94 protein-coding genes, 5 pseudogenes and 1 riboswitch (2 of these 100 only partly in view) are annotated in these 115,343 nt (G+C 71.5%); of the genes and pseudogenes, 68 read left to right on the top strand and 31 right to left on the bottom strand.

All coding sequences use genetic code 11. The features are described 5' to 3' along the window. A protein-coding gene (locus tag ASD33_RS21455) for an oxidoreductase (protein ID WP_107103769.1) crosses the window boundary here: on the top strand, positions 1-877 show its 3' portion. It extends 326 nt beyond the left edge of the window; the window shows 877 of its 1,203 coding nt (coding positions 327-1,203); its start codon lies off the left edge, out of view; the stop codon is at positions 875-877. A 105-nt stretch (positions 878-982) separates the two neighbouring features. Here the strand turns inward: ASD33_RS21455 and ASD33_RS21450 are convergent, their stop codons facing one another. Continuing rightward, positions 983-1,282, bottom strand: coding sequence for a YciI family protein (locus tag ASD33_RS21450; protein WP_056562683.1), 300 nt, complete (start codon positions 1,280-1,282; stop codon positions 983-985). A gap of 95 nt (positions 1,283-1,377) precedes the next feature. On the opposite strand from ASD33_RS21450, the gene ASD33_RS21445 reads away from it, so the two are divergent. The 3 genes from ASD33_RS21445 to ASD33_RS21440 all read left to right on the top strand — a co-directional run bounded on the left by ASD33_RS21445 (position 1,378) and on the right by ASD33_RS21440 (position 2,682). Continuing rightward, positions 1,378-2,073: an endonuclease V gene (locus ASD33_RS21445; RefSeq protein ID WP_056563191.1), complete on the top strand. Its 696-nt coding sequence runs from the start codon at positions 1,378-1,380 to the stop codon at positions 2,071-2,073. Positions 2,074-2,179: 106 nt separating this feature from the next. Beyond that, positions 2,180-2,314, top strand: a complete 135-nt coding sequence (locus ASD33_RS36825) for a hypothetical protein (protein ID WP_277922095.1) — start codon at positions 2,180-2,182, stop codon at positions 2,312-2,314. Continuing rightward, entirely contained in the window at positions 2,311-2,682 is a 372-nt protein-coding gene (locus ASD33_RS21440; RefSeq protein WP_056562681.1) for a VOC family protein, read from the top strand. The genes ASD33_RS36825 and ASD33_RS21440 overlap by 4 nt, the downstream gene beginning before the upstream one ends. A 95-nt stretch (positions 2,683-2,777) precedes the next feature. On the opposite strand, the gene ASD33_RS21435 is transcribed toward ASD33_RS21440, so the two are convergent. Next, positions 2,778-3,965: a saccharopine dehydrogenase NADP-binding domain-containing protein gene (locus ASD33_RS21435; protein WP_056563188.1), complete on the bottom strand. Its 1,188-nt coding sequence runs from the start codon at positions 3,963-3,965 to the stop codon at positions 2,778-2,780. A gap of 329 nt (positions 3,966-4,294) precedes the next feature. Between ASD33_RS21435 and ASD33_RS21430 the strand changes: the two genes are divergently transcribed. The 4 genes from ASD33_RS21430 to ASD33_RS21415 are packed head-to-tail and all read left to right on the top strand — an operon-like array spanning position 4,295 to position 10,119. After that, positions 4,295-5,497: a CaiB/BaiF CoA-transferase family protein gene (locus ASD33_RS21430; protein WP_056562678.1), complete on the top strand. Its 1,203-nt coding sequence runs from the start codon at positions 4,295-4,297 to the stop codon at positions 5,495-5,497. Then, the gene (locus ASD33_RS21425; RefSeq protein WP_056562675.1) at positions 5,494-6,636 is read left to right on the top strand and encodes an acyl-CoA dehydrogenase family protein; all 1,143 of its coding nucleotides are present in this window, start codon (positions 5,494-5,496) and stop codon (positions 6,634-6,636) included. Before ASD33_RS21430 ends, ASD33_RS21425 begins: the two co-directional genes overlap by 4 nt. Positions 6,637-6,691: 55 nt before the next feature. Continuing rightward, positions 6,692-7,906 carry an acetyl-CoA C-acetyltransferase gene (locus ASD33_RS21420; RefSeq protein WP_056562672.1) on the top strand — a complete coding sequence of 405 codons (1,215 nt, stop codon included), beginning with the start codon at positions 6,692-6,694 and terminating at the stop codon, positions 7,904-7,906. A 38-nt stretch (positions 7,907-7,944) separates the two neighbouring features. Further along, the gene (locus ASD33_RS21415) at positions 7,945-10,119 is read left to right on the top strand and encodes a 3-hydroxyacyl-CoA dehydrogenase NAD-binding domain-containing protein (protein ID WP_056562670.1); all 2,175 of its coding nucleotides are present in this window, start codon (positions 7,945-7,947) and stop codon (positions 10,117-10,119) included. Positions 10,120-10,150: 31 nt separating this feature from the next. Here the strand turns inward: ASD33_RS21415 and ASD33_RS21410 are convergent, their stop codons facing one another. Then, positions 10,151-10,888 carry a MerR family transcriptional regulator gene (locus tag ASD33_RS21410; protein ID WP_056562667.1) on the bottom strand — a complete coding sequence of 246 codons (738 nt, stop codon included), beginning with the start codon at positions 10,886-10,888 and terminating at the stop codon, positions 10,151-10,153. A 187-nt stretch (positions 10,889-11,075) separates the two neighbouring features. On the opposite strand from ASD33_RS21410, the pseudogene ASD33_RS36440 reads away from it, so the two are divergent. Together ASD33_RS36440 and ASD33_RS36435 are read left to right on the top strand one after the other, a co-directional pair. After that, positions 11,076-11,858 (top strand): annotated as a pseudogene (locus ASD33_RS36440) (Tat pathway signal sequence domain protein); the annotation flags it as partial. Between the two features lie 96 nt (positions 11,859-11,954). Then, the gene (locus ASD33_RS36435; protein ID WP_242427166.1) at positions 11,955-12,278 is read left to right on the top strand and encodes a discoidin domain-containing protein; all 324 of its coding nucleotides are present in this window, start codon (positions 11,955-11,957) and stop codon (positions 12,276-12,278) included. Positions 12,279-12,375: 97 nt separating this feature from the next. Here ASD33_RS36435 and ASD33_RS21400 read toward each other — a convergent pair whose 3' ends face one another. Beyond that, positions 12,376-13,215, bottom strand: a complete 840-nt coding sequence (locus ASD33_RS21400) for a class I SAM-dependent methyltransferase (RefSeq protein ID WP_056562664.1) — start codon at positions 13,213-13,215, stop codon at positions 12,376-12,378. A 162-nt stretch (positions 13,216-13,377) separates the two neighbouring features. Between ASD33_RS21400 and ASD33_RS21395 the strand changes: the two genes are divergently transcribed. After that, complete coding sequence (locus ASD33_RS21395; protein WP_242427149.1) at positions 13,378-13,956, top strand: macro domain-containing protein; 579 nt, start codon at positions 13,378-13,380, stop codon at positions 13,954-13,956. 116 nt (positions 13,957-14,072) lie between these two features. Further along, positions 14,073-14,597: a hypothetical protein gene (locus ASD33_RS21390; RefSeq protein WP_056562660.1), complete on the top strand. Its 525-nt coding sequence runs from the start codon at positions 14,073-14,075 to the stop codon at positions 14,595-14,597. Between the two features lie 34 nt (positions 14,598-14,631). Here the strand turns inward: ASD33_RS21390 and sph are convergent, their stop codons facing one another. Then, complete coding sequence (gene sph, locus ASD33_RS21385; protein ID WP_242427148.1) at positions 14,632-15,636, bottom strand: sphingomyelin phosphodiesterase; 1,005 nt, start codon at positions 15,634-15,636, stop codon at positions 14,632-14,634. Between the two features lie 158 nt (positions 15,637-15,794). Here sph and ASD33_RS21380 point away from each other — a divergent pair, with 158 nt between their 5' ends. Both ASD33_RS21380 and ASD33_RS21375 read left to right on the top strand, forming a co-directional pair. Continuing rightward, complete coding sequence (locus tag ASD33_RS21380) at positions 15,795-16,280, top strand: ATP synthase F0 subunit B (RefSeq protein WP_056562653.1); 486 nt, start codon at positions 15,795-15,797, stop codon at positions 16,278-16,280. A gap of 98 nt (positions 16,281-16,378) precedes the next feature. Further along, positions 16,379-17,272: an oxygenase MpaB family protein gene (locus ASD33_RS21375; RefSeq protein ID WP_056562650.1), complete on the top strand. Its 894-nt coding sequence runs from the start codon at positions 16,379-16,381 to the stop codon at positions 17,270-17,272. A 25-nt stretch (positions 17,273-17,297) separates the two neighbouring features. On the opposite strand, the gene ASD33_RS21370 is transcribed toward ASD33_RS21375, so the two are convergent. After that, on the bottom strand, positions 17,298-18,848 hold the full coding sequence (locus tag ASD33_RS21370; protein WP_056562647.1) for a M1 family metallopeptidase: 1,551 nt from the start codon (positions 18,846-18,848) through the stop codon (positions 17,298-17,300). A gap of 237 nt (positions 18,849-19,085) precedes the next feature. Between ASD33_RS21370 and ASD33_RS21365 the strand changes: the two genes are divergently transcribed. From ASD33_RS21365 to ASD33_RS21335, 7 genes are all read left to right on the top strand, one after another. Beyond that, entirely contained in the window at positions 19,086-21,080 is a 1,995-nt protein-coding gene (locus tag ASD33_RS21365) for a Xaa-Pro dipeptidyl-peptidase (protein ID WP_107103777.1), read from the top strand. Then, on the top strand, positions 21,077-22,384 hold the full coding sequence (locus tag ASD33_RS21360; protein ID WP_056562640.1) for a M14 family metallocarboxypeptidase: 1,308 nt from the start codon (positions 21,077-21,079) through the stop codon (positions 22,382-22,384). Before ASD33_RS21365 ends, ASD33_RS21360 begins: the two co-directional genes overlap by 4 nt. Positions 22,385-22,502: 118 nt before the next feature. Then, positions 22,503-22,805 carry a hypothetical protein gene (locus ASD33_RS21355; RefSeq protein ID WP_056562638.1) on the top strand — a complete coding sequence of 101 codons (303 nt, stop codon included), beginning with the start codon at positions 22,503-22,505 and terminating at the stop codon, positions 22,803-22,805. 265 nt (positions 22,806-23,070) lie between these two features. Continuing rightward, complete coding sequence (locus ASD33_RS21350) at positions 23,071-23,613, top strand: hypothetical protein (RefSeq protein WP_056562636.1); 543 nt, start codon at positions 23,071-23,073, stop codon at positions 23,611-23,613. Between the two features lie 93 nt (positions 23,614-23,706). After that, positions 23,707-25,344, top strand: coding sequence for an ABC-F family ATP-binding cassette domain-containing protein (locus ASD33_RS21345; protein WP_056562634.1), 1,638 nt, complete (start codon positions 23,707-23,709; stop codon positions 25,342-25,344). Positions 25,345-25,426: 82 nt separating this feature from the next. Further along, the gene (locus tag ASD33_RS21340; protein ID WP_347232296.1) at positions 25,427-26,131 is read left to right on the top strand and encodes a 2-phosphosulfolactate phosphatase; all 705 of its coding nucleotides are present in this window, start codon (positions 25,427-25,429) and stop codon (positions 26,129-26,131) included. Further along, positions 26,128-26,529, top strand: a complete 402-nt coding sequence (locus ASD33_RS21335) for a hypothetical protein (RefSeq protein WP_056562631.1) — start codon at positions 26,128-26,130, stop codon at positions 26,527-26,529. The genes ASD33_RS21340 and ASD33_RS21335 overlap by 4 nt, the downstream gene beginning before the upstream one ends. A gap of 100 nt (positions 26,530-26,629) precedes the next feature. Here the strand turns inward: ASD33_RS21335 and ASD33_RS21330 are convergent, their stop codons facing one another. Further along, a complete protein-coding gene (locus ASD33_RS21330) occupies positions 26,630-29,110 on the bottom strand; it encodes a Tex family protein (protein ID WP_056562628.1) in 2,481 nt (826 codons plus the stop codon). A gap of 121 nt (positions 29,111-29,231) precedes the next feature. Next, positions 29,232-30,098, bottom strand: a complete 867-nt coding sequence (locus ASD33_RS21325) for a hypothetical protein (protein ID WP_056562625.1) — start codon at positions 30,096-30,098, stop codon at positions 29,232-29,234. A 142-nt stretch (positions 30,099-30,240) separates the two neighbouring features. Here ASD33_RS21325 and ASD33_RS21320 point away from each other — a divergent pair, with 142 nt between their 5' ends. After that, positions 30,241-31,212, top strand: a complete 972-nt coding sequence (locus tag ASD33_RS21320) for a GlxA family transcriptional regulator (protein ID WP_056562621.1) — start codon at positions 30,241-30,243, stop codon at positions 31,210-31,212. A 66-nt stretch (positions 31,213-31,278) separates the two neighbouring features. Further along, on the top strand, positions 31,279-31,923 hold the full coding sequence (locus ASD33_RS21315; protein ID WP_056562618.1) for a DJ-1/PfpI family protein: 645 nt from the start codon (positions 31,279-31,281) through the stop codon (positions 31,921-31,923). Between the two features lie 3 nt (positions 31,924-31,926). Here the strand turns inward: ASD33_RS21315 and ASD33_RS21310 are convergent, their stop codons facing one another. Next, the gene (locus ASD33_RS21310) at positions 31,927-32,670 is read right to left on the bottom strand and encodes an enoyl-CoA hydratase/isomerase family protein (protein ID WP_056562615.1); all 744 of its coding nucleotides are present in this window, start codon (positions 32,668-32,670) and stop codon (positions 31,927-31,929) included. Between the two features lie 66 nt (positions 32,671-32,736). Here ASD33_RS21310 and ASD33_RS21305 point away from each other — a divergent pair, with 66 nt between their 5' ends. After that, positions 32,737-33,435: a DUF308 domain-containing protein gene (locus tag ASD33_RS21305; protein ID WP_056562613.1), complete on the top strand. Its 699-nt coding sequence runs from the start codon at positions 32,737-32,739 to the stop codon at positions 33,433-33,435. A gap of 130 nt (positions 33,436-33,565) precedes the next feature. After that, positions 33,566-34,087: an ATP-binding protein gene (locus tag ASD33_RS21300; protein ID WP_242427165.1), complete on the top strand. Its 522-nt coding sequence runs from the start codon at positions 33,566-33,568 to the stop codon at positions 34,085-34,087. On the opposite strand, the gene idi is transcribed toward ASD33_RS21300, so the two are convergent. The 3 genes from idi to ASD33_RS21285 form a co-directional block, all read right to left on the bottom strand. Then, positions 34,053-34,586: an isopentenyl-diphosphate Delta-isomerase gene (gene idi / locus ASD33_RS21295; protein WP_199863569.1), complete on the bottom strand. Its 534-nt coding sequence runs from the start codon at positions 34,584-34,586 to the stop codon at positions 34,053-34,055. The two genes, ASD33_RS21300 and idi, sit on opposite strands and share 35 nt — an antisense overlap. 239 nt (positions 34,587-34,825) lie before the next feature. Next, on the bottom strand, positions 34,826-36,073 hold the full coding sequence (locus ASD33_RS21290; RefSeq protein WP_056562606.1) for a bifunctional class I SAM-dependent methyltransferase/N-acetyltransferase: 1,248 nt from the start codon (positions 36,071-36,073) through the stop codon (positions 34,826-34,828). A gap of 198 nt (positions 36,074-36,271) precedes the next feature. Next, positions 36,272-37,213, bottom strand: a complete 942-nt coding sequence (locus ASD33_RS21285) for a cation diffusion facilitator family transporter (RefSeq protein WP_056562603.1) — start codon at positions 37,211-37,213, stop codon at positions 36,272-36,274. A 412-nt stretch (positions 37,214-37,625) separates the two neighbouring features. On the opposite strand from ASD33_RS21285, the gene ASD33_RS21280 reads away from it, so the two are divergent. The 18 genes from ASD33_RS21280 (at position 37,626) to ASD33_RS35845 (ending at position 56,328) form a co-directional block, all read left to right on the top strand. Beyond that, the gene (locus ASD33_RS21280) at positions 37,626-39,419 is read left to right on the top strand and encodes a DUF5941 domain-containing protein (RefSeq protein ID WP_056562600.1); all 1,794 of its coding nucleotides are present in this window, start codon (positions 37,626-37,628) and stop codon (positions 39,417-39,419) included. Continuing rightward, positions 39,416-40,153 (top strand): phosphocholine cytidylyltransferase family protein, encoded by a 738-nt coding sequence (locus ASD33_RS21275; protein ID WP_056562598.1) that lies wholly within the window; start codon positions 39,416-39,418, stop codon positions 40,151-40,153. Before ASD33_RS21280 ends, ASD33_RS21275 begins: the two co-directional genes overlap by 4 nt. Then, on the top strand, positions 40,141-41,202 hold the full coding sequence (locus ASD33_RS21270) for an iron-containing alcohol dehydrogenase family protein (RefSeq protein WP_056562594.1): 1,062 nt from the start codon (positions 40,141-40,143) through the stop codon (positions 41,200-41,202). The genes ASD33_RS21275 and ASD33_RS21270 overlap by 13 nt, the downstream gene beginning before the upstream one ends. After that, the gene (locus tag ASD33_RS21265; protein ID WP_079044912.1) at positions 41,180-41,959 is read left to right on the top strand and encodes a CDP-alcohol phosphatidyltransferase family protein; all 780 of its coding nucleotides are present in this window, start codon (positions 41,180-41,182) and stop codon (positions 41,957-41,959) included. The genes ASD33_RS21270 and ASD33_RS21265 overlap by 23 nt, the downstream gene beginning before the upstream one ends. Before the next feature lie 8 nt (positions 41,960-41,967). Further along, positions 41,968-42,852: a glycosyltransferase gene (locus ASD33_RS21260; protein WP_056562591.1), complete on the top strand. Its 885-nt coding sequence runs from the start codon at positions 41,968-41,970 to the stop codon at positions 42,850-42,852. A 49-nt stretch (positions 42,853-42,901) separates the two neighbouring features. After that, on the top strand, positions 42,902-43,831 hold the full coding sequence (locus tag ASD33_RS21255) for an ABC transporter permease (RefSeq protein WP_056562589.1): 930 nt from the start codon (positions 42,902-42,904) through the stop codon (positions 43,829-43,831). Continuing rightward, a complete protein-coding gene (locus ASD33_RS21250; protein ID WP_056562587.1) occupies positions 43,824-44,609 on the top strand; it encodes an ABC transporter ATP-binding protein in 786 nt (261 codons plus the stop codon). The genes ASD33_RS21255 and ASD33_RS21250 overlap by 8 nt, the downstream gene beginning before the upstream one ends. Positions 44,610-44,718: 109 nt before the next feature. Then, positions 44,719-45,363 (top strand): TetR/AcrR family transcriptional regulator, encoded by a 645-nt coding sequence (locus ASD33_RS21245; RefSeq protein ID WP_056562584.1) that lies wholly within the window; start codon positions 44,719-44,721, stop codon positions 45,361-45,363. 313 nt (positions 45,364-45,676) lie between these two features. After that, the gene (gene hpnC / locus ASD33_RS21240; RefSeq protein WP_056562581.1) at positions 45,677-46,588 is read left to right on the top strand and encodes a squalene synthase HpnC; all 912 of its coding nucleotides are present in this window, start codon (positions 45,677-45,679) and stop codon (positions 46,586-46,588) included. After that, positions 46,585-47,535: a presqualene diphosphate synthase HpnD gene (gene hpnD / locus ASD33_RS21235; RefSeq protein WP_056562578.1), complete on the top strand. Its 951-nt coding sequence runs from the start codon at positions 46,585-46,587 to the stop codon at positions 47,533-47,535. Before hpnC ends, hpnD begins: the two co-directional genes overlap by 4 nt. A 100-nt stretch (positions 47,536-47,635) precedes the next feature. Then, entirely contained in the window at positions 47,636-49,078 is a 1,443-nt protein-coding gene (gene hpnE / locus ASD33_RS21230) for a hydroxysqualene dehydroxylase HpnE (RefSeq protein ID WP_056562576.1), read from the top strand. After that, the gene (locus ASD33_RS21225) at positions 49,075-50,175 is read left to right on the top strand and encodes a polyprenyl synthetase family protein (RefSeq protein WP_079044911.1); all 1,101 of its coding nucleotides are present in this window, start codon (positions 49,075-49,077) and stop codon (positions 50,173-50,175) included. Before hpnE ends, ASD33_RS21225 begins: the two co-directional genes overlap by 4 nt. A 107-nt stretch (positions 50,176-50,282) precedes the next feature. Next, positions 50,283-52,277: a squalene--hopene cyclase gene (gene shc / locus ASD33_RS21220; RefSeq protein ID WP_056562570.1), complete on the top strand. Its 1,995-nt coding sequence runs from the start codon at positions 50,283-50,285 to the stop codon at positions 52,275-52,277. Then, positions 52,277-52,948 (top strand): 1-hydroxy-2-methyl-2-butenyl 4-diphosphate reductase, encoded by a 672-nt coding sequence (locus tag ASD33_RS21215; protein ID WP_056562566.1) that lies wholly within the window; start codon positions 52,277-52,279, stop codon positions 52,946-52,948. The genes shc and ASD33_RS21215 overlap by 1 nt, the downstream gene beginning before the upstream one ends. Positions 52,949-52,955: 7 nt before the next feature. After that, on the top strand, positions 52,956-53,978 hold the full coding sequence (gene hpnH, locus ASD33_RS21210) for an adenosyl-hopene transferase HpnH (protein ID WP_056562564.1): 1,023 nt from the start codon (positions 52,956-52,958) through the stop codon (positions 53,976-53,978). Positions 53,979-54,021: 43 nt separating this feature from the next. Further along, a complete protein-coding gene (locus tag ASD33_RS21205) occupies positions 54,022-55,407 on the top strand; it encodes an aspartate aminotransferase family protein (RefSeq protein ID WP_056562561.1) in 1,386 nt (461 codons plus the stop codon). A gap of 86 nt (positions 55,408-55,493) precedes the next feature. Continuing rightward, positions 55,494-56,123 (top strand): helix-turn-helix domain-containing protein, encoded by a 630-nt coding sequence (locus tag ASD33_RS21200; protein ID WP_056562558.1) that lies wholly within the window; start codon positions 55,494-55,496, stop codon positions 56,121-56,123. A gap of 49 nt (positions 56,124-56,172) precedes the next feature. Beyond that, positions 56,173-56,328, top strand: a complete 156-nt coding sequence (locus tag ASD33_RS35845; RefSeq protein ID WP_015037637.1) for a DUF6126 family protein — start codon at positions 56,173-56,175, stop codon at positions 56,326-56,328. A gap of 94 nt (positions 56,329-56,422) precedes the next feature. On the opposite strand, the gene ASD33_RS21195 is transcribed toward ASD33_RS35845, so the two are convergent. After that, positions 56,423-57,244, bottom strand: coding sequence for a tyrosine-protein phosphatase (locus ASD33_RS21195; RefSeq protein ID WP_056562554.1), 822 nt, complete (start codon positions 57,242-57,244; stop codon positions 56,423-56,425). Between the two features lie 373 nt (positions 57,245-57,617). Continuing rightward, positions 57,618-57,773, top strand: a riboswitch (cyclic di-AMP (ydaO/yuaA leader). Positions 57,774-57,777: 4 nt separating this feature from the next. On the opposite strand from ASD33_RS21195, the gene ASD33_RS21190 reads away from it, so the two are divergent. Together ASD33_RS21190 and ASD33_RS21185 are read left to right on the top strand one after the other, a co-directional pair. Further along, entirely contained in the window at positions 57,778-58,809 is a 1,032-nt protein-coding gene (locus ASD33_RS21190; RefSeq protein ID WP_056562551.1) for a M23 family metallopeptidase, read from the top strand. Between the two features lie 86 nt (positions 58,810-58,895). Next, entirely contained in the window at positions 58,896-59,690 is a 795-nt protein-coding gene (locus ASD33_RS21185) for an SGNH/GDSL hydrolase family protein (protein WP_056562548.1), read from the top strand. On the opposite strand, the gene ASD33_RS21180 is transcribed toward ASD33_RS21185, so the two are convergent. The 5 genes from ASD33_RS21180 to ASD33_RS21160 are packed head-to-tail and all read right to left on the bottom strand — an operon-like array spanning position 59,677 to position 64,934. After that, entirely contained in the window at positions 59,677-60,555 is an 879-nt protein-coding gene (locus ASD33_RS21180) for an STM4011 family radical SAM protein (protein ID WP_056563175.1), read from the bottom strand. The two genes, ASD33_RS21185 and ASD33_RS21180, sit on opposite strands and share 14 nt — an antisense overlap. Positions 60,556-60,605: 50 nt before the next feature. After that, the gene (locus tag ASD33_RS21175) at positions 60,606-61,949 is read right to left on the bottom strand and encodes an STM4012 family radical SAM protein (RefSeq protein ID WP_056562547.1); all 1,344 of its coding nucleotides are present in this window, start codon (positions 61,947-61,949) and stop codon (positions 60,606-60,608) included. Next, positions 61,946-62,767, bottom strand: coding sequence for an STM4013/SEN3800 family hydrolase (locus tag ASD33_RS21170; RefSeq protein ID WP_056563172.1), 822 nt, complete (start codon positions 62,765-62,767; stop codon positions 61,946-61,948). Before ASD33_RS21170 ends, ASD33_RS21175 begins: the two co-directional genes overlap by 4 nt. Before the next feature lie 11 nt (positions 62,768-62,778). Continuing rightward, on the bottom strand, positions 62,779-63,981 hold the full coding sequence (locus ASD33_RS21165; RefSeq protein ID WP_056562544.1) for an STM4014 family protein: 1,203 nt from the start codon (positions 63,979-63,981) through the stop codon (positions 62,779-62,781). After that, positions 63,978-64,934, bottom strand: coding sequence for an STM4015 family protein (locus tag ASD33_RS21160; RefSeq protein ID WP_056562541.1), 957 nt, complete (start codon positions 64,932-64,934; stop codon positions 63,978-63,980). Before ASD33_RS21160 ends, ASD33_RS21165 begins: the two co-directional genes overlap by 4 nt. Before the next feature lie 186 nt (positions 64,935-65,120). Here ASD33_RS21160 and ASD33_RS21155 point away from each other — a divergent pair, with 186 nt between their 5' ends. The 3 genes from ASD33_RS21155 to ASD33_RS21145 all read left to right on the top strand — a co-directional run bounded on the left by ASD33_RS21155 (position 65,121) and on the right by ASD33_RS21145 (position 67,437). After that, positions 65,121-65,447 carry a hypothetical protein gene (locus ASD33_RS21155; protein WP_056562538.1) on the top strand — a complete coding sequence of 109 codons (327 nt, stop codon included), beginning with the start codon at positions 65,121-65,123 and terminating at the stop codon, positions 65,445-65,447. Between the two features lie 49 nt (positions 65,448-65,496). Next, the gene (locus tag ASD33_RS21150) at positions 65,497-66,516 is read left to right on the top strand and encodes a DUF6745 domain-containing protein (RefSeq protein ID WP_056562535.1); all 1,020 of its coding nucleotides are present in this window, start codon (positions 65,497-65,499) and stop codon (positions 66,514-66,516) included. Between the two features lie 150 nt (positions 66,517-66,666). Beyond that, positions 66,667-67,437, top strand: a complete 771-nt coding sequence (locus ASD33_RS21145; protein ID WP_056562532.1) for an SIMPL domain-containing protein — start codon at positions 66,667-66,669, stop codon at positions 67,435-67,437. Between the two features lie 17 nt (positions 67,438-67,454). Here the strand turns inward: ASD33_RS21145 and ASD33_RS21140 are convergent, their stop codons facing one another. Next, complete coding sequence (locus ASD33_RS21140; protein WP_056562529.1) at positions 67,455-68,159, bottom strand: TetR/AcrR family transcriptional regulator; 705 nt, start codon at positions 68,157-68,159, stop codon at positions 67,455-67,457. A gap of 78 nt (positions 68,160-68,237) precedes the next feature. Beyond that, on the bottom strand, positions 68,238-69,416 hold the full coding sequence (locus ASD33_RS21135) for a Glu/Leu/Phe/Val dehydrogenase dimerization domain-containing protein (protein WP_056562526.1): 1,179 nt from the start codon (positions 69,414-69,416) through the stop codon (positions 68,238-68,240). A 178-nt stretch (positions 69,417-69,594) separates the two neighbouring features. On the opposite strand from ASD33_RS21135, the pseudogene ASD33_RS21130 reads away from it, so the two are divergent. The 3 genes and pseudogenes from ASD33_RS21130 to ASD33_RS36415 all read left to right on the top strand — a co-directional run. Next, positions 69,595-70,699: pseudogene (locus ASD33_RS21130) on the top strand (MBL fold metallo-hydrolase). A gap of 421 nt (positions 70,700-71,120) precedes the next feature. Further along, positions 71,121-71,417, top strand: a complete 297-nt coding sequence (locus tag ASD33_RS36950) for a hypothetical protein (RefSeq protein WP_347232295.1) — start codon at positions 71,121-71,123, stop codon at positions 71,415-71,417. Between the two features lie 250 nt (positions 71,418-71,667). Beyond that, positions 71,668-72,393 (top strand): annotated as a pseudogene (locus ASD33_RS36415) (replication initiator); the annotation flags it as partial. Positions 72,394-72,437: 44 nt separating this feature from the next. On the opposite strand, the pseudogene ASD33_RS34380 reads toward ASD33_RS36415, so the two are convergent. From ASD33_RS34380 to ASD33_RS21090, 7 genes and pseudogenes are all read right to left on the bottom strand, one after another. Next, positions 72,438-73,153: pseudogene (locus tag ASD33_RS34380) on the bottom strand (IS5 family transposase). 468 nt (positions 73,154-73,621) lie between these two features. Next, positions 73,622-74,448 (bottom strand): IS5 family transposase gene (locus ASD33_RS21110; RefSeq protein WP_242427163.1). Its coding sequence is split into 2 segments (ribosomal slippage): positions 73,622-73,689 and positions 73,689-74,448, totalling 828 coding nucleotides; the frame shifts between segments, so codons are not numbered across the junction. Positions 74,449-74,496: 48 nt separating this feature from the next. Continuing rightward, positions 74,497-75,246 carry a hypothetical protein gene (locus ASD33_RS35535; protein WP_157870064.1) on the bottom strand — a complete coding sequence of 250 codons (750 nt, stop codon included), beginning with the start codon at positions 75,244-75,246 and terminating at the stop codon, positions 74,497-74,499. 626 nt (positions 75,247-75,872) lie between these two features. Next, complete coding sequence (locus ASD33_RS21105; protein WP_056562523.1) at positions 75,873-76,148, bottom strand: hypothetical protein; 276 nt, start codon at positions 76,146-76,148, stop codon at positions 75,873-75,875. Next, positions 76,141-76,482 (bottom strand): hypothetical protein, encoded by a 342-nt coding sequence (locus ASD33_RS21100; RefSeq protein WP_056562520.1) that lies wholly within the window; start codon positions 76,480-76,482, stop codon positions 76,141-76,143. Before ASD33_RS21100 ends, ASD33_RS21105 begins: the two co-directional genes overlap by 8 nt. A gap of 156 nt (positions 76,483-76,638) precedes the next feature. Then, entirely contained in the window at positions 76,639-77,886 is a 1,248-nt protein-coding gene (locus ASD33_RS21095; protein WP_056563160.1) for a helix-turn-helix transcriptional regulator, read from the bottom strand. 587 nt (positions 77,887-78,473) lie between these two features. Continuing rightward, positions 78,474-79,340: a GntR family transcriptional regulator gene (locus ASD33_RS21090; RefSeq protein ID WP_079044938.1), complete on the bottom strand. Its 867-nt coding sequence runs from the start codon at positions 79,338-79,340 to the stop codon at positions 78,474-78,476. A gap of 166 nt (positions 79,341-79,506) precedes the next feature. Here ASD33_RS21090 and ASD33_RS21085 point away from each other — a divergent pair, with 166 nt between their 5' ends. The 7 genes from ASD33_RS21085 to ASD33_RS21055 all read left to right on the top strand — a co-directional run bounded on the left by ASD33_RS21085 (position 79,507) and on the right by ASD33_RS21055 (position 85,401). After that, entirely contained in the window at positions 79,507-79,860 is a 354-nt protein-coding gene (locus tag ASD33_RS21085; RefSeq protein ID WP_056562514.1) for a hypothetical protein, read from the top strand. Continuing rightward, positions 79,857-80,048: a hypothetical protein gene (locus ASD33_RS21080; protein WP_056562511.1), complete on the top strand. Its 192-nt coding sequence runs from the start codon at positions 79,857-79,859 to the stop codon at positions 80,046-80,048. Before ASD33_RS21085 ends, ASD33_RS21080 begins: the two co-directional genes overlap by 4 nt. A 1-nt stretch (position 80,049) precedes the next feature. Beyond that, positions 80,050-81,465, top strand: coding sequence for an FtsK/SpoIIIE domain-containing protein (locus tag ASD33_RS21075; protein ID WP_199863561.1), 1,416 nt, complete (start codon positions 80,050-80,052; stop codon positions 81,463-81,465). Between the two features lie 41 nt (positions 81,466-81,506). Beyond that, complete coding sequence (locus tag ASD33_RS21070) at positions 81,507-82,274, top strand: DUF2637 domain-containing protein (protein WP_056562508.1); 768 nt, start codon at positions 81,507-81,509, stop codon at positions 82,272-82,274. Between the two features lie 153 nt (positions 82,275-82,427). After that, positions 82,428-83,876 carry a replication initiator gene (locus ASD33_RS21065; protein WP_056562505.1) on the top strand — a complete coding sequence of 483 codons (1,449 nt, stop codon included), beginning with the start codon at positions 82,428-82,430 and terminating at the stop codon, positions 83,874-83,876. Beyond that, entirely contained in the window at positions 83,873-84,100 is a 228-nt protein-coding gene (locus ASD33_RS21060) for a helix-turn-helix domain-containing protein (RefSeq protein ID WP_199863560.1), read from the top strand. Before ASD33_RS21065 ends, ASD33_RS21060 begins: the two co-directional genes overlap by 4 nt. Next, entirely contained in the window at positions 84,100-85,401 is a 1,302-nt protein-coding gene (locus tag ASD33_RS21055) for a site-specific integrase (RefSeq protein WP_056562502.1), read from the top strand. Before ASD33_RS21060 ends, ASD33_RS21055 begins: the two co-directional genes overlap by 1 nt. Positions 85,402-85,537: 136 nt before the next feature. Here ASD33_RS21055 and ASD33_RS21050 read toward each other — a convergent pair whose 3' ends face one another. Both ASD33_RS21050 and ASD33_RS21045 read right to left on the bottom strand, forming a co-directional pair. Next, positions 85,538-86,125 carry a DUF6000 family protein gene (locus ASD33_RS21050; RefSeq protein WP_056562500.1) on the bottom strand — a complete coding sequence of 196 codons (588 nt, stop codon included), beginning with the start codon at positions 86,123-86,125 and terminating at the stop codon, positions 85,538-85,540. A 38-nt stretch (positions 86,126-86,163) separates the two neighbouring features. Then, positions 86,164-93,372, bottom strand: a complete 7,209-nt coding sequence (locus ASD33_RS21045) for a polymorphic toxin-type HINT domain-containing protein (RefSeq protein WP_242427162.1) — start codon at positions 93,370-93,372, stop codon at positions 86,164-86,166. A gap of 651 nt (positions 93,373-94,023) precedes the next feature. Between ASD33_RS21045 and ASD33_RS21040 the strand changes: the two genes are divergently transcribed. After that, positions 94,024-97,485 (top strand): DNRLRE domain-containing protein, encoded by a 3,462-nt coding sequence (locus ASD33_RS21040; RefSeq protein WP_056562494.1) that lies wholly within the window; start codon positions 94,024-94,026, stop codon positions 97,483-97,485. Between the two features lie 171 nt (positions 97,486-97,656). After that, positions 97,657-97,962: pseudogene (locus ASD33_RS21035) on the top strand (MBL fold metallo-hydrolase); the annotation flags it as partial. Positions 97,963-98,094: 132 nt separating this feature from the next. On the opposite strand, the gene ASD33_RS21030 reads toward ASD33_RS21035, so the two are convergent. Then, on the bottom strand, positions 98,095-99,366 hold the full coding sequence (locus ASD33_RS21030; RefSeq protein WP_056562488.1) for a phospholipase D-like domain-containing protein: 1,272 nt from the start codon (positions 99,364-99,366) through the stop codon (positions 98,095-98,097). Positions 99,367-99,677: 311 nt separating this feature from the next. Here ASD33_RS21030 and ASD33_RS21025 point away from each other — a divergent pair, with 311 nt between their 5' ends. Further along, entirely contained in the window at positions 99,678-106,160 is a 6,483-nt protein-coding gene (locus ASD33_RS21025; protein WP_157870063.1) for an RHS repeat-associated core domain-containing protein, read from the top strand. A 165-nt stretch (positions 106,161-106,325) separates the two neighbouring features. Here the strand turns inward: ASD33_RS21025 and ASD33_RS21020 are convergent, their stop codons facing one another. Next, a complete protein-coding gene (locus tag ASD33_RS21020; protein WP_056562483.1) occupies positions 106,326-107,303 on the bottom strand; it encodes a winged helix-turn-helix domain-containing protein in 978 nt (325 codons plus the stop codon). 90 nt (positions 107,304-107,393) lie between these two features. On the opposite strand from ASD33_RS21020, the gene ASD33_RS21015 reads away from it, so the two are divergent. The 7 genes from ASD33_RS21015 to ASD33_RS20980 form a co-directional block, all read left to right on the top strand. Then, entirely contained in the window at positions 107,394-108,707 is a 1,314-nt protein-coding gene (locus ASD33_RS21015; RefSeq protein ID WP_056562480.1) for an MFS transporter, read from the top strand. Positions 108,708-108,820: 113 nt separating this feature from the next. Beyond that, entirely contained in the window at positions 108,821-109,408 is a 588-nt protein-coding gene (locus ASD33_RS21010; protein WP_056562477.1) for a DinB family protein, read from the top strand. A 181-nt stretch (positions 109,409-109,589) separates the two neighbouring features. Beyond that, positions 109,590-111,482: a serine/threonine-protein kinase gene (locus ASD33_RS21005; RefSeq protein WP_056562473.1), complete on the top strand. Its 1,893-nt coding sequence runs from the start codon at positions 109,590-109,592 to the stop codon at positions 111,480-111,482. Between the two features lie 626 nt (positions 111,483-112,108). After that, positions 112,109-114,238, top strand: coding sequence for an ATP-binding protein (locus ASD33_RS20995; protein ID WP_056562467.1), 2,130 nt, complete (start codon positions 112,109-112,111; stop codon positions 114,236-114,238). Between the two features lie 6 nt (positions 114,239-114,244). Continuing rightward, complete coding sequence (locus ASD33_RS20990; protein ID WP_056562465.1) at positions 114,245-114,679, top strand: roadblock/LC7 domain-containing protein; 435 nt, start codon at positions 114,245-114,247, stop codon at positions 114,677-114,679. Between the two features lie 2 nt (positions 114,680-114,681). Then, complete coding sequence (locus ASD33_RS20985) at positions 114,682-115,053, top strand: DUF742 domain-containing protein (protein WP_056562461.1); 372 nt, start codon at positions 114,682-114,684, stop codon at positions 115,051-115,053. Continuing rightward, on the top strand, positions 115,031-115,343 hold the 5' portion of the coding sequence (locus ASD33_RS20980) for an ATP/GTP-binding protein (protein WP_056562458.1). The gene runs 311 nt beyond the window's last position; only the first 313 of its 624 coding nucleotides appear in the window; its start codon is at positions 115,031-115,033; its stop codon lies off the right edge, out of view. Before ASD33_RS20985 ends, ASD33_RS20980 begins: the two co-directional genes overlap by 23 nt.

Raw genomic sequence — 115,343 nt, 5'->3', positions numbered from 1 at the left:
CGGCGGCCGGAGCTGGCGAAACGTCTCACCGCCGGGTGCGGGCGAGCTGGAGTTCCGTGACGTGGAGGCCTTCGACGCCCGCCGGGCCGTCGTCCTCGCCATCGGCGAGGGCGAGGCCTCGCGCGTCCTGCGCACCGAGGACGGCGGCACGACCTGGACCGAGTCCTTCCGCAACACCGACCCGCGCGCCTTCTACGACTGCATGACCTTCTTCGACCCCCGCCACGGACTCGCGATGAGCGACCCCGTCGACGGGAAGTACCGCATCCTCTCCACCCGCGACGGAGGCCGCTCCTGGCAGGTGCTGCCGAGCGCCGGCATGCCGGACGCGCTCCCCGGCGAAGCGGGCTTCGCCGCGAGCGGCCAGTGCCTGGTCTCGGCCGGCCCCCGCGACGTCTGGCTCGCGACGGGCGGCGGGGCCACCGGGCGCGTCCTGCACTCCGCCGACCGGGGCATGACCTGGCGGGCCACCGCCACCACGATCCCGGCGGGCGACCCGGCCAGGGGCGTCTTCGGGCTCGCCTTCCGCGACCGCGCGCACGGCATCGCCGTCGGCGGCGACTACCGCAAGGACCAGCCGTCGCCGCAGGCCGCGGCGGTGACCGGGGACGGCGGCCGCGGCTGGCGCGCCTCGGTCACGCCCCCGCCCGCGTACCGCTCCGGCGTCGCCTGGCTCCCGCACAGCAGGGCGGCGGCGCTGGCCGTCGGCCCGACGGGTACGGACCTGACGACCGACGGCGGCCGCACCTGGCGCACCGTCGACACCGGCTCGTACGACACGGTGGACTGCACGCGCGACGGGGCGTGCTGGGCCTCCGGCGAACAGGGCCGCATCGCCCGGCTCGCGCCGAACCGACCGGGCGGGGCGCTCGGCTAGGACGGGACACGGAGGACGGGCGGGGGTACGGGGTACGGGCTCGGGCAACCGCCCAGCCCTCTCGCCCCTCGTCCCCCGCGCCCTCCCGTCCCCCTCGCCGCCCCGCTACGAAGGCAGCTGCTCCCGCATCGACGCCAGCGCGTCCGCCGTCTTCGTCGCGTAGAACTCCGTGATCCGGTACGCGCACACGCCCTCGACCGCGAACGGGTCGTCCGCCGCGATCTTCTCGATCTCCGCGCGGTCGACCCCGGCGGCCAGGATCACCCCGCCGTCGCGCGGGTTCTTCCGCCCGGACGCGAGGAACACGCCCGCAGTGTACTGCGCGTCGAGCCACTCGATGTGCGCGTCGAGCAGTGCGTCGACCCGCTCGATGGGCGCGGTGTAGGTCAATTCCAGTACGAACATGATCGCCAGGCTACCGGGCCCGACGCACGCGGAAGCGGGCCGTACCAGCCCTCGGACCTCCCCGGGATCGCCTCCCGCATAGGGTGGCCCGCACCATGACGATCATCGAGATTCCGGCGGGCTGGCCCGCAGACGAGACCTCCGCCCGAGTCGTCCAGCGGGAGCTGCGCGGGCGCCTCGTGCACGACGAGGAGGGTCCGGCGGTCGGCGAGGGCCACGTCACCGGTCTCGACGTGGCCTACGACGACGAGCGGGACCTCGTCGCGGCCGCGGCAGTCGTCCTCGACGCCCGGACCCTGGAGGTCGTCGAGGAGACCACGGCCGTCGGCCGGGTCTCCTTCCCGTACGTCCCCGGGCTGCTCGCCTTCCGGGAGATCCCGACCGTGCTCGCCGCGCTCGACCGGCTGGCCACCGACCCCGGCCTCCTCGTCTGCGACGGCTACGGCCTCGCCCACCCCCGCCGCTTCGGTCTCGCCAGCCACCTCGGGGTGCTCACCGGCCTGCCGTCCCTCGGCGTCGCGAAGAACCCGTTCACCTTCACCTACGAGCAACCGGGCTCGGACCGCGGCGACTTCTCCCCGCTCCTCGCCGACGGCGAGGAGGTCGGCAGGGCGCTGCGCACCCAGGCGGGGGTGAAGCCCGTGTACGTCTCCGTCGGCCACCGGATCTCCCTCGCCAACGCCTGCGCCCACACGCTCCGTCTCACCCCGCGCTACCGCATCCCGGAGACCACCCGCCACGCCGACTCGCTCTGCCGCCGGGCCCTGAAGGAGGCGCTCGGGGAGGTCTGAGCGCCGGCGCCGAGTGCCTGGTGGGACCACGTGCGAGGAACGCTTGGTACGACTGAGTACCTGTACGGATACCGGCTCGTGACCAGATCCCGGCAGAGTGGGGGCCATGACAACTTCCCTTCCCGCTCCGCCGCGTTCCGTCGGACGCGGCCTGAACCTGGTCCTCGCCGGTGCCGCCCTGGTCGCCGCGGCGTGGGTCTGTGCCATGGTGTACGTGCTCTTCGCCTGGGCCGTGACGTGATCGGGCGCCTCCGGTGCCTCGTGCTCGACTGCCCCGACGCCGAGGAACTCGCCTGGTTCTACGGGCAGTTGGTCGGCGGTCGGATCGACAGTCCCGATCCCCGGTGGGCCGTGGGCGAGGGTTCGGTCGTGCTGCGCGGCGAGGGCGGCCCGGTGCTCGCCTTCCAGAGCGTGGCCGACCACCGGCCGCCCGTCTGGGGTGCGCCCGAGCAGCAGTTCCTCCTCGACGTCCTGGTCGACGACCTGGCCGTCGCCCACGAGTCCGTGCTCGCGCTCGGGGCGATTCCGCTGGACGGCGGGGGCGGCGACCCGGCCCGACGCGTCTACGCCGACCCGGCGGGCCACCCCTTCCGCCTGGTACGCCTCTGACCAGCGCGGGCGTATGTCTCCGCCCGGTGCGGGCGTGAGCCTCTGAAGGGGGCGGGCGGGCCTACGCCTCCGCGTGCCCCGTCCGCCGCCCCGCGTCACCCCCGGTGTGCCACCCGGAAGCGGATGCCCGCCGCGCGGAGCCGTTCGATCAGCGCGTCGCCCATCGCGACCGCCGTGGTCACCTGGCCCGCAGTCTTCGGCAGGGGGTCGAAGGCCAGGCAGAGGGCCGACTCGGCGAGCATCTTCGCCGTCTCGTCGTAACCCGGGTCGCCGCCCGAGACCTCGGTGAAGACCCGGCGTCCGCCGCCCTCGCCGACGAACCGGACGGTGAACCAGCTGCGGGCGCGCCGCTCGGCGGACGGCCCCTGGCCCGCCTGGTAACGGTTCATCAGCCACTCGCGTACCGGCGGGAGTTGGGCGGCGAGGACGCCCGTGCCGATGGCCGCCGAGCCGCCGATGGCGACCGGGAGCGTCTTCACGGAGGCGTAGTGCCGGTAGCGGAAGTCCGGTCCGTACCGGTCGAGCGCCCTGGCCGAGCGGGCCACGACCTGCGGGTCGAGCGTCGGAAGCGGCAGCGCCCAGGTGCCGGTCTCCCGGCTGAAGCGCGGCCCGCCGATCGGCGCCCGGGCCCGGCGCCCGACCAACCGCGGTTCGTGCAGGTGCCGTTCGTGCGCGGCCCGCAGGATCTCCCGGCCCCGGCCGAACGCGGTGAGGGCGGAGGCGAAGGTACCGCCGGAGAAGGTGGCCCCGGCCCGGACGAAGCCGTCCACGCGCAGCGGTACGTCCTCCGGGAGCTGCCGCACGGTGAAGTAGACGCCCAGGTCGTGCGGGACGGAGTCGAAGCCGCAGGCGTGCACGATGCGGGCGCCGGTCTCCCGGGCGCGGGCGTCGTGCCGTACGTAGGTCAGGTCGACGAACTCGGCCTCGCCGGTGAGGTCCACACAGTCCGTGCCGGCCTCCGCGCAGGCGGCGACGAGCCCGTCGCCGTACCAGACGTACGGTCCGACGGTGGTCGCCACCACCCGGGTGGACTCGGCGAGTTCGCGCAGCGAGTCCGGGTCGGCGGAGTCCGCGACGAGCAGCGGCAGCTCCGCGAGGTGCGGCCGGCCCTCGGCGAGCCGGTCCCGCAGGGCCTCCAGCTTGCCGGCGCTGCGCCCGGCCAGCGCCCAGCGGCAGTCCGCCGGGGCGTGGTCGGCCAGGTACTCGGCGGTGAGTTCGCCCACGAATCCGGTCGCCCCGAAGAGGACCACGTCGTACGGCCGTGCTCCGGTGTCGCGTCCCACGTCCACGCCCGCCCCTGTGTCCATCCAGCCCCTCGTCTCGGCCGTGCCGCGCCGCCCGGCGCGATGCTCGTCGGCGGAGGATAGCGGACCCCTGCTGTCTCCCCACCCGGGCCCCTGCCGCCTCCCCACCCGGGCCCCTGCCGCCTCCCGGCCCGGACCCCCGCCGTCTCTCCGCCCGGACCCCTGCCGCCGTCCCGCACCGGCCCCGCCCGCACCCCTGCCGCCCGCAATTTCCAAGCGCTTGCTCGGCCGGGGGGCTTGTGCCGAGTGGAACACGTTCCTAGCATCTCCGGTGTTACATCATTGGTGTCACACACGATGGGGGCTCGATGAGGACGACGCACACCGCCGGGAACGGCCCGCTGTCCGGGGTGCGGGTGGTCGAACTCGCGGGCATCGGCCCCGGCCCCTTCGCCGCGATGCTCCTCGCCGACCTCGGCGCCGACGTCGTCCGCGTCGACCGCCCCGGCGGCGCCGGCCTCGGCATCGACCCGGCCCGCGACCTCACCAACCGCAACAAGCGCTCCGTCGTCGTCGACCTCAAGGCGGAGAGCGGCGCGGCCACCGTCCTCGACCTGGTCGAACGCGCCGACGTCCTCATCGAGGGCTACCGGCCGGGCGTCGCCGAACGCCTCGGCGTCGGCCCCGACGCCTGCCTCGCCCGGAACCCACGCCTTGTCTACGGCCGGATGACCGGCTGGGGCCAGGACGGGCCGCTCGCCCCGACCGCCGGGCACGACATCGGCTACATCGCGATCACCGGCGCCCTCGGCATGGTCGGCCCCGACCCCGACGGCCCGCCCGTCATCCCCGCCAACCTCGTCGGCGACTACGCGGGCGGCTCGCTCTACCTCGTCATCGGGGTCCTCGCCGCCCTCCAGCACGCCCGCGCGCACGGCGAGGGCCAGGTCGTCGACGCGGCCATCGTCGACGGCACCGCCCACCTCACCACCATGATCCACGGCATGCTCGCGGCCGGCGGCTGGCAGGACCGCCGGGGCGTCAACCTCCTCGACGGCGGCTGCCCCTTCTACGGCGTCTACGAGACCTCCGACGGCGGCCACATGGCGGTCGGCGCCCTGGAGGAGCAGTTCTACGCGGAGTTCGTCCGCCTCCTCGACATCGAGGAGATCGCACCCGCCCGCCGGGACTTCGGCCGCTGGGCCGAGCTGCGCGAGGCCGTCGCCGCGCGCTTCCGGAGCCGTACCCGGGAGGAGTGGACCGCCGTCTTCGACGGCAGCGACGCCTGTGTCGCCCCGGTCCTCTCGCTGCGCGAGGCCCCGTCCCACCCGCACCTGGTCGCCCGGGGCACCTTCACCGAGCGGGACGGCATCGCGCAGCCGGCCCCCGCGCCCCGCTTCTCCGCCACCCCCGGCACCCTCCGTACGGGCCCCGCCCTGCCCGGCGCCGACACCGCGGCCGTCGCCCGCGACTGGTCCGTACCCGCCCTCGAAAGCCCCGCCGGGACCAGCCCCGCCGGGACGACGCCCACCCGGACCAGCCCCACCCGGACCCAGGAGACCGAAGCATGAAGCGCCAGCTGTACACCGAGGACCACGAGGCCTTCCGCGGAGTCGTCCGCACCTTCCTGGAGAAGGAGGTGCTGCCCCACTACGAGCAGTGGGAGAAGGACGGCATCGTCTCCCGCGAGGTCTGGCTCGCCGCCGGCCGGAAGGGCCTCCTCGGCATCGCCGTCGACGAGGAGTACGGCGGCGGCGGCAACCCCGACTTCCGGTACGCCTCCGTCCTGGCCGAGGAGTTCACCCGGGCCGGCACCCCCGGGCTCGCCATCGGCCTGCACAACGACATCATCGGCCCGTACCTGACCTCGCTCGGCACCGAGGAGCAGAAGCGGCGCTGGCTCCCCGGCTTCTGCTCGGGCGAGACGATCACCGCCATCGCCATGACGGAACCCGGCGCGGGATCGGACCTCCAGGGCATCCGCACCACCGCCGAGGACCACGGGGACCACTGGGTCCTCAACGGTTCCAAGACCTTCATCTCCAACGGCATCCTCGCGGACCTGGTGGTCGTCGTCGCCCGTACGACCCCGGAGGGCGGCGCGCACGGCCTCTCCCTGCTGGTCGTCGAGCGCGGGGCCGAGGGCTTCGAGCGCGGCCGGAACCTCGACAAGATCGGGCAGAAGTCCCAGGACACCGCCGAGCTGTTCTTCCACGACGTCCGCGTCCCCAAGGAGAACCTGCTCGGCGAGCTGAACGGCGCGTTCATCCATCTGATGACCAACCTCGCCCAGGAGCGGATGGCCATCGCCGTCGCCGGCATCGCCGCCGCCGAGCACCTGCTGGAGATCACCACCACCTACGTCAAGGAGCGCGAGGCCTTCGGGCGCCCGCTCTCCCGGCTCCAGCACATCCGCTTCGAGATCGCGGAGATGGCCACCGAGTGCGCCGTCACCCGGTCCTTCCTGGACCGCTGCATCGAGGAACACGCCGCGGGGACGCTGGACGCCGTCCACGCCTCCATGGCCAAGTGGTGGGCCACCGAACTCCAGAAGCGGGTCGCCGACCGCTGTCTGCAACTGCACGGCGGATACGGCTACATGAGCGAATTCCCGGTCGCCCGCGCCTACACCGACGGCCGGATCCAGACCATCTACGGCGGCACCACCGAGATCATGAAGGAGATCATCGGCCGTTCCCTCCTCGGCTGACCTCCCCCTCGACCTCCCCGCGGAACCACCACCCAACCCTCGCGAAAGGCTTTCCGTGAGCACCGAAGCGTACGTGTACGACGCGATCCGCACCCCGCGCGGACGCGGCAAGGCCAACGGCTCCCTGCACGGCACCAAGCCCATCGACCTGGTCGTCGGCCTCATCCGGGAGATCCAGACCCGCAACCCCGGTCTCGACCCCGGCACGATCGACGACATCGTCCTCGGCGTGGTCGGACCCGTCGGCGACCAGGGCTCCGACATCGCCCGGATCGCCGCCATCGCCGCCGGCCTCCCCGACACCGTCGCCGGCGTCCAGGAGAACCGCTTCTGTGCCTCCGGCCTCGAAGCGGTCAACATGGCCGCCATGAAGGTCCGCTCCGGCTGGGAGGACCTCGTCCTCGCCGGTGGCGTCGAGTCCATGTCCCGGGTGCCGATGGCCTCCGACGGTGGTGCCTGGTTCTCCGACCCGATGACCAACCTGGAGACCAACTTCGTCCCCCAGGGCATCGGCGCCGACCTCATCGCCACCATCGAGGGCTTCAGCCGCCGCGCCGTCGACGAGTACGCCGCCCTCTCCCAGGAGCGCGCCGCCGCCGCCGTCAAGGACGGCCGCTTCGCCCGCTCCGTCGTCCCCGTCAGGGACCGCGCCGGACTCACCGTCCTCGACCACGACGAGTTCCTGCGCCCCGGCACCACCGCCGACTCCCTGGCCCGCCTCAAGCCCTCCTTCGCGGACATCGGCGAACTCGGCGGCTTCGACGCGGTCGCGCTGCAGAAGTACCACTGGGTCGAGGCGATCGACCACGTCCACCACGCGGGCAACTCCTCCGGCATCGTCGACGGCGCCTCCCTCGTCGCCATCGGCTCCAAGGAGGCGGGCGAGCGCAACGGCCTGACCCCGCGCGCCCGGATCGTGTCCGCCGCCGTCTCCGGCTCCGAGCCGACCATCATGCTGACCGGCCCCGCCCCGGCCACCCGCAAGGCCCTCGCCAAGGCCGGACTCACCATCGACGACATCGACCTGGTCGAGATCAACGAGGCCTTCGCGGCCGTCGTCCTGCGCTTCGTCAAGGACATGGGCCTCTCCCTGGACAAGGTCAACGTCAACGGCGGCGCCATCGCGCTCGGCCACCCGCTGGGCGCCACCGGCGCGATGATCCTCGGCACCCTCGTCGACGAGCTGGAGCGGCAGGACAAGCGCTACGGCCTGGCCACCCTCTGCGTCGGCGGCGGCATGGGCATCGCCACCGTCGTCGAGCGCGTCTGACCGTCCCGTCCGCACCCCTCAAACGGAGAAGCAGAGTCATGAGCGAGAGCACCACCATCCGCTGGGAGCAGGACGAGACCGGGATCGTCACCCTCGTCCTCGACGACCCCAACCAGTCCGCCAACACCATGAACCAGGCCTTCCGGGCCTCCATCAAGGCGACCGCCGACCGGGTCGAGGCCGAGAAGGACTCCATCCGCGGCATCATCTACACCTCCGCGAAGAAGACCTTCTTCGCGGGCGGCGACCTCAAGGACATGATCCAGGCGGGCCCCGAGCACGCCCAGGACATCTTCGACAGCGCCATCGAGATCAAGAACGCGCTGCGCCGGATCGAGACCCTCGGCAAGCCCGTGGTCGCCGCGATCAACGGCGCCGCGCTCGGCGGCGGCTACGAGATCGCCCTGGCCTCGCACCACCGCGTCGCGCTCGACGCCCCCGGCTCCAAGATCGGCCTGCCCGAGGTCACCCTCGGTCTGCTGCCGGGCGGCGGCGGCGTCGCCCGTACCGTACGGCTCATGGGCATCACCGACGCCCTGCTCAAGGTGCTGCTCCAGGGCACCCAGTACGCCCCGAAGCGCGCCCTCGACAACGGCCTCGTCCACGAGGTGGCCGCCACCGCCGAGGAGATGATGGACAAGGCCATCGCCTTCATCGACGCGCACCCCGAGTCCCACCAGCCCTGGGACGTCCCCGGGTACCGCATCCCCGGCGGCACCCCGTCGAACCCGAAGTTCGCCGCCAACCTGCCCGCCTTCCCGGCGAACCTGCGCAAGCAGACGGCCGGCGCGCCCTACCCGGCGCCCGCCGCGATCATGGCCGCCGCCGTCGAGGGCTCCCAGGTCGACTTCGAGACCGCGATCACCATCGAGAGCCGCTACTTCACCGAGCTGGTCATCGGCCGGACGGCGAAGAACATGATCCAGGCGTTCTTCTTCGACCTCCAGGCCGTCAACTCGGGCGCCAGCCGCCCGAAGGGCGTGGAGAAGCGGCCGGTCCGCAAGGTCGCCGTCCTCGGCGCCGGCATGATGGGCGCCGGCATCGCGTACTCCTGCGCCCGCGCCGGCATCGAGGTCGTCCTCAAGGACGTCTCCGCCGAGTCCGCCGCCAAGGGCAAGGCCTACTCGGAGGCGCTCTGCGCCAAGGCCGTGAGCCGCGGCCGCACCACCCAGGAGAAGGCGGACGCCCTCCTCGCCCGGATCACCCCGACCGCCGAGGTCCGGGACCTGGCGGGCTGCGACGCCGTCATCGAGGCGGTGTTCGAGGACACGGCGCTCAAGCACAAGGTCTTCCAGGAGATCCAGTCCGTCGTCGCGCCCGACGCGCTGCTCTGCTCCAACACCTCGACCCTGCCGATCTCCGAACTCGCCGAGGGCGTCGAGCGCCAGGCCGACTTCATCGGCCTGCACTTCTTCTCGCCCGTCGACAAGATGCCGCTGGTCGAGATCATCAAGGGCGAGCGGACCGGGGACGAGGCGCTCGCCCGCGCCTTCGACCTGGTCCGGCAGATCAACAAGACGCCGATCGTCGTCAACGACTCGCGCGGCTTCTTCACCTCCCGGGTGATCGGCCACTTCATCAACGAGGGCGTCGCCATGGTCGGCGAGGGCATCGAGCCCGCCTCCGTCGAGCAGGCCGCCGCGCAGGCCGGCTACCCGGCCAAGGTCCTCTCCCTGATGGACGAGCTGACCCTGACGCTGCCGCGCAAGATCCGCAACGAGACGAAGCGGGCGATCGAGGAGGCCGGCGGCACCTGGGCGACCCACCCGGGCGAGGCCGTGATCGACCGGATGGTCGACGAGTTCGGGCGGCCCGGCCGGAGCGGCGGTGCGGGCTTCTACGAGTACGGCGAGGACGGCAAGCGCGGTCGCCTCTGGCCCGGCCTGCGCGAGCACTTCGCCAAGCCCGGATACGAGATCCCCTTCCGCGACATGCAGGAGCGGATGCTCTTCTCGGAGGCCCTGGACACCGTCCGGCTCGTGGAGGAGGGCGTCCTGGCCTCGGTCGCCGACGCCAACATCGGCTCCATCATGGGCATCGGCTTCCCGGCCTGGACCGGCGGCGTGCTCCAGTACATCAACGGCTACGAGGGCGGCGTCGTGGGCTTCGTGGCCCGCGCGCGCGAGCTGGCGGAGACGTACGGCGAGCGCTTCACCCCGCCCGCCCTCCTGATCGAGAAGGCCGAGCGGGGCGAGGTCTTCACCGACGCCTGAGCGGCGACGGGTGCCGAGCGCGGACAGGCGTTCAGCGACGCCTGAACGCCGTGCTCAGTTCCTCGCTCAGTGAGCGCTGGAACGCCGTGAGAAGGGCCTGGACCACCATCGGCTGCATGTGCGCCGAGAGCGACTTCATCGCGCTCAGGTGGTCCGGGTCCTCCCCGCTCTCCCGGTACGGGCTCCACACCTCGTCCCGGAACAGCCGGGAGAGTTCCTGGGCGGCGGCCCGCGCGTGCGCCAGGAGCACGGTGCGGGAGGCGAGGATCGTCTCGTGCTCGATCGGCACGTCGAGCAGCTCGACGCCCAGCCGCAGCAGCGACCCGTCCAGCCGGAAGGTGTCGTCCTCGGAGGTCCGGTCGAGCACCCCCATCGCGGCCAGCCGGTCCACGTCCTCCTCGGTCAGCGCCCGCCCGGCCCGCCGCTCCAGCTCGCGCCGGGTGATGGTCTCGGCGGACTCGGGCGCCCAGGAGGCCACGAGCGCCCGGTGGACCGCCAGGTCCTGCGCGCTGAGGTCGGCCGGCAGCTGCTCCAGATAGCGTTCGATCGCGGCCAGCGTCATCCCCTGCCGCTGGAGCTCCTCGATGAGCGCGAGCCGGGAGAGGTGCCCCTGCCCGTAGTGGCCGACCCTGCGGGCTCCGATGACGGGCGGGGGGAGCAGCCCCCGCGTCCCGTAGAACCGCACGGTCCGCACCGTGACCCCGGCCCGCGCGGCGAGCTCGTCGACGGTGTAGCTGGGCCCGTCCTCCTGGTCCGTCCCGACGCCCATCCGAGGTGCCTCGCTTCCCGTGCCGACGACCCGCCGGTCCGGGTCACTTGAACAGTATTGCTGTCTCACCGGCACTGTAGAAGAGGGCGGGACGGCACCGTCCGGTGTCTTCGTTAGGAAGCTTTACTTACTGTTCCCGCTCCGGCACGATGAAGCGCACCTGGCAACCTCCCATCAGGGGTGACACATGAAGCGCAGGCGCACCTTTCCCGTCGTCCTGGCCGCGTTCGTCCTGGCCGTGCTCGGGCTCGCACTCCCCTCCGGACCCGCCGCCGCGGCTCCGACGTGGACGCTCCGCTGGGCGCCCGATCCCGCCGCGGTCGGGCTCGGCGGCTTCGAGACCGTGGAGGACGACCGCGCCGACTCGCATCCCGGGGGCGCGCCCCACATCAAGGTCGCCGGGGACGCCTATCGATTTGACATGCACATGGTCGACCGCGACACCTCCACCGACCGGCAGCGCCAGGAGGTCACCGGCAACCGGACCTCGCCCTCCGAATACCTCCAGTGGCGGCTCGGCGAGACCTGGCGCGTCACCTACTCGATGTACATCCCCAGCTCGCTGATGGCCACGACGAGCTTCACCCACATCATGCAGACCAAGCAGCCCGGCACCGGCACCTCACCGATCACCGTCACCTCGCTGCGCCGGGTCAACGGTGTCCAGACCATCGAGCACAAGGTCATCGAGGGCGACGTCCTGGTCGGCCGGACGAACCTGGAGCCGCTGCAGAACAAGTGGATCGACATCGAGTACGAGATCAGGATCGGCGACGGCACGGACGGCTCCGTGCGCTGGGTCGTGAAGAGCGGCGGCACCACCGTCGTCGACGCGACGAAGACCGGCGTCGACACCTTCCTCGCCGACCGGGTGCGGCCCAAGTGGGGCATCTACCGCTCCCTCGGAGACACCTCCGGCTCGCTGCGCGACACCTATCTGCTCCTCCGCGACCTGCGCGCCTACCAGCTCACCGCCGGCACCCCGGGCACCGAGGCCCTGCTGTCCCAGGGCAGGCCGGCCAGCGCCTCCTCCACGGAGGCCGCGGGGTACGAACCCGGCAAGGCGGTGGACGGACAGACCGGCACCCGCTGGGCCTCCGCCGAGGGCGTCGACCCGCAGTGGCTCCGCGTCGACCTCGGCGCCCCCGTGGCCCTCTCACGGGTCCGGCTGGACTGGGAGGCCGCGTACGCCACGGCGTACCGGATCCAGGGCTCCACCGACGGCACGACCTGGACGGACCTCGCCTCCGTGACGGCCGGCGACGGCGGCACCGACGAGGTCACGGTGAACGGGACGGCCCGCTACGTCCGGGTGTACGGCACTCGACGGGCCACCGCCTACGGCTACTCGCTGTGGGAGTTCAAGGTCTACGGCACGGGCGCGGCCTGAGGCACGGGGTGGTCCGCGCCCGGGGGTGCGGGGGTTGGCCTGCGGCTGGAGTACGGGGTGGTCCGCGCCTGGAGTACGGGGTGGTCCGCGTCGCCGCTCAGGCGCGGGCCGCCGCCCCGTCGGGTTTCCGCCCCCAGGCGGTGAGCATGCCGGCGGACAGCCCGGCGCAGTCCTCGGAGTCCAGGTACCGGACCGCCGCGTCGATGCCCGCGTCGTCGATGAGGCCGGAGGCGCGCATCGCCTCCCGGCCGCGCTCCCAGGTGTCCGCCCAGAAGCGGCTGAGGGGGCTCCCCGGTACCAGCGGCGGTACGTGGATCTCGGCGGCGACGGGCACCAGCCCGGCCCCGCGCAGCAGCTGCGGGTAGGAGGTCACCTCGGAGACATCGGTGCCGATGGTGGCCCGCAGCCCCTGCCACATCGCCCCCATCGCCGCGGTGTACGGGGTGCCCGGCGTCCGGTCGCTCGTCAGGTCGACGGCGTCGCTGACGACGAGCACGCCGCCGGGCGCGACGAGCCCGGCCAGGGTGCCGACCAGCCGCTCCCGCTCGGCCAGGTGCATCAGGACGAAGCGCGCGTGGACGAGCCGGAACCGGCCTGGCGCGAAGTCCGGGGCGGTGACGTCGGCCTCCAGCAGACGGAGCCCCGGGACGGGCCGCGCGGCGAGGAAGCGGACGTCGCGGTCCACGGCGAGGACGCTCGCCACCCCGGCCTCTTCGAGCAGACGACGGGAGAGGGTGCCCGTCCCGGCGCCCACGTCGAGGCAGTCCCAGCCGGGCCCGGCGCCCAGCGCCGTCAGCCGGGCGAAGCTGATGTCGTCGTAGGCGAGGGCGCCGAAGTCGATGCGCTCGCCCTCGCCCGCCTGCTCGGGCCGGAAGACGGACTCGCCGTACCGGCCGTCACCCGGAGCGTCCCCGGGGCTGTCGTCGAACGTGCTCATGGCCGGACCTCTTCACGGGCTGGGACGGTGCCGGGCGGCCCGCCGCGGGACCGCCGCGCCACCGATCCTGCCCCGGCGCCCGTCCGAACCGCCGAGGCGCGCCGGACCCGCGCGCCGATCGGCACGGAGGGAGTGTCAGTGGCGGCCCGTAGCGTGATCGACATGAACGGCATCACGAGCGGCACGGGGACCGGGACGGGGCACGGCGGGGCGAGCGGGACCGGGCACGGGGAGGTGAGCGGGACCGGGCACGGCGCGGCGAGCGGGATCAGGTACGTGCAGGGGGACGCGACCGCCCCTCGCGGCGAGGGCGTCCGGATCGTCGCCCATGTGTGCAACGACATCGGAGGTTGGGGCAAGGGCTTCGTCCGGGCGGTCTCCCGGCGCTGGCCCGAGCCCGAGGCGGCCTACCGCCGGTGGCACGCCGAGCGCGGGGAGAACGACTTCGGCCTCGGCGCCGCCCGGTTCGTCCGGGTCGGGCCGGAGCTCTGGGTGGCCAATCTGGTGGGCCAGCGGGGGATACGCACGGCGCGGAGCACGGACGTGCCCGTGCGGTACGAGGCGATCGACGCGGCGCTCGGGCTGCTCGCCGACCGGGCTGCCGCTCTCGGGGCCTCCGTGCACATGCCGCGGATCGGCTGCGGGCTCGCGGGCGGTTCCTGGGACCGGGTCGAGCCCCTGGTCGTCCGGCGCCTCGTCGACCGGGGGATACCGGTCACCGTGTACGACTTCACCGCGTAGCGGGCGGGCCCCGGACGTACGGACGGGTGTTCGGGCGGGGTGCGGCGGGGGCACCGGTCGTCGGGAGCTAGAGTCGGCGCCTGTTCGAACTGGGGGAACGGGAACAGGGGATTCGCATGTACACGCAACTCAGGGAGACGGCGCAGGAATTGGCCGGAGTCCTGTGGCGGGAGCACACCGTCTACCGGGAGCGGGGCGGCGGGGTGGTGATCCGGGGCGAGCACGTCGACCGCTGGATCAGTCTGGGCCCGACCGGGGGCAAGGACCAGGCACTGCTGCGCGCCGGCCGGCTCCTCGACGGCGGGACCACGGCCCCGGCCCGTACCGAGGTCGTCGTCGACCTGACGGCGGGGACGGCGGAGCTGGCGACGGTCTGCCGGCGGCTGCTCGCCGAGGTCGCCGCGGCGGCCGGACCGGCCCCGGGCGGGACGGCGGGCGGGGAGAAGCGAGGGAGGGGAGCGAAGCGCGAGAAGGGGCCGAAGCGCGAGAAGCCGGGTCGCGCGGCGCGTGCCGCCCGACCCGGCCGGCCCCGTAAGGAGCGGCACACGAGCCTGGGTTCCCTGATCGTGCTGCTCTGTGTCGCCGGGGTGTTCGGGGCGTGGCTCTACAGCCTCTTCGGCGGGTACGGGCCCGGGTACTGAGCCGCACCCGCCGCGCGGCGCCCGCCGGGCCGGATCAGAACCCGGTGACCGGGTAGTGGTCGGAGAGGTTGGTGTAGCTGTACTGGGTGCCCCAGCTGGAGACGGTCCACGGGGCGCTCTTCTCCAGCACCACGTTGTTGGTCCAGCCGGCGGGGCGGGCGTTCCCGGCGCGGTAGAGGACGTAGTCGAGGTCCTCGCGCGGGTCGTCCGGGTAGCGCTCCGAGGCGATCGAGTTCAGCTCGGTGTCGAAGGAGTACGGGTGCCCGGTGCGGGCGTCCGCGCCCACCAGACCGGCGTCGGAGAGCATGGTGCCGTACTCGGGCGTGTGCGAGTCGACGTTCATGTCACCGGCGACGACGACCTGCTCGTTCGCCGGGATGTTCTTGGCGTCGAGGAAGGCGTCGATCGTCTTGAACTGGCGGCTGCGCATCTGCGCCGCCTCGCCGGCCGAGCAGCCCGGGTCGGTGGACTGGGCGTGGGTGCCGACGACGTGGACGCGGCTGCCGTTCACGTCGAGGACGGCGTAGGCGAAGCCCTTGTTCGACCACCAGTCGGCGCCGCAGGCGTCCTTGTAGACGTGCTGCTCCTTGCGGATGATCGGCCACTTGCTGAGGATCGTCACCCCGCCGTCCTCCGGGGTGGTGGCGGAGTAGGACCCGCCGGTGGCGTCCCAGCCGCTCTTGCTGCGGCCGACGACCGGGGTCTGGTACGGGTACTGGGAGGCGGCGTTCGCCTTGAGGGCGTCCGAGGCGGAGTTGTCGAAGGCCTCCTGGAGCACGACGACGTCCTGGCCCTGGAAGAAGGGGGCCGCCGGGATCGCCGCGGCCCGGTGGTCCTGGCCCCAGTTCGGGTAGAGCGACTTGCTGAAAATGAACGTGTTGTACGTGAGCACCTTCAGCCGCGGGGCCTCGGCGGCCGTCGTGGCGGAGGCTGCGGTCGCGCCCGGTGCGGTCGCGGCCAGGGCGGCGGCGGCGAGCGCGAGGGAAAGAGCGGCGCCGGGGGCGCGGCGGAGCGCGGCGAACGACACGTGAACTCCCATGAGGGTGTGGGGGGTTGAGCTGGCGTCGCACATACAATCAGCCGTGGTTACCTTCCGGTAGCCTTTGGATGCCGGGAATCTGGACGGGCTCGCACGAACTCGCCAACTCTCGGGCCAGTGTCTGATTTGCACCCTTTTGAACCAGGTAGAATGCGCCCATGACCCTCGCGAACTCGACGATCTTCAAGATGGACCTCGGTCCGCTCAACCCTGTCTGGGCAGAGCTCATCCTCGGCCTGGTGGTGTTCGGATTCACCTTCCTCGTCCTGGCGAAGGGCATCCTGCCGAAGATCAAGCGCACCCTCGAGGAGCGCGAAGACGCCATCGACGGTGGCACCGAGCGCGCCGACGACCTCCGCTCCGAGGCCACGCAGATCCGTGAGCAGTACGAGGCCGAGCTGGCCGAGGCCCGCCACGAGGCCGCCCGCATCCGTTCCAAGGCCGTCGAGGAGGGCTCGGAGGCCATCGCCGCCGCCCGCGCCGAGGGCAACGCCGAGCGGGACAGCATCATCGCGGCCGGTTCCGCGAAGATCGCCGCCGAGCGCGCCGCCGCCGAGCGCGAGCTCACCGCGGACGTCGACGCCTGGGCCCACGCCCTCGCCGCCCGTATCGTCGGCGAGCCGGTCGGCGCCGACCGCGCCTGATCCGTACTTCCCGCAAGGGGCCGTCACCGGAGGCCGCAGCGCCCGGGTGACGGCCCCTTCGTCATGGGTGCAGCCTGGTACATGTGAGGAGAGGCTCCGTGGAACGAGTCAAGCGCGTCGGCCGGGCCCCGGCGGCCGGCCGGCCGGGCGACCCGGTGCCGCCACCCGTCGGCGGGGTGCTGTGGAGCGTCGCCGGTGACGTCCGGGCGCTGCTCATGCTGCCCGCCGCCCTGACCATGCAGGTCGCGCACCCCGCGATCGGCGCGGGCGTCGACGCGCACTCGGTCTTCCGCACCGACCCCTGGGGCCGCGGCGAGCGCTCCCTGCGCTCGCTCCAGCTGTGGATCTACGGCGGCGAGGAGGCCGCCGAGGAGGGGCGCCGCCTGCGGGAACTGCACCGGACCATCCAGGGCACCGACGCCCACGGACGCCGCTACCACGCCCTCACCCCCGCCTACTACTCCTGGGTGCACGCCACGGGCTTTCCCATCTACACCTGGGGGCTGCGCCTCCTCGCCCGCCCCCTCACCCCGGCGCAGGAGCGGCAGCTGTACGCCGAGTGGCTCCAGGTCGGCCGCATCCTCGGCATCCACGACCGGGACATGCCGCAGACGATCGAGGAGTTCTGGCCGTACTACCGGAAGGTCCTCGCCGAGGAGCTGGAGGCGACCGTCGTCGTCCGGGAGCTCCTCGACACCGACCAGCCGGTGCCCGCCCCCGACCGGGGCCCGCTGCCGGTCCGGCTGCTCCTCCGGCTGCTCTGGCCCGTGCTGCGCCGGCCGTTCCTGCGCCTGCGGGCCTTCCTCACCGTCGGCCTGATGCCGCCGGACGCCCGGCAGGCCATCGGCCTGGAGTGGACGGACGCCCAGGAACGGACACTGCGCCGGTTCGCCCGGGTCGTCCGGGCCGTCGTCCCCGTCCTGCCGGAGCGACTGCGCTATCTGCCCCTCGCCCGGAAGGCCCGCGGGGCCGCCCGTCGCGCCGGGCGCTGACGGACGGCCCCACAGGTCCGGCGGCTCAGCGCCCGCCGTGCTCCCCGGTCTCGTGGACCGTGTTCGTCGCCGCGATCTTCTTCCATGACTTCGGCTGGGCCGGCTTCGGGGCCGTCGTCCGCGCGGCCGGACCACCGGACGCCGGTGCCGCCGCCGGGACCGACAGACCGACGGCCGCCGCCGTCGACGCGGACGGCTTCGACGGCTGGTACAGCCAGGTGTCGAACAGCTCGGCCAGCGGCTTCCCGGAGACGCGCTCCGCGTACCGTACGAAATCGGCCACGCCGGCGTTCCCGTAGGCGAACTGCTGCGGCCAGCCCTTCAGGATCGCGAAGAAGTCCTCGTCGCCGATCTCGTTGCGCAGCGCCTGGAGGGCCAGCGCGCCCCGGTCGTACACGGCGATGTGGAACTGGTCGTCCGCACCCGGGTCACCCGGCTTCACCGTCCAGAACGGGTCCTCGGCCGTCCGCGTGGCGTACACGTAGTCCGCCAGCTCCTGGGCCGTGCCCTCGCCCTCCTTCTCCGACCACAGCCACTGGCTGTAGCGGGCGAAGCCCTCGTTGACCCAGATGTCCTTCCAGCCGCGGACGGACACGCTGTCGCCGTACCACTGGTGCGCCAGCTCGTGGACGACCACCGACACGTTCGCGCCGTTGGCGAACTGGCGCGGGCTGTAGAACGGACGGGTCTGCGTCTCCAGGGCGAAGCCGCTGGTCACATTGGGTACGTAACCGCCGAGCGCGTTGAACGGGTACGGCCCGAAGACCCCCTCCAGCCACTCCGCGACCTCGGTCGTGCGCTCGATCGAGGCGCGCGCGGCGCCGTCGTTGTCCCCGAGGTCCTTGCTGTACGCGTTGAGGACCGGCAGCCCGTTCGCGGTCCGGTCCGTCGTGATGTCGAACTTCCCGACGGCGAGAGTGGCCAGATACGTCGCCTGCGGCTTGTTGGAGCGCCAGTTGAAACGCGTCCAGCCGAGGCGCGAGGACTGCGACTGGAGCACACCGTTGCTGATGGCCTGGGTGCCGTCCGGCACCTGGACGGAGACGTCGAAGGTGGCCTTGTCCAGCGGATGGTCGTTGGAGGGGAACCACCAGACGGCCGAATCCGGCTCCTGCGCCGCCACCCCGCCGTCCGGGGTGCGGGCCCAGGCCGACCAGCCGTCGATCTTCACCTCGGAGGGCTTGCCCGCGTAGCGCACGACCACCGAGATCGCCTTGTTCTTCTCCAGCGGGCTCGCCGGGGTGACCTCCAGCTCGTGGGCGCCCGAGGCGGCGAACGTCGCCGGGCGGCCGTTGACCCGCACCTCGCTGACCCGCAGGCCGATGTCGAGGTCGAACCGGGACAGGTTCTGCGTGGTCGTGGCGAGGATCGTCGCCGTGCCCTCCAGGAGGTCCGTGGCGGGCTGGTACTTCAGGCGCAGGTCGTAGTGGGAGACGTCGTAGCCGCCGTTGCCACTGGTGGGGTAGTAGGAGTCGCCGATGCCCGGGGCCCCAGGACTGAAGTCGGCCGCCGATGCCGGGATCGCCAGCAGCAGGGAGGCCGCGAGGGCGCTCGGAACGATGATTCTGCGGTGCACAGGTGCTCCCCAAGTCATAAGAAACGTAAGACGCGCGTGTGGTCGTCGGTCCTTAGTCCGGACACTATTCAGCCCCCCGACGCACCGTCACGTCCAGAGCACCTCCTGTCACACGATCGCCATTCGGCCGACACGAATCACATCGAAGGGCCCTGAGACGGGGTCACCGTCGGCACACGGGTCTCTCCGGCACTCTTTTGCACGGGAGTTGACCGGGGTACGTTCCCGCCCATGCCGATGCGAAAGCGGAGAACCCGCGGAGCCCGACTGCCGTACGGAACCCTCGTGGTCGCGGCCACCGCCGCCCTGCTCGCGACCCTGGTGACCCCCGCCGACGCGGGACCGGGGCCCGCCCCGCGCGAGTCCCGGCCCGTCCACTCCTACGCCGACGCGATCCGCGAGTCCGTCTGGGTCGACACCGGACTCGACGGCGACGGCGACGGCCGGACCGACCGGGTCGCCGTCGACATCGTCCGCCCCCGGGAACCCGCCGCGGCCGGCCGGAAGATCCCGGTCATCATGGACGCCAGCCCGTACTACGCCTGCTGCGGACGCGGCAACGAGGGGCAGAAGAAGACCTACGACGCCGACGGCAACCCCGTCCGGTTCCCGCTGTTCTACGACAACTTCTTCGTCCCGCGCGGCTACGCCTTCGTCGCCGTCGACCTGGCGGGCACCAGCCGCTCCGACGGCTGCGACGACGTCGGCGGCCGCTCCGACGTCCAGTCGGCCAAGGCCGTCGTCGACTGGCTGAACGGCCGCGCCCGCGGCTACACCTCCCGTACGGGGGAGACCGGAGCCCGCGCCACCACCTGGTCCACCGGGAACGTCGGCATGATCGGCAAGAGCTGGGACGGCACCATCGCCAACGGCGTCGCCGCCACCGGCGTCGAGGGGCTGAAGACGATCGTGCCGATCGGCGCGATCTCCTCCTGGTACGACTACTTCCACTCCCAGGGCGCCCCGCTCTACAACGCCAACCCGAGCTGGCTCTCCGAGTACGTGAACAGCCCCGAGGCGCAGGCCCGTTGCGGCGCCGTCCAGGACCGCGTCGCCGCCGGCACCCCGTACAGCGGCGACCGGACCGCGGCCTGGGCCGAGCGCGACCACGTCCGGAACGCGGGCAAGGTGAAGGCGAGCGTCTTCGTCGTCCACGGACAGCAGGACCTCAACGTCCGTGCCCAGCAGTTCGGTCAGTGGTGGGACGCGCTCGCCGCGCACGGCGTCGAGCGGAAGATCTGGCTCTCCCAGACCGGCCACGTCGACCCCTTCGACTACCGTCGCGCCGACTGGGTCCGCACCCTCCACCGTTGGTTCGACCACTACCTCCTCGGCTACGACAACGGCATCGACCGCGAGCCGGCCGCCGACATCGAGCGCGCCCCGGACCGCTGGACCACCGACCGGCAGTGGCCGCCGCGCACCACCGGCACCACCACCCTGCGCCCCGCCCCCGGCACCGAGGCCGGCCCCGGCGTCCTCGGCCGCACGGCCGCCGCCCCCGGCTCCACCGCGACCTTCACCGACGACCCCGGTCTCGGCGAACTCGACTGGGCCGCCGGGATCGACCGCGCCACCCCCGAGAAGGCCGGGTTCGTCACCCGACCCCTCTCCCGCGACCTGCGGATCTCCGGTTCCTCGAAGGTGACGGTCACCGCCACCCCGACCACCGCCACGGCGCACCTCTCCGCCGTCCTCGTCGACCTCGGACCCGACACGATCCGCGACTACGGCGCGCCCGGCGAGGGCATCACCACCCTCACCGACCGCACCTGCTGGGGGGCGAGCACCCCCGGTGACAGCGCCTGCTTCCTGGAGACCGAGGCGCGTACGGCGGACGTCGGGTACACCGTCGTCAGCCGGGGCTGGGCCGACCTCGGGACCTGGGCCGACCCGGGCGAGGAGCGCCCGCTGACCCCCGGCAGGGCGTACACGATGACGCTGGACCTCGCCGCCACCGACCACGTCGTCCCGGCCGGCCACCGGCTCGCCCTGATCGTCGGCGGCACGGACAAGGACCTGCTCGACCCTCCGTCGACCACCCCCACCCTGACCCTCGACCTGGCCCGCAGCTGGGCGAAGGTGCCGCTGGTCGGCGGCGCCGAGGCGTTCCGCCGGGCCACCTCGGGACCGCACCCCGCCGTGACGCCGCCCACCGCCGTACCGTCGCTGAGCGCCGCCGTACCGCCGGCCGGGGTCAGCGGTCCGCGCCTGCCCGGAGCCGCTCGATGAACCCCAGTACCGCACAGCGGAGTTCGCGTCGCACCCTCGCCCTCGTGGCGGGGGCCGCCGCCCTCGCGCTGCCGCTCGTCACCGTCCCCGTGAAGGCGGCGGACAGCGCGCCCGTGCAGCCGCTCCCGCGCACCGGATTCGAGGAGAGCCGGGGCGCCCGGTGGACCACCGAGGCCGAGGAGGGCGACTTCCTCGCGGCCGTCGCCCGGAGGGGCGAGCGGGTCTCGGCGCGAGTGATCGGCACCACCGCGCAGGGCCGCCCGCTCCGCCTCGTCGGCCTCGGTACGGGCCGCACCACCGTCCTGCTGGTCTGCAGCCAGCACGGGGACGAACCCGCGGGCCGCGAGGCGTGTCTGAGCACCGTGCGCGACCTGGCCTTCGCCCGGGACCCGGAGACCCGCCGCCTCCTCGCCCGTACCACCGTCCTCGTCGTCCCCACCGCCAACCCCGACGGACGCGAGGCCGACACCCGGGGCAACGGCGACGGGGTCGACGTCAACCGGGACCACATCGCCCTGCGGACCGCCGAGGCGCGGGCGGTCGCCGCCGTCATCCGCGACCGCAGGCCCGAACTCGTCTACGACCTGCACGAGTACGGAGCCACCCCCCGCTACTACGACAAGGACCTGCTCGCCCTCTGGCCGCGCAGCCTCGACGCCGATCCGCACGTGCACGACGAGTCGCGGACCCTCTCCGAGTCCTACGTGCGGCCCGCCGCCGGGGCCGCCGGATACAGCAGCGGCATCTACGGCATCTGGACCGACCCCCTCACCGGCAAGCCCCTCAAGCAGGTCGCGGGCGACGGGCAGGAGCGGATCCTGCGGAACACCGTCGGCATCAAGAACGCCGCCGGACTGCTCGTCGAGACCCGGGTGGACGCGCTCGACGAGGCCGAGCGGAACGACCCGGCACGCAACCACCGGCGTCGCGTCGCCTCCCATCTCGCGGCCCTGGAAGGCGCCTTCGCCTACGTGGAGGAGCGGCGCGTCCCCCTGGCCCTCGCCACCGCGACCGCCCGGCGCGCCGGACTCGCCGACCGGGGCCCGGTCTATCTCGGCGGCGCCGACAACGACCCGCCGGAGCCCTCGGAGATCCTCGCGGACCCGCCGTGCGGCTACCGGCTCGACGCCGCGCAGTACGCGGAGGCGGGCGACGAACTCGCCCTGCACGGAGTCACGGTCCGCGCCGAGGGTGCGGGGGCCTTCGTCCCGATGCGGCAGTCCCGGCGCGCGCTCGTCCCGCTGCTGCTCGACGGCCGCGCCACCTATCACCTCGTCAGTGGGAGTCCTGTGGAGGAGTGTTGACGATCGGGTGCCGTCGGCGCTCCCTGGCGTGGATCCGGCGTTTGCCGAGGTAAAGTTACCGGCTGGTACTGACCATACCTCGAACAGGTCCCCACGGCCTGGAAGTTGGAGACACGCCATGAGCCACACCACCACCGCACGCCGGTTCCTGCCGGCCCTGCTCGCCACGACGCTGCTCGCCGGGGGCGTGCTGCTCGGCCAGACGGTGACCGCCGCGCCCGCCTCGGCCGGCACCATCACCTGCAACATCAGCAAGCTGCGGGCGGACGCCCGCAAGGAGCGCGACCGCGCCGCGAAGCTCAAGCGCCTCGGCGCCACGACGGAGGCCCGCAAGGCCCTCGCCAAGGCCGACGCCCTGGAGCGGCGCGCCCGCCAGTGCGCCGACGCGGACAACAACAGCAAGCCCCCGCTCTGGAAGTAACGGGCGGTCACGCGGGGCGGGTACGGTCCGAAGGGGCCGCACCCGCCCCGCGGCCGTTCCCCCGGCGGTCCGAAGGAGCCAGGCCGGCGCCGCGGTCGAAGGAACGGCGAACGGCCCCGCCCCGCGGCCGTTCGCGGACCGAAATCGCTCCGCCGCCCGCCCTTCGCCACCCGTGACGATCACCCCGCGCCGCCCACCGGGACCGTTCCGGGACCGGGACATTTCCAAGACCCCCCGGCCACGGAAGCGCGGAAGACTCGAAGGCATGCCCGGCGCCTACACGACTCTCGACCTCGTCACCGACCACACCTCCGGTTCCGCCCCCGCCACCCCCGCGAGCGGTCTCCCCGCCGGGGGCTTCACCGCCCCCCGCCGAGACCCCGTCGACCTCCTCGTCGACGGCAGGCCCCTGCTCCGGCTGCTCGACGAGGCCGACGGCATCGACGCGGTCCCGCCCCTCGCGTCCGACCTCCCGCCCGTCCTCCGCGCCGACCACCTCCGCCGGCTCCTCGACCCCGAGCCCGCGTCCGCCGACGGCCGCCAGGTGATCTACGCCTGCCCCGACTGCGACGACCCCGGCTGCGGAGCCGTCACGGCCGTCGTCGCACGCGAAGTCGGCGAGGATGCGTACGACGAGGGCGACGGCGACGTCGTCGTATGGCGCGACTTCGCCTGGCAGACCGGCCCCACCGTCGACCCGGTCCGCGACGGCTACCCGGGCGTCGGCCCGTACCGCTTCCCCGGTGCCACCTACCGCTCCGTGCTGCTCCGCCTCCTCGGCTCCCCGGCGTGCCGCTCCGTCGCCTGAGGCCCCGCTGCCAAAGCCCCGCCAGGGGCCGCGGCCCCTGCCCTCCGGGCGGACGACGCCACGGTGACGACAGGGCCTAGGATTCATACCCTGATGACTGCAACCCTCGTCGCCAAGGACCTCGCCGCCGGCCACGGCGAACGCACCCTCTTCGCCGCGCTCGACCTCGTCGTCGCCCCCGGCGACGTGATCGGCCTCGTCGGCGTCAACGGCGCCGGCAAGTCGACCCTGCTGCGGCTGCTCGCCGGGATCGACACGCCCGAGGAGGGCGAGCTGCGGCTCTCCCCGCCCACCGCCGCCGTCGGCCACCTCCCGCAGGAGCCGGAGCGCCGCGAAGGCGAGACCGTGCGCGAGTTCCTCGCCCGCCGCACCGGCGTCGCCGCCGCCCAGACGGCCATGGACGAGGCCACCCAGGGCCTCGTCGACGGCACGCCCGGCGCCGACGACGCCTACGCGACCACCCTGGAACGCTGGCTGAACCTCGGCGGCGCCGACCTCGACGAGCGCGCCGAGGAGGTCGCCGACTCCCTCGGCCTGACCGTCGGCCTCGACCAGCCGATGACCTCCCTCTCCGGCGGCCAGGCCGCCCGCGCCGGCCTCGCCTCCCTGCTGCTCTCCCGCTACGACGTCTTCCTGCTCGACGAGCCCACCAACGACCTGGACCTCGACGGTCTGGAGCGCCTGGAGGCCTTCGTGAAGGGGCTGCGCGCCGGGACGGTCGTCATCAGCCACGACCGCGAGTTCCTCACCCGTACCGTCACCAAGGTCCTGGAACTCGATCTCGCCCAGCAGCAGATCACCCTCTACGGCGGCGGCTACGAGGCCTACCTGGAGGAGCGGGACCGGGCGAGGCGGCACGCCCGCGAGGACTTCGAGGAGTACGCGGGCAAGAAGGCCGCCCTCGAAGCCCGCGGCCACATGCAGCGGTCCTGGATGGACAAGGGCGTCAAGAACGCCCGCCGCAAGGCCACCGACGGCGACAAGCTCGGCCGCAACGCGCGCAGCGAGGCCAGCGAGAAGCAGGCCGCCAAGGCCCGCCAGACCCAGCGCATGATCGAACGCCTCGACGTCGTCGACGAGCCCCGCAAGGAGTGGGAGCTGCGGATGGAGATCGCCGCCGCGCCCCGCTCCGGCTCGGTCGTCGCGACCCTGCGCGAGGCCGAGGTGCGCCGGGGCGACTTCTCCTTCGGCCCCGTCACCCTCCAGATCGACTGGGCCGACCGGGTCGCCGTCACCGGCGCCAACGGTGCCGGGAAGTCGACCCTGCTCGCCGCCCTGCTCGGCCGGCTGCCGCTGGACTCCGGCGACGCGGTGCTCGGCTCGGGCGTCGTGGTCGGCGAGGTCGACCAGGCCCGCAAGCTGTTCCACGGCACGGAGACGCTCCTGGAGGCCTTCTGCGCCGCCGTGCCGGACACGGAGCCCGCCGAGGTCCGTACCCTGCTCGCCAAGTTCGGCCTCAAGGCCGTCCACGTGATGCGGCCCGCCACCACGCTCTCCCCGGGCGAGCGGACCCGCGCCGCGCTGGCCCTGCTCCAGGGCCGCGGCGTGAACCTGCTCGTCCTCGACGAGCCGACCAACCACCTCGACCTGCCGGCCATCGAGCAGCTGGAGTCCGCGCTCGACTCGTACACCGGCACGCTCCTCCTCGTCACCCACGACCGGCGCATGCTCGACGCGGTCCGCACCAACCGGCGCATCGAGGTCGCCGACGGCAAGGTGACCGAGCTCTGATGGTGCTCCGGCGCGGATCGGGTCCGCGCTCCGTCCCCTTCGGGCCGGGCCGGTGATGACCGTCTCCTTCGGCTGGGGGCCCGTGGAAGCACGGGTCCTCGCCCCGGCGGCCGCCTGTGTGGTCGTCGTCGACGTGCTGTCCTTCACCACCTCCGTGGGCGTCGCCGTCGAGGGCGGCACCGCCGTCCTGCCGTACCGCTGGCGGGACGCGACCGCCGCGGCGTACGCGCGGGAGAAGGACGCCGTGCTCGCCGTCGGCCGGAGCGAGGCCACCGCGGCCCACCCGTGGACGCTCTCCCCGGCCGCCCTGCGCGCCGCCCCCGGGCCGCCCCGGCTGGTCCTGCCGTCCCCGAACGGCTCCACCATCGCGGCGGAGGCCGCCTCGGGGGGCGCGGCGGTCGTCGCCGCCTCCCTGCGCAATCCCACGGCCGTCGCGCGCTGGCTCACCGACCGGGGCTACGGCACGGCGGACCGCCCGCTCGCGGTCGTCGCCTCCGGCGAGCGGTGGCCCGACGGCTCGCTGCGCCCGGCGCTCGAAGACCTGCTGGGCGCGGGAGCGGTGCTCGCCGCCCTCACGGGCCCGCGCACCCTGACCCCGGAGGCGACCGCGGCGGCCACGCTGTGGTCCGCGACCGAGGACCCGGCCGCCGCCTTGCACGGCTGCGACTCGGGCCGTGAACTGTACGAGTACGGCTTTCCGCAGGACGTGGCCGTGGCCGCCGAGACCGACGGCTCGACGACCGTTCCCGTCCTCGTGGACGGCGCTTTCCAGGAGGCAGCACCATGACCGACCTACTGACCCGGCTGACCGCGATGCTGGACGATCTGGACGCGGACGTCGACGAGACGATCGACCTCGCCGACGAGGTCGCGGCCTCGGGCGACGCGGGTCTCCTGCCCCGCCTCCAGGCGGAACTGGACCGCGCGCTCACCGAGCGGAACGCCTACGCCCGTGAGCTCCTCGGCGGTGTCCTCGCCGCCATCGGCGGCCCGGACGCCCTGCCGACGCTGATCCGCGCCTCGGCCGTCGACCTGGGCGACGACCAGGACGGCCTGGCCGCCGAGATCGTCGATCTGGTGCAGGCCGACCCGAAGACCGCGGGGAGCCTGCTGAGGCCCCTGACGGAGGACGAGGACCTCGCCGTCGCCAACCGCGCCGAGTGGGCCCTGCGCTTCCTTCCGTAACGGCGAGGATCCACGCGAGAACGCGGCTTCTCACGCGAGGAGGCCACGGCCCGACGGGCCGTGGCCTCCTTCGCTTCAGTGACAGCCCGAGGGCGGACGGTCAGCGGCGCTTGCCGCCGCCCTCGCCCAGGAGGCCCGCCTTGCGGAGGGCGTCGGCCATCGCGCTGTTCGCGGGCGCGGGAGCGGAGGACCGGTCCCGGCCGCCCTGCCCGCCGCGTCCGGCACGCTCGCCCTGGCCGCCCCCGGCGCCACCCCGGCCGCCGCGGTCGTTCTGCCCGCCGCGCTCGGTCCGGCGGCCACCACCGCCGCCACCGGCTGCTCCGCCGCCGCCCTGCCGCTGCTGCGGCGGCCGGCCGGAACGCTCGCCGCGTTCCCGGCGGGGCGCGCCCTCGGACGCCTCGGCGCCCGCCTGGTCATCGAGCCGCAGCGTCAGCGAGATCCGCTTGCGCGGGATGTCCACGTCCAGGACCTTCACCTTGACCACGTCACCGGGCTTCACGACCTCGCGCGGGTCCTTGACGAAGTTCTTCGACATCGCCGACACGTGCACCAGGCCGTCCTGGTGCACGCCGACGTCCACGAAGGCGCCGAACGCGGCCACATTGGTGACGACGCCCTCCAGGACCATCCCGGACTCCAGGTCGCCGATCTTCTCGACGCCGTCCTTGAAGGTCGCGGTCCTGAACGCCGGGCGCGGGTCGCGCCCCGGCTTCTCCAGCTCGCGCAGGATGTCCGTCACCGTCGGCAGACCGAAGGTCTCGTCGACGAAGTCGTCCGCCCGCAGCGAGCGCAGCCGGCCCGTGTCGCCGATGAGCGACGCGACCTCGCCGCCCGTCGCCTTCACCATCCGGCGCACCACCGGGTACGCCTCCGGGTGCACCGAGGAGGAGTCGAGCGGGTCGTCGCCGCCCCGGATGCGGAGGAAGCCCGCGCACTGCTCGTACGCCTTCGGGCCGAGCCGGGCGACGTCCTTCAGCGCCCGCCGGGAGCGGAAGGGGCCGTTGGCGTCCCGGTGCGCGACGATGTTCTCGGCGAGGCCGCCGCTGATGCCCGAGACCCGCGAAAGCAGCGGCGCGGAGGCGGTGTTGACGTCCACGCCGACGCCGTTCACACAGTCCTCGACGACCGCGTCGAGGGAGCGGGAGAGCTTCACCTCGGCCAGGTCGTGCTGGTACTGGCCGACGCCGATGGACTTCGGGTCGATCTTCACCAGCTCGGCCAGCGGGTCCTGGAGCCGCCGGGCGATGGAGACGGCCCCGCGCAACGACACGTCCAGGTCGGGGAGTTCCTGCGAGGCGAAGGCGGAGGCCGAGTAGACCGAGGCGCCCGCCTCCGAGACCATCACCTTGGTCAGGTTCAACTCGGGGTGCTTGGCCAGGAGTTCGGCCGCCAGCTTGTCGGTCTCGCGGGAGGCGGTGCCGTTGCCGATCGCGACCAGGTCGACGGCGTGCTCCTTCGCGAGCCGCGCCAGCTTCTCCAGCGCCTGGTCCCACTTGTTGGCGGGCACGTGCGGGTAGATCGTGTCGGTGGCCACGACCTTGCCGGTCGCGTCGACGACGGCGACCTTCACGCCGGTGCGGAAACCGGGGTCGAGGCCGAGCGTCGCCCGGGTGCCGGCCGGCGCGGCGAGCAGCAGGTCGCGCAGGTTCGCCGCGAAGACCCGTACCGCCTCGTCCTCGGCGGCCGTCCGCAGCCGCAGCCGCAGGTCGATTCCCAGGTGGACGAGGATGCGGGTCCGCCAGGCCCAACGGACCGTGTCCTGGAGCCACTTGTCGCCGGGGCGTCCCCGGTCGGCGACGCCGAAGCGGCCCGCGACGATTCCCTCGTACGAGGAGGGCCCGGGGGTCTCGGAGGGCTCCTCCGGCTCCAGGTCCAGGCTGAGCACGTCCTCCTTCTCGCCGCGCAGCATGGCGAGCACCCGGTGCGAGGGCAGGGCCGTGAACGGCTCGGTGAAGTCGAAGTAGTCGGCGAACTTCGACCCCGCCTCCTCCTGCCCGCCCCGGACCTTCGCCACCAGCCGGCCCCGGCCCCACATGCGCTCGCGCAGCTCGCCGATGAGGTCGGCGTCCTCGGAGAACTTCTCCGCGAGGATCGCCCGCGCGCCCTCCAGGGCCGCGGCGGCGTCCGCCACGCCCTTGTCCGCGTCCACGAAGGCCGCGGCGGCGGCCGCGGGCTCCACCGAGGGATCGGAGAGCAGGCCCTCCGCCAGCGGTTCGAGACCGGCCTCGCGGGCGATCTGGGCCTTCGTCCGCCGCTTGGGCTTGAAGGGCAGGTAGATGTCCTCGAGCCGCGCCTTGGTGTCGGCGGCCCGGATGCGTGCCTCCAGCTCCTCGGTCAGCTTGCCCTGCTCGCGTACCGAGTCGAGGACCGCCGACCGGCGGTCCTCCAGCTCGCGAAGATAGCGCAGACGCTCTTCGAGCGTGCGCAGCTGCGCGTCGTCGAGCATCTCCGTCGCTTCCTTGCGGTAGCGCGCGATGAACGGCACGGTGGAACCGCCGTCGAGCAGCTCGACGGCTGCCTTCACCTGTCGCTCGCGTACGCCGAGCTCCTCGGCGATCCTTGCTTCGATGGACGTCGTCACGGTGTCCCGACTCGCCTTCTCGTGCCTCAAGCTTGCGAGTGCATTGTGCCGGGTCGCTCACCCGTACGCGGTAACCGACCCTTCCCGCGCGCGTCCCGGGCGCCTTTCCGGCGCCCCCGGGTCACCCCTTGCCGACGAGATCCGCCGGGAAGGCGCCCGCGACGGCCGCCGTGACCAGGAAGCCGCGCCCCAGTTCGGTGAGCCGCTCGACGCCGGCCGCGCCGAGGTGCTCGTACGGGGCGGCGTCCAGCCGGTCGGTGTGCTCCTCGAGCTCGTCCCGCAGGGCCGTCCCCGAATCCGTCAGCTCGCCCTCGGCGTCGAGGAGTCCCCGCCCGCGCAGCCGCTCCGTCGCCGCGTCCCAGTCGGCGCGCCGCCAGCCCCGGGAGCCGAGCACCCAGCGCGGGCTCATGCCCTTGCCGGTGGCGGTGTGGGAGACGAGCGCCTCGACCGGGTCGAGTCCGGCGGACAGCAGGGCCGCGAGGTGCCCGTCGCCCCGGTGCTCGCGCAGCAGGGTGGCGGCGTACCAGTACGCGAGGTGGGGCTCCTCGGGTACGGGGAGGTCCGCGTTGGCCGAGTACAGCGGCCGGGCGTGCCGGGTGCAGGCCTCGGTGGCGCGCAGCGCGAGCCCGGCCGCCTCGGCCATCTCCGGGGAGGTGACGGTCTCCTCGCCGAGCAGCCGGCGCAGGGTCGCGTCGGCGGTCCGCAGCCGGGCGTCCAGCACCTCGGCGGGGGAGGCGGTCTCCCAGACGGCCGGGAGGTGGCCGGCGAGGAGGGCGTGGCTGTAGTTGTAGAAGGTCGCGGCGACGGTTCCGGCGCCCACCGCGCCGAGCGGGGCGCTGCGCGCGGCGAGCCGCATGGCGCTCAGGTCGGTGAAGCCGAGCGCACCGAACTCGCGGTCCATGTCGGGCGAGAAGTAGAGCGTGGAGTGGAGCGGGTTGAGGGCGTTGTGGCAGCGGCGTCCGGCACGCGGCGGCAGGGCAGTCGTCATGCACCGAAGGTTACCGACTGGTCGGTACGACGGGAACCGTCCGGAGCCCGCCGTACCCGGAGGACTGCGGGAACGGGGGATGGCAGAAAAGGTGGGCTCGGCGTCATTGCGGTCGCCGCCGCCCCGCTCCGAGGATGGAGCCATGACGCAGCGACCCGTCCTCGTCGTCCTCTTCGACGGCGTCCAGAGCCTCGACGTCACCGGCCCCTTCGAGGTGTTCGCCGGTGCCGCCCGCGCCGCCGGGGACCCGTCCGCGTACCCGGTCCGCACCGCCTCCCTGGACGGCGGACCCGTCCGTACGCACAGCGGTCTGCGGCTGCTCCCCGACACCACGCTCGCCGAGGCGGTCGCCGACGGCGCCCCGCACACCCTCGTCGTCCCCGGCGGCGACGGTACCCGCGCGCCGGACCCGGCCCTGATCGACTGGCTGCGCGCCCACGCCCCGGACGCCCGGCGCCTCGTCTCGGTCTGCACCGGCGCGCTGCTCCTCGCCGAGGCCGGACTCCTCGACGGACACCGGGCGACGACCCACTGGACGGCCTGTGACCACCTCGCCTGCCGCTACCCGGAGGTCGAGGTGGACCCGGACCCGATCTTCGTACGGGACGGGCGGCTCGCCACCTCCGCCGGGGTCACGGCCGGCATCGACCTGGCGCTCGCCCTCGTCGAGGAGGACCTCGGCCGGGACGTCGCCCTCACCGTCGCCCGCCACCTGGTCGTCTTCCTGCGCCGCCCCGGCAACCAGGCCCAGTTCAGCGTCCAGCTGGCCGCCCAGACCGCCCGCCGGGAGCCGCTGCGCGACCTCCAGCAGTGGATCACCGAGCACCCCGACGGGGACCTCTCCGTGGAGTCGCTCGCCGCCCGCGCCCGGCTCTCGCCCCGCCACTTCGCGCGCGCCTTCCACGCGGAGACCGGGGCGACCCCCGGCCGGTACGTCGACCGGGTACGCCTCGAACACGCCCGGCGCCTCCTGGAGGAGACCTCGCGCGGCGTGGAGGAGGTCGCCCGCGCCTCGGGCTACGGCACTCCGGAGGGGATGCGCCGCGCCTTCACCAGGACGCTCGGGACGCCCCCGGCCGAGTACCGCCGCCGCTTCCACGCCCCCGGCACCTGAACGCCCGCCGGCCGGGTGCGCACGCACCCCGCCGGACCGACGCCCACCGCACCGAAAGGGATCAGCATGCAGATCGCCGTCCTCCTCTACCCGGGCTTCACCACGCTCGACGCCGTCGGCCCGTACGAGCTCCTCGCCCGCCTCCCCGGCGCCGAGACCGTCTTCGTGGCCAAGGAGACCGGCCCCGTCCGCAACGACCAGGGCAGCCTCGCCCTGGTCGCCGACCGGACCCTCGCCGAGGTGCCGGCCCCGGACATCGTCCTCGTCCCCGGCGGCCCCGACGCGCGGACGGCCATGAACGACCCGGAGATCGGGACCTGGCTCCGTACCGCCGACGAGACCAGCACCTGGACCACCTCGGTCTGCACCGGCTCCCTGATCCTGGCCGCCGCCGGGCTCCTCGACGGCCGCCGCGCCACCACCCACTGGCTCGCCCACGAGGAGCTCAAGGCACTGGGCGTCGAGCCCACCGGCGAGCGGGTCGTCTTCGACGGCAAGTACGTCACCGCCGCCGGCGTCTCCTCCGGCATCGACATGGCCCTGCACCTGCTCGGCCGGATCGCCGGGGACGAGACCGCCCAGACGATCCAGCTGCTCACCGAGTACGACCCCCAGCCGCCGTACGACGCGGGCTCGCCGGAGAAGGCTCCGGCCGCGATCGTGGCGCACTGGCGGGGCGAGCGGGCCGAGGGCCCCGGCAGCGAGGGCTGACCCTCAGCCGCCGTACGTGAACCGGGGCGCGCGGCGTTCCAGGAAGGCGGCGACACCCTCCGCGGTGTCGCCGCTGCCGCGCGCCTGCTCCGCCCAGTGGGCGTCCCGGTCGAGCCGCCCGTCGGCGAACTCCTTGGCCGCAGCCTGGGTCAGCAGCGAGCGGGAGGCGAGCACCCGGGTGAACGCGGCCACCCGCTCGTCCAGCTCGCCCGCCGGGTGGAGCTCGTCCACGAGCCCGGTCCGCAGCGCCCGGTCCGCGTCGATCAGCTCACCGGAGAAGAGCAGGTACTTCGCGGCAGACGGGCCCACGAGCGCGGCGAGGCGGCGGGTGGACGAGGACGGGTAGACGATGCCCAGCTTCGACGGGGTGATCCCGAAGCGGGCGCCCTCCTCGGCGAAGCGCAGATCGCAGGCGGCAGCGAGCTGGCTGCCCCCGCCGACGCAGAAGCCCCGGACGGCCGCCAGGGTCGGCCGGGGAAAGGCGGCGAGCGCCTCCTCGGCCCGTACCGCGAGCGCCTGCTGCTCGTCCCCGGGCTCCCGGAGCGCCGCGATGTCGGCCCCGGCGCAGAAGGTGTCGCCCTCGCCGGTCAGGACCAGGACCCGTACGGCCGGGTCGGCGGCGAGCCGGTCGAGGAGGCCGGGCAGGGCGCGCCACATGCCGGCGCTCATCGCGTTGCGCTTGGCGGGGTTGGCGATGACGACGGTGGCGATCCCGTCCGTGACGCTGGCCTTCAGCTGCGGCTCCATGGGCCGGATGCTATCCGGCGGGCCTGATCGTACGATCAGGAAGGGGTCGTCCCGAGGAGGCACCGCATGGCCAAGGACGCCCGCGAGCGGCACGGGGAACCGGACCCCGTCCGCGAGATGACCCGCAAGGGGAAGCGGCTCAGCCGCAGCTTCAGCTGGCTCGCCGTGCTCGGTGCCCTGCTGGTGCTCGGCGGGATTGTCGGCCTGATCTACACCGGGGTCGCCACCCTGACCTCGATGCTGCTCTTCGGCTGGCTGCTGCTCATCGGCGGTGTGGTGGGCCTGCTCCAGGCCATCCAGTCGCGCGGGACCAACTACTTCTGGCTCGCCGCGGTGGTGGCCGCCCTGAACATCGCGGCAGGCGTCGTGGTGATCCGGCACCCGCAGGGTTCGGCGGAGGCCCTGACGATGTTCGCCGCCCTGCTTTTCCTGACCGGCGGCCTCTTCCGGCTGGTCGGCAGCGTCGTGGTGCGCGGACCGCAGTTCGGCTGGACGCTGCTCCAGGGTGCGTTCGGGCTGCTGCTCGGTCTGCTGGTCCTGTTCGACTGGCCGCACAGCAGCCTGTACGTTCTCGGGGTCTTCTTCTCGCTCGCGCTGCTCTTCGACGGCCTCGGCCTCATCGCGATCGGGGTGGGCGGCCGGAGGATCGTCAGCATGGTGACCCCGCACCCGGCGAAGGGCCCCGTCGGCACCCCCTCGGACGGCTCCCCGGCCGAGGTCCCTCCGGAGCGGTCGGAAAGCGCGCCCGATCAGTCGAACAACTGACATCGGCATACTCACCCGATCAGAACGCGGCCGATAAGTGTCGACTTCTGGTCAGTAGGCCGGTACGCCCACGCGGATTGCCAAGACTCGATCCGTGGCGAGAATCGAGCACGAGGGCGGGAACCGGACCGTGGAGCATCACGGGGACGTCCCCGTCCGGCAACCGTCCTACGAAGGAGTCTGGCGCTTCACCGCTGCCGCGGTCGACGTCTCCGTCCCGCAGGCCCGGCACGCCGTACGCGACCTGTTGGTCCGCCAGGGCGTGCCGCTCCATGAGGAGATCATGGACGGCCTGCTGCTGATCGTCTCCGAGCTGGTGACCAACGCCGTACGGCACGCGGCGCTGCTGTCCCCGGAGATAGCGGTCGAGGTGGCCATCGGACCCGAGTGGGTCCGGGTGTCCGTTGAGGACAACCACCCCTACCGGCCCAAGGCCCTGGAGGCGGACTACGGGCAGACCGGCGGTCGCGGTCTGCTCCTGGTCCGGGAGATCGCCCAGGAGTCCGGCGGCGCCTGCGACGTCGAGCACACCGCGAGCGGCGGGAAGATCATCTGGGCGGCGCTGCCCCTGGCCCCGATGGCACCGGGGCCGGGAGGCATGCCTCGCACTCCGACGGTCACCAGCCCCCGGACGGACCCGTCAGTTCCCTGACGGCCGGCCGCGCCGCGTCGAGCACCGTCATGAACCAGGCGGAGAACGGCGCGGCGGCGTGGCGCTCGGCGAGCTCCTCGGGGGTCACGAAGACGGTGTCCTCGATCTCCTCGGGGTCCGGCTTCGGCTCGGCCTGCACGAGGCCGACGAAGAGGTGGTTGAACTCCTGCTCCACCAGGCCCGAGGCCGGGTCCGGGTGGTTGTAGCGGACGGTACCGGCCTCCGCGAGCAGCGAGGGCGAGACGCCCAGCTCCTCGAAGGTGCGCCGGGCCGCCGCCGCGAAGGGGGCCTCGCCCGGGTAGGGGTGGCCGCAGCAGGTGTTCGACCAGACGCCGGGGGAGTGGTACTTGCCGAGCGCGCGGCGCTGGAGCAGCAGCCGGCCGGACTCGTCGAAGAGGAAGACGGAGAAGGCACGGTGCAGCAGGCCGGGCGCCTGGTGCGCGGCGAGCTTCTCCGCCGTGCCGATCGTCGTCCCGTCCTCGTCGACCAGTTCGAGCATGATCGACGCCGGGGCTCCGGACGGTTGGACACCGTTCGACGCGATCTCCGGCGAGATCTGAGCCGCGGTGGCTGGTGTGGTCGGCATACCCATCCTTCGCTTCGGTCCTCGGCCCCGGTGGGGGAACCTCAGTCTGCCGTACAAAAGCGGCTTGTCCGTACTTCGTCGGCCGGACGTGGCCGCTCCCGCCGCGCCGGAACGGGACCGGCGCGGCGGGAGCACAAGGGGCGAAGTCGGTCTTACACCCCGAAAGCCTCCGGATAGACGAGCGTGCCGGACGGAACGGGCGCGGAACCGTCGAGGACGAGCGCCATCATCGCCTCGTCCGGTACCTCGAAACCTGGCTTGATTCCGTACTCAGACGCACGTACGAACCCGAACCGCGGGTAGTACGTCGGATGGCCCAGGACGAGGACGTGCGGCTCCCCGCGCAGCCGCGCCGCGTCCAGCACCGCCCGCACGACGGCCTGTCCGGCCCCCGAGCGCTGGTGCTCCGGCGCCACCGAGACCGGCGCGAGCGCCGCGGAGGGCACGCCGCCCACCAGGCAGCGGGTGATCAGGGCGTGCGCCGCGACCGAGCCGTCCGGGGCCTCGGCCACGAACGACAGACCGGGCAGCCAGGCGTCGGCGTCCCGGCGGAGCGCGTCGACCAGATCGGCCTCCGCCTCCGACCCGAAGGCCGCCCGCACGACCCGCCACACGGCCCCGGCCTCCCCGTCCCGCTCCGGACGGACGGTCCAGCGCGGATCGGCGGGCCGCAGGACGAAACCGGCGTACCCGTAGTCGGAGCCGTGCTCGCGCCGCAGCGCGATCTCGGCGCGTGCCCCGGCCACCGCCTCGGCCGTGCCCGGCACGGTGAGGTCGGCGGCGTCGGCGTGCGCCGCGAGCGGGACGTAGTACTCGTCCCAGTCGCTCTCCGGCTGGAGGAGCGTCGCCACCACGTGGTAGCCGGCCCCGACCGCCGCCGCAGTGTTCGCGGTGACGCCACGGAGCGTGTAGTGCTCCTCCCAGAAGGCGCGTGCCGTCGGACCCGGCTCGTCGGTGGTCCACACGCACTCGGTGAGGACGAGGACGCCCCCGGGCGCCAGGAGCCTGCGCCATTCGGTCAGCGCCCGGTCGAAGCCGAGGACGAAGACCGAGCTCTCGGCCCAGACCAGGTCGAAGGAGCCGTCGGGGAACGGCAGCGCGCCCATGTCGGCGCGGAGGGTGTCGATCGAGCCGTCGAGCCCGCGGGCGGCGGCGGCCTCCCGCAGTTCGGCGAGGAACGGCTCGTGGGTGTCGACGGCGGTCACTTCTGCGCCCGCCTCGGCCGCCAGGAGCAGCGCGGAACGGCCGGGGCCGCAGCCCAGGTCGAGCACGCGGGGACGCTCGGGAAGCCGTCCCGCCAGTGTGAGGAGCCGGCGGGTGGTGGTGTCGGAGCCGGGGCCCTGCCGCGGAAGACCGTGGTGCAGGGCGAAGAAGGCATCGTGCAGTGCGTTGTCGGACAACGTGGGAAACCCTTGTGTGAGAGGGCCCCGGCCGACGACGTGACGTACCGGTGTGTGGACCGGGATCAGGTCAGCCGGAGACCCGGAGGCTGAGGGACGACCGGGCGCTGCCGCTGCGGGCAGCCTCCATCGCGACGGTCATCAACCTCAGCTCCTCTCTTCACGCGTTCGTACGAAGAGACTAACAGCCGGCCGTGGTCAGAGACAGAGCTTGGCCTCGTGCTCCGCGTGCCCGACCGGCTCCAGCTGGAAGGTGCAGTGCTCCACGTCGAAGTGGGACCCCAGGCACCCCTGGAGGGAGTGCAGCATCTTCTCGTGCCCGACCGAGTCCAGCGCGCCCTGGTCCACGACCACGTGCGCGGAGAGCACCGGCATGCCCGAGGTGATCGTCCAGGCGTGCAGGTCGTGCACGTCCTCGACGCCCGGCAGGGCCAGGATGTGCGCCCGTACCTCCGCCATGTCGACGCCCTTAGGCGCCGCCTCCAGGAGCACGTCCAGCGTCTCGCGCAGCAGCTTGAACGTACGGGGGACGATCATCAGGCCGATCACGATCGAGGCGATCGGGTCCGCGTACTGCCAGCCCGTGGTCAGGATGACCGTGGCCGCGACGATCACGGTGACCGAGCCCAGGGCGTCCGCGAGCACCTCCAGGTAGGCCCCCCGCACATTGAGGCTCTCCTTCTGGCCGCGCATCAGCAGCGACAGCGAGATCACGTTCGCGACCAGACCGATCACCGCGAAGGCGATGGCGAGCCCGCCCTTGGTCTCGGCCGGCTCGATGAACCGCTGGATCGCCTCGTACAGCACGTACCCGCCGACGACGAGGAGCAGCAGACAGTTGGCGAGTGCCGCCAGGATCTCGGCCCGCGCGAACCCGAAGGTGCGGTTCCCGGACGGCGGCCGGTTCGCGAAGTGGATGGCGAGCAGCGCCATCGCCAGGCCGACCGCGTCGGTCGCCATGTGCGCCGCGTCCGCGATCAGCGCGAGGGAGTCGGCGGCCAGACCGCCGATGATCTCGATCACCATCACGGAGAGCGTGATGCCGAGCGCGATCCGCAACCGGCTCTTGTACGCGGCGCCCGCGGTCCCCGTCGGCGGCGGGCCGCCGTGGCTGTGCCCGTGGTCGTGTCCAGCCCCCATCGCGTGGCCTCCAGATCGTGTCGTCTCGTGTGCCCCGGTTCGCAAGTGAACTACGGGTGGGGGGTATGTGCAACACGGTACTGAACACCGTTGTCATATGCTCTGACCTGCGGCGATGCAGGCAGGACCGGCCATGGCGGGAAGGCGTCGCCGAGGGCCCTCGCGCGGGCCCGCGACGGTGGTTTGTGAGCCGGGCCGCCGATCGCCCATGATGATCTCCGCAGGGCGCGGCGCACCCGTACGGACACGGTTGGGCCCGGGGGAGTCCTGCCCGCGAAGCCTCGGTGAACTCGTGTTCCGTTCATCCGATAGCCTCAGCCGACGTGTCGCCGCCCGGTGCCGGGCCGCACCGCCGCGCCCGGGGCCGCCATGGCCCCGCCGGCCCCTCGTCAGCTCCAAGGAGTGAGTTCGTCTGTCGACCGCCATCCTCACCGGCCCCCCGGCACCCGGCTCCTCGCTCGACGGAGACCTGCGGTTGCTCGGCTTCGACGTGAAGGCCGCCTCCGGCGCCGAGGAGGCAGGCGCCCTGCTGGCCGCCGTCCCCGCGGGTGAGCGCGTCGCGCTCGTCGACCCCCGGTTCGTCGGCCACCTGCACGCGCTGCGCCTCGCCCTCACCGACCCCCGGTTCCCCGCCGCCGCCGCACCCGGCGCGCTCACCGCGCAGAGCGGGGCCCGCCCCGCGCTGACCCGCGCCCTGGGCGCGGCCTCGGCGACCGCCGGTGACGGGGACGACCTCACCGGCACCGTCGCCGACGCCCTCGACGCCGACGGCGTCGCCGTGCACCGGCCCCAGCTCGGCACCCTCGTCGCCACCGTCCCCACCGACGCCGAGGCCCGCCACGAGGCCCGCGCCGCCGTCGCCGCCGTGGACGACGAGGCCGTACGCCTCCGCTCGGCCGTCAAGGCCCACGACGGCTTCTTCACCACCTTCTTCATCAGCCCGTACTCGCGCTACATCGCCCGCTGGTGCGCGCGCCGCGGACTGACCCCCAACCAGGTCACCACCGCCTCGCTGCTCACCGCGCTCGTCGCGGCCGCCTGCGCGGCGACCGGCGAGCGCGGCGGCTACATCGCCGCCGGCGTCCTGCTCCTGGTCTCCTTCGTCCTCGACTGCACCGACGGGCAGCTCGCCCGCTACGCGCTGAAGTACTCGACGATGGGCGCCTGGCTCGACGCCACCTTCGACCGCGCCAAGGAGTACGCCTTCTACGCGGGCCTCGCCCTCGGCGCCGCCCGCAACGGCGACGACGTCTGGGCCCTGGCCCTCGGCGCGATGATCCTGATGACCTGCCGGCACGTGGTGGACTTCTCGTTCAACGAGGCCAACCACGACGCCACCGCCAACACCAGCCCCACCGCGGCCCTCTCCGACCGGCTCGACAGCCTCGGCTGGACCGTCTGGGCCCGCCGCATGATCATCCTGCCGATCGGCGAGCGCTGGGCGATGATCGCGGTCCTCACCGCCTTCACCAACCCCCGGATCGTCTTCTGGGCGCTGATCATCGGCTGCGCCTTCGGCGCCTGCTACACGACGGCCGGCCGCGTCCTGCGCTCCCTGACCCGCAAGGCGAAGCGCACCGACCGGGCCGCCCAGGCCCTGGCCGACCTCGCGGACTCCGGGCCGCTGGCCGGAATGTTCGCCCGCATCGGACGCCGCGGTCCGCGCTCCGCCTTCACGGCGCCGATCCTGGCGGCCATCGCCGCGGCGATGGTGCTCGTCAACTCGTACGTCATCGGCCCGGGCGCGTCGAACGTGGCCGCCGCTGTCGGCTACGCCTGTTTCGCCGGCTTCGCTGTCGCCGCGCCCCTCAAGGGCCCCCTCGACTGGCTGCTGCCCCCGCTCTTCCGCGCCGCCGAGTACGGCACGATCCTGCTCCTCGCGGCGAAGTCGGACGCGCCTCACGCGCTCCCCGCCGCATTCGGGCTGGTCGCGGCGGTCGCCTACCATCACTACGACACGGTGTACCGCATCCGCGGCGGCACCGGCGCACCGCCCGCCTGGCTGGTGCGCGTCACCGGCGGACACGAGGGGCGCACGCTCCTGGTGACCGTCCTCGCCGCCCTGCTGGCGGACCGCGGCGACGACTTCACCCTGGCACTGACCGCCCTCGCGGTCGCCGTCGCCCTCGTGGTGCTCGTGGAGTCCATCCGCTTCTGGGTCTCCTCCGGAGCACCCGCCGTTCACGACGAAGGAGAAACAGCATGATCGGTCTCGTACTGGCAGCCGGTGCCGGACGGCGTCTGCGCCCCTACACCGACACCCTTCCGAAGGCCCTCGTGCCCGTCGACGGCGAGATCACGATCCTCGACGGGACGCTGAAGAACTTCGCCGAGATCGGCCTCACCGAGGTCGCGATCGTCGTCGGCTACCGCAAGGAGGCCGTCTACGACCGCAAGGAGGCCCTGGAGGCGAAGTACGGCCTCAAGATCACCCTGGTCGACAACGACAAGGCCGAGGAGTGGAACAACGCCTACTCCCTGTGGTGCGCGCGTGACGTCCTCAAGCGCGGTGTGATCCTCGCCAACGGCGACACCGTCCACCCGGTCTCCGTCGAGAAGACCCTGCTCGCCGCCCGCGGCGAGGGCAAGAAGATCATCCTCGCCCTCGACACGGTGAAGCACCTCGCCGACGAGGAGATGAAGGTCATCACCGCCGAGGGCAAGGGCGTCCAGCGCATCACCAAGCTGATGGACCCGGCCACCGCCACCGGCGAGTACATCGGTGTCACCCTCATCGAGGCCGAGGCCGCCGAGGAGCTCGCCGACGCCCTCAAGGCCACCTTCGAGCGCGACCCCGACCTGTACTACGAGGACGGCTACCAGGAGCTCGTCAACCGCGGCTTCACCGTCGACGTCGAGCCCATCGGCGACGTCACGTGGGTCGAGATCGACAACCACGACGACCTCGCGAAGGGCCGTGAGATCGCGTGCCAGTACTGACCCGGCTGATCCCTTCGCCGGTCGTCGTCGACATCCGCAGGGGAGCGCTGGACGACCTGTCCGCGCTCCTCGCGGACCAGCGGATCTCCAGCAACGGCAAGATCGCCGTCGCCATCAGCGGCGGTTCGGGCCTCAAGCTGCGTGACCACTTCGCCCCCGAGCTGCCCGGCGCCGACTGGTACCCGGTCTCCGGCGGCACCATCGACGAGGCCGTGAAGCTCGCCGACGCCATGCGCGGCAAGCGGTACGACGCCGTGGTGGCCCTCGGCGGCGGCAAGATCATCGACGTGACCAAGTACGCGGCGGCCCGGGTCGGGCTGCCGCTGGTGGCCATCGCGACCAATCTGTCGCACGACGGGATCTGCTCGCCGATCTCCACCCTGGACAACGACAACGGGCGCGGCTCCTACGGTGTGCCGACCCCGATCGCGCTGGTCATCGACCTCGACGTGATCCGGGACGCCCCGGTGCGCTACGTCCGCTCCGGCATCGGCGACGCGATCTCCAACCTCTCCGCCATCGCGGACTGGGAGCTGTCGCACCAGGTGACCGGGGAGCCCGTCGACGGCCTCGCGGCCGCCATGGCGCGCAGCGCCGGCGAGGCCGTGCTCCGGCACCCCGGCGGCGTCGGCGACGACGACTTCCTCGTCACCCTCTCCGAGGGCCTGGTGATGTCCGGCATCGCCATGTCGATCAGCGGGGACAGCCGCCCCTCCTCGGGCGCCTGCCACGAGATCAGCCACGCCTTCGACCTGCTCTTCCCGGCCCGCGCCGCCAGCCACGGCGAGCAGTGCGGCCTCGGAGCGGCCTTCGCCATGCACCTGCGCGGCGCCCGCGACGGCTCCGCGCTGATGGTCGAGACCCTGCGCCGGCACGGACTTCCCGTCCTGCCGGAGGAGATGGGCTTCACCGTGGACGAGTTCGTCCAGGCGGTGTCCTTCGCCCCGCAGACCCGGCCGGGCCGCTTCACCATCCTCGAACACCTCGACCTGTCCGACGACGAGATCAGGGACGCGTACGCCGACTATGCCAAAGCCATCCGTAGCTGAGCTCCGCCCGGTCGTCCACCCTCCGGGTGTGAAGGACCGGCGCAGTGGAGAGCACTGGGGCGGCCGCATGTACATGCGGGAGATCTCGCTCCGGATCACCCGCGTGCTCGTCGGCACCAAGGTCACGCCGAACCAGCTCACGTACGTCATGACCCTCGCGGGTGTCCTCGCGGCCCCGGCCCTGCTCGTCCCCGGCATCCCCGGGGCGCTGCTCGGCGCGCTCATGGTCCAGCTCTACCTGCTGCTCGACTGCGTCGACGGCGAGGTGGCCCGCTGGAAGAAGCAGTTCTCGCTGGCCGGTGTCTACCTGGACCGGGTCGGCGCCTACCTGTGCGACGCTGCGGTGCTCGTCGGCTTCGGCCTGCGCGCCGCCGACCTGTGGGGCTCGGGCCGGATCGACTGGCTGTGGGCCTTCCTCGGCACGCTCGCCGCGCTCGGCGCCATCCTGATCAAGGCCGAGACCGACCTCGTCGGTGTCGCCCGGCACCAGGGCGGACTGCCGCCGGTCAAGGAGTCGGCCTCCGAGCCGCGCTCCTCCGGCATGGCGCTGGCCCGCAGGGCCGCCGGGGCGCTGAAGTTCCACCGGCTCGTCCTCGGCATCGAGGCCTCGCTGCTCATCGTGGTCCTGGCGATCGCGGACCAGGTCCGCGGCGACCTGTTCTTCACCCGGCTCGGCGTCGCCGTCCTCGCCGGCATCGCCCTGCTCCAGACCGTGCTGCACCTGGTGTCGATCATGGTCTCCAGCAGGCTGAAGTGAGGCCGGCCGTGAGTGCACCGCTCAAGGTGGGCGCCGTCGTCATCACGATGGGCAACCGCCCCGACGACCTGCGCGCGCTGATCGACTCGGTCGCCAAGCAGGAGGGCGACCCCGTCGAGGTCGTCGTCGTCGGCCAGGGCACCCCGGTCACCGGGGTGCCCGACTGGGTACGGACCGTCGACCTGCCGGAGAACGTCGGCATCCCCGCCGGCCGGAACGTCGGCATCGAGGCCTTCGGCCCCGGCGGCACCGACGTCGACGTCCTGCTCTTCCTCGACGACGACGGCCTCCTCGCCCACGCCGACACCGCCGAACTGGTCCGGCAGGCCTTCACCGCCGACCCGCGCCTGGGCATCATCACCTTCCGGATCGCCGACCCGGAGACCGGGGCCACCCAGCGCCGGCACGTGCCGCGGCTGCGCGCCTCCGACCCGATGCGCTCCTCGCGGGTGACCACCTTCCTCGGTGGCGCCAACGCCGTCCGCACCAAGGTGTTCGCCGAAGTCGGCGGCCTGCCGGACGAGTTCTTCTACGCGCACGAGGAGACCGACCTCGCCTGGCGCGCGCTCGACGCCGACTGGATGATCGACTACCGTTCCGACATGGTGCTGTTGCACCCCACCACAGCACCCTCCCGCCACGCCTCGTACCACTTCAACGTGGCCCGCAACCGAGTCTGGCTGGCACGCCGCAATCTGCCCGCGCCCCTGGTGCCGGTGTATCTCGGCGTCTGGCTCCTGCTCACCCTGGCCCGTCGGCCCTCGCCCTCCGCGCTCAAGGCATGGTTCGGCGGATTCCGTGCGGGCTGGACGACCCCCTGCGGACCGCGCCGCCCCATGAGGTGGCGTACGGTGTGGCGGCTGACCCGGCTGGGTCGCCCCCCGGTCGTCTGACATCGTGGTACCGACGTGCCGCGCATCTTGAACACGAAAGTTTCGACTTGTGAGTGACACACACCAGGGCGGGGCGGTCGCGACGAGCGCGCCCCCGTCCGTCGACGAGGGCCTGACCCCCGCCGCGCTGGCCTCGAAGTACGGTCTCTCGGTCAGTGGCGCCCGGCCCGGACTGTTCGAGTACGTACGCGAGCTGTGGAGCCGCCGCCACTTCATCCTGGCGTTCTCCTCGGCGAAGCTGACCGCCCAGTACAGCCAGGCGAAGCTGGGGCAGGTGTGGCAGGTCGCGACCCCGCTGCTCAACGCCCTGGTCTACTACCTGATCTTCGGGCTCATCCTGGACGCCGGACGCGGCATGTCCAAGGGGGTCTACATCCCCTTCCTCGTCACCGGCATCTTCGTGTTCACCTTCACCCAGAACTCGGTCATGGCCGGCGTCCGGGCGATCTCCGGGAACCTCGGCCTGGTCCGGGCCCTGCACTTCCCCCGGGCCACGCTGCCGATCTCGTTCTCCCTGCAGCAGCTCCAGCAGCTGCTGTTCTCGATGGTCGTGCTCGTCGCGGTCGCGATCTCCTTCGGCAGCTACCCCTCGCTGCGCTGGCTGCTGCTGATCCCGGCCCTGCTGCTGCAGTTCGTGTTCAACATCGGACTCGCCATGATCGTGGCCCGGATGGGCGCGAAGACGCCCGACCTGGCCCAGCTGATGCCGTTCATCATGCGCACCTGGATGTACGCGTCCGGCGTCATGTTCTCGATCACCACGATGCTCGCCGACAAGCCCGCGTGGATCGCCGACGTCCTCATGTACAACCCGGCGGCGGTCTACATGGACCTGATCCGCTACTCCCTCATCGAGGGATACGGCGCCGAGAACCTGCCCTCGCACGTCTGGCTGACCGCGCTCGGCTGGGCGGTGGCCTTCGGCATCGGCGGCTTCGTCTACTTCTGGAAGGCCGAGGAGAGGTACGGCCGTGGCTGACACCAACCGGTCCAACGTTCCCACCGTCATCTGCGACGACGTCCACATCGTCTACCGGGTCAACGCCGGTGGCGGCGGCAAGGGCAGCGCCACGGCGGCGCTCAGCCGCATCGTCGGCCGCGGCAAGGCCGAGGTCAGCCGGGGCGTCCGCAAGGTGCACGCGGTGCGCGGTGTCACCTTCACCGCCTACCGGGGCGAGGCCATCGGCCTCATCGGCTCCAACGGCTCCGGCAAGTCCACGCTGCTCCGCGCCGTCGCGGGACTCCTGCCCACCGAGAGCGGCAAGGTCTACACCGACGGCCAGCCCTCGCTGCTCGGCGTCAACGCGGCCCTCATGAACGACCTCACCGGCGAGCGCAACGTGATCCTCGGCGGCCTCGCCATGGGCATGAGCCGCGAGGAGGTGCGCTCGCGGTACGAGGGGATCGTCGACTTCTCCGGCATCAACGAGAAGGGCGACTTCATCAGCCTGCCGATGCGGACGTACTCCTCCGGCATGGGCGCCCGGCTCCGCTTCGCCATCGCGGCCGCCAAGAACCACGACGTCCTCCTCATCGACGAGGCGCTGGCGACCGGTGACCGCAAGTTCCAGATCCGCTCCGAGGAGCGCATCAGGGAGCTCCGCAAGGAGGCCGGCACGGTCTTCCTGGTGAGCCACAGCAACAAGTCCATCCGGGACACCTGCGACCGGGTGCTCTGGCTGGAGAAGGGCCAGCTCCTCATGGACGGTCCCACGGACGAGGTGCTCAAGGCGTACGAGCGGGAGACCGCCCGCTGACCTCGCTCCCCGAGCCGCCCCCACCTCTTCCGGTGGGGGCGCTTCCGATTTTCGCGCGTCATGCCCCGCCTGGAATGTGCATGCGGTCAACATCGGGCAGGATGAGCCCATGCCAGCGATCTCGGGGGGAAAGACCTACCACCACGGCGACCTGCGCAACGCGCTGATCTGCGCCGCCGTCGACCTCGCGACCGAGGGCGGACCCGAGCGGGTCGTCCTCCGGGAGGCGGCCCGCCGGGTCGGCGTCTCGCCCACCGCCGCCTACCGGCACTTCGAGGGGCGCGGCGAACTCCTCCGTACGGTCAAGGCCCACGCCCAGCGGCTCCTCGCCGACGCCATGGAGCGGGCCGCGGCCCGCGAGCCCGGCGCCGACGACCCCGCCCTCGCGGCCGAGCGGCGGCTCGCCGCCCTCTGCCGGGGATACGTCGGCTTCGCCGTGGAACACCCCGGCCTCTACCGGGCCGCGTTCTGTGTCCCCCGGCCGGCCGGGGCGGACCGCCCGGAACCGGCCGGACGGCAGGCGCCCGAGCCCGAGATCCGCGCCTTCACCCTGCTCCGGGAGACCCTCGAAGCCCTCGTCGGAACCCCCCGGCCCGGCGTCCGCGCCGCCGGTGGTGCCGCAGCGTGGTCGGCCGTTCACGGACTGTCACTTCTCCTGCTCGACGGGCCTCTTCGCCGCCTTCCGGCCCAGCGCAGGAACGCCGTCGTCGAGACCACCCTCGCCATGGTCGTCTCCGGAACCCGCACCCCCTGAGCCCCGCTCGGGGCCGAACTCCCTTGCGGGGGCGCCGGGTTGACGACTCGTTCGGGTGAGGGCCGGAGCGCCCGGCACCCCGGAACGGCGACGGTCGTCGTACAACGTAAGCTGGAGCGGTCTGTTTCGCGGCAAGTAGGGCGATACCCCGCGGCCATCGGGCCTCCGGGCGGCGGCTCTACGGGCAGGGGTCGGCGGCGTGTCCGAAATAGGATGGATTGGATCGGCAGTGTAGAACGGGAGACGTGACGGCCATGACGCAGAATCTCCAGCTCCACGAGGGTGTCGCCGTCCCTCCGTCGGGCAGTGACCTGTGACGGATACCAGCCAGGCGCGCACCGACGCCGCCTCGCGCGCCACACTCGGCAAGGCCGCGGACGAGAACTTCCCCGTGGCCCCCTTCTTCCTGCCCCGGGCCTGGCGCGACGACCTCATGGCCGTCTACGGCTTCGCCCGCCTCGTCGACGACATCGGCGACGGCGACCTCGCCCCCGGCGGCGCCGACGCCCGCCACCTCGGCCTCGCCCCCGAGACCGCCCGCGACCGCCTCGCCTTCCTCGACGCCTTCGAGACCGACCTCCGCCGCGTCTTCGACGGCACCCCCCGGCACCCCCTGCTGCGCGGCCTCCAGCCGACGGTCCGGCGCTGCGGGCTCACCCCCGAGCCCTTCCTCGGCCTCGTCGCCGCCAACCGCCAGGACCAGCAGGTCGGCCGCTACGAGACCTACGACGACCTCCTCGCGTACTGCGAGCTCTCGGCCAACCCCGTCGGCCGGCTCGTCCTCGGGATCACCGGCACCGACACCCCCGAACGGATCAGGCGCTCCGACGAGATCTGCACCGCCCTGCAGATCGTCGAGCACCTCCAGGACGTCGCCGAGGACCTCGCCCGGGACCGGATCTACCTCCCCGCCGAGGACCTCAAGCGCTTCCACGTCACCGAGAGCGACCTCGCCCGGCCCACCGCCGGTGCCTCCGTGCGCGCCCTGATCGCCTTCGAGGCCGAGCGGGCCCGCGCCCTGCTCGACGCGGGCGCCCCCCTCGTCAGCAGCGTCCACGGCCGGCTGCGGCTCCTCCTCGCCGGATTCACCGCAGGGGGCCTCGCCGCGCTCGACGCGATCACCGACGCCGGATTCGACGTGCTGACCGGGCCACCGAAGGCCACCAAGCCGAGCCTGATGCGCCAGGCGGGAGCGGTTCTGCTCCGGGCGCGGAAAGAGGGGTGAGCGCGACCGTGGAGGCACAGCCCCAGCCGTCCGCACCCGTACAGGCCGCCTACAGCTACTGCGAGGCGGTCACCGGACAGCAGGCGCGGAACTTCGCCTACGGAATCCGGCTGCTGCCGACCGAGAAGCGGCAGGCGATGTCCGCGCTGTACGCCTTCTCCCGGCGCGTCGACGACATCGGCGACGGCACGCTCCCGCCCGAGGCCAAGCAGGAGCGCCTGGAGGCCACCCGCGCCCTGCTCGACCGCGTCCGGGCCGACGAGATCGACGAGGACGACACCGACCCCGTCGCCGTCGCCCTGGCCGACTCGGCCCGCCGTTTCCCGATCCCGCTCGGCGGCCTCGACGAACTCATCGACGGCGTCCTCATGGACGTGCACGGCGCGACCTACGAGACCTGGGACGACCTCAAGGTCTACTGCCGCTGCGTCGCCGGAGCCATCGGCCGGCTCTCCCTCGGCGTCTTCGGCACCCAGCCCGGCGCCCAGGGCGCCGAGCGCGCCGCCGAGTACGCCGACACCCTGGGCCTCGCGCTCCAACTCACCAACATCCTCAGGGACGTACGCGAGGACGCCGGGAACGGGCGCACCTACCTGCCCTCCGACGACCTCGCCAAGTTCGGCTGCGGTGACGGCTTCGACAGCGACACCCCGCCCGCCGGCGCCGACTTCGCCGGCCTCGTCCACTTCGAAGTCCGGCGCGCCCGCGCCCTGTTCGCCGAGGGCTACGGACTCCTGCCCATGCTCGACCGGCGCAGCGGCGCCTGCGTCGCCGCCATGGCCGGGATCTACCGGCGCCTCCTCGACCGGATCGAGCGCGACCCCGAGGCCGTGCTCCGCGGCCGCGTCTCGCTGCCCGGACGCGAGAAGGCCTACGTGGCGGTGCGCGGGCTCTCCGGCCTCGACACCCGCCACATCGCCCGGCGCGCCGTCAGGAGGCGTGTCTGATGCGCCCGTACGCCCCCGGCCGCGGGGCAACCCCGGGCGCCGCCACGGCGTCCCTGACCGAGGTGCCCCACCCGCCCACGACGAACCGAACGGAGGCAGCGTGACCCACGAAGGAACCGAGCGGCACGCCTCGCCGGACGCTCCCGGCTCCGGCGCCCCGACCGGCGGCGGCCGGCGGCCCCGCGCCGTCGTCGTCGGCGGCGGGCTCGCCGGGGTCACCGCCGCGCTCCAGCTCGCCGAGAGCGGCCTCCACGTCACCCTCCTCGAAGGCCGGCCCCGGCTCGGCGGCCTGGCGTTCTCCTTCCGCCGCGGCGACCTCACCGTCGACAACGGCCAGCACGTCTACCTGCGCTGCTGCACCGCCTACCGCTGGTTCCTCGACCGGATCGACGGAGCCCGGCTCGCCCCGCTCCAGGACCGCCTCGACGTGCCCGTGCTCGACGTCGCCCACCCGCGCGGCCCGCGCCTCGGCCGGATCCGCCGCGACGCCCTCCCCGTACCGCTGCACCTCGCGCGCAGCCTCGCCACGTACCCCCATCTCTCGCTCGCCGAGCGGGCCTCCGTCGGCCGGGCCGCGCTCGCCCTGAAGAAGCTCGACCCCGCCGATCCGGCGCTCGACGGCATCGACTTCGCCACCTGGCTCGGCCGGCACGGGCAGTCCCCGCGGACCGTCGAGGCGCTGTGGGACCTCGTCGGCATCCCCACCCTCAACGCCCCCGCCCCGCAGGCCTCCATGGGGCTCGCCGCGATGGTCTTCAAGACCGGTCTGCTCTCCGAGCCCGGCGCCGCCGACATCGGCTGGGCCCACGTCCCGCTCGGTGAACTCCACGACACCCGGGCGGCGAAGGAACTCGACGCGCTCGGCGTCCGCACCGCGCTCCGGACCAAGGCCGAACGGATCTCGCGTACCGGCGACGGGCGTTGGGCCGTCGACGTACCCGGCGAGACCCTGGAGGCGGACGTCGTCGTCCTCGCCGTACCGCAGCAGGAGACCCACGGCCTGCTGCCCGAGGGCGCCCTCGACGACCCCGACCGGCTGCTCGACATCGCCAACGCCCCCATCCTCAACCTCCACGTCGTCTACGACCGCAAGGTGCTGAAGCGCCCCTTCTTCACCGCGCTCGGCTCGCCCGTGCAGTGGGTCTTCGACCGCACCGACTCCTCCGGGCTCACCGGCGGCGGCCAGTACCTCGCCGTCTCCCAGTCGGCCGCCGAGGACGAGATCGACGTACCCGTCGCCGCCCTGCGCGCGAAGTACCTCCCCGAGCTGGAGCGGCTGCTGCCCGCCGCCCGGGGAGCGGGCATCCGCGACTTCTTCGTCACCAGGGAGCGGACGGCCACGTTCGCCCCGACCCCGGGCGTCGGCAGGCTCCGCCCCGGCGCCCGTACCCGGGCGCCCGGGCTGTACCTGGCCGGGGCCTGGACCGCCACCGGCTGGCCCGCGACCATGGAGGGGGCGGTGCGCAGCGGCTTCAGCGCCGCGGGCGCCGCGCTCTCCGCCCTCGGCCGCCGCCATGACCATCCGCTGCAGGAGGCGGCATGAGTGTGAGTACCGGAACAAGAGGAGAGACCGTGCCGACTGTGCCGCCGGGTAATCCGGCCGTCGACACCGCGGACGTGTCCGCACTGCTGGAGCGGGGGCGGACCCTGTCCACCCCCGTACTGCGGGCGGCCGTCGACCGCCTCGCGCCGCCCATGGACACCGTGGCCGCCTACCACTTCGGCTGGATCGACGCGCAGGGCAACCCCGCGGACGGGGACGGCGGCAAGGCCGTCCGCCCCGCGCTCGCCCTGCTGTCGGCCGAGGCCGCGGGCGCCGCGCCCGAGGTCGGCATCCCCGGCGCCGTCGCCGTGGAACTCGTCCACAACTTCTCGCTGCTGCACGACGACCTGATGGACGGCGACGAGCAGCGTCGCCACCGCGACACCGTGTGGAAGGTGCACGGACCCGCGCAGGCCATCCTCGTCGGCGACGCCCTGTTCGCGCTCGCCAACGAGATCCTGCTGGAGCTGGGCACCGTGGAGGCCGGCCGGGCGACCCGCAGGCTCACCACCGCCAGCCGCAAGCTGATCGACGGCCAGGCCCAGGACATCTCCTACGAGCACCGCGAGCGGGTCACCGTCGAGGAGTGCCTGGAGATGGAGGGCAACAAGACGGGCGCCCTGCTCGCCTGCGCCGTCTCCATCGGCGCCGTCCTCGGCGGCGCCGACGACCGCACCGCCGACAAGCTGGAGGAGTACGGCTACCACCTCGGCCTCGCCTTCCAGGCCGTGGACGACCTGCTCGGCATCTGGGGCGACCCGGAGGCCACCGGCAAGCAGACCTGGAGCGACCTGCGCCAGCGCAAGAAGTCCCTGCCGGTCGTCGCCGCCCTCGCCGCCGGCGGCGAGGCCTCCGAGCGCCTCGGCGAACTCCTCGCCGCGGACGCCAAGTCCAATGACTTCGACACCTTCTCCGAGGAGGAGTTCGCCACCCGCGCGGCCCTCATCGAGGAGGCCGGAGGACGCGAGTGGACCTCCCAGGAGGCCCGCCGCCAGCACGCCGTCGCGATCGAGGCCCTGAACGAGGTGGACATGCCCGCGCGGGTGCGGGACCAGCTCGTCGCACTCGCCGACTTCGTCGTCGTACGGAAGAGATGATCACCATCACCCTGATATGAGTTCGCGGTCGCCGGCCGGTGCCCTCCGGCGCCGGCCGACGGCAGACCCGTGGAAGCAGAAGAAACCGACTGCGCAAAGGGGAAGCCATGACAGCGACGACCGACGGAAGCGCCGGGGCCGTGGGCCCCCGGGCAGCCGCGGCCAGCAAGACGAACGAGCCCCGACCTGATGGTGCCACCGCGCCGGACCTGGACGGCGCCGCCGCCCTGGCCACGGAACGGGCCGTCGAACACCTCCTCGCCCGACAGGACCCCGAGGGCTGGTGGAAGGGCGACCTGGAGACCAACGTCACCATGGACGCCGAGGACCTCCTGCTCCGCCAGTTCCTGGGCATCCTCGACGCGGACACCACCCGCGCCGCGGCCCTCCACATCCGCCGCCTGCAGCGCGAGGACGGCGCCTGGGCCACCTTCCACGGCGGACCCGGAGACCTCTCCGCCACCATCGAGGGCTATGTGGCCCTGCGGCTCGCCGGAGACCTGCCCGACGCCCCGCACATGGCCCGCGCCTCCGCCTGGGTCCGCGCCGGGGGAGGGATCGCCGCCGCCCGGGTCTTCACCCGGATCTGGCTCGCCCTCTTCGGCTGGTGGCGCTGGGACGACCTGCCCGAGCTGCCCCCGGAACTGCTCTTCCTGCCCAAGTGGTTCCCGCTGAACATCTACGACTTCGGCTGCTGGGCCCGGCAGACCATCGTGCCGCTCACCGTGGTCTCCGCGAAGCGACCCGTACGCCCCGCGCCCTTCCCCCTCGACGAGCTGCACACCGATCCGGCGCGCCCGAACCCGCCCCGGCCGCTCGCCCCCGCCACCGGCTGGGACGGGATCTTCCAGCGGCTCGACAAGGCCCTGCACGTCTACCACCGGCTCGCGCCGCGCTCCGTGCGCGGGACCGCGATGAACCTCGCGGCCCGCTGGATCGTCGAGCGCCAGGAGAACGACGGCTGCTGGGGCGGCATCCAGCCCCCCGCCGTCTACTCCGTGATCGCCCTCCACCTCCTCGGGTACGACCTGGGGCACCCCGTCATGCGGGCCGGCCTCGAATCCCTCGACCGGTTCGCCGTGTGGCGGGAGGACGGCTCACGGATGATCGAGGCCTGTCAGTCGCCCGTCTGGGACACCTGCCTCGCCACCATCGCACTCGCCGACGCGGGACTCCGCCCCGACCACCCGGCGCTGGTGAAGGCCGTCGACTGGATGCTCGACGAGGAGATCACCCGGACCGGGGACTGGGCGGTACGCCGGCCCGGACTGCCCCCGGGCGGCTGGGCGTTCGAGTTCCACAACGACACCTACCCCGACATCGACGACACCGCCGAGGTGCTGCTCGCGCTGCGCCGGGTCGACCACCCCGACCCCGCCCGGGTGTCGGCGGCCGTCGACCGGGGAGCCCGCTGGACGCTCGGCATGCAGTCGCAGGACGGCGGCTGGGGCGCCTTCGACGCCGACAACACCAGCGTCCTCCCCAACAAGCTCCCCTTCTGCGACTTCGGCGAGGTCATCGACCCGCCCTCCGCCGACGTCACCGCCCACGTGGTGGAGATGCTCGCCTACGAGGGAATGGCCCAGGACCCCCGCACCCGCAGGGGAATCGAGTGGCTGCTCGCCGAACAGGAGCCGAACGGCGCCTGGTTCGGCCGCTGGGGCGTCAACTACGTCTACGGCACCGGCTCGGTGCTCCCCGCGCTCACCGCGGCCGGCCTCCCCGTCTCCCACTCGGCGGTCCGCCGGGCCGTCGGCTGGCTCGGCTCCGTACAGAACGAGGACGGCGGCTGGGGCGAGGACCTCCGCTCGTACCACGAGAAGGAGTGGACCGGGCGAGGCGCCTCCACCGCCTCCCAGACCGCCTGGGCGCTCATCGCCCTGCTCGCCGCGGGCGAGCGGGACTCCGAGCCCGTCCGGCGGGGCGTCGCCTGGCTCGCCGAGACCCAGCGGGAGGACGGTTCCTGGGACGAGCCGTACTTCACCGGCACCGGCTTCCCCTGGGACTTCTCCATCAACTACCACCTCTACCGTCAGGTCTTCCCCCTCACGGCGCTCGGCCGCTACGTGCACGGGGAACCCTCGCTCGGCAAGGCACGGTGATGGGACGCGAGCCGGGCCCCGGCGCCCCGCCGCCGCTGCTGATCGCCTGCGCGCTCGGCATCGAGCAGCTCGCCCTGCGCAGCGGCGACCGGGGCGGAGCCCCCGGGCCCGTCACCGTGCTGCGCACCGGCATGGGGCCCGACCGTGCCCGTACGGCGGTCTCCCGCGCCCTCGCCGAGGAAGGCTGGCGGGACGCCGCCGTCATCGCCTCCGGGTTCTGCGCGGGGCTCGCCCCCGGCATGCACCCCGGGGACCTGGTCGTCGCCGACGAGACCCGCGGCCCCGACGGCACGACCCTCTGCTCCGGCACCGAGCTGCTGGTGAAGGCGCTGGTCAGAGCCGTACCCGGGCGGGCCGTGCACACCGGGCCGCTGACCGGCTCCGACCATGTGGTGCGCGGGCCCGAGCGGGCCGCGCTGCGGTCCACCGGCGCCATCGCCGTCGACATGGAGTCCGCCGCGACCCTGGGGACGGCCCAGGGCACCGAGGTGCCCGGCGGCGGTCCGGAGGCCCGCCCGGTTGCGGCCGTCCGGGTGGTCGTGGACGCTCCAGAACATGAGCTGGTCCGGATCGGCACGGTGCGCGGGGGAATATCGGCCTTCCGTGTCCTTCGTGCCGTCCTTCCCGCATTCTTCGAATGGCACCGTTCTTTGCTGCTCCCCAGGAGGTGAACGAGTTATGGCCATGCCGCTCCGTCAGTCCATCCGGGTCGGGACCTACCTCTTCGAACAGAAGCTCCGCAAGCGCGAGAAGTTTCCGCTCATCGTCGAACTCGAACCGCTCTTCGCCTGCAACCTCAAGTGCGAGGGCTGCGGGAAGATCCAGCACCCGGCCGGCGTCCTCAAGCAGCGCATGCCCGTCGCCCAGGCCGTCGGCGCGGTCCTGGAGTCCGGTGCCCCCATGGTGTCCATCGCGGGCGGCGAGCCCCTGATGCACCCTCAGATCGATGAGATCGTGCGGCAGTTGGTGGCCAAGAGGAAGTACGTCTTCCTCTGCACCAACGCGATGCTGCTCCGCAAGAAGCTGGAGAACTTCACCCCTTCCCCGTACTTCGCCTTCGCCGTGCACATCGACGGCCTGCGCGAGCGGCACGACGAGTCGGTCGCCAAGGAAGGCGTGTTCGACGAGGCGGTGGCGGCGATCAAGGAGGCCAAGCGGCGCGGCTTCCGGGTCACCACCAATTCGACCTTCTTCAACACCGACACCCCGCAGACCATCATCGAGGTCCTCAATTTCCTCAACGACGACCTCCAGGTCGACGAAATGATGATCTCGCCCGCCTACGCGTACGAGAAGGCGCCCGACCAGGAGCACTTCCTCGGCGTCGAGCAGACCCGCGAACTCTTCAAGAAGGCGTTCTCCGGAGGGAACAGGCGCCGCTGGCGCCTCAACCACTCGCCGCTCTTCCTGGACTTCCTGGAAGGAAAGGCGGACTTCCCCTGCACCGCCTGGGCCATTCCCAACTACTCGCTCTTCGGCTGGCAGCGCCCCTGCTATCTCATGAGCGACGGCTACGTCCCCACGTACCGCGAACTCATCGAGGACACCGACTGGGACAAGTACGGCCGCGGCAAGGACCCGCGCTGCGCCAACTGCATGGCGCACTGCGGCTACGAGCCCACCGCCGTCCTGGCCACCATGGGCTCGCTCAAGGAGTCCCTGCGCGCGGTCAGGGAGACCGTCTCCGGGAACAACGCGTGAGGCGGGGCGTCCCGGCGAGGGAGAAGGAGAGGAAGGGGCCGCGATGAGCGGGGAGTTCGACCTGCGGGCGCTGCTCGCCGAGCGCGGCGGCGAACGGTACGAGCTGCACGCCAAGTACCTCAACCACCAGCTGCCGCGCATGCTCCACACCATCGGCTTCGACAAGGTGTACGAGCGGGCCGAGGGCGCCCACTTCTGGGACGCGGACGGGGTCGACCACCTCGACATGCTCGCCGGCTTCGGCGTGATGGGCCTCGGACGGCACCACCCCGTCGTCCGCAAGGCCCTCCACGACGTCCTCGACGCCCAGCTGGCCGACCTCACCCGCTTCGACTGCCAGCCGCTGCCCGGACTCCTCGCCGAGCGGCTGCTCGCCCACAGCCCCCACCTCGACCGCGTCTTCTTCGGGAACAGCGGCACGGAGGCGGTCGAGACCGCCCTCAAGTTCGCCCGGTACGCCACCGGGCGGCCGAGGGTCCTCTACTGCTCCCACGCCTTCCACGGGCTCACCACCGGCTCCCTCTCCGTCAACGGCGAGAACGGCTTCCGCGACGGCTTCGCGCCGCTGCTGCCCGACACGGCGATCGGGCTCGGGGACCTCGACGCCCTGGAGCGGGAGCTGCGCGCGGGCGACGTGGCCGCCTTCGTCGTCGAGCCCATCCAGGGGAAGGGCGTCCACGCGTCCCCGCCCGGCTTCCTGCGGGCGGCCCAGGAACTGCTGCACCGGCACGGCGCCCTGCTCATCGCCGACGAGGTGCAGACCGGCCTCGGCAGGACCGGCGACTTCTACGCCTACCAGCACGAGGAGGGCGTCGAACCGGACCTGGTCTGCGTCGCCAAGGCACTCTCCGGCGGCTACGTGCCGGTCGGCGCCACCCTCGGCAAGGACTGGATCTTCAAGAAGGTCTACTCGTCGATGGACCGGGTCCTGGTCCACTCGGCGAGCTTCGGATCGAACGCCCAGGCCATGGCCGCCGGACTCGCCGTCCTCTCGGTCATGGAGGACGAGGGGACGGTCGCGCACGCCCGCCGGATCGGGGACCTGCTCTCCGGACGCCTCAAGGAGCTCGTGCCCCGGTACGAACTGCTCCACGAGATCCGCGGGCGCGGTCTGATGATCGGGATCGAGTTCGGCCGGCCGTCCTCGCTGGGGCTGCGCGGCCGCTGGACGATGCTCCAGGCGGCCCGCAAGGGTCTCTTCGCCCAGATGGTCGTGGTGCCGCTGCTCCAGCGGCACCACATCCTCACCCAGGTCTCCGGGGACCACCTGGAGGTGATCAAGCTGATCCCGCCGCTGGTCATCGACGAGGCGGACGTGGACCGGTTCGTCACCGCCTTCACCGCCGTCATGGACGACGCCCACGGCGGCGGCGGGCTGATGTGGGACTTCGGGAAGACACTGGTCAAGCAGGCGGTCGCACAGCGCTGAACCGCGCCGTGGCCGGGTCCGCCCCGGGCTTTTGCCTCTGAGGCAAGAAACTTGCCTCAGAGGCACGATCCTGGCGGAATAGAGGCATGGACCACGTCCCCGGGGACATTCCCCCGGACCCCGCCGTTCCCGGCGTCCTGCCCGACGTCGCCCCGCAGCTGCGGGCCCTGCGCCGCCGCCGGGGACTCACCCTGGAGACCGCCGCCCAGCGGGCCGGTCTCTCACCGGCCCACCTCTCGCGCCTGGAGACGGGGAACCGGCAGCCCTCGCTCCCGATGCTGCTCGGCCTCGCTCGTATCTACGGTACGACGGTCTCCGAGCTTCTGGGCGAGGCGCCCCCCGAGCGCGACCCCGTCGTGCGCGCCGGGCGCTCCGAACCCGTCGAGGCGGACGGCTGGATCTACCGCCAGGCGGGCGGCGCCGGACGCGCCCTGCAGTGCCTGCGGGTCCACGTGCCGTACGCCACCCGGGCCGACATCGTGCGCGTCCACCCGGGCGAGGAGTGGATCCACGTCCTGGAGGGCCGGGTGCGGCTCGCGCTCGGTGAGGCCGTCCACGTCCTCGATCCGGGGGACAGCGCGCACTTCGACTCGCTCACCCCGCACCGGATCGGCGCCGCCACGCCCGGCGGGGCCGAGCTGCTCTTCGTCCACACCCTGCTGCAGAGTCCCGCCGCCGAGCTGTGCCTCGGCGACGGGACGCCGCACCGGCGCTGATCCCGCGCGCCTCCCGAGAGGCGCGCCCCTTCGTCAGAAAAGGACCGAGATGTCCGAGAAGTCACGACCTGTCACCGGCGAGGAGCGCGGCGAGGGCAAGTTCCCCAAAGGGCTCGTCCTCCGTCTCTTCGCGTACCTGATCGCCGGACACCTCTTCGCCGGATTCCTCTACCTGCTCTTCATGCTGGGCGGGCAGAACCAGTAGCCGGAACCCGGCTCGGGGCGGGCCCACGCCCGGGGCGTGGGCTCGTGCCTCGGGCGGGGCTCACGCTCGGGCCGGGCTCTCGCCTCCGGCCGGCTCACGCCTCCGTGAGCAGGCGCTCCCGCAGGCGCTCGCGGGTCTCCGGGGAGAGCTTCAGGCCCTCGGAGAGATACGTGTCCACCGAGCCCCAGGTCGCCTCGATGGTCTCGAAGGCGCCCCGCAGATACTCCACCCGCGCGTCGAACAGCGGGCTCAGCAGCTCCATCACCTCGGGCGACATGGCGTCGGGGGCGGTGGAGCTGCGGCGCACCTTGTAGCGGCGGTGCGGGTCGTTCGACTTCACGTAGTCGGCCTCGATGGCCTCCCGCTCGACCCCGAGGGCGAGCAGGGTGATCGCGATGGAGAGTCCGGCACGGTCCTTGCCCGCGGCGCAGTGCATCAGGGCCGGGACGCTGTCCTCCGCGAGCGCGTGCAGGACGCGGCTGTGCTCGGCGGTCCGCTCGACCACCATCTTCCGGTACGAGTCGGACATCCGGCCCGCGGCCTTGCCGTCGCCGAGGATCTCCCGCAGCTGGGCGAGGTCCCCGTCGTGCACCAGCTTCCAGAACTCCTTGCCGTCGGCGGGGTCGTTGAGCGGTATGTTCACGTTCCGCGTGCCGGGCAGCTCGACGTCGGGCCCCTCGACCTTCCGGTCGGCCAGGTTCCGGAAGTCGAAGACGGTGTGCAGCCCCAGCGAGGCGAGGTAGGCCGTGTCCGCCTCGGTCGCGTGGGCGAGGTGGCCGCTGCGGAACAGGCGGCCGGGGCGCACCGCGCGCCCGTCCGTCGTCGGCAGGCCGCCCACGTCCCGGAAGTTGCGGACCTCGGCCAGCTCGGGCTCGTTCGCTTCGGTGGGCGGGACCTGCGGCAGCTGCTGCGTCACGGCTGCTCCTGTTCTCTCGATCGATTCCTGGGGCAATCATCTCGGGTGGAGGTGCGGGAGCGCACCCCCTCGCTCGGGAATGGGTGATCTGTCCGTATTGAGGAGTTCGCCATAACCCGCCCCGGTTGCAGGGGAGATGGGGATCGGCGCGTGAGCAGCGTCATAACCGTGACGGACCGTGCCTGATCGTCTTTTCCAAATACCCCCCGGGAAAAGGAGATCGAGGGGCCGTCATCCACGGAGGGTGACCGGAATTCCGGCCGAATATCAAGGAATCCCGGAGCAATGGAAATCCGTGGCTTGTTCACGCCGACCCCACTCGTCTAGCGTCGCGCTCAATCCGGACGGACCGCCGAATCCTGCCACCGACCGGAATCCGCACTCACCCGTACCAAGGCAGGAGCGGGGGACCCAGGTAAGTCGCCGACCCCTCGAAGAAGGACGGCTCGGGGTGAAGCCGCGTGAGAACGCGGCCGGACATCTCCAGTCCGAACCCGACAGCTCACCTCGCAGGCGCCGGAGAGGAATTCGCCATGCCCGCACAGGGTAAGCACCGCCGCACCAAGCCCAACCGCCTGGCCCGTGGCATCGCCGCGGCCGGCACCGGAGGCGCCGTCGTCGCCCTCCCGCTCCTCGGAGCCACCGGCGCCCACGCCGCCGAGCAGGCCGCCCCGGCCGCCGCCCCCGCCCAGGCCGTCACCGCCGCCGCCCACGTGAAGGCCGCCGCCGTCCAGGCCGCGCCCACCGCGGCGAAGGCCGCGCCGAAGACGTACGCCGTCGTCCGCGGCGACTACCTCTCGAAGATCGCCGCCGAGCACCACCTCACCGGCGGCTGGCAGAAGCTGTACGAGGACAACCGCCAGGTCGTCGGCGAGAACCCCTCGCTCATCCTGCCCGGCATGAAGCTCACCCTCGGCGCCAAGAGCACCGCCCCCGCCGCCGCCCCGAAGAGCACCGCCAAGGCCGCTCCGAAGGCCGAGCGCAAGGACTCCGAGAAGAGCTCCGGCGACACCACGCGCGCCTCCCGCGGCTCCGAGCGCGCGGCCGCCCCGGCCGCCGCCACCTCGGACTCCGCCTCCACCTCGCAGTCCTCCGGCTCCTCGGACTCCGGCGCCCAGGCCTCCGCCTCCGGCTGGGTCACGCCCGTCAGCGGCGGCGGCTTCTCCACCCCGTACCACGCCTCCGGCTCCATGTGGTCCTCCGGCTACCACACCGGTGTCGACTTCATCGCCTCCTCCGGCACCACCGTCCGCGCCGTCGGCGCCGGCACGGTCGTCTCCGCCGGCTGGAGCGGCGCCTACGGCAACGAGATCGTCATCCAGCACGCCGACGGCAACTACTCGCAGTACGCCCACCTCTCCTCCCTCTCCGTCTCCGCCGGCCAGTCCGTCAGCGGCGGCCAGCAGATCGGCCTCTCCGGCTCCACCGGCAACTCCACCGGGCCGCACCTGCACTTCGAGATCCGCACCTCGCCGAACTACGGCTCCGACGTCGACCCGCTGGCCTACCTCCGCCAGCAGCCCGGCACGTATGTGCCGGGCCGCCGAGGTATTCCGTCTTGGTGAATTCTTTATCGGTGGCATATGTCACCCGGCGTCAACCCCTCCTTACGGTCGCGTAGGTCACATCCGAAAGGGAAGGATGTGCTCCCGTGGCAGACGATTCGAGATCAACAGACGAGAACGCATTCGGGTCGTACGCGGCGATCGGTGACAGCTTCACCGAGGGCGTCGGAGACCCCGGGCCCGACGGGACCTACGTCGGCTGGGCGGACCGCTTCGCGGTGCTGCTCGCCGACCAGCTGCCGGAGCACGACGCCTTCCGCTACGCCAACCTGGCCGTACGCGGGCGCCTCCTCGACCAGATCGTGGCGGAACAGGTCCCCCGGGCGAAGGAACTCGCCCCCGACCTGGTGACCTTCTGCGCCGGCGGGAACGACATCATCCGCCCCGGCACGGACCCCGACGAGGTCGCCGAGCGCTTCGAGCGCGCCGTCGCCGACCTGACCTCCGCCGTCGGCACCGTCATGGTGACGACCGGCTTCGACACCCGCGACGTGATCCTCCTCAAGCACCTGCGCGGCAAGATCGCCACCTACAACGGACACGTCCGGGCCATCGCCGACCGCTACGGCTGTCCCGTCCTCGACCTCTGGTCGCTGAAGTCCGTCCAGGACCGGCGCGCCTGGGACGACGACCGGCTGCACCTCTCGCCCGACGGCCACACCCGGGTCGCGCTCCGCGCCGCCCAGGTCCTCGGCATGCCGGTCCCCGCCGACCCGGACCAGGCGTGGCCGCCGGTTCCCCCGCGCGGCACGCTCGAAGTGCGCCGCGACGACATCCACTGGGCGAAGGAGTACCTCGTGCCGTGGATCGGGCGCCGACTGCGCGGTGAGAGCTCCGGCGACCACGTCGAGGCCAAGCGCCCGGACCTCATGCCCCTGTAGTCAGGGGCACGACCGACGGCCGTACGCCGGCGGGGATCCTCTCCAGGACCCCGCCGGCGAACACGTCGTACAGCGGCAGCGTCTCCAGATGCACGTAGCCGATGTGACAGTCGCAGACGGCGAGCGGACAGGCGCGCGGGCGCAGGGCGGCGCGGTACGAACCGTCGTACAGGTTCCCCAGCTCCGCCTTCACGAAGTGGCAGCGGCGAACCGTTCCCTCGCCGTCCACCGAGATCACCGACTCCCCGGTCCGGCAGGGCAGCCCGCCCGAGCGGTGCGGATGACGGCTGTACGGGAAGAGCGGGTCGATCCGCGTCCACTCGGCCGCCTCCGCGTCGGTGTACGTGTGCCCCTCCGCCGCGTTCACCCAGAGGTAGACGTGCGCCGGAAGCGCCGCCCGCAGCCGGCGGGCGTCCTCCGCGTGCTCGGGCAGGCCCACCACGCCGACGCTGAACCGGATGCCCCGGTCGGCCAGCTCACCGCACTTGCCGAGGAAGCGCTCGTACGGCGTCTGCCCCGGGTGGTACGTGCACCAGAGCGCCACGCTCTCCGGGTCCGCCTCCGCCAGCCAGTCGGTCCGGCAGCTCAGATTGGTCTGGATGGCCACCCGCTCGACGTGCGGAAGACGCGACAGCTCCACGAGTGCCCGCCGGTACCAGGAGCGGACGAGGCCCTCGCCCCACGGGGTGAAGAGGATCCGCAGCCGGTCGCCGGTCTGCCCGGCGGCCCACCCGGTGAACCGGTCGAGCGCGGCCCGGTCCGCGCGCAGCTGCTCCCGGCTGTCCCGGCGCTTGGCGAAGGGACAGTAGGGGCAGTCGAAGTCGCAGGAGGAGAGCGGGCCGCGGTAGAGCAGCGTCAGGTCCATGCCGGGGGCCGGGGCGGGGCCCGGGGGCGGTGTCAGGTCCACGGTCGCGCCTACTTCGTCTCGTACGCGGCCATCGCGGCCCGTACGGCGGGGGAGAAGAGCTCGGGGCCGAGCCCGTCGGAGTGCGCGAGGCCCTCCGGGGACAACCGCAGCAGCCCCGCCGGGGCCGCCGTGTCCAGCCAGCCGTAGCCCTCGAACCGGGCCAGCTCCGGGCCGAAGTCGGTGAAGGGGGAGGAGCCGAACCGCTCCGCGTACCCGTCGACGGGCATCCCCTCCGCCTGGAGCAGGGACTGGAGGAGATGACGGCGCCGGGCCTCGGCCCCGGTCGTCCCGTACCCGTGCCGGGCGCGTGAGAAGTCCTCCGTCTCCGTGTAGCTGTCGATGATCGTGCGGATCCTCCGCATGTCGACGGCGTAGTCGAAGGAGTAGTGCAGGGCGGAGGTGTACGAGCGGGCCCCGCAGCCCAGGCCGATCATGCCGTCCGTCTGGCAGGCGTAGTCGTCCGGACCGGAGGGGCCGGCGTCCGCACGCCGGAACATCCGCATCGACACCTGTTCGTAGCCGCGGGCGAGGAGATGGTCCCTGCCGTACCGGTAGAGCCGGAGGCGCTGCTCGTCCCAGGCGCGGTCGGCGGCCGCGGGGTCCTGGATCCGGCCGAGGCCGGTGAGCGGGCGTACGTACAGCGGGTAGAGGTACAGCTCCTCGGGCCGCCAGGCGAGGGCCGCGTCCAGCGAAAGCCGCCAGGAGCGCTCCGTCTGGCCGTCGATCCCGTAGATCAGGTCGATGTTCAGCACGGGGACGCCGGTCTCCCGGATACGGCCGAGCGCCGCCTCGACCTCGGACCGGCGCTGCGGCCGGACCGCCGCCCGTGCCTCGGCCTCCACGAAGCTCTGTACGCCGATGCTGAGCCGGGTCGCACCCCGCTCGGCGAGGACCGCGAGGCGGTCGGCGGTCGCCGTCGAGGGCGAGGTCTCCACGGAGAGCGGCACCGCCCGCAGATCCGCCCCCATCCGCTTCTCGGCGATGTCGCAGAGCCGCTCCAGCTCGGCGGCGGTGAGGAAGGTGGGCGTGCCGCCGCCGAACGCGGCCGTCGCGAACCGCACCGGCGCGCCGTCCCCGAGGGCCTCGCGCACGGCGGTGGCCTGACGGTCGAGGGCGTCGAGATAGCGGGCCGTCAGCTCGTCCGGGGCGCCGATGCGGGTGAAGAGGTTGCAGAAGCCGCAGCGGACCTCGCAGAACGGTATGTGCGCGTAGAGGGAGAGGGCGTCCTTCGGCTCGTCCCGCCAGAGCTCGGCCAGGGACGGCCCGGGGGCGGGCAGCGGCCGGTAGGCCGTCTTGTGCGGGTACGCGTAGACGTAGCTCCGGTACGGGCGCGGGGTGACGAGCTCGCTCATGCCCCGGCCTCCGGCTGCGGGCCCGCCAGCTCGAACTGCGCGTACGGGACGGTCCAGACGACCTCGTGGCCGAGCCGGTGGCCGGTGTGGCCGTCCTCCCCGTAGGCGGTGCCGTGGTCGGAGCAGACGATCGCGAAACAGGGGCGGCGGCTGCTCATCGCGGCGAAGAGCCGCCCGATGTGCCGGTCGACGTGGACGAGGGCGGCCGCGTGGGTGGCCCGGGAGTCACCGGCCTCGCGGGTCGCGCCCGGCAGGTGGAACCAGTTGGGCTGGTGCAGCGCGGACACGTTGACGAAGAGGAACAGCCGCCGGTCATGGGGAAGCCCGGCGACGACCTCCTCGGCGCGCGCGACCTGCGACTCGATGGAGGTCGGGGAGGCCACGCCGAAGGAGGGCTCCCAGTGGCTCTCCTGGAAGAGGTCGGGGAGCACGGAGCCGAGCGGCGGCTGCTTGTTGAAGAAGCCGACGCCGCCGACGCACACCGTCCGGTAGCCCGCGCCCGCGAGGGCGGAGACGAAGTCCGGGGTGTCGTGGACGAAGGTGCCGTCGGCGGTCGACTCGCTGCCCGCGAAACGGGCCGCGAACAGGCGGGGGTGCGGGCCCGGGGCGGCCGGTGTCGGCAGGAACCCGGCGAAGATCGCCTGGTGGGAGGCGTACGTGAAGCTGCCCGGCGCGTGCCGCCGCTCCCAGGTCCCGCCGGGGAGATGGCGGGCCAGGTTCGGGATGCGGCCCTCGGCCGCCAGCTCCACCGCCACGTCGTACCGGAGCGTGTCGAGGGTGACGAGGAGCAGATCGTGGCTTCCGACGATCGTGTTCATGTCGGGCTGGTTCACGCGGTGCTCGTTCCTGTGGTGCTGGTGCTGGTGCTGGTGCTGGTGTTGGTGTTGGTGCCAGGAGTTGTGGTCGGCGCGGTGGCGGTGTGCTTCGTGAGAGGGGCGGGGAACTGCGCCGCGACCTGGGCCGCGTATGTGTCGAGGCCCTCCGCCCCGCTGCCGGGCAGGCCCGTGAGGCCCGGGAGCAGATCCCCGAAGGCGTTGACCTCGCCCACGGCGAAGCGGCGCCAGCCCGTCGAGGGCAGCAGGTCCACGCCCACGCACCGGGTACCGGGGAAGACGGCCGCGGCCCGCTCGCACACCGCGAGCGCGTCCGCCCACCGCCCGCCGGCCGCGCCAATCGCGGCGCGCGCCGCGTCCAGATCGCCCCGGGCGCCGCCCAGATGCAGATTGGTCATGGGGGAGCGGCTGGTACGGAGCACCGCATGGGTGGCCCGCCCGTCGACGACGACCACCCGCAGGTCGGCGGCCCGGCCGTCCTGGGTGGCCTTGGGCAGCCAGCGCTCGACGTGCAGACCGTCGGGGGCGAGGGCGTCCACGATCGCCGCGACCTCGCTCTCGCTCGTGTAGCGGCGCACCCGCAGGGAGTTGTACAGCTGTCCGCCGGGCCCGCGCTCCACCGAGGTGGTCGCCTCGATCCGCCCCGCGCCGTTCGTCCCGACCGCCAGGACGCCCGAGGCGGAGGACCCGTGCGCGAGCTTCACGAACACCCGGCGCATGCCGGCCGCGGCGGTCAGGGCCTTCACGTCGGCCCAGCCGCGTACGGCGGGGGCGGCCGGCCCGGAGGTCGGGGACTCGGGCACCGGGACTCCGGCGGCGCTCAGCAGACCGTGGCTCAGCCGCTTGTCGAACAGGGCCGCCAGGTCGGCCGGGTCGTCGACGAGGACGGCGCCCGAACCCGCGACCACCCCGGCCAGCTCCGCGGTCGCGGCGACGAACCGCGCGTACCAGCGGCCCGTGCCCTCGACCCGCGACGGCTCCGCGACCCCCCGGAGCAGCCGGTCGGCCTCCGGGTCCTCGCCCGGCGAGTCCAGACGCACGGTCTCGCCCGCGGCGAACCGCGCCGTGCCGCGCAGCACTTCGGGCCAGGACACCGCCCGCGCCTCGGGCAGCCCGGCGGACCGCAGCGCGTCCTGGAAGAACGCGACGCGACGGCCCGCCGGATCGCCGACGACCACGAGGCACGGGCGGGCGGTCATTCGGCGACCGCGACGTACCGGTAGACCTCGTCGCCGTCGTCGTCCGGGTCCTGCGGGTCGTCGATGACGACGGTCACGCCGTGCGGTTCGAGGGCGGCGCGGAGCCGGTCCGCCATGGCCTCCGAGAGGTAGTGGTGGGTGAGGTCGAGACGGCTGAGATGGGTCAGCGGCTGACCGTCGAGCAGGGCCGCCGCGCCCTCGTCGGTGAGCACGCCCATGGACAGGTCGAGCTGTTCGATCCGGGCGAGGACCGGGGCGCCCGCCACGGCGCCGACGACGGCGTCCTGGATCACGCTGTTGCACAGGCCGAGGGAGCGCAGGGCCGGGAACGACGAGCCCGAGAGCAGCGGCGCCAGGTCCTCGACCGTGCTGTCACCGCCGTACTCGTCGGTGCCGAGCCACAGTTCCAGCCTCTTCAAGGCGGGCAGGTCGCTGCCCACGATCCCGCGCACGACGTCGGCGCCCAGGCCGCCCGACTCCACGGTCAGGGACTCCAGGCCGGTGTGCCGCACCGAAGGGAAGACCAGGCTCGTGCCGCCGCGGACCGCAAGCTCCCGCAGGGCCGGGTAGGCGGCCAGCAGCGGGGTCACGTCGGACTGCACGATCCACGAGATCTCGCAGTCCTCGGCCTCCATGTCCCCGAGGAACACGGCCTCCAGACCGGTGAGCCGGTTGTTGGCGGCCATGAGCGCGGTGACGATGGCGGCGGACGAGGTGTCGTACGCCTCGTCCCAGCCGCCGACGACCACGGCCCGCACCCGACCCGGGTCCACCGCCTTCAGGAACCGCTCGAAACGCGGCCCCCACTCCTCGTCCTCGGGGTCGCGGTACGTGGGCGTGGAGATCCGCCAGGCCACGTCCGCCGCACCGGGCAGCTCGCCCCGCGCGTCCTCGTCGGGGAACTCGAACACGGGAAGTCCGTGGAATTCCTTCAGGTGGTGGTCAATGGTCATGACGGCGCTCCCGGCAACGGACGGCGTGGATCGGCGGATGCCAAGAGTTCTACCAAGCGGCACCGACAACGCCCTCCGCCGGGTCCGTTCGACGGGGGCGGGAACTCCTTCGGGGCCCGTTGTCAGACCCGCCCTCTAGCGTCTTCACCAGGTTCGGCCGCACCGGCCGGACGGGGAGGGAGAGCCATGTACCGGCAGGGAGACGTGCTGATCGCGCCCGTCGAGGAGACCGCCGTGCCCGAACGCGCCAGGACGGCGGCGGGGGAGCCCAGGGACGCCAGGGGACGGCTGGTCCTCGCGCTCGGCGAGGTCACCCGGCACGCCCACGCGATCCCCGGCCCCGGCCGGCTCGTCCGGGATCCGGGGCCCTACGGTCCGCTCCTGCTCGAACTCCCCGAGGGCGGCCGGGTGGTGCACGAGGAGCACGCGCCGATCGCGCTGCCCAAGGGCTGGTACCGGGTCGTCCGCCAGCGGGAGTACGTGCCCGGCGCGTACCGGATCGTCGCCGACTGACCGCACGAGCACGCGCATCCGACCGCACGAGAACCTGGGGGACACCGACATGAACCGCACCACCGCACAGGACAAGTGGCGCTCCGTCGCCGCGGCCACCGGGCCCGCCGACCGGGCCGCCGCCGAGGCCGGCGTACGGCTCGCCTACCGCACGGCCGGACTCGCCGAACCGGACCGCGTCCTCTGGGCGGACTCGCCCGTCGAGGCCGTCGCGCTCCTGAACCGCCTCGCCGACCCGGGCCGTTCGGTACGCGACGAGGTGCGCACCCGGCCGTGGGCCGAGGAGCGCCGCCGCCTCCACGACACCCTGGGGCCCGCCGGCTGGGCGGCGCACTGGCAGTCGACCGGAGCGGTGCTCTGGGACCTCACACGGGCCCTCGCCGACCGGATACGGGCGGGGGTCACCGAGGCCGTCGAGGCGGAGGAGGAAGGGGACGAAGGGCCGGGCGACGTCCGTCTCGTCCTGCTCGACGCGGTGCTCGGCCAGCACGACGCCGCCTGGCTCGCCGCGTTCGACGGGCACGGTGAGCGCCTCGCGGGCCTCGCCGCCGTCGCCGAGAACGCCGGCTGGTGGTGGCCGTACGAGCACGCCGCCGTGATCTGCGAGCGTCCCGTCGAACTCCACCGCGACGAGGCCGGCCGGCTCGACCGGGGCGACGGCCCCGCACTCGCCTACCCCGACGGATTCGCCCTGCACGCCTGGCGGGGCATGACCGTGCCCGCGGAGTTCCTGGCCGCGCTCCCCGGACTCACCCCCGAGCGGATACGGCAGGAGGAGAACGCCGAACTGCGGCGCGTGATGCTGGAGTACTACGGCTACGACCGCTACCTCGCCGCCTCCGGCGCCCGGCACGAGCACCAGGACGAGACGGGTGTCCTCTGGCGGATCGGACTGCCCGACGACGAGGACGTGGTGATGGTCGAGGTCGTCAACTCCACGCCCGAACCCGACGGGAGCCACCGCACCTACTGGCTGCGGGTGCCGCCGACCACCCGGACCGCGCGCCAGGGGGTCGCCTGGACCTTCGGTCTGCACGCCGACGCGTACGCACCGCTCGTCCAGACCTGAGGACACGTCAGGGGCGAGGACGGGGCGGGCCCGGCTGGTACGAAAGAGGTGAAGCGAGCCGCCGTCAGGAGTGGCGTACGGGTGGTGGCGGCGCCGGGTGCTGGGATGTGCCCGCCGGAGCCCCGGCACCCATCCTCGAAGGGACCGCCCGTGACGATCCGTCGGCCCAGCGCCGCCCGTACCGCCCGACTGCTCGCCGCCACCGCCGTGCTCGGCGGCCTCCTCGTCGGGACCGCCGCCCCCGCCCTGGCCGCCGCGCCCGAGCGGACGGCACTCCGCGGCGCGGCACGCGCGGAGACGCCCGCGACGGTCACCGTCACCGGCAACGGCCACGCCGCCGCGGCCCCCGACCTGGCGATCGTGTCCATCGGCGTCGAGGCCACCCGCAAGACCGCGAAGGAGGCGATGGCCGCGCAGAAGACCGCCGCCGAGACCCTCCTCGACGTCCTGCACAAGCAGGGCATCGCCGACCGGGACATCCGTACCGACAGCCTCTCGCTGTCCCCGGTCTACACCCAGACCGCCGAGGGCGAGAGCAAGGTGACCGGCTACCAGGCCGGCCAGTCCTTCTCCGTGAAGGTCCGGGACATCGACAGGACGGGCCAGGTCATCGGGGCGGTCAACGACGCCACCGGCGACGCGGGCCGGATCAACGGCGTCGTCTTCGACGTCGCCGACCCCTCGGCCCTGCGGGTGAGGGCGCGGGAGGCGGCCTACAAGGACGCCTACGACAAGGCGGCGCAGCACGCCCGGCTCAGCGGTCACCGGCTCGGCCGGCTCGTCTCGCTGAGCGAGGGCGAGTCGGTGCGCCCCGGCCCCGGAGCGGCGCCCAACATCTCGGCCGACGAGCCGAGCGTGCCGCTCGCGCCGGGCGAGATCGAGGAGCACGTCACGGTGTCGGCGGTGTACGAGCTGATCTGACGGGTGCGGGGCGGACGCTAACCCTCTCCGTCGCAGATCTCCCCGCTCGCGGACTCCTCGGCCCCGGATTCCTCCGCCCCCGTTCCCTCCGCCCCGGACTCCTCACTCCCGGACGCCTCGCCGTCCTCGTCCGGGAGGTGGAGTTCCCTGACGAGGGCCTCGTCCGCCCAGCGCAGCATCGCGGTGCGGGAGAGGGAGCCGGCGTACGCGGTGGTCTGTACGGCGAGGCCGTCGAGGAAGGCGGTGAGCCGCCAGGCCGCGGCCTCCGGGTCCGCGCAGCGGAACTCCCCGGCGGCGGCGCCCTCCGTGATCACCGCGGCCAGCGCCGCCTTCCACTCCTGGTCGAGGGAGGCGGCGACCCGCCGGAGCTCCGGGTCGCGCAGCGAGGCCGCCCAGCCCTCGATCCACAGCCGCCAGCCCTTGGCCTGGCCGGTCGGGGCGTACCAGCGGACGGCGGCCCGCAGCCGTCGCACCGCACTGGTACGGCGCCCGAGCAGCCGGCGCAGCTGGGCGAGGTCGGCCTCGGCGGCGTGCGTGAAGGCGGCGCCGACCAGCTGTTCCTTGGAGGAGAAGTGGTAGAGCACCAGGGCGTTGCTCACCCCGAGGGCGGAGGCCACGTCGGAGATCCGGACGGCGGCGACGCCCCGCGCCTCGATCTGTCCGACGGCGGCCCGCAGCAGCTCGTCCCGCCGCTCGGCCACGCTCAACCGCACTCTCGCCACGCCGGTCAGCCTACACAGCACATGACAAGGGCATGATCATCAACGGCTCCGCCGCGCGGCCGGCCTAGGAGCACCGGATCAGTACCAGCCGTAACGTTCGGCGATCACCGGCAGACGTTCCGCCACCAGCGCGTGCGCCGCGGCGCGCGGGCTCGTGCCGTCCGCCGCCGCGCGGTCGAGCATCCCGCCGACGAGGGTCCGCATCGACCGGCGCACCCGGTCGAAGGCCTGGTCGGCGTCGGCCTCGATGTCTCCGAAGAGGGTCCACCACCACCAGGCGTTGGTGCACGAGTTCACGACCACGTCCGGCAGCACGGTCACCCCGCGCGCGGCGAGCGCCTCCTCGGCCTCCGGAAGCACCGGCATGTTGGCCGCCTCCGCGATCCAGCGGGCCGTGATCCGGTCCTGGTTCCCGGCGTCGACGGCGTACGAGACGGCCGCCGGGACCAGGACCTCCGCGTCAGCGGTCAGCCAGGCGTCCCCGGCCTCCTCGCGGTCACCGGGCCGCAGCACGGCCCGGTCGACGGTGCCGTGGGCGTCGCGGGCCGCGAGCAGCGCCTCGACGTCGAGACCGTCGGGGTTGACGATCGTGCCCCGGACATCGGCGACGGCCACCACCCGCAGCCCCTCCCGTGCCAGGAAGCGGGCGGTCGCCCCGCCCATCGTGCCGAGCCCCTGCAGGGACACCCGGGTCCCCGCGTACTCCCGGCCGGCCCGGTCGAGGGCGACGAGCACGGACTCGGCGACCCCGAGGCCGCCGACCAGCTCGTCGAGGCCGATGCCGTCGACGTCGATCGCGAAGGCGTCGGCGAGCCGCCGCCGGGCGGCCGCCTCGTCGTCCAGGAGCGGGTACACGGCCTGCACCGAGGAGACCAGCCCCGCCTCGGCCACGGCACGGTCGACCAGGTCCTGGGTGAGCCCCAGGTCCTCCCCGGTGGTCCAGAACCGCTCGACGTACGGCCGCATCGCCCGCAGATAGCGCACCAGGACGCCGTAGGCCTCGGGGGAGCGGGGGTCGCAGTCGATGCCGCCCTTCGCGCCGCCCAGCGGGACGTACCGGGCCTTCTCGTCGTAGTGCAGGGCCTCCTTCATGGTCATGCCGCGGGCGAGCCCCGCGACCTCCTCCGCCGTGCACCCCGCCCGCATCCGCAGGCCCCCGCTGGCCACTCCGCGCACCAGCCGGTCGACCACCAGGTACCCGCTGCGGCCGGTCACGTGGTCGGTCCAGTCGACGGACATCAAGGGGGCGGAACTCATGGCGGATCTCCTCGGGAGGGGCGGGCCGGCGGGTGGGTCGTACTGAACAGCGGTTCAGTATGCAGGACCGTGCGGACCGCCGCCCCCGCCACCCGTGACGGGGCGGCGTGGTTCCGCCCCGACCGTTCGCCGCGCGGGCCGCCCATAATGGAACGACCCCCAGAGATCAGGAGGTCCTGTGACCGGTACCGGCTCCGACCGTTCGCCGCGGGCGCGGCTGCGCGCGCTGCGCCCCGAGTCCTTCGGCGCGGACCCCGCGGGCGAGCGCCTCGCCCGTATCCACCGCTCGCCGAACTTCGCGGACGGGATCTTCCAGAACCCGGAAGCGGCCCGACGCGGGCCCTCCGGCTCCGGCGTCGAGTTCGCCAAGATCTACTTCGACAAGGAAGGACGCTCGCGCCGCGCCCCCACCGGCACGATCCCCGTCCACCCCACCACCGTCGCCGACCTGGCCAAGGCACCGGCGACCGGCCTGCGGCTGACCTGGATGGGGCACTCCGGCGTCCTCGCCGAGATCGACGGCCACCGGGTCCTCTTCGACCCGGTCTGGGGCGAGCGCTGCTCCCCGTTCCCCTTCGCGGGGCCCAAGCGCCTCCACCCGGTGCCCGCGCCGCTGGCCGCGCTCGGGCCGGTCGACGTCGTCGTGATCTCGCACGACCACTACGACCACCTCGATCTGCCGACGATCAAGGAGCTGGCCGCCACCGACACCGTCTTCGCGGTGCCGCTGGGCGTCGGCGCGCACCTGGAGCGCTGGGGCGTGCCCGCCTCCCGGCTGCGCGAGCTGGACTGGAACGAGTCCACCGAGATCGGCGACCTGCGACTCACGGCCACCCCGGCCCGGCACTTCTGCGGGCGCGGGCTGCGCAACCGCCAGATGACCCTCTGGGCGTCCTGGGTGGTGGCGGGCCCGAGCATCCGGATCTTCCACAGCGGGGACACGGGCTACTTCTCCGGCTTCAAGGACATCGGAGCGGCACCTGGACCTCCAGGGCGGCGGCCCCGCCGGGGTCCTGCTGCCGATCCACTGGGGCACGTTCAACCTCGCCCCGCACCCGTGGGCCGAGCCGGGGGAATGGACGAGGGACTCCGCCGACGAGGCCGGCCAGGCGGTGGCGTTCCCGCGCCCCGGCGAGCCCTTCGAGCCTGCGGGGAAGTTGCCGTCTGACGCCTGGTGGCGCGGGGTGTCCCATCCGATCGTTCATCCGTGGCGCCGGCCTCAGCCGGTCGAGGCTCCTGCCGAGGTACCCAAGCCTGATCTCGACCTTGCGGGTGAGAGGTGACGTTGGGCGAGGACGACCTCGGCCGGGTTGTGCGCCTGTTGACTCGTCTTTCGAATGAGGAGCGCGGTCGCATGGTGAGCGCGTTGGACGGCCCGCCCCGGCGGGTGCTCGGTGAGTGCCCAGCAGTTCAGACCCTTGCCGACCAGAACGGGATCTTCCTCGGTTGTTGTCCGCACGCGCATCGTGGAGTGCTGAACATGCAGGCTGGCTGAAGGGCTGATCTGGTGAGCTGCGCGGGATGCTACGTGGCTGGATGTCAAAGCAGCTGCGTTTGTCCTGTCCGGGTCCGCTGGGGCTGGGTGCGGTTGGCGCGGATGGCGGGGCTGACGGTCACCGACAAGACGCCGGGCCTGTTCGCGCAGATCACCGCGCAGAAGGACGGTCCTGCCCCGCGCCTCGGGTGCTGACTCCCCGGATCAAGGTGAAGTCGGATCAGTTCGGGGTGATCGTGCGGGCCAAGACCCTGCCGAGGGTCGGGCTGGAGGAGTATCAGAAGGCGGCGCGGTTCCTGGCGGATGCCTGGCGGTGCACGCGGGTCTCCGTCCTGCCAGACGGGCCCGGCCCGGTGGTGATCCGGGGCGTGCGCTCCGACCCGTTGACCACGCCGACCGAGCACCGACCCACCGGCCGCCCGCAGGAGGACGTGGCGCGCTGGGAACTGGGAGTGGACGAGTACGCCGCGCAGGTTTCGTGTCCCTGGCTAACGTTCCCGGCGTGACCGTGGCCGGCACCCCCGGCGCGGGCAAGACCTCAACGATCAACAAGTTCGTCTGTGACTTCGCGCCCTCCCCGGCGGTGCAGTTCGTGGGCGTGGACGGGAAGGTGTCGCGGGCATCGGAGGGCGACTACGCCGACCTGGATAAGCGGATGTTCGCGTTCTGCGGTGACGACCTGGACGAAGCGAACGCGCTGTTCAGGCGGCTGGTGGAGCTGCGCAAGCGGCGCTCCTCGCTGATCCGCGAGGTGCTGTATTGCGCTCCTACTCCTCCTCCGACGAACCCACGGGAAGCCTGCTCACCGCATGCGGCAACCGGCGGTCCTCACGCTGCGCGGCCTGCTCCCGCATCTACGCCGTTGACACCTACCACCTCATCCGCGCCGGCCTGACCGGCGGCAAGACCGTCCCCGATACCGTCCGCACCCACTCCCGCGTCTTCGCCACCCTCACCGCCCCCTCCTTCGGCCCCGTCCACAACCGCCCCACCAACACGGACGGCGGTGCCCGGCCCTGTCGCTGCCGCAAGCTCCACGAGCCCACGGACGCCCTGCTCGGCACCCCGCTGAACCCGGCGGCGTACGACTACGCGGGCGCGGTCCTGTTCAATGCCCATGCCTCCGCGCTGTGGGCTCGGTTCACGATCTACCTGCGCCGTGAGATCGCCGCTCGCCTCGGGCTCACCCAGAAGGACGCCCCCGCCGTCCTGCGGGTCTCCTTCGCCAAGGTCGCCGAGTACCAGAAGTGTGGCCTGGTCCGCTTCCACGCCGTGATCCGGCTCGACGGCCCGGGCGGCAGCACTCAGCCCCCACCGCGCTCCGCCACCGTCACCTTGCTCGCCGATGCCATCCGGGCTGCTGCCGCCCGCGTCCGCGTAACCGTCGTGTCGGATGCGGTCGGGGAACGGGAACTTGCCTGGGGCGAGCAGCTCGGCGTACGCGAGATCGCAGCCTTCGGCACCGACGCCGAATTGACCGACTAGCCTGTCGCCGCCTACGTGGCCAAGTGCGCCCCTAAGAACTCCTATCGCAATGACTTCAGGCGTCGCCAGCAGATGAGTGCGCATCCGAGGGTGAGGAAGGCTTCGTGGATGTCGTCGCGTATCTCCCAGCGGATCCGCAGGCGACGGAACCAGTGCAGATGGGCGAACGCGCGCTCCACGACCCAGCGCTGGGTGCCGAGTCCGGAGCCGTGTTCGGTGCCGCGGCGGGCGATCAGCGGTTTCACGCCGAGGTCCCGGACCAGGCGGCGGTACTTGTCGTGGTCGTAGCCACGGTCGCCCAGCACTACGTCCGGGCGGCGCCGGGGCCGGCCGCGATTGCCCCGCACGGGCGGCACGGCCTGGAGAAGTGGGATCAGCTGGGTGACGTCGTTGCGGTTGCCGCCGGTCAGGGTGGCGGCGAGCGGGATGCCGGTGGCGTCGGTGATCAGGTGATGCTTGCTGCCCGACCTGCCCCGGTCGACGGGGCTTCGTCCGGTCTTGGATCCCCCTTTAACGCCCGGATGTGGGATCCGTCGACCGCCGCCAAGGAGAAGTCCAGGGCGTCCGCACCGCGGAGTTCGGCCAGCAGCACCGCGTGCAGCCGAGGCCACACCCCTGCCTTGGTGCCCTGGAACACCAGCCGGTCTGGATGCCGTTTGCGTCCCGGATGCCGGGCCCGCCGCTCAACCTTAGGCAGCAGCGGCTCGATCACCGCCCACAGCTCGTCATCGACATCCCAAGGCTTCCGCCGAGCCACCCCGCACCCCCAGATCAACGGTCCCGGAGCGATCCAACCACCCCGAAGATCATTTCGTTAGGAGTTCTAAGAGGGCCTAACACAATGAGATGGCCGACTACATACAGGCGATGCAGCGGGTGAGGTCTTCGGTGAGGAAGACGATGAACCGCTGTTGTGACCCGATGATTTTGGCCGAGTAGATCCGGTCTGTTCCCTCGGCATGGAGTCTGCCGACGGCTTCGGCCAGTCCGGGCCAAGGGGCGGCTCCATCGTCGAGCAAGTTCTGGTGCCGGCCAGACCAGATGGCCCAGAGGAGGCGCGCAGAGGAGCTTTGGCTTCGGAGAACTCAAAGTCCACGCCTCCCTGGAGTTCGGCCAGGGCGGCACGCGCCAAAGTGCTGCCGTCTCGATCGAGTACGGCCTCCAGGTCGTCGCGGTTCATGCGATCAGTTTGCCGGGCCCGCCTTCTGACATGGGCGGAGGCCTGTCAGGTAAGCGACAGTGTTTGGCGGTGGGCGATCAGGCAGCAGGCGAGCTTGAGGAAGGCTTCGTCGTGTCCGCTCGGCGTTCCCAGCGGACACGAAGTCGTTTGAAGCCGTGGAGCCAGGCGAACGTGCGCTCGACGACCCATCGGTAGACGCCCAGGCCGCTGCCGTGGGGTGTGCCGCGTCGGGCGATGACGGGGATGATCCGGCGGGCCCGGACCTGGTCGCGGTAGATGCCGTAGCCGCGGTCGGCGAAGACGGCCTGGGACTTGCGGCGTGGCCGACCGGGCCTGCCCCGGACGGCTGGGATGGCATCGAGGAGGGCCATGAGCTGGGTGACGTCGTTGCGGTTGCCGCCGGTGAGGATGACCGCGAGGGGTGTGCCGTGTCCGTAGGTGAGCAGGTGATGCTTGGAGCCGGCCCGACCCGGTCGACTGGGGCGGGCCCGTCTGGAGCCCCTTTTTAGGGCCCTGACGTGGCTGGAATCGACGACCGCCCACGACCAGTCGAGCCGGGCCGCGGCGTTCAGTTCGGCCAACAGCACTTCGTGGAGTCGCTGCCAGACTCCGGCCTCGTGCCAGTCTCGCAGCCGCCTCCAGCACGTCATGCCCGAGCCGAAGCCGAGCTCCTGAGGCAAGTATTCCCACTGGATGCCGGTGTGTAGGACGAAGAGGATCCCGCACAGCACCTGCCGGTCCGGTACCGGCTTGCGGCCCGGGTACCTGAACCGTCGCTCCTTCTTCGGCAACAGCGGCTCGATCCGTTCCCACAGGTGATCCGACACGATCCACGGTGAAGCCCCATGGCCTGGACAACACCCAACCCGCAGAACGGGCACGGCTTCCAGGACCGATCCACCTCATTGTGTTAGGCGTTCTTAAAGTAGCCCCTTTAGTGAGCTGTCTGAAATTCTGACGGCGAGCTCGCCGTCACGGCGGTCGGTAATACCTCCCACCTCGCGGTCAATCACGCTACCAACCCGCTTAAGCTCACCCAAACCAACAAGTGGAAACGCCCACCGCATCCATTCAATGATTTGCCGGACTCTAGAAGAACGGCGCACAGCGGCACGCGGAGAGGCATCCGCCACCCACTCATGGATCACCAGATCCATGGCATTTACCAGGCGTGCTTTAGGGTGGTCGAAATCCGAGAGGATTAGATTCAAGATATCAGCAGGCGCGAGGGGAGTGGAAACTCCTGAAACGGCTGGCAGGGGGTAGGCGTCAATCCTGGAAAGTTCCATCCGATTTTCCCCACCATCCAGCACCAGATCAACTCTAGACGCCTCACCCACGTCATCCACGCGGACAGTCAGGCGATGACTACCGGGAGCGCCGCACTTGCGAGAAAACATCGTCAGTCGTTCAACATCGAGAACGAACAGCGACCCGTCAGGCAGATAGGCGGGTCCGTCAAAGGCGACTGTTCCTAGATCCGGATGGGGGCCATGCCAGACCTGGATCAGTACGGGTGCCACCTGCGCACGCGTCCGAGCGGCAAGGTGGCCGCCTTTAACGAGACTCGCTTCAGGAGACGGGATTTCAATAAAGTCCTCCACTACCCCTGCCGAGCCAAAAATCACATGCGGGTTGTTGACCGGCATCTGAACAGCCGCGATCCGCATTTCCTGCTCCCTTGAGTGCACGGAACGGGGGCCGCCTCACTGAGGCGTCCCCCGCCAGCTCTTCTGAACTACCCGCCGGTATGGCTGTCCAGAATCGACATTAGTCTCGAATAGTAGCCAGGCGCCCTAGGGTCCGGCATATTGAAGTGGTCGCGCATCAGCTTTTGCGATCTCGTGACTGCCCTCGACTGCACGCTGGGCACTGCGGAAAAAGATTCTGTGAGGCGTCAGGAGCGAGCCCTGTAGGTGGCTGATGATCTCCGACCATCGTAGCGCCTTCGGGAGTCTCACCACAGGAATGGCAGCGCAGTCCTTGCATAGCTTCAGACTGAGCCGAAGTCACTTCTGCACCGGTTGCGGGTACTGACGCATCCGCGTGTGGTCCCTCCCTAATGAGACTCACCTGACGAGGCGTGATGGTGGTGTTGCAATTGTGCACGAGTACGGGCGTGGCGCCTGCGAGTACATAGTACGTGTGCTACGCGGCACCCCTCCAGCTGCTTCTTCGCTGGTCAGCGTGGGTTTTGCGTTCCGCTGGTGTCCGTGGTTGTGCGGGGAAATCCGTGGGTGTTGCCGTCGCTACTGCCGTCAGGGGGCGCGGGCGGCGGGCGCGGCGGGAGGGCCTGTTACTGCCATGCGTTGGGTTCGGCTCGGAGGGTGGCGCGGGTGGTGCGGTGGTAGAAGTCGTGGCCGGTCTGGGCGCAGTGTTCGGCGATCCAGCGGGTGAGTTCGTCCTCAGCGTGGAGTTCGCCGGAGGTGGCGCCGCAGTCGTGGTCTTCGCCGGTGACGCAGACGGCCGCGAAGGTGGGCAGGGTCATGGGGTCCACGACGGCGGTCACGTGGTATTCGCGGAAGCGGTAGCGCTTCCGGGCCGGCGTGCCCGTGGTTGCGGTGTCAGGCATGCTCGGCCGCCTCTTCCTGCGGGTCCGGGATGCGCTGTCCGCGCGATTCGGCCACCCGGAGAGCGTCGGTAAGGGCCTCGGCCGGCCGTGAGGCGAGCCAGCGGTACTCGGTGGCCGACAGCGCTCGCGCACCGGGGGTCAGGACTTCGCGGGCGTGTTCCAGCAACTCTTCGCCCATGCCGAGTTGGACGGCTTCGATGCTATCGGCGAGCGTGGACAGGTAGCCCTTGCCGTCGGTGCTCAGGTAGCAGGGGTTCCCGTCCGGGGTGGTCCAGGGAAGTAAGCGGGGGCCCGCCAGCCCCGTTGCCGCGTCGTACAGTTCCCTGCGCCGCATGCGGTCCGCGTCGCTTCTGGGCCTGTTCACCGTGTACCCCCGGTCGGGTCGCTGATAGGGACACGGTGACCGTAGATGCCTGACTGTCCGTCACTCCATGTGAGTGGCACGGCAGTTTGCGACACTGGGTCTGCGAACTACCACGCTTCGTGGCAGCTATCCGACAACGTCGAGGTAGGCGGCCATGTCCCGCATCTCCGTCGTCAGGGTGCGCTTCCGCTTGTTCAAGATCTCCTGCATGGTTTCGGCGGCCGAGTTCTGGTGCCTGAGCCACTCGGGGGCGGTGGCTCGGACACGGGTCAGTTCGTCCATCGCCGCCGACAGGTCTCCGGTGCGCGTGTAGGCCCGCGCGACGTCGAGGGTGAAGCGGTTGCCGTCGTTTGTGCTGGGCCTGCCCAGGCGCTTCCACGCCCTGGGCGACAGCGCTTCTTCCTCGTCGGCTTTCCGCACGACCGCGCGGGCGTCCCCGATGACCATGGAGTCTTCGAGTGCTTTCAGGGCCGCGGTGACGGGCCCGAATACGGACCAGTGGCGAGAGAGGTTGCGGTGCGCGGTGCCGACGGCGGTTGCCGCCACCCGCGCTGCCTTGCGGTACTCCTTGGCTTCGTCCGGGCGGTTGTTCCGGGCGGCAGCGGCTGCGGCCTCCATGGCCAGACCGCCCCACACCGCGTAGTGGTCCGGCTCGGCCCCGGTGATCTTCGGCTCAACCGCGTCCATGCTCTCGGCTGCGATCCGCTCCGCCTCGTCCAGTCGGCCCTGACGCACCAGCAGCCAGCACATGCCGCCGACGCCGGAGCCTGCCGCGAGCATGTCTCCGCTCTGCTTGGCGTCCTCGATGGCACCGCTCAGGGCCGCGTACGCGATGTCGTACTGCCTCACCTGCGTGAGGTACGTGCCGGCCAGACGCAGCGCCTCGGCCCGGGCAAGCAGGGCTTGCCTGTGTTCGTCTCCGCTGTCGTAGTAGGCCACGGCCAGGGAGGCATCGCGCAGCAGGCCGGGAAGCTGGGCGGCGACGCTCTTGTAGCTGTCGGAGAAGTACAGCTCCCGCGCGTCTCGCACCGTACGGCTGAAGGTACGCAGGTTCGGTTCCTCGCCTGCGACTTCGGCGTCCTGGTCCACGAGCCCGACGGCTGGAGTGAGCACGGCGCGAAGCTGGATCAGGTTGAACCGGTTCGGCTCCTCGGCCCGCCCTATGGGCTCAGGCGCGTCCGACGCCATCAGCGCGGCGGTGGTCACCCCCAGTGCGCGTGCGAGGGCGTGCAGCGTCTCCATGCGGACCGTTCCGCCCTGCTCCACCTTGCGCACCGTGCCCGGTGACACGCCTGCGGCGTGGGCCAGTTCCTCCTGGCTCATCCCGGCGCGACGCCGGTACTTACGGACGTTGTCGGCCAGTTCCGTAGTCATCCCGTTCACCACCTCCAGCGCCACGGTACGCCGGACGGGCGCGTCAACCGGTGGCTATCCGGCAGATACCCGCCAGGGAGCAATCGCCCACCCAACACGACGCGGCGGTCAGTGCGGGGCCGGGCCTCCGGCAGAGCTGGCCTGAGCGGGAGGGGTCCCTCGTCGGTCGGGCAGCTTCGCCGGACCAGGGTTCCCCGGGGGCCGCCAAGGCTCACCCCGTGACGCGTGCGCTCGGCCTTGGCGGCCCCCGGGGGTTCCTGGTACGCCTCCGGTGACCGAGCGACGAGGGACCCCTCCCGCGCCACCGACCGCACACCACGACGACGCCGCACCCGCACTCGGCCCCCTCCCCCTCGGAGAGAGGGCCGGGGCCTGGGGCAGAGCCTCAGAAGGCTTCGCTGCACGAGCTGTTGCGCGGCCGGACCGGCGGGGCCGTCGCCAGCGGGGCGGAGACAGGAGCGGGCGGCGGCCCCGCAGGGCCGGAGCGCGCGCGGCCCGCGCCAGCGGGCCGCCTTGATCAAGTAAAGAAACTCTGAACAGCTCTCCAGAGGTCGTCGCCTGCTGCTGCGACATGGCGCGGTTCGGCGTCAGCGTCGGCGTCGGCCTTCGGTAAGTCTGTCGCGCAGAAGTTGGGCCTTGGCGGCCTTTTCCTCAGGGGTGTAGTCGCCGCTGAGGCGCTTGCGTTGCTCCATGACGGCTCGCATCGCGTCGCGGTGGGCTGTGGCGGCTTCGAATTCGGTGCTGGCCTTCGCGAAGCGTTCCTCGGCGGCCTCCAGTTCGGCGGCGACCTCGTCATCGGTCTTGCCGCTGAGGCGTACGGCCTCTTCGTCTGCGCGGCGCCGGGCCAGGGACTGGTCAAGCATCTCGTGGTAGCGCTTGAGGAACTGGTCGTGCGGGCTGAGTTGGCGGACGAACACTCCCCTGCCCTGGACCGAGTAGATCAGTCCCTCGTCCTTGAGGAGCCTCAGGGCGTTCTGCGCCGTGGAGTTGGCGATGCCGAACTGCTCTTGCAGCTCGCGGGCGGAGGGAAGCTTGGCGCCCGGTGCGAGCCGGCCGTCTTGGATCTGCTTGCGGAGCGCGTCCGCGGTCTGCACGTACGGGGGACGGGGGTCGTCGCTGGGTGCGACCTGCCATCCCCGCCGAAGGTCACCGAGCCCGACGTACGCGGGGTCCGACTCGCCTGCGGCGGACTCTTTCTCTTCCGGCTCGGTCTCGCTGTCCTGGGCGCGCACGTAGCTGCCCCGCCCCAGGACGGAGTAGATCAGCCCCTCCTCTTTGAGCAGGCGCAGGGCGTTCTGGACCGTCGAACTCGCGATTCCGAAACGCCGTTGCAGCTCGCGTGCGGAGGGCAGTCGCTCGCCCGGACGTAGCTCGCCGTCGCGGATGGCGGCGCGTAGGACGTCGGCGGCCTGCACGTAGGGCGGCCGGGGGTCCTGATCCAGGGGCAGCGTCATGACACGAGGGTAGCGGCGGACCGGCACCCACGGCATACCCGGCCGCCCCTGCGTCCGAGACGCACAGGTGTATCGATACGAATCGAGTGTTGCGAGTGTAGCGGGCGTGCGGTTATGGTCGTGCCGAGTCGATCAAGCGGCTCCATCGATCAAGGGGTGTGATGGCATGGCCATGTCTCGAATCCGTGTTGCTCTGCTGCCGTCGGCGGTGTGCATCGCGGGCACCGAGCCGGTGCTGAAGATCAAGGACCAGCAGACCGGGGAGGTCGCCACCGACCGGGAGACCGGCGCGTCGCTGTACACCGTGACCGTGATGCTCATGGAGGACGGCCGGGCCGAGGTCCTGAAGATCACGGTCCCGGAGACGGGCCTGGCGGCCGGGCTGAAGCCGGGCGCGATGGTGCGGCCGGTGGAGCTGTTCGCCACCCCGTGGGCGCGGATCTTCAACGGTCAGCTCTCCGACGGCGTCGCCTACCGCGCCGCCCGCCTGGAACTGGTCGCGGCGGAGGCGGCGCAGTGACCGGCTTCGGCAGCCGGGGGCCGCAGCGTGAGCTGCATGTGCTGCGGCCTCTGCCGGGCACCGAGGGCAAGGCGACGTTCTCCGCATCCGGTGCAGTGCTCGATCTGCTCGGCCTGGCCCCGGCGGACGCGGCCGGGCTGGACCTGGCCGACGTGCTGCACCTGATACGCGCGACCGAGGGGGACTGACGTGGAGAACCTGACCGATCACGCACCGCAGGTGCTGCTGGTCGTTGCCATGCTGGCGGGCGTCTGGCTGTGCTGGGGCGTCGTGCGCTACGTCCGCGCCGACCGGGGCACGAGGGTCAGCATGCGGCAGGCCGTTCGGGTCCGCTGGGGCTGGGTGCGCCTGGCGCGGATGGCCGGGCTGACGGTCACCGACAAGACGCCGGGCCTGCTCTCGCAGCTCACCGCCCAGAAGGACGGTCCCGCCCCCGCGCCTCGGGTGCTGACTCCCAGGATCAAGGTCAAGCCGGACCAGTTTGGCGTGATCGTCCGGGCCGGGACCCTGCCGCAGGTCGGGCTGGAAGAGTACCAGAAGGCGGCGCGGTTCCTGGCGGATGCCTGGCGGTGCACGCGGGTCTCCGTGCTGCCGGACGGGCCCGGCCGGGTGGTGATCCGTGGCGTGCGCTCCGACCCGTTGACCACGCCGGCCAAGCACCGGCCCACCGGCCGCCCGCAGGAGGACGTGGCGCGCTGGGAACTGGGAGTGGACGAGTACGCCGCACCAGTGTGCGTGTCCCTGGCGAACGTGCCCGGGGTGACCGTGGCTGGCACGCCCGGTGCGGGCAAGACCTCGGGTATCAACAAGTTCGTCTGTGACCTCGCGCCGTCGGCGACCGTGCAGTTCGTGGGCTTCGACGGGAAGGTGTCGCGGGCCGAGGAAGGCGACTACGCGGACCTGGTCAAGCGGATGTTCGCGTTCTGCGGTGACGACCTGGACGAGGCCAACGCGCTGTTCAAGCGCCTGGTTCAGCTGCGTCGGCGGCGGTCGTCGGTCATCCGGGACGTGCTGGGCGTGAAGAACATGTGGCACGTCGGACCCTCGCGGCTGTGGCCGCTCACGGTGGTGCTTATCGATGAGGCGCACACGTTCTTCCGCGAGTACAAGGGCAGCGACGCCGAGACGAAACGTCTGGCCGCGCTGACGGCGGAGAACGCCCGGCTGGTGGAGGACCTGGTCAAGAAGGGCCGCAGCGTCGGCGTGCTGGTGATCCTGATCAGCCAGAAGACCACGGGCGATGCCATCCCGACGTTCATCCGTGACGTGTGCCCGGTGGGGCTGTCGTTCGCGCAGAAGACGGTGGAAGCCGCGGTGGCTGCGCTGGGCGACGACATCCGCAACTGGCCCGATGCCAGCCCGGTCACCTTGCAGGACCCCGCCTACGTCGGGGTTGCGGTGATGGCGATGCAGGGCCGCCCTGGCTTCACCCGTATCCGCACCCCCTACGTCTCGGACGCCGACGCCGCCCGTATCGCGGAAGCCACCTCTCACCTGACCGCCGACCCTGCCCTGTGCCTGGACGCCCTCCTCGACACCACCGGCCACACGGACCCCGGCGACGACGGCCCGGACGGTCCGGCCGTCTCCCTGGCCAAGCCCTGAACAACCCCGACCCGCACGTCCTGAGAGAGGAGGTTCCCCGCATGGCAGAGGAGCGGTTCACCCGGCGCACCGTGACCGTGGTGATGGCCGTAATCGCGGCCCTGGCCTTCGTCTTCTCCTTCGGCAACGTCTGGGCACTCGCCCTGCGGCTCGGCGTCCCCCGCCCGATCGCGCCGCTGATCGCGCCCATGGTGGACCTGTCCGTCGTCGGACTCCTGGTCGCCCTGCGCTTCCTGGCCCTGCGCGGCGTCCCCGAGCACGACCTGAAGGCCGGCACGCGACTGCTGCACCTGTGCGGGCTGCTCACCCTCGCCCTGAATACCGCCGAGCCGCTGCTGACCGGACGCTACGGACGGGCCTGCCTGGATACCGTCGCCCCGCTCCTGCTCCTGGGCTGGGGCCACGTCGGTCCCGCCTTCCTGGCCCACTTCCACACCGCCGCACACCTGGAGGACGCCACCACCGCTACCCCAGCCCCCGCGCCCATCGCTGAGCCGGTGCCCACCTCGGTGCCCGCTCCCGATATGGCGGCCCCGGCCCCTGAGCCGGTCCCCGCCGCGACACCTACGCCGCCTCCGGCCGAAGTGCCTACCGTGATCGAGGTACCCGGCTCCGCCACAGTCCCGGCCGTCGCCAAGGCGCCTGCCTCCGGCTCCCGCCCGGCCCTGCCCGCCGCACTGCTGAGTGCGGCCCGGCGCATCGCGGACACCCACCACGCCGAGCACGGAACACCGGTCACCGCCGCCCAGCTCGCGACCCGCATGGGCGTCGCCCTGCCGGTGGCCACCGCCGCCCTCGCTCAGCTCTGAGCCACCCCGGCCACCTGCCGGATCGCCCCTCCCTCGAAATCCATGCCCACCCGTTGGGCCTGGTTCGTCATGCCCCGAGCAGCACCAACACGCCCACAACCATGGCCGGTTGCTGCTCGGGGTTCCCATCCCGACAGAAGGGACACGCCCCGAATGGTCACCCTGGACCTGCGCCACGTGGCAAGCCCCGCCGTGCGGGACCTGCTCCACCTCGTCAACCACCCCGACTTCGACCGAGCACAGCAGCAGATCGAACGCCTCGGCGGCTGCACCGAACCCGTCCGCCTGACCGGCCGCACCGCCACCGTCGACACCACGACCGGCGAGGTCCTGCGCTCCTACACCTCCTCCGCCGAGCCCACGGGCAGTCTGCTCACCGCGTGCGGCAACCGCCGTGCCTCACGCTGCCCGGCCTGCTCCCGCCTCTACGCCGCCGACACCTACCACCTCATCCGCGCCGGCCTTTCCGGCGGCAAGACCGTGCCCGACACCGTCCGCACCCACCCCCGCGTCTTCGTCACCCTCACCCCGCCGTCCTTCGGCCCCGTCCACAACCGCCCCACCACGCCCGGCGGCGGCATCCGGCTCTGCCGCTGCCGCAAGCTCCACGAACCCACGGACGTCCTGCTCGGAACGCCGCTGAATCCGGCGAGCTACGACTACACGGGCGCGGTCCTTTTCAACGCCCACGCCGGAGCCTTGTGGGCCCGCTTCACCACCTACCTACGCCGCGAGATCGCCGCCCGGCTCGGCATGACCCAGAAGGCCGCGCACGCGGTCCTGCGGGTCTCGTTCGCCAAGGTCGCCGAGTACCAGCAGCGCGGCCTGGTCCACTTCCACGCCGTCATCCGGCTCGACGGCCCGGACGGCACCAGTCAGCCCCCGCCGCCGTACGCCACCGTCGCCGTGCTCACCGACGCCGTACGCGCCGCCGCCGCACGGGTCCGCGTCACGGTCGAGTCGGACGCGGTCGGGGAACGCGAACTCTCCTGGGGCGAACAGCTCGACATACGCGAGATCGCCGCCTTCGGCGCCGACGCCGAATTCACCGACCAGGCGGTGGCCGCCTACGTGGCGAAGTACGCCACCAAGTCGGCCGACGCCTCCGGCACCCTCGACCGCGCCCTGTTCTGCCGCCCCTGCCAGGGGCGCGGCGCCACCCTCCTGCCCCACGGAACCCCGCTCCCTTGCACCACGTGCGACGGCACCGGACAGTCCCGCCCGCTGCCCCGCCTCGCGGTCGCCCGGCACGTGCGGCAGATGATCCGCACCTGCTGGGAGCTGGGCAAGCTGCCGGAGCTCGCCGAACTGAAGCTCTGGAAGTGGGCGCACATGCTCGGCTTCCGGGGCCACTTCTCCACCAAGTCCCGCCGCTACTCCACCACTCTCGGCGCGCTGCGCACCGCCCGCCGCGCCTGGCGCACCGAACAGGCCCGGTCCCACGCCGGCCTGCCCGAGCCCGGCCCGGACACCACCCTCGTCGTCGGCCACTGGGCTTACCAGGGCTCGGGCTACACCCCCGGCGGCGCGCTCCTCGCAGCCGCCGTCTGGCACCGCCGGGAACTGGAACGCCGGTTCATCGCCGAAGGGGGCTGCGGATGAACGCGCAGGAACCAGCCCCGACCCGGCGGGGACTGAGTACGCCGGAAGAGCTGCTGACCGTGCCCCAGGTCATGGCCCGCCTCCAGCTCGGCCGCTCCGCCGTCTACGACCTGCTCCGCACCCGCCAGCTCGCCTCCATCACCCTCGGCCGCGCCCGCCGCATCCCCACCCACGCCCTCACCGACTTCATCCGCACCCGACTCGACCAGGAAGCCGCCGCCTGATGACCACGCCCCACTACACCCCCACCTCCCGCCGCGTGCGGGCCAACGGCGACGGGACCGTCTATCAACGCAAGGACGGCCGGTGGGAGGCTGCCGGATACGTCCTCGCCCCCGGCAACACCCGTCGCCGTGTTCGCGTCTACGGCACCACCCGGAAGGAGGCCCTGGCCAAGCTCACCGAGAAGATCGCCGCCAGCAACCGCGGCCTTCCCGTGCCCTCCGCGCAGGGCAGCGTCGGCGCGTACCTGACGTACTGGCTGGAGAACGTCGCCGTCCACCACCTCCGCGAGAACACCCACACCCGCTACACCACCTGCGTGAACCGGTACCTGATCCCCGGCCTGGGCAAGAAGAAGCTGGCCAAGCTCACCGCCAAGGACGTCCGTACCTGGCTCAACCAGCTCCGCACCACCTGTCAGTGCTGCACGCGCGGCATCGACGCCCGGCGCGACCAGCACCGCTGCTGCGCCGCTGGCCGGTGCTGCTCCAAGCTGCTCTCTCCGCTGACGCTCACCTACCTCCATTCCGTGCTCAAGTCCGCCTTGGAGCACGCCGTCCGGGAGGAAGAGATCCCGCGCAACGTCGCCCGTAACGTCCGCACCGGCACCCCACGGCCCCGCCGCTTCGAACCCCTCACCGCCGACGAAGCCCGCCAACTCCTCACCGTCGCCCAGGGCCACCGGCTGCACGCGCTGTTCGAACTCGCCCTCCACACCGGACTCCGCAAGGGCGAACTCCTCGGCCTGCGCTGGGAAGACCTCGACCTCGACGCCGGCACCGCCGCCATCCGCCGAACCTTGCAGCGCACCAGCGCAGGCGGGCTCACCACGCTGCCCACCAAAACGCGGGCCTCCGAGCGCCGCATCGCCCTCCCCACCCGCTGCGTCCAGTCGCTGAAGCTCCACCACGAGCAGCAGAAGCGCGAACGTGAGACCGCGGGCACCACATGGCAGGACGACGGGCAGGTGTTCACGACCGTGCAGGGCCGACCGATCGACCCGACCAACCTCACCCGCGCCTTCATCACGCTCCTCCGCAAGGCCGGCCTCCGCCGCATTCGCTTCCACGACCTGCGGCACTCGACCGCCACCCTGCTCCTTGAACAGGGCGTCGAACTCGTCGTGATCAAGGAACTCCTCGGCCACGCCCACATCGGCGTCACCGCCACCGTCTATGCCCACGTAAGGCTCCGCCTTCAACGCGACGCCATCGACACCCTCAGTACCGCGCTCGGCAGCCCGGCGATCACCACGGGCAACGGTGACAACGACGAACCGCCGCCCTGCGCCATCGTCCGCTGACGTTGCCGTCATTTACTGCCGTCACCCCACGCAGAAGCCCCGCCAGGACGCACCCGGCGGGGCTTCGTTTCGCTATCACGAACGGCTTCAGCAAAGGAAGCCTTCAGAAGTGGGTGTAGGTATAGCCTGCCAGTGATCAGTCCAGGATCTCGGCAAGCTCAATCCAGCCTGCCACTTCCCTCTCCCAATGGGAAGGATCAGCAACCTCAAGGAAGCCTGCCGCCGACCAACGATCCCACAACCCTTCGGGCGCAAGAAGATCTTGCGAAAGCCGTACGCCCAAACGCCTCTCGATATGCAGCAGCGCACCAAGGCACCACGGCTGGTTTCCCCGATTTTGCAGCTCGCTCAGACTGCGCTCCAGATGACGCTTCAAGGCATACGCATCAGAGGGTTGACAGAACCGAGCCAGCGCGAAGGCAACGCCTTTTTCCGTGCGTCTGGCGCCCCCCTCCTCGATAAGCCTGTGCAGCTCGTCTCGAAATTCAGATCTCTGCGCAAACCCGATGAGCCAACACGCCGTAAGAGCCTCCCGCCAGTCGCCGCCCAGGAGCTGCTCCAGCTCACTCGCCGACGCCTGCCGACCGTCGTCCATCAAGGCCGCACCAAACTCAAGGGCCTGCTCATGGCCAGCCCTCATGAAGCTCCCGGAGAGGAGTTTCTTATACCTGTTCCCGGGCAAGCAATAGCGCGCAAACAGATCACCCGCACTGGTTCCAGACACTTGAAACTCCTCTCCCGGACACGACTACTTCGATTCCGTCACCTAAATGGCCCCCATTCACAGCTCACCTGGCAGCCTGTGACGCGACCCTCAATGAGGACTTCCAGCTCTTCAAGTCCCCGCTGTCCGGCAACTCTCATGCGGCTTGGATCGATTGCACTGCGCGGAATCCTGAGAACCAGAGCCCCCGAACTACCGAACTCCTCTGAAAATTCTCGCGCTGTCTCCAGGTCAGGTGACCACGATGTGAAAACACTCTCCGTGTTATCACCCGAGTGCGCAACAGGATCGCTGTGGCCGCCGCGGGGTTCCGCAATACCTGCCCTCGCTTCCGCGAGCTTGTAGTGATTGTTGGTGACTCCTCGATAGAGGTATTCACCACTGGAGTCGCCGAGCTCGGCGGCCCGCGCAAACACATCGTCGACCGACGGGTTGCAGTTGTGAACGAGTACCGGCGTGGCCCCCGCCAGCACATAGTACGCGTGGATGTCCTCGATGGTGAGGTCGTGCGTGCGCTGGCGCTTTGCGTAGTGGTCGAGTGCTGTGATCTGGACCAGCGTGCCCGCACTCGTGCGGAGCCAATGGCCAATCTTCAGGTTGCCGGCCGGGACCCACTCCTTCAGGGCGGGAACCCAGAAGGGATGGGTGTCGGTGGCAATGATGCTTGACAGGGTTTCACCCGTCGCGACAGTGATCTCGGTGAAATCCTTGTCGTCCTCGGTCCGGATGGTTTCGAGGACCTTCTTCTCTGCCTTCTTGCCCGTTTCGACGTCGGTTGTGGCGACAGTGTCGCCGACCTCTACATCCTCGATCTTCTTGCGGGTGCCGTCAGCCATGAGAACTTCGGTTCCCGGGAGGAAGGAGTGGCAGAGGGATTTTGCCGCTGCCTTTGCGCCTGCCTTGGCGGCGCCGACTCCCATGAACATGATGCCGGCCGCGTCCCCTAGGAACTCGCCATCTTCGTATCCGGGGTCGCTGGTGTCGACGCCAATCGATTCCATGGTTTTGTCGTAGAGGCTTGTCGGAGAATACCCCGGCAGCAGTGAGAGTGGGGACGCCGCCAGATATCCGGAAAAGGCGCGCCCCACACCGGCGACGGTGTTCCAGTTGTACACGATCTTGCGGGGTGTCACGTCGACGACAGTGCCCCAGTTTACGCCGGCGACCTGCTTGAAATCGCGCTTTCCATTCCACTCTTGGTAGGCGGAGAACTTCCACCCGTTTCCGGTTGGCTGCCAGGTCTCGTGATAGTTGACCGACATCTCGGTCGGGCCATCCGGTCGGCACGTGCTGGAGTTGCCCCCGCAGAGGCCGTCAGGGCGGAGCCCTGTGGGGTCACTCTTCGACACCGGGTTGGCGTTGGCGTAGGTGTACCCGTTCATTTGGAGCGGGTCGGTGAGGTCGATGATGGGGTCGGCAGAGAGGAACCGGCCGGTGTTCTGGTCGTATTCGCGGGCGCCGATATGGGTGAGGCCGGAGGTGGTGTCGTCGATCCCGACGCCGAGGTAGCCGCGCTTGTTGGGCCAGTTCGCGGGTTTGGGGCCGCGGAGTTCGCCGTAGGGCTTCAGCGAGCGGCGAGTGACCTTCTGGCCGGTGGCGAGTTCGACGGTGGTGTTGGCGGTTCCGAGATGGTCGGCGATCAGGGCGTTGAGCACGTGACCCGTGTTGGTGCCGTTCGTGGTCCGCACGACGGTGGGTGCGCCGGCCTGGGCGTAGGCGCGGGAGGCCTGCGTGATGGCTGTGCCGTTGGTGGTGACCTCGGCTTCGCCCAGGTAGAGGGTGCTGCCGACTCCGGAGGTGTTTTCCAGGAGGCGGTTGCCCTCGGCGTCGTACACGTAGGTGGTTTTGGTCGTGCCGACGGTGTTGGAGGCGAGTTTGTGCTCGTTGGTCCACTCGAGGGTCTGGTCCTGGTCGGTGCCGGGCAGGTCTCGGGTGCGGGTGGTGCCGGTGGGGTTGTAGGTGTAGCTGCTGCCCTTGCCTGCCGGGGCGGTGGCGACGGAGGTCAGCGTGTGCGGCTGGCTGGGGTTGTAGGTGTAGCCGTAGCTGGTGTTCTTGGTGGTGTCGCCGGCCGGGTCGTGCTCGGTCATCGTGGCGCGGTTGCCGAGCCGGTCGAAGGTGAAGGACTGGCGGTAGGCGGTCGCGCCGGTGGCGACGGTGCTGGCGGCGGGAGCTGTCGTGGCGAGGTTGGTGGGCTGGGTACCGGCCTGGGGAACAGCGTCCGCGACCGGACCGTTGGAGGGAGCACCGTCATTGCGGTAGCCCCATGTGGCGCCGCTTTCGGCCTTGCACCCGGTGCCGCCCGCGGTCTTGATGTCCGCGGGGGTGATATTCGACGTCCAGGCGTTGACCAGCTCGCCCATGACGTCGTAGGTGAAGCACTGGTTGTCCCAGGCCGCCCCCGCCGCTTCGAAGAGCTTTCGGGCGCTGGCGGTGATCATGCCGGCGGTGTCGTAGGAGTAGCGGGCGTCCGTGATTTCGTGCGGGCCGGCGGTCTCCCTGTCGGTGACCGTGCGCTGGAGCCGACCAGTGTGTTCGTCGATGAAGTTGGTGGTCCAGACCCGGTAGGGCTGGGCGCCGGAGACGGTGCGCAGTACCTCGCCGTACGGGGAGTAGCTGGCGTCGGTGGTGTACCAGTTGTGGCCCGAGGTGGACTCGGGCAGGCCGTCCTCGTTGTATCGGGTGATGACCTTCTCGTCGGCCAGCCCGCCGACCTTGGGCAGGGTGACTGAGAGAGGCGCACCCATGGGCGTGTACGTGTAGGTGTACGCGTACACGCCCGACATGCCCGTCGTCATGCTGTTGCTGGGGATGACGGTTTCACGCTTGGTGGGCCGGTACTCGGTGTCGTAGCTGGTGACGCGGTTGATGTAGTCACCGTCGGCGGTGTGACGCGTCGACTCGTGGAGAAGGCCGAGCGCGCCGGCCTTGTCGTAGGTGAATGACTTCATCAGGGCGCCGCTTGCCGAGCCTTCGTGGACCTCGGTGACCCGGCTGAGTTCGTCGTACTTGGTGTACGTGGACTTCAGGGAGGCGTCTGTGACGAGGGTCGGGCGGTCGGCGTTGTCGTACTCCGTTTTGGTGGTGCCCGTGTCGGGGTCCTTCGCAGCTGTCACTCGGCCTCGTGCGTCATAGGCGTACGTCCAGGTGTTGCCGGCCGAATCGGTGACCGCGGTGCGGTTGCCGCGCTTGTCGTAGCCGTACGTGGTCGCACGGTAGGGGCCGTTGCTGCCGAGGGCGGTGTAGTGGCGGATCGACGTGACGCGACCGAGGGCGTCGGAGTACGTCGTCGTCTTCGGGACGGTGGAACCGGGCGGGTCCACCGTGACGCTGTCATCGCCGTATCCGGTGTACGAGGAGTACTTGGCGATCGCACCGTGGAACGTGGTCTGTCGTGCGGCGCGGCCGAGGCCGTCGTAAAAGGTCTTGGCGCGACTGGGTATGAGGGTGGCGGACTTGACTTCGAACGGCTTGGTTTCGGGCTCGCCCTTGGCGAGGTAGCTGCCTGTCTGCTCGGCTACCAAACCTTCGGAGTTGTACTCGGTATCGCTGATGATCCTGCCCGGTCCGACGGCCTCGGACTGGGTCTGGACCTGGCGCAGCAGGCCGTCGTAGAGCGTGATCTGACGGGCGTAGGTGCCGTCGTCCTTGAGGGTCTTGACGGTGACGGCCGCCGGGCGGGTCTCGTTCGGTGTGGCGATGGCCTGCTGGTACTCGACCTCGACGTTGGGGAGTTGGCTCCCGGAGGAGCGGGAAGCGGACCAGCTCTTGATGAGGCGGCCAAGCGCGTCGTACTCGGTCCTGGTGACATGGCCGTTGGGGTCGGTGGCGGTCAGGGGCAGAGCCCGACCCGGGTCGAAGGTGGTGGTGGACTCGTGGACTATTTCGGTGAGGCCGGGCTTGAGCTTCCTGATGGTTTTGACCGCGGTGACTGGTCCGCCCTGGTCGCCGGGGGTGTATTGCGTCTCGATCGCGCCTGTCCCGGGTGCGGTGACGGTGCGGATGCGGCCGAGGGGGTCGTACGTCGTGGAGGTGGTGACGGAGTGAGTGGTACCGGCGCCGTCGATCTCGGAGACGGACGTGGTCAGGCCCCGGGTGGGTGCGGCAGCGTCGTTGTCGTATGTGATCTGCACCGAACCCTTCAGCTCGGTGGCGGGGTCGGCCGTGTCGGAATTGGTGCAGGTGGTCGTGGTGGTGCGCTTCGACGTGGGCAGCCCGATAAGCCAGGCCGATTCGTTGTGGACGTACCCGGTCTTGGTGCAGGACTGCTCGGAGAGAGTCTCGCCCCCGGTACCGTTCCGTTTGACGACGGCGGTCTCGACGGCAGTTGGGAGGCCGTACGAGTTACGGCCCACGGTCGTTGTGCGTACTCCTTGCCAACTGGTGCCGACTGTCTGAATGGTGTCGGTCTGCTTGACGCTGGTCCGACGGGCGAGAAGCGGGTCGAGGGCTGTGCCGTCCTCTGCCTTACGGCTGCGGGACGCGGTCGTGGTGGACTCCGGAACGCTGAGTGTTCTGCTGACGACCTTGGGCCTGCCGTTGGCCAGCTTGTTGGAGTTGAGATAGGTGACCGTCTCGGCAGTCATGCCGGCGTACTGCGGCTCGTCCGTCACCTTCGTGCCGTCCGACCCGGCCAGGGCCACGTTCTCAGAGTCGAGCACCTCCCCGCCGACGCCCTGGAAGTAGCGCGTCTCCGAGAACGACTGGGACTGCGGCGTATCCCACAGCGGCGTGATGCTGGCGCCCTTGGTAGCCGTGACCTTCCGGTAGCCTCGCCAGTCGCTGTACGTCCGCAGCGAGGGCCGGGTGAACTCGTCCTCGCTCTTTGCCCAAGCCGGTCCGTAGTAGCGGTACTGGGTGTAGACCGGCTTGGTGAAGAGCGAGGTGACCTTGTCGGTCTCGGTGACCGACGCGACCACGTACTTGTTGAACCACGCCTTGGCGGGCGTCTTTTCGTCGCCGTCAGGTGACCAGCGCACGGGGTAGCAGTACGTGTTGGCCTTGCCCAGGTCCTGGGCTGGTTCAGCCGCGCATCCGCCGGCGTATTCGACCTCGATGCTGCCGCCGGCTTCCGTTGCCACGGTGCCGATGCGGGGTCGAGTGAACGGGGGGCGCTTGTCCGTAGCCAGCCCGGTCGGCACCAGGTTGCGGAGCTGCTTGTCCTTGAGCCGGTTTCGTAGCGGGGACGTGGTTCCGACGGTGTAGTGGGCGAAACTGACGCCGTCCTTGGACTGGATGGTGCCGGTCGTGTCACCGGGCTTGAAACCGGTGCGGGTGATGGAGTTGAGCCAGAGTCCCGGTGAGGTGTCGTACCAGTCCTCGGGGAAGGACTGGTGCAGCGTGTAGCTGTCGACCTTGCCCAGCTCCGTCTGGCCGGCACGGGCAGCCCACGTGGTCACCGTTGCCAGGCGCAGTTGCGTCCAGAACGAGGGAAAGGAAGGACAGAGGTCGGAGGTTGCCTTGCAGTTCAGCGCACCAGGGGTGTCCCACCAGGCGCGATAGGCGCCAGGGTCGCCGGTCTTGTCGAAGTTCGCGGCCGCGCATGCCGTGGCGTCCTTGAGGCAGCGCTGCTGCGTTCCGAAGACGACCTTCGCCGCAGGATTGGTGAGGCTGCCCGCGCGCATGCCGTATTCGATGCTCGTCGGGTACGCGTACCGGTCGTACTGTTCCGGATCCTTCCGCTTCTCGCGGACCGCGTAGTAGTTCTTCTCCTGAGACCAGTTGACAACCATCACGTTGCCGTGGACGTCAACGATCTTGTCGAGACCCCAGCGCCACGCCTGCTGCTTGTCCGTGCAGCGGGAGGCGGCGAAGGAGGAGCCGTGGCACGGCTCGTCAGGGTGGTTGCCGAAGACCGGCACAGTCGAGACGGAGTTGGTGTCGGCGTGACCGTCACCCACCTGGTTCAGGCCGAAGAAATACTTGGTGCCATCGGCGGTGGTGACGACCCAGTACTCACCGTTGTTGTCACGGTTCGTACCACCCGTCATCCGCTGGATTCTGCTGCCGTCGTCGACCTGAGGCCGGTAGATCTCCGTATCGTTCTCGGCGTCGGTGGTCGCCGCGTCGTCCCGGACCAACTCGGTCGTCTTGCCGCCGAGCGACATCACCGCGTTGTACGACACCCAGCAGAGGTCGCTGGTCTTGTCGGCCCTGGCCGTGTTGTTGGCCGCGTTCGAGCCCAGAGGCTTCGTGTCGTCCTTGCACGTTCGGTAGCGGCGCTCGATGTGACCGGGGTCGTACTCCCAGCCCTCGCCGACCCAGGACGTCTGCGGGGAAGAGACGGCCGTCTTGCCGTCCACCGTCTGCGAGCTGTAGTCGAACGACACGTTCGGCGCGGGACCGGCAGGCGAGGGAGGAATCGTCAGAGGGTAGCTCCAGGTGAAGGCTCCGGAGGAGCCTCCGGCCGACCACTTCCCACTGGAGGCGAGCGGCGTCGCCTTGAACGAGCCTCCGGCGCCGGCACCGGAGTCCACCGTGCCGATGACGGCCTTGTCGCCGCCCGTGGCCACGGGAGTGGCGGTGGTGTAGGAGGCCTGCATCACCGCGGGTCCGGAGTACGGGGCGCTGCCCGTGGTGACAGCGGGTGTGGTCGTGCCGTCCGCGGCGGTGTCGACCGTCGCGGTGATCGACTTGGTGCCCGTGTCGTTGACGGTCTCCAGTTCCTCGTACTCCTGGCACGCCTCTTCGAGCGGCGTGGTCAGGTAGCACTCGGGGAACTGGACGAGGCGCAGACGGCTGGACCAGTCGGCACCGTATAGGTTCTCGAACTTGCTGTAGTCGACCTGTACCGAGACCGGCACGGATCCCGTGGCGGGAGCCTGAACGGTCACCAGAGTGCCGACCGTCAGCGCGCCTTCGACCTTGCTGATCTCGTCGGCCCGGTTCACGACGGTGGTCTGCCAGGTGCCAGTGGGGGCGGGCTGGCCGACAGCCTGACCGAGGCTGACCGGGACGCTGTTCGTGGCCGGCTGGAGGCCCACTTGATCGGCCGTCGTGCTGGTGGCCGAGGTCTGGCTGACGCCGGACCCGAAGGTCACGGTGCCGGTGTTCGCCGGCGGCGGGGTCGTGGTACCGGCGGGGGCCGCCTGCTGGTCGTCGGGGACCTCGACCTTCAAGGTCTCGAGATCCTCCTCGAACGTCTGGCCCTCGACCGGCTTTTCCTCCACAAGAGGTTCGAGAGCGAGCGGCTCCGCTTCGAGGGTTTCTCGGCCCGTCTCCGCAGCGGTCGGGTCGGGCGGCAGAGCCATCGACTGGGCGGGCAGCAAACCGACGAGGAGCGCCGCCCCCAAGGCGGGAAGGAAGAGGCGCCGTCTGCGACGACGGGCAGGCGAAAGACGACCAGACAAGACGGGGTCCCCCCGGACCACTCGGAGCGGGACCGGAACGGACCGCGTGTGATTGCACTTCAGGCTTGCGCAGATTCTGCGGTCATGACGTGAAGGAATGCCAGAGAACGCCGGGCAGGCGTGATCATCGTCACGGAACGTAATGGCATGGTGTGGCATCAATGCGGTTCATCGGAACCATTCCGATGAACTGGATCAGTGCACTCGGCTGGGGTAATCAGGCATTCCCGCGCCCACTTGCGGATGAATAGGTTGACACCTTGCAGGATTTGCGCATGTTTAGCGCCATGTGCCGGGGCGCCGACCCCTTGATGCCGCGGAGCAACTCCTTCTCGCTGCTTCCGGAATCCTGCTTCTGCCCCGCGGTGGTCCCGTTCCGACGGTCCGGTTGCGGCGTGACGGGGCGGATGCCGTAGGCCATCATCAGCTGGCCCAGCCGTGACCTCCCCGAGGGTGTGCTACCCAGGTCGCCCTCTTAGACGTCATGGCTGGCTTCGTAGTTCCAGCCGGTGCGCGAGAGCCCCGGATTCTGGGGGGAAGGGGACCTCGCACATGAGTCAAGAAGGATGGCGCAACCCCGGTCGGCGCGTTGGCGCGGCAGTAGTTGCCGTCGCAATCGCCGCTGGAGGAATCGCTTATGCCAACTTGCGGCCTGTTGGTGCATCAGGTGGCCTGAATTCATCGCTTCCCGGCAACGGTTCCGAGAAGCACGGCGAGAGCCGGGTGGTAGCTCAGGACACCGCGTTCAATCTGGCCCGCAAGACCGGCAAGCCGGTCGAGATCACCGCCCAGCGCACGGCGCGCTCGACAACATGGGCACGCCCCGACGGACTGACGCAGAAGAAGCTCTACGCTTCCCCGATCTGGGCGAAGTCCGGCGGTGACTGGAAGCCCGTCGACACCACGCTCCACCGTACGAATGACGGCTGGGAGCCGAAGGCGACGAACACGCGCATCGTGTTCTCCGCCGGTGGCTCCGTTGACCGTGCTTCCCGTAAGAGTGTCAGGCGTGTCTCCCTCGTTCGAGGTGTCTCCGAGGAACCTGCCGCCAGTACTCCTCTGATCACGATGACGGTCGCCGGGACCTATGACATCCAGCTCACCTGGCCAGGGCCCGTACCGACCCCGATCATCGACGGGTCGCGTGCGCTCTACCCCGAGATCTTCCCCGGCGCGGACCTGGTCCTCACCGCGGAGGACACCGGCTTCGCGCAGCTCATCGTTCTCAAGAACCGTGCGGCGGCGGCGGATCCTCATATCGCGCAGCTGTCGTACGGGCTGATGTCGTCCAACCTCGTCTTCCGGCTTGACCCGGCCTCCGGTGTCGTCGCGGCGCAGACCACCGACGGAGACGAGGTCGCCATGTCCGCGACCCCGATGATGTGGGACAGCAGCGGCACCCCGGCAGTCACCGACGGATCGGTGGGCGCCACCGCCCAGCCTTCCGCGTCCGAGACGCCGGCCCCGTCCACGAGCACCACGACCTCCGCCGCACCGAGCCCCACGGCCAGTGCCGAAGAGCTGGCCAACGACGTGACCGACCCACTCGCCGAGGTCCTGCCCACGGCGACCGACGGGCCCCAGCCCACGCTGACCGAGTCACCGCTCCCTTCGGCACCGCCCGAGCCGACCCCCGCACCCTCCCAGTCCGGCTCCGCCGCGACTCTGGGACTGGCGCTCCTCAACGGACCCTCGCCCGAATCGCGGGGTGACCTGGTGGAGGCCGAGCTGTCCGAGTCGAACTGGCTGCTGACCCCGAACCAGGACTTCCTCAACGACTCCACCACGACCTACCCGGTCTTCATCGACCCCTCGGTCACGAAGCACACGCAGGACTGGACCACCGCCTACAGCCGCTTCCCCAACGCCACCTTCTTCAACGGCAAGGACTTCAACAAGGGAGGCAGCCACGAGGCCCGGGTCGGATTCGAGTCCGACACGTGGGGCACGTCCCGCTCGTACTTCAACATCGCGTTCGACAAGACCCTCAAGGGCGCGAAGATCATGAGCGCAAAGCTCAGCCTGCTGGAGACCTACTCGTGGTCGTGCAGCCCCAGGTCAATGAGCGTCCACGTCACCGGTGCGATCAGCGGCCGGACGAACTGGAAGAACGCCCCCCGACTGCACGACGGCAACAAGGTCGCCTCCGGGACTTTCGCGCACGGCTACAAGACCGGGTGCCGCGACGCCTATGAGACCTTCGACGTGAGGGCGGCGGCGCAGAGCGCGGCGGATCAGGGCAAGAGCTCCGTCACGTTCGGCATGCGCGCACGGGACGAGGACTCCCAGTACGCATGGAAGAAGTTCCAGGCGAACGGCGAGAACGCCCCCGCGCTCACCCTCGTCTACAACCGCCCTCCGACCGCGCCGACCAATCTCGACCTCGGCCCCGACGCCAAGTGCACCACCACCGCGCCGTACGTTCGCGTGGGCGCCGAAGCGCTGACCTTCACTGCCCGGTCGACCGACGCGGACAAGAACCTCGACCGGATCGACTTCGACCTGTGGCCGGTCGGCAAGTGGGCCACCACAGGAGACATGCTGAAGGCCACCGGCACGGTCTCCGTCGGCGGCGACACCGCAGCCGCCCTCCGTACAACCTCCGGCTTCGCCACCAGCGGCCTCGTCAACGGCACCACCTACTCCTGGCAGGTACGGGCCATCGACGACGCCGGCACCACCTCGACCTACGCCCCTGCCGGCATTCCTTGCCGATTCGTCTTCGACAGTGCCGCACCCCGGCCGCCGAAGGTCACCTCCGTCGACTTCCCCGACGCCGACAGCAATGAGAACGCCTTCGGAAACGAGGCAGAGGACGCCAAGTGGTCGAAGAAGAAGTTCGGGACCCCGGGCTCCTTCACCTTCCGGGCGCTGGACACTGACGTCGTCCGGTACGAGTACGGGTTCAACTCCTCCGGTTATCCCTTCTCCCTCACTCGGACCGCCGGGACCCCGATCACCACCACGGCGCTGCTCAGCAGCGCCAAGCCGCCCACCGCCGGCCCCAACGTGCTCTTCGTCAGGACCATCGACGGCGCGGGCCACGTCTCGGAACCCACGAAGTACTTCTTCTACGTCACCCCGCGCGACCAGGCCGACATGCCCGGAGACTTCACCGGGGACAAACTCCCCGACCTCCTGGCGATCACCTCCGCCGGTAACCTCCGCCTCTACCCGTCCCACGCCACCGCGGACCTCCTCAAGGGCACCGGCGACGTCGACTACTCCATGTCCGGCGCCTACCGCTACAACCCCGACAAGGACCCCAACGGCGACGACCTTCCCGCCTTCATCGCCCCCGCCAGCGCCCACTTCAAGGGCGCGCTGATCACCCACAACGGCGACTTCTACGGCGGCGACGGCCTCCAGGACATGATCGCCCGCGTCGGCGGCAAGCTGTGGGTCTACCCAGGAGACGGCTACGGCGCCGTCAACATCGACAAGCGCCGTGAAATCCTGCTCCCCAGCAACGCTCCTGCTCCCAGCAGCCTCACCCAGATCGTCGCGACGAGCGACATCACCGGGGACAAACTCCCCGACATGCTCGTCAAGGCCGGCCCCCAGCTCTGGGCCTTCGTCGGCTACACCGGCGGCGCCTTCCATGAAGCCCGCCTGCTTCTCGACACCGCCTGGGACCAGAGAGACATCGTCATGGTCACCGACATCGGCGGCGACGGCGTCCCCGACCTCCTGTGGCGAAGCGAGGACCCTGCACGCGGCCTTCTCCTCCGGCACGGCAAGGCCCTCGCCGGAGGCGGCCTCGACCTCAACTCGATCGCTCTCGCGTCGACCTCGGCCACGGGCAAGGACGAGATCTACGGAAGCTCCGGCTGGGGATCCTCCGCCATCCCGATGATCATCGGTACGCCTGATCTCAACGGCGACAGCATCCCCGACCTCTGGACCGCCATGAGCGACGGAAAGCTCTACTTCTACGCCGGCACGCGCACCACCCACGGCGCCCGAGTCCTCGTCGGCGCCAGCGGCTGGCTCAGCCACAGCGCACTCGGCTAGGACTCGTTCGGTCGATCGTGTTCGAAGTCAACTGGCCGTCCGTCGCGTGAGCCTTTGCGCAGGCGGACGGCCTGACTGTCGGTCTTCTCCGGGATCGTGTGCCGGATGCCCCGGCGTCGCAGGTACTCACGGCAGGGGCTGTTGCTACAGGCGTTGTCGGCTGTGACGCTGCACCTGGACCTCCAGGGCGGCGGCCCCGCCGGGGTCCTGCTGCCGATCCACTGGGGCACGTTCAACCTCGCCCCGCACCCGTGGGCCGAGCCGGGGGAGTGGACGAAGGACTCCGCCGACGAGGCCGGCCAGGCGGTGGCGTTCCCGCGCCCCGGCGAGCCCTTCGAACCGGGCGGGAAGCTGCCCGGGGAGTCGTGGTGGCAGGCGGTGTCGCACCCGATCGCGCACCCGTGGCGCGGCCCCCGGCCCACCGAGGTGGCGGCCGGGGCGCGCAGCGACGACCTGGACCTGGCCGGCGACCGATGACCTCGGGGGTGCCGCTGCCGATGCGCGGGGGGACCCCTGGCCCGGCTCCGCACCCCCGGCCCGGCACCGCACGCGTGGGCGGAGCCGCCGACACCGTCGGCGGCTCCGGTCGCGAGAGGGGGAGCGGGAAGGTCAGTCCGTGGTCTTCTTGACGCCCTTGCACTCGTCGGACGTGTCCGCGGTGCCGGGGAAGGCCGCGGCCTTCACCGCGGTGAAGTTGGCGACGTAGGCGTCGTGGTAGGCGGAGTTGTCCACCTTGAGGAGCGCCTCGTCGTTCTCGCGGAGGGCGGGGCCGGAGTAGTTGTGGCTGCCGGTCCAGAGCACCTTGTTGACGGTGCCGTCGTACATGCCGTCGATCAGCAGGTACTTGGAGTGGACGACCGAGTTGGTGGTGTCCGGGTTGTTGTCCTCGTCCCAGTTGTAGCAGCGCACGGTGGGGCCGCCCGTGGCGTGCAGTGCCTCCCACGTGCCGGCCGTGCCGCTGCTCGCGAGGCTGTCGGTCTCCGCGTACACGACGTCGACGGAGCAGCCGGCGCGCTGGAGGGCCGTCAGCTTCTCCGCGACGCCCTGCCGGGTGAGCCGCAGGACCGCGACCCGGACCTTGGTCTGCTTGCTGACGCCGCCGGAGGTGTACGCGCAGGTCACGTTGTCGAGGACGTTCCAGATGGTGTCCTGTGAGTTCCCCGCGCCGGGGTACGGGAAGAAGTACGCCTTGAACGGGCTCGACGTGGTGGTGCTGTAGTCCCAGCTCTGCCAGTCCATGCCCTTGAGCTTGGCGAAGTAGTTCGAGTACGCCGTGTACATCGGGACGTTGAACGGCAGCACGAAGGCGTTGTTCCACATGCGGCTGTAGCCCGACGGGGTCATGTTCGAGGAGCTCTGCACCACGAGGTCGGAGGCGCCGTCGACCTGGGAGAAGAGCCAGAACTTGTTGTGGTTGATCCCGTTGCCGCTCAGCGCGGCGGGGTCACCGAGGCAGGACTGCTTCGCGGGGCAGGTGCCGACGAACGAGCTCTTCGTGCGGTCGGTGCCGAGGGCGTTCGCCAGGATCGCGTACGAGGTGTCCGTCGTGGACGCGGCGCTCGTGGAGTCCAGCATCGTCTGGACGTTCACCCCGCGGACGGTGTGCGCGTCGGCGAGCGCCTGGGCGACCCCCTCGTCCCACAGGTGGTACATCGCCACCTTGATGTCGGAGCCCGGAGCGGCCGTGCCGATGTACCCGAGGAGCTGGGTGCGGATCGCTTGCTGCTCGGCCACCGTGCCGGTCGGCTTGTTGAAGACCGGGCCTTCGGCCACGACCGCGGCGGCGGTCGACGCGCCCGTCAACTGAAGCCCCGCGGCGAGGAGGACGGTGCTGAGGACGACGGCGATCCTGCGTGATCTGAACCGGGATGCGAGGCGCATCGAGATTCCTCCCTCTGCGGTCCGGATGCTCCGTGACCTGGGCATGTGTCCATGTGCTCGCGCTCTGGACGGCTGACAGGGAGGGATCTTGTCAGAAGTGTTGCACCTGCAACAGACCGTTGGGTCATAGGCGTTGATTGTCGCATTTGTTGAACTGGACATGGCAATCCGGCGGAGTCTAGGGTCCGTGCCCTGTGTCCTGATCCGTGCACAGTGAACCCATAGCCGAGGTGTCCCGGCCGCGAGGAGGCGCGCCGCCGGGCGTGCGAGTGGCCGAGATGCGGCGGCCCTCCAGAGAGTTGAGCGAAACCTTGAGACGATTGCGCTCGCGCGGCATGGCCGCGCTGGTCAGCAAGGGGTTGATGGCGGGTCTGCTCTCCGCCTTGGTGGTCGCACCGACCGCGACGGCGGTGGCGCTGCCCCGGGCGGATGAGCCCAGTGTGCGGGCGCGGGCGCTGGACGCGCCGGTTCCGCAGGCCGCTGAGCCGACCCTGACGCAGGCGCCGAAGGTGTCCTGGCCGGCCCCCTCGGTGGCCACGGTCGAGCTCGGAACGACGGCCAAGTCCGTGGGAACGCCCTCCGTTTCGGTACGCCGGGCGAAGTCGGGCCCGGAAGCGAAAGCAAAGTCCGCGGGCCTGAGCGCCGACCTTCCGCCGTCAAAGGTCGACGTTCAGGTACTGGACCACGGGCAGGCCGAGGCAGCCGGCGGGCTCGGCCTCGCCCTGCGGGTGTCCCGCAAGGACGGTGGCCGTACGGCGGGTCCGGTCGAGGTGTCGATCGACTACTCCGGGTTCGCCACGGCCTACGGCGGCGACTTCGCCTCCCGGCTGCGCATGGTCCGGCTGCCCGCGTGTGCCGCGACCACCCCCGAGGTCGCGGCGTGTCAGCGGACCCAGTACGTCACGGCGAAGAACGACACCGGCCGGAAGAGCCTGACGGCGGTCGTCGAAGCGGCGCCGGAGACGCGCCGGATCTCGGGCATGGCGGCCCTCGCCGAGCCGTCGGTGTACGCGCTGGCCTCGGGTTCGTCCTCCGACAAGGGTGACTACCGGGCGAGTACGCTCTCGCCGACCGGCAAGTGGGACGTGTCGCTCGGATCGGGCGCCTTCACCTACTCGGTTCCGATCGAGGTGCCGGAACCCCCGATGGGCAAGGCGCCGGAGCTGTCCCTCGACTACAACTCCCAGTCCATCGACGGCCGCACGTCGGGGTCGAACAACCAGGCCTCCTGGGTCGGCATGGGCTGGGACCTCAACGTCGGCTTCATCGAGCGGCGTTACAAGAACTGCACCCAGGACGGCCACCCCACGTTCGGCGACCTGTGCTGGGACTCCCCGAACTCGGGCCAGGACCCGAACGGCGCCAACTACGTGATCAATCTCGGCGGCACCACGTCGGAGCTGATCCAGGACGGCACCGGCACGGGCTCCTTCCACCTGCTCGACGACCCCGGCTGGCGGGTCCAGAAGCTCAACGGCGGTTACGGCAGCGACAACACGGACGAGTTCTGGGTGATCACCCACCAGGACGGCACCCGCTACTACTTCGGCTGGGGACGCACCGAGCGGCTCAACTCGCAGAGCGCGTACGAGAAGACGAACTCCGTCCTCACCGTCCCCGTCGTCGGCGACGACGCCGGCGAGCCGTGCCACGCCTCCTACCCGAACCCCTGCAAGCAGGCCTACCGGTGGAACCTCGACCGGGTGGTGACGCCCAACGAGGTGGAGAACACCTACTTCTACACGAAGGAGCAGAACTTCTACCGCTCGGTGGCGGCGGCGGACAAGGCGCGCTCGTACGACTCCGCCTCCTACCTGGAGCGGATCGACTACGGCTGGTCCTCCCAGATCCCCGGCGCCCAACTGCCGGGCCAGGTCGACTTCCAGCACGTCAACCGGTGCGTGGAGCGGATGGCGGAGAAGGACCCGCTGAACCACACGACCCCGGACTGCCCCACGATCGACGCCAAGCCGGAGTCCTATCCGGACGTGCCCGTCGACCTCATCTGCGACGGGCCCGAGGACGGGGAGTCCTGCGTCGGCAAGACCTACTTCCCGACCTTCTTCCAGCGGGGCATGCTGTGGGACATCGTGATCAAGGTCCGCGACGACAACGCCGCGGCCTGGGACACCGTCCGCCAGTACCAGATGAAGTACGCGCTGATGGATCCGGCCGGAGCGGTCGGTGACCAGCTGTGGCTGGACTACATCCAGCGGCGCGGCTACTCCGGCGACGACATCACGCTGCCCACGATCAACTTCAACGGTGAGTGGCAGGACAACAAGGTCGGCGCCGGGGAGCTGAACTTCCGGCGGATGAACAAGGTGTTCACCGACACCGGAGCCACCATCACCGCCACCTACGGGCACGCCACCGACGACGCCGGCGCCATCGACCGCCAGTGCGACGAGAACAACCTGCCCTCGCAGTCGTCCAACGCCTACGAGTGCTTCTGGCAGAAGTGGACCCCGGAAGGCTCGGAGACCGAGCGGAGCGGCTGGTTCAAGAAGTTCGTGGTGACCAGGGTCGTCGCCGATCCCGGAGACGCGGGTGACGGCGATCCGGCGATGACGACGGAGTACGAGTACGACGGCGCACCCGGCTGGCGGTTCACCGCCGATCCCATCGCGAAGGACGAGGACGAGTCCTGGTCGGAGTGGCGCGGCTACGGCAAGGTGCTCGTCACCACCGGAGCCGGCTCCAACAAGCACTCCACCTACTACTGGCTGTACCGCGGTCTCGACGGCGACCGGACGGTGAAGACGGATCCGGCGCAGACGCGCTCGGTGAAGGTCACCGACTCCGACGGCGCGGAGTGGACCGACTCGCCCTGGCTGGCGGGCAAGACGCTGGAGACGTCGAGCCGCGACCACGAGGACAAGGCGCAGTCGCGGCAGTGGCACGAGTACTGGACGCACAACACCGCGCAGTACGTGGGTCTGCCCGACGCGAGGTTCGTCCGCGAGAAGAAGACGCGGAGCCTGGAGAAGCTGGCGACGTCCTCCGACGCCTCCGCCACCTGGCGTGAGCACATCGTCGAGAACGAGTACGACGACAACGAGGCGGCCTCCACGACGTTCGGCCTGCCGATGCGGATCGACGAGTGGGGCGCGACCGGCGTCTCGGACAACAGCTGCACCGAGTACGGCCGGGCCTACAACACCGACGTCCTCGACGGGACCGGAACCAAGCGCTGGATGGTCTACCAGGACGACGACCGGCACTACAACGTCTCCTGCACCACCGTGGCCGCGGACCAGGCGGCGGGCAACGACACCCTCCACCAGGACAAGCGGACCATCACGTTCTACGACGGGGCCACCTCGTTCTCGGAGAACGACACCAAGCTCACCGACGGCAACGCCACGGAGGTGCGGGTCCACACCGACGCCACCGCCTACCGTGCCGCGCGGAGCGAGTACGACGGGGCCGGACGCCGGACCAAGGCGTGGGACGGCAGGAACAACCTGACCACGACGACGTACAACCCGGCGACCTCGTGGCCCAACGACGGGATCACGACCACGACCCCGGACCCGGACGGCACCGGCCCGGGCACGCCGATGGCGACCACGGAGTACTACTCCCGCTTCTTCGGCCGGCCCTGGAAGTCCGTGGACGCCAACGGGAACACCACCCGGGTCGTCTACGACGCGGTCGGCCGCGTCTCGCAGGTCTTCAAACCGGCCGAGTCCGCGAACTACCCCGCCGGAAACCCGACGCTGAGGTTCAGCTACGGCGTGCCGGTCGCCGACTCCCCGACGGGCGTGCCCGACGTGGCCACCGGCGCCGGCCTCAAGACCACCTCGGAGGCGCTGCAGTCCGGCTCGACGTACGCGCAGAGCATCGTCTACAGCGACGGCCTGGGCCGTGAGAGGGAGAAGCACGAGACCGCACCCTCGGGTGCGGGGCGCATCGTGACCGTCACCCGGTACGACTCCTCCGGGAACGTGGCCGGCACCTCGGCACCGTTCTACAACTCGGGCGCGATGGGCTCCGCACCCGTCAACCCGGCCGTCGCCGACCTCCCGTCGTACACGGACGCCGTGGTCGACTGGGCCGGCCGCACCACCCTGACGCAGATCCAGGTCAACGGCGTGGTCCAGCCGGTGAACAAGACGGTCACCCGTTACGGCGGCGCCGACCTGACCACCGTCTTCCCGCCCACCGGCGGGCCCGTCGACACCTACACGGACGTCTTCGGACGGACCGAGAAGGTGGTCGAGCACATCGGCGCCGAGTCACTGACGACGTCGTACGAGTACACGCGCAGCGGCGATCTGAAGTACATCCACGACTCGCGCGGCAACACCACCCACTACACCTACAACTGGGCGGGCGACCGCGTCACCACCGAGGATCCCGACGCCGGGGCCAGCTCGACGACGTACGACGGCAACGGCCAGGTGGCGACCACCCAGGACGCCAACGGCACCGTGCTCAGCTACGAGTACGACAACCTGCTGCGGGGCACCAGGACGAAGCAGGGCACCACCGTCCTGACCAGCCAGGCCTACGACACCGCCACCGGCGGCAAGGGCCTGCCGGCGGCGGGCACCACGTACGCCGGCGCGCTCGCGTACACGACCAGGGTCAACGCCTACGACGCCAACGGGCGGCCGACCTCCAAGTCGGTCACCGTCCCCGACGACGGAGCAGGCCTCGCGGGCTCGTACACGTTCGGGTTCGGCTACGACTCCGCCGACCACGTCACCTCGGTGGCCTACCCGGCGATCGGCGGCCTGCCCGCCGAGACCGTCACCACGGCCTACACGCCCCAGGGCAGGCTCTCCAAGGTCTCCAGCGGCCTGGCCACCTACCTGTCCGGCACCGGGTACGACAACTACGGCCGGCTCACCTCCCGCAGCTTCGGCACCGTGGGCACCGACACGTCCCTCACCCGGACCTTCGGCTACGACGACGCCAACGGCACCGGCTGGCTCAAGAACGTCGTCACCAACACCCTCAGGAACGGCACCAGCACCAAGGTGCAGGACGACACCTACACCCACGACAACGGTGGTTCGGTGTCCTCCCTGCGCGCCTCGACCGACAACCAGCAGGAGTGCTACCGCTACGACGACCTGAACCGGCTCACCGACGCCTGGACCACCGCGGCGACGAGCTGCGGCACCACGCCCGGCTCCGACTTCGCCGGACCCGCGCCCTACCAGACGCAGTACGGCTACGACGGGATGGGCAACATCCAGTCCGTCACCGACACCCGTCAGGGCGGGGCGACGACCAAGAAGGACTACGCCTACGCCGGCTACAGCGCCGACGAGTCCACGTACACCCCGGACCAGCCGCGCCCGCACGCCGTCGCCTCGGTGACCTCGCCCTCGGGCAAGGACACCTACGACTACGACGCCTCGGGCCAGCTGAAGAACCGCACCGTCGCGGGCGTCGCCTCCTCGCTGGCCTGGACCCCCCAGCGCAGGCTCGCCTCCATCACCCAGAAGAAGGCGACCGGCGACGAAACCACCCGGTACGTCCGCGACGCCGAGGGCAACGTCCTGCTGCGCACCACGCCGCAGGAGAACGTCCTCTACGTCGACGGTCACGAGGTGCGCAAGGTCGGCACCGCGGCCGCCAAGGCGACCCGCTACTACACCGCCGGTGACGCGAGCGTCGCGATGCGCACCGCGGACGGCAGCGCCAACGGCGTGCTGACGTGGCTGCTCGGCGACGGCCAGGCCTCCGCCCAGCTGGCGATCACCGTGGCGGGGCTCGTCACCCGGCGCCGCTACACGCCCTTCGGAGCACAGCGCGGTTCCACCGGCCCGGCGCCGGGGAGCGACCGCGGCTTCGTCGGCATGGCGGAGGACGACTCGACCGGCTTCTCCCTCCTCGGGGCCCGTGTCTACGATCCGAACCTGGGACGGTTCCTCTCCACGGACCCGCTCCAGTCGCCCTACGAGCCGCAGAAGCTGAGCTCCTACAGCTACTCGGCCAACGACCCGGTCAACTTCAGCGACCCGACCGGCCTCGACCGGGCGTGCCGCTGCGGTTCCCGTCCGCCGCTGGTCGTGAACGGCAAGCCGACCGGGCAGCACACGAGCGGCGGCATCCCCAACACCCCGCGCGGCCCGGCCACGGCTCCCGCCCCGGGGTGCGACCAGGCGTGCAGGAACGCGCTCAACTCCCTCGTCAACGCCCAGGAGAAGTTCAACAAGAGGCTCGCGAAGGAACTCCGCAAGTACGTGTACGTCCTCGGCGGCAACATGAAGCCGTGCGTCGACGGCGCCGAGGTCAGTTCGGGCGTCGCGGCGGGCTGCGCGGACTTCCAGGGCCAGACCTCGAACGTCGTCTGGCAGGACGTGCTGCAGCGGTGGCTCGACGGGAAGGGCGGCGCCCTCTCCTTCGGTGCCGGCGCCAAGATCACCCAGCAGCTGGCGACCGGGCCGCACAACCGCGAGATGCTGAAGTACCTGTTCCAGGTCGCCGACGCCGCGGACTGGGACCTGCCGCCGTCCATGGTCGGCGGTGACGCCTCGCACGCGGATCCCAAGACGAACATCGCCAAGGACATCTGGGGCATGAAGACGGACGGGCAGGGCGGCAACGAGACGCCGGACGCCTTCCTGGGATCCTTCAACGAGGTCTACCAGGTGGTGAACGTCGACAAGAAGAAGCGCCAGCTCACCGTGGCCTTCGCCGCCTTCAACAACACGGGCACCAAGTCCATGTTCCACCTTCCGGACTGGACGGGCATCGGCATGGAACGCGGCCAGGGCAAGCAACTGGGAAGCGTGCACCAGACGTACTTCTGGACCATGACGATCCGCGAGTAGAGGGAGGGAAGAAGAAAGCGGACACGACACCCCCGCCGAGCCACACGGCCCGGCGGCCACGGCCCGCGCGACCGCGAGCGCCCTCGTGGTCCTGCGGGCGGGGGTGCTCGGCGGGGTGTCGCGTCCACCTGCTGCGTCTCGAAGATCCGCGCTGATCCGGGGCCCTCAGCCCGCGCCGGCGACCAGTGCCTCGCCGAGTGGGGTGCGTCGGTAGAGCACCGAGCGGCCTGAGCGGGCGCGGACCAGCAGTCCCGCGTCTCGCAGGATGGCGAGGTGGTCTCCTACCGCGCCGGGTGCCATGGTGAGGCTTCGGGCGAGGTGGCTCGTACTGGCCGGGGCGTCCAGCGCCACCAACAGCCGGGCTCGGGCCCGGCCGACCAGAGCGGTCAGCGCGTCCGGTCGCGGGACGGCCTCCTGCTCGCCCCAGAGCGCGGCGGTGCCGCGGGCAGGGTAGATCAGGGTCCTCGGCCAGGGGTCTTCGTAGTGGGCGGCGACATGCCCGACGAAGACCGAAGGGATCAGCAGGAGGCCGTCGCCGGAGAGGCGCACCGTTCCGCCCCGGAAGAAGCCGATCTCGATGCCGCCGGCACGCGACGCGATGCCCGGGTGCAGGCTCTCGATGGTCGTGGCCCATCCGTGTTCGCCGATCAGCCCCACCCGGTGCACGACGTCGCGCTCACAGATCGCGCGCAGTTGCGGCCAGTCCGCGGCGAGCAGCTCGTGCCACGCCCGGTCCAACGCCTCGGCGATCCTGGCGACGGCGTCCGTCGAGTCCAGCACCGCGCGCACGCGGGGATCTCGGGCGGACGGGCCGGTCGCGGTGGCGGCGATCTCGCGGCGGGCCGCTTCCAGCGGCGTGGCCCGGATCGAGGCCAGGTCGTCCGCCCAGGTCTGGTTGAGGCCGCGCGGCGGCGGGGCGACGAAGTCCGGTCCGCCCTGCGCGGTCTGCAGAGCGAGGGCGGCGTCCAGTTCGGTCTCGCGGCGAAGCCGCTCGAACACCGGCAGGAGCCGGGTGGCCCAGGCTCGCGTCAGTGGCCGACCGTGGCCGGTGAGCGAGCGCAGCAGCAAGCAGAGGTCCATGGCGGGCGACAGTGCGAAGCGGCTGCGCAGCAGGTCCTCGACGGAGACTTCGAAGCGCAGCACCCTGGCATGCTACCGCCGGGCCGCCCGCTCCGATTCGTCCAGCGACGAATCAATGGCGGGTGGGGCGGGCGCACGGCGAGGCTGCGCGTCATGACCCCAACCGCCGAACCCGTGCCGGGCGAGCCCCGCGTCACCTACCGGGAGGTCCTCGCCGAGCCGCGATTCCGGCTGCTCTTCTCGACCCGCACCGTCGCGATCACCGCGGACGCGCTGCGGATCACCACGTTCTCGGTACTGGTCTTCGCGGCCACCGGCTCCGCGCTGCTGAGCGCACTGGCCTTCGGTATCGGCTTCCTCCCGCAGCTGTTCGGCTCCCTGCTGCTGGGCTCGCTGGCCGACCGGCTGCCGCCCCGCGCGCTCCTCGCCGGCGGCTACGCCCTGGAGTGCGCCGCCGCCCTGCTGCTCGCCCTGGTCCGGATGCCGATCGCGGCGAGCCTCGGTGTCGTGGCGCTGGTCGCCCTCGCCACACCGGTGTTCAGCGGTGCGTCGAGTCGGCTGGTCGCGCAGTGGCTGGAGGGCGACGCCTATGTGCTGGGCCGGTCGCTGAACAACATCGCCGCCTCCGGCGCGCAACTGTTCGGTCTGGCTCTGGGAGGTGCGACCGTCGCGGTACTCGGCCCGCGTCGGGCGCTCGCGGTGAGCGCCGTCCTCTACCTCGGCTGCGCGCTCGCCATCCGGATCCGGTTGCCCCGACTGCAGCCGGGAGAGCCCGGCGGCGCATCCGAGGACAGGGGCGAGGGCGGGGCCGTCCGGACGAGCCTGTACGGTGCCGTCCGACTGCTGCGCGCACACCCGGTGCGACGGCTGATGCTGGCCCAGTGGCTCCCGCCCGCGTTCGTAGCGGGCGCGGAAGGCCTGATCGTCGCCTACGCGGGAGGCCACCGCTTCGCACCCGGCTGGTACGCGGTGCTGATGGGTTGTCTGCCGGTCGGCATGCTTGTCGGTGACCTGCTGGTGGGCCGACTGCTCCGGCCACCCGCCCGGGAGCGACTGGTGGTCCCTTTGACCGTGCTGATGGGACTGCCGCTGGTCGGCTTCGCCGCCGAGCCCGGAGTGGGCGTCTCGTCCTGCCTGCTGCTGCTCTGCGGCTTCGGATTCGCCTACGGTCTCGGCCTGCAACGGCCGTTCCTGGACGCCCTGCCCCAGGAGGGCCGGGGCCAGGCCTTCGGCCTGCTCGGCTCCGGCGGCATGACGCTGCAGGGCGTCGGGCCGGCCTGCTTCGGCTCGGTGGCCGCGGGCATCGGAACGGGCGGCGCCATCGCCCTGGCGGGCGGTGCGGTGGCGCTCACCGCCGGCTGGATCCTCACCTGGCAGCCGCCCACTTCCCCGGCCTCCGTACCGAACCGCTCGACGGGATCAGGGAACCACGCCGAACAGATTGCGCGTAGTTCTCCTGCACGGTGACCCTCGCGGGTCGGTTCGGCCGCGAGCCGTTCCCGGCCTCCGGCCCGTACAGCGTCTTGAGGCCACGACCAGTCCATGAAAGCCACGAACAGCCCAGGAAAGGCTCATCCCGCATGATCGACGAATTCGCGAAGGACAACCTGCACGGAAGACTGCGGCGGGACCGCGAGGCACTGCTCTGGAAACTCGACGGATTGTCCGAGTACGACGTCCGCCGGCCGCTGACGGCGACCGGGACCAATCTCCTCGGCCTGGTCAAGCACGTGGCCAACGTCGAGGCCAGGTACTTCGGCGAGGTCTTCAACCGTCCGTCCCCGGAACCGCTGCCCCGGTGGCAGGACTCCGACGGCAGCGACCAGTGGGCGACCGAGGACGAGACCCGCGAGGAGATCATCGCGTTCTACCGGCGCACGTGGGAACACTCGGACGCGACGATCGACGCGCTTCCCCTCGACGCCCCCGGCCACGTCCCGTGGTGGCCCGAGCCCTTTCCCCACACGAACCTCTTCGCCATCCTGACCCACGTCCTCAGCGAAACCGTCCGGCACGCCGGGCACGCCGACATCCTCCGCGAGGGCCTCGACGGCCGGACCGGGTTGCGCGCCGAACACGAGAGGAAGATCGACGAGGAAGCCCGTGCGGCCCACCGCGCGAAGATCGAACAGGCCGCCAGGTCGGCTGCGGAGCCCCGCACCCGCTGAGCGGCGCGGACCGGTCCGAGTGCCCTGATCTCCGGTGAGATGTCCTGGCGGCCACGGCCTTTGGCGGCCCCGCCCTCGCGCCGAGGACCGGGCCCGGCGTCGTCGCGGATGCGCGAACCCCTACCCTGGTGGCCCTGACAGGTGGCGGATTTCGAACAGTGCGACGAACGGGATGTGACAGGTGACGGGGGCGAACGGCGCGGATCTGGTCGGCGAGGTCCTGGGCGGGCGCTACCGGGTGACCGCGATGATCGGTCGCGGTGGCATGGGCGTGGTCGCCCGGGCGGTGGACCAGCTGCTGAACCGCGAGGTCGCCGTCAAGGTCCTGCGGGCCTACACCGACGCCTCCCCGGCAGACCTGACCGATCTCCGGGTCCGGATGCAGCGGGAGGCGCAGGCCGCCGCCCGTATCCGGCACAGCGGTGTCGTCACCGTGCACGACGTCGTCGAGGAGCGCGGGCTCCCCGTCATCGTCATGGAGCTGGTCGAAGGGCCCTCCCTCGACGACGTGCTGGCGGAGCGCGGATCGCTGGATCCGCGCGAGGTGGCCGCGATCGGCGCCAAGCTGATGGACGCGCTCGACGCGGCGCACCGGGCCGGCGTGCTCCACCGGGACGTCAAGCCCGGCAACGTACTCCTCGAACGCGGGAGTGCCTCCGCCGCCGAAGGCTTCGGGGGAGGCCGGGTCGTGCTCACCGACTTCGGCATCGCCAGCATGGAGACCCCCGGCGACGAGGCCCTGGCCAAGCTGACCCAGAGCGGGCAGATCGTCGGCTCCCTCGACTATCTGCCACCGGAGCGCGCCCAGGGACAGGTACCGGGTGCCGCGTCGGACATCTGGGCGCTCGGCATGACCCTGTACGCGGCCGTGGAGGGCGCCGCGCCCTTCCGCCGTACGTCGGTGTGGTCCACCCTCGCCGCGATCGTCGGCGAACCGCTGCCCGAGCCCCGGCGCGCCGGACCGCTCGCCCCGGTGCTGCGGGCGCTGATGGCCAAGGACCCGCTCCAGCGGCCCGACGCCGGGCAGGCGCGCGAGATGCTGCAGGCGGTCGCCGAGGGCGCGGACCCCGCGGTCGCACAGGCACAGGCACCGGCACCGGCACCGGCGCCCCAGCCCGTCACTCCGCCTCCGCCGGGCTTCGGTCCCGGCTTCGGCCCTGCCTTCGGCTCGACGCCCCCTCCGTCCGCCACTCCGCCGGGCTTCGGTCCCGCGGTCGACGCGCCGCTCTCCCCGCCCGCGCCCCAGCACCACGCCCCCTCGATGGCGGCCGGAGGGTACGCCGCCCCTCCGTCGGCGTACGCCGCGCCGCAGGGCGTGCCGTCCGGCATGCCCGCCGAGCACCACGGCCCTTCCGACACCCGGGCCACGAGCGTCCGGGCCCGGCGCCGTCGCACCCGCACCGTCGTCGCGGTGGCCGCCGCCACCGTCCTCACCTGCGGCGGAGTCGCCTACGCCCTGATGGGTACGCGGGACGCCGAGGGCGGCGGCCCGGACCGGGCGCTTCCCGGGGCGAGCGCCACCACCGCCGGGGAGGGGTCCGAGGCGGGCGGCGGTCCGACCGACCGCCCGACGCCCCCCGGGGACCTGACGTCCTTCGGCCCCGGCGGGAGCCCGTCCGGAAGCCCCCGGGCGACCCCGTCCCGCACCCCCCGCGCGACGCTGTCCGGCACCGCTCCGGCGAAGGGCGGAGACCATGAACCGGGTGTCACGCCGACGCCCGGCGACGGGTCCGCCGAGCCGACCGGGGCCCCGTCGACCTCTCCGAAGGCAACACCCAGTGCCACGGTGAAGGAGCCCACCCCGGTGTCCCGGTCGTGCACCGGCTGGGCCCATTCGAACCGCAGTGACGGCGCGGGCCGCGCGGCCCAGAACACCCATCTCTACACCGGGCCGTACGCGAAGTGCTCCTACGTGACCGCGATCGACTCCGGCACGAAGATCTACTACCACTGCTACGTCACCAACGCCGACGCCAACAAGTGGATCTACGCCCGTATCGCGGGCACGGACACCGAGGGCTGGGTGTACGGGGAGAAGTCCACCCTCGACAGCGGCTCGCTCGCCCGCTGCTGAGACCGGCCCGCGACGCGCGGGAGGTGAGCCGGGGCGGCCGCCACCGAGGCGAGGTGACCGCCACCGAGGCGAGATGACGCCACGGGCGTCCACCGGACCGCCCGCGCCGAGGTGGCCGCCGGGCATCTCCCGTCACCGAGTGTCACCGGTCCGTTGCGGATGCGATCGGTGTCCACGCCGATCCGGCGGCCGGAGCGAGGCCCGACGTGCCCATCGCGGCCGCAGGCCGGGACCCTCCGGAGGCCGCGTACAGCATCCGGAGAGCGGACGGACAGAACGTTTCACGCCACCTCCAGAGGATTCCGGTCGAGGGTGGTTTCCGCAGAGAGCGGAGGCGCGAGGGCGCCTCCGCCCTCCTCCGTTCCCGCCTGCCGAAGACCCCTCGGGGCCGCGAGATCGACTTTCGGCCGATCATTCTCGGCCGGTCGTACGAGGGGCGATACCAGAGCGGCCCGGTCTACGGGTAAGTTTGCCAACTGCGCACCGCACATGAACGGTTGACGACTACAGTGTGTGGTTGATGATCATCGGTAGGCTCATCGAACGTCTGTAGAACACCTCCCCCGTAGACCCCCTGCAGAACACCCCGCAGTACGCCGAATCCTGGGCACGTACCAAGGACACTCATGTCTCAACTTCGCGCACCCGCCTCGCGGCCAGATCGACGCGAGGGCGGGCGGCACGGCCGGTCAGGCGCCCGCTCCGCCCCCGGCACTCCCAGCACCCCGCCGGCGCAGCCCCCCGCGCCGCACACGACGGAAGCCCGCATACGCCCCCAACTCCTGCGCACCTCCGTGCTCCCCGCCGTCGCGGTGGCACTGGGCGGGGCGGCGGCCGTCCTCTTCACCATCCGTTCCACCGGCGCCAGTCCCACGCCCGGCCTGTGGGCCGCGCTCGCCGGAGCCGCCGCCCTCACCGTGGCCTCCGTGGCCGCCGCCGCGCTCGGTGCGGACCGCGCCGCCAAGGCGGTGCTCGACCGCTGCAACAGCCTGCGCCGCTCCAGCGCGCTCGGCCAGGGCGAACTGCGCACCGTGCTCGAACAGTTGCGCAAGGGTGAGGGCATCGCGCCCCGTCCCGCGCTGCCGACGAGCTCCGGCGGCGACGAGTTCGACCTGCTCTCGCAGGAGCTGACGCGCTCTCACGAGGCTGCCGTGGCCGCCGTCGTGCAGGCGTCGAAGCTCTCCAGCAGCGTCGGAAACGAACAGAAGGTCGAGGTCTTCGTGAACCTCGCCCGGCGCCTGCAGTCGCTCGTCCACCGTGAGATCCAGCTCCTCGACGAGCTGGAGAACGAGGTCGAGGACCCCGACCTGCTCAAGGGCCTGTTCACCGTCGACCACCTGGCCACCCGCATCCGCCGGCACGCCGAGAACCTCGCCGTCCTCGGTGGCGCCATCTCGCGACGCCAGTGGTCGAACCCGGTCACCATGACCGAGGTGCTCCGCTCCTCGATCGCCGAGGTCGAGCAGTACCCGCGCGTGAAGCTCGTCCCGCCGATCGACGGCACGCTCCGCGGCCATGCCGTGGCCGACGTCATCCACCTGCTCGCCGAACTCGTCGAGAACGCCACGCTGTTCTCCGCGCCGCACACCACGGTGCTGCTCCGCGCGCAGTACGTCACGGCCGGCCTCGCGATCGAGGTCGAGGACCGCGGTCTCGGCATGCCCGTCACCGAGCAGAACAAGATGAACGCCCTGCTCGCCGACCCCGACCAGGTCAACGTCGCGCACCTGCTCCAGGACGGCCGCATCGGACTCTTCGTCGTCTCGGCGCTGGCCCGCAGGCACGGCATCGCCGTACGCCTCCAGTCCAACATCTACGGCGGGGTCCAGGCCGTCCTCGTCCTCCCGCAGGGCCTCCTCGGCGCCGACCCGGAGGGACTGGCACAGCACGAGCGCCAGGCCGCCGCGACCGCCGGTTCCTCGGCGGTCCCGCCGAACCAGGTGCAGATGCAGCCCCCGTCGGCTCCGTCCCAGCCCGCGCCCGTCGCCCCCGCGACGGCCCCGGCGCACCCCCAGGCGCCCGCGCCCCTCGCGATGGGCGGCACGGCACCCGTACCGCCCTCCGCCCCCTCCCCGGAGCGGGCCGCCGCCCGCCACGAGGAGACCGCCGGACCGGCCCCGCTCGCGTACCCGGGTACGGGCGCGGGAACCGGCGCGCAGCCGGGCGTGTACGGCGACCCGACCCGCACCACGGGCGGTTACGGGGACCCCGAGCGCACCAGCGGCGGTTACGGGGACCCCGAGCGCACCTCCGCCGCGAGCGGGTACGCCGGCGCGGACCGTACGTCCGGCACCGGCGGCTACGGGGACCTGGACCGCACCACCGCCCCCACCGGCTACGGGGAGCACGACCACGCCCCCGCGGCCCACGGCTACGGCGAATCCGGCCGCACCCTCGCGACCGACGCCTACGGCGAGTCCGGCCACCCGTCCGCGACCGACGGGTACCGGGAGTCCGGCCACGCCCCCGTCGTCCCGGCACAGCCGGCCGGCGGCGACCGCACGGGCCCGCCCGCCTCACTGCTCTCGCCGCTGCCCCCGGCGCCCGAGACCAACGGCCGGCCCCTGCTCCCCAAGCGACGCGCCCAGGAGCACATCGTGCCGCAGCTGCGCGACGAGCCCGTGGCCCGCAAGCCCGAGGAGCACGCCCTGCACGACCCCGGCTTGATGGCCGCGTTCCAACGCGGCATCGGTCTCGCCGAGTCCCAGCCCGCCCCCCATGAATCGCTGCGTCCAGACGACGCGCACAAGGAGTAGATCACCATGGCGAGCAATGTGCCGACCGGCCATTCCTCGGATCTCGACTGGCTGCTCAGCGGCTTGGTCCAGCGGGTCCCGTACACCCGCAACGCGGTTCTGCTCTCCTCCGACGGCCTCGTGAAGTCCGTCCACGGACTCGACCCCGACGCCGCCGACCACATGGCGGCGCTCGCCTCCGGGCTGTACTCGCTCGGGCGCAGCGCGGGTGCCCGGTTCGGCGACGGCGGCGAGGTGCGACAGGTGGTCGTGGAACTGGACTCCACCCTGCTGTTCGTCTCCACGGCGGGCTCCGGCACCTGCCTCGCGGTCCTCGCGGGGCGCGAGGCGGACGCGGCCGTCCTCGGATACGAGATGGCGATGCTCGTCAAGAGCGTCCGGCCGTATCTGGTCACCCCGGCGCGGCAGGCGGCCGGCGCGGTCGGTGGCCGCGGACGGTGAAGGTGACGTCCGCACAGGAGGGGCCCTGGCTCGACGACGCGGCCGGCCGGCTGATCCGCCCGTACACGGTCAGTGGCGGCCGGACCCAGCCCACCACCGCCCTGGACCTGCTGTCCATGGTGATGGCGACCGGCTCGTCCCCCCAGGCCCACATGGGTCCCGAGCACAGCCTGGCCCTCGGGCTGTGCGGCGGGCCCACCTCGGTGGCTGAGATCGCGGCGCACTTACGGCTCCCGGCCGTGGTCACCAAGGTCCTGCTCTCCGACCTCGTGGACTGCGGGGCGCTCACCGCCCGCGCCCCCCGGTTCCACGCCAACCCAACCGACCGTTCCTTGCTGGAGGCAGTGCTCGATGGCCTACGACAACGGCTCTGAGCGCCACGACAGTTCCACGACCGACGCCTTCCCCACCGCGCTCAAGATCCTGGTGGCCGGCGGATTCGGCGTGGGCAAGACGACCCTGGTGGGTGCGGTCAGCGAGATCGAACCGCTGAGCACCGAGGAGCTGCTGACCTCGGTCAGCGCCGCCACCGACAGCCTGGAGGGCGTGGAGTCCAAGACCACGACGACCGTGGCGATGGACTTCGGCCGCATCACGCTCGACGACCGCCATGTCCTGTACCTCTTCGGCACCCCGGGCCAGGAGCGCTTCTGGTTCATGTGGG

This window comes from Streptomyces sp. Root1304, from assembly GCF_001426405.1.
Taxonomy (GTDB): domain Bacteria; phylum Actinomycetota; class Actinomycetes; order Streptomycetales; family Streptomycetaceae; genus Streptomyces.
Note: the sequence above shows the minus strand (reverse complement) of the source record. Positions and strands in the feature narration are given on the sequence as shown.

Bases quoted from the DNA above. Each gene is read 5' to 3' on its own strand.
- ASD33_RS21450 (WP_056562683.1), bottom strand. From the start codon at position 1,282: ATGTTCGTACTGGAATTGACCTACACCGCGCCCATCGAGCGGGTCGAC.
- ASD33_RS21445 (WP_056563191.1), top strand. From the start codon at position 1,378: ATGACGATCATCGAGATTCCGGCGGGCTGGCCCGCAGACGAGACCTCC.
- ASD33_RS36825 (WP_277922095.1), top strand. From the start codon at position 2,180: ATGACAACTTCCCTTCCCGCTCCGCCGCGTTCCGTCGGACGCGGCCTG.
- ASD33_RS21430 (WP_056562678.1), top strand. From the start codon at position 4,295: ATGAGGACGACGCACACCGCCGGGAACGGCCCGCTGTCCGGGGTGCGG.
- ASD33_RS21425 (WP_056562675.1), top strand. From the start codon at position 5,494: ATGAAGCGCCAGCTGTACACCGAGGACCACGAGGCCTTCCGCGGAGTC.
- ASD33_RS21415 (WP_056562670.1), top strand. From the start codon at position 7,945: ATGAGCGAGAGCACCACCATCCGCTGGGAGCAGGACGAGACCGGGATC.
- ASD33_RS21410 (WP_056562667.1), bottom strand. From the start codon at position 10,888: ATGGGCGTCGGGACGGACCAGGAGGACGGGCCCAGCTACACCGTCGAC.
- ASD33_RS21400 (WP_056562664.1), bottom strand. From the start codon at position 13,215: ATGAGCACGTTCGACGACAGCCCCGGGGACGCTCCGGGTGACGGCCGG.
- ASD33_RS21395 (WP_242427149.1), top strand. From the start codon at position 13,378: ATGAACGGCATCACGAGCGGCACGGGGACCGGGACGGGGCACGGCGGG.
- ASD33_RS21390 (WP_056562660.1), top strand. From the start codon at position 14,073: ATGTACACGCAACTCAGGGAGACGGCGCAGGAATTGGCCGGAGTCCTG.
- sph (WP_242427148.1), bottom strand. From the start codon at position 15,636: ATGGGAGTTCACGTGTCGTTCGCCGCGCTCCGCCGCGCCCCCGGCGCC.
- ASD33_RS21380 (WP_056562653.1), top strand. From the start codon at position 15,795: ATGACCCTCGCGAACTCGACGATCTTCAAGATGGACCTCGGTCCGCTC.
- ASD33_RS21365 (WP_107103777.1), top strand. From the start codon at position 19,086: ATGCGAAAGCGGAGAACCCGCGGAGCCCGACTGCCGTACGGAACCCTC.
- ASD33_RS21360 (WP_056562640.1), top strand. From the start codon at position 21,077: ATGAACCCCAGTACCGCACAGCGGAGTTCGCGTCGCACCCTCGCCCTC.
- ASD33_RS21355 (WP_056562638.1), top strand. From the start codon at position 22,503: ATGAGCCACACCACCACCGCACGCCGGTTCCTGCCGGCCCTGCTCGCC.
- ASD33_RS21350 (WP_056562636.1), top strand. From the start codon at position 23,071: ATGCCCGGCGCCTACACGACTCTCGACCTCGTCACCGACCACACCTCC.
- ASD33_RS21345 (WP_056562634.1), top strand. From the start codon at position 23,707: ATGACTGCAACCCTCGTCGCCAAGGACCTCGCCGCCGGCCACGGCGAA.
- ASD33_RS21335 (WP_056562631.1), top strand. From the start codon at position 26,128: ATGACCGACCTACTGACCCGGCTGACCGCGATGCTGGACGATCTGGAC.
- ASD33_RS21325 (WP_056562625.1), bottom strand. From the start codon at position 30,098: ATGACGACTGCCCTGCCGCCGCGTGCCGGACGCCGCTGCCACAACGCC.
- ASD33_RS21320 (WP_056562621.1), top strand. From the start codon at position 30,241: ATGACGCAGCGACCCGTCCTCGTCGTCCTCTTCGACGGCGTCCAGAGC.
- ASD33_RS21315 (WP_056562618.1), top strand. From the start codon at position 31,279: ATGCAGATCGCCGTCCTCCTCTACCCGGGCTTCACCACGCTCGACGCC.
- ASD33_RS21310 (WP_056562615.1), bottom strand. From the start codon at position 32,670: ATGGAGCCGCAGCTGAAGGCCAGCGTCACGGACGGGATCGCCACCGTC.
- ASD33_RS21305 (WP_056562613.1), top strand. From the start codon at position 32,737: ATGGCCAAGGACGCCCGCGAGCGGCACGGGGAACCGGACCCCGTCCGC.
- idi (WP_199863569.1), bottom strand. From the start codon at position 34,586: ATGCTCGAACTGGTCGACGAGGACGGGACGACGATCGGCACGGCGGAG.
- ASD33_RS21285 (WP_056562603.1), bottom strand. From the start codon at position 37,213: ATGGGGGCTGGACACGACCACGGGCACAGCCACGGCGGCCCGCCGCCG.
- ASD33_RS21275 (WP_056562598.1), top strand. From the start codon at position 39,416: ATGATCGGTCTCGTACTGGCAGCCGGTGCCGGACGGCGTCTGCGCCCC.
- ASD33_RS21265 (WP_079044912.1), top strand. From the start codon at position 41,180: ATGCCAAAGCCATCCGTAGCTGAGCTCCGCCCGGTCGTCCACCCTCCG.
- ASD33_RS21245 (WP_056562584.1), top strand. From the start codon at position 44,719: ATGCCAGCGATCTCGGGGGGAAAGACCTACCACCACGGCGACCTGCGC.
- ASD33_RS21225 (WP_079044911.1), top strand. From the start codon at position 49,075: ATGAGTGTGAGTACCGGAACAAGAGGAGAGACCGTGCCGACTGTGCCG.
- shc (WP_056562570.1), top strand. From the start codon at position 50,283: ATGACAGCGACGACCGACGGAAGCGCCGGGGCCGTGGGCCCCCGGGCA.
- ASD33_RS21215 (WP_056562566.1), top strand. From the start codon at position 52,277: ATGGGACGCGAGCCGGGCCCCGGCGCCCCGCCGCCGCTGCTGATCGCC.
- hpnH (WP_056562564.1), top strand. From the start codon at position 52,956: ATGGCCATGCCGCTCCGTCAGTCCATCCGGGTCGGGACCTACCTCTTC.
- ASD33_RS21205 (WP_056562561.1), top strand. From the start codon at position 54,022: ATGAGCGGGGAGTTCGACCTGCGGGCGCTGCTCGCCGAGCGCGGCGGC.
- ASD33_RS21200 (WP_056562558.1), top strand. From the start codon at position 55,494: ATGGACCACGTCCCCGGGGACATTCCCCCGGACCCCGCCGTTCCCGGC.
- ASD33_RS35845 (WP_015037637.1), top strand. From the start codon at position 56,173: ATGTCCGAGAAGTCACGACCTGTCACCGGCGAGGAGCGCGGCGAGGGC.
- ASD33_RS21190 (WP_056562551.1), top strand. From the start codon at position 57,778: ATGCCCGCACAGGGTAAGCACCGCCGCACCAAGCCCAACCGCCTGGCC.
- ASD33_RS21180 (WP_056563175.1), bottom strand. From the start codon at position 60,555: ATGGACCTGACGCTGCTCTACCGCGGCCCGCTCTCCTCCTGCGACTTC.
- ASD33_RS21175 (WP_056562547.1), bottom strand. From the start codon at position 61,949: ATGAGCGAGCTCGTCACCCCGCGCCCGTACCGGAGCTACGTCTACGCG.
- ASD33_RS21170 (WP_056563172.1), bottom strand. From the start codon at position 62,767: ATGAACACGATCGTCGGAAGCCACGATCTGCTCCTCGTCACCCTCGAC.
- ASD33_RS21165 (WP_056562544.1), bottom strand. From the start codon at position 63,981: ATGACCGCCCGCCCGTGCCTCGTGGTCGTCGGCGATCCGGCGGGCCGT.
- ASD33_RS21160 (WP_056562541.1), bottom strand. From the start codon at position 64,934: ATGACCATTGACCACCACCTGAAGGAATTCCACGGACTTCCCGTGTTC.
- ASD33_RS21155 (WP_056562538.1), top strand. From the start codon at position 65,121: ATGTACCGGCAGGGAGACGTGCTGATCGCGCCCGTCGAGGAGACCGCC.
- ASD33_RS21150 (WP_056562535.1), top strand. From the start codon at position 65,497: ATGAACCGCACCACCGCACAGGACAAGTGGCGCTCCGTCGCCGCGGCC.
- ASD33_RS21135 (WP_056562526.1), bottom strand. From the start codon at position 69,416: ATGAGTTCCGCCCCCTTGATGTCCGTCGACTGGACCGACCACGTGACC.
- ASD33_RS35535 (WP_157870064.1), bottom strand. From the start codon at position 75,246: ATGCGGATCGCGGCTGTTCAGATGCCGGTCAACAACCCGCATGTGATT.
- ASD33_RS21105 (WP_056562523.1), bottom strand. From the start codon at position 76,148: ATGCCTGACACCGCAACCACGGGCACGCCGGCCCGGAAGCGCTACCGC.
- ASD33_RS21100 (WP_056562520.1), bottom strand. From the start codon at position 76,482: ATGCGGCGCAGGGAACTGTACGACGCGGCAACGGGGCTGGCGGGCCCC.
- ASD33_RS21095 (WP_056563160.1), bottom strand. From the start codon at position 77,886: ATGACTACGGAACTGGCCGACAACGTCCGTAAGTACCGGCGTCGCGCC.
- ASD33_RS21090 (WP_079044938.1), bottom strand. From the start codon at position 79,340: ATGACGCTGCCCCTGGATCAGGACCCCCGGCCGCCCTACGTGCAGGCC.
- ASD33_RS21085 (WP_056562514.1), top strand. From the start codon at position 79,507: ATGGCCATGTCTCGAATCCGTGTTGCTCTGCTGCCGTCGGCGGTGTGC.
- ASD33_RS21070 (WP_056562508.1), top strand. From the start codon at position 81,507: ATGGCAGAGGAGCGGTTCACCCGGCGCACCGTGACCGTGGTGATGGCC.
- ASD33_RS21065 (WP_056562505.1), top strand. From the start codon at position 82,428: ATGGTCACCCTGGACCTGCGCCACGTGGCAAGCCCCGCCGTGCGGGAC.
- ASD33_RS21060 (WP_199863560.1), top strand. From the start codon at position 83,873: ATGAACGCGCAGGAACCAGCCCCGACCCGGCGGGGACTGAGTACGCCG.
- ASD33_RS21055 (WP_056562502.1), top strand. From the start codon at position 84,100: ATGACCACGCCCCACTACACCCCCACCTCCCGCCGCGTGCGGGCCAAC.
- ASD33_RS21045 (WP_242427162.1), bottom strand. From the start codon at position 93,372: ATGGCTCTGCCGCCCGACCCGACCGCTGCGGAGACGGGCCGAGAAACC.
- ASD33_RS21040 (WP_056562494.1), top strand. From the start codon at position 94,024: ATGAGTCAAGAAGGATGGCGCAACCCCGGTCGGCGCGTTGGCGCGGCA.
- ASD33_RS21030 (WP_056562488.1), bottom strand. From the start codon at position 99,366: ATGCGCCTCGCATCCCGGTTCAGATCACGCAGGATCGCCGTCGTCCTC.
- ASD33_RS21015 (WP_056562480.1), top strand. From the start codon at position 107,394: ATGACCCCAACCGCCGAACCCGTGCCGGGCGAGCCCCGCGTCACCTAC.
- ASD33_RS21010 (WP_056562477.1), top strand. From the start codon at position 108,821: ATGATCGACGAATTCGCGAAGGACAACCTGCACGGAAGACTGCGGCGG.
- ASD33_RS20995 (WP_056562467.1), top strand. From the start codon at position 112,109: ATGTCTCAACTTCGCGCACCCGCCTCGCGGCCAGATCGACGCGAGGGC.
- ASD33_RS20990 (WP_056562465.1), top strand. From the start codon at position 114,245: ATGGCGAGCAATGTGCCGACCGGCCATTCCTCGGATCTCGACTGGCTG.